Source organism: Agrobacterium sp. 33MFTa1.1 (assembly GCF_004328495.1).
GTDB lineage: Bacteria > Pseudomonadota > Alphaproteobacteria > Rhizobiales > Rhizobiaceae > Agrobacterium > Agrobacterium pusense.
In genome coordinates this window covers 2,030,834-2,135,000 of record NZ_CP036358.1, presented here as the reverse complement: position 1 = coordinate 2,135,000, position 104,167 = coordinate 2,030,834, and the positions used below count along the sequence as shown (strand labels likewise).

Here is a 104,167-nt window from a genome sequence, read left to right as displayed (position 1 = left end):
GATGTCATCAGGAAAGACTTGATTGTAAAAGGTAATCAGGTTGCCGTTCCTTTGGAGCGGCTATGGATGAGCATAGACAATGAGAACGAAGAAGTGAATTAAGGGCATTTGGTGGATGCCTTGGCATGCACAGGCGAAGAAGGACGTGATACGCTGCGAAAAGCCGTGGGGAGCTGCGAATAAGCTTTGATCCATGGATCTCCGAATGGGGCAACCCACCTTAAATGCTTGGAAAATCCAGTCTGTTTTAACGAACGGCCTGGGTTTCCAAGCATTGTGATAAGGTATCTTACTTTCGAATACATAGGGGTAAGAAGCGAACGCAGGGAACTGAAACATCTAAGTACCTGCAGGAAAGGACATCAACCGAGACTCCGCAAGTAGTGGCGAGCGAACGCGGACCAGGCCAGTGGCAATGATGAATAAAGCGGAACGATCTGGAAAGGTCGGCCATAGAGGGTGATAGCCCCTTACGCGTAGAACAGTCATTGTCCTTGAGTAGGGCGGGACACGTGAAATCCTGTCTGAACATGGGGAGACCACTCTCCAAGCCTAAGTACTCGTGCATGACCGATAGCGAACAAGTACCGTGAGGGAAAGGTGAAAAGCACCCCGACGAGGGGAGTGAAATAGAACCTGAAACCGGATGCCTACAAACAGTCGGAGCCCGCAAGGGTGACGGCGTACCTTTTGTATAATGGGTCAACGACTTAGTGTAACTAGCAAGCTTAAGCCGGTAGGTGTAGGCGCAGCGAAAGCGAGTCTGAATAGGGCGATTGAGTTAGTTGCATTAGACCCGAAACCGAGTGATCTAGCCATGAGCAGGCTGAAGGTTGGGTAACACCAACTGGAGGGCCGAACCCATAACTGTTGCAATAGTTCGGGATGACTTGTGGCTAGGGGTGAAAGGCCAATCAAACTCGGAAATAGCTGGTTCTCCGCGAAATCTATTTAGGTAGAGCGTCGACCGAATACCCTCGGGGGTAGAGCACTGGATGGGCTATGGGGACTCACCGTCTTACTGATCCTAACCAAACTCCGAATACCGAGGAGTACTAGTCGGCAGACACACGGCGGGTGCTAACGTCCGTCGTGAAAAGGGCAACAACCCTGACCTCCAGCTAAGGTCCCCAAGTCATGGCTAAGTGGGAAAGGATGTGAGGATCCCAAAACAACCAGGATGTTGGCTTAGAAGCAGCCATCATTTAAAGAAAGCGTAACAGCTCACTGGTCTAAATAAGGGTCTTTGCGCCGAAAATGTAACGGGGCTAAAGCCATGCACCGAAGCTGAGGATTTGCAGCAATGCAAGTGGTAGCGGAGCGTTCCGTAAGTCTGTGAAGGCGGACCCGTGAGGGCTGCTGGAGATATCGGAAGTGCGAATGTTGACATGAGTAACGATAAAGGGAGTGAGAGACTCCCTCGCCGAAAGACCAAGGGTTCCTGCTTAAAGTTAATCTGAGCAGGGTTAGCCGGCCCCTAAGACGAGGCGGACACGCGTAGTCGATGGGAACCACGTTAATATTCGTGGGCCTGGTGGTAGTGACGGATCTCGTGTGTTGTTCAACCTTATTGGATTGGTTGGGCGGCGAAGAGGTTCCAGGAAATAGCTCCACCGTATAGACCGTACCCGAAACCGACACAGGTGGTCAGGTAGAGTATACCAAGGCGCTTGAGAGAACTATGTTGAAGGAACTCGGCAAATTGCACGCGTAACTTCGGAAGAAGCGTGACCCTTTTGTACGCAAGTATGATGGGGTGGCACAGACCAGGGGGTAGCGACTGTTTATCAAAAACACAGGGCTCTGCGAAGTAGCAATACGACGTATAGGGTCTGACGCCTGCCCGGTGCTGGAAGGTTAAAGGGAGGGGTGCAAGCTCTGAACTGAAGCCCCAGTAAACGGCGGCCGTAACTATAACGGTCCTAAGGTAGCGAAATTCCTTGTCGGGTAAGTTCCGACCTGCACGAATGGCGTAACGACTTCCCCGCTGTCTCCAACATAGACTCAGTGAAATTGAATTCCCCGTGAAGATGCGGGGTTCCTGCGGTCAGACGGAAAGACCCCGTGCACCTTTACTATAGCTTTACACTGGCATTCGCCAAGGCATGTGTAGGATAGGTGGTAGGCTTTGAAGCAGGGACGCCAGTTTCTGTGGAGCCATCCTTGAAATACCACCCTTATCTTCGTGGATGTCTAACCGCGGTCCGTTATCCGGATCCGGGACAGTGTATGGTGGGTAGTTTGACTGGGGCGGTCGCCTCCGAAAGAGTAACGGAGGCGCGCGATGGTTAGCTCAGACCGGTCGGAAATCGGTCGTCGAGTGCAATGGCATAAGCTAGCCTGACTGCGAGACTGACAAGTCGAGCAGAGACGAAAGTCGGTCATAGTGATCCGGTGGTCCCGTGTGGAAGGGCCATCGCTCAACGGATAAAAGGTACGCCGGGGATAACAGGCTGATGACCCCCAAGAGTCCATATCGACGGGGTTGTTTGGCACCTCGATGTCGACTCATCGCATCCTGGGGCTGGAGCAGGTCCCAAGGGTATGGCTGTTCGCCATTTAAAGCGGTACGTGAGTTGGGTTCAGAACGTCGTGAGACAGTTCGGTCCCTATCTGCCGTGGGTGTAGGAATATTGACAGGATCTGTCCCTAGTACGAGAGGACCGGGATGGACGTATCTCTGGTGGATCTGTTGTCCTGCCAAGGGCATAGCAGAGTAGCTATATACGGAATGGATAACCGCTGAAGGCATCTAAGCGGGAAACCAACCTGAAAACGAGTGTTCCCTATCAGAGCCGTGGAAGACGACCACGTTGATAGGACGGGTGTGGAAGCACAGCAATGTGTGAAGCTTACCGTTACTAATAGCTCGATCGACTTCTTCGTTCCCATTGTTCATGCTCATCAAGCGAAGCTTGATGATCTGTTCTGTCTTCACGCTGACGTGGCCTTCGGCCACTACGCTGCAGACGGCGCGCCAAACGATTGGCGACGGACTAGCGCCCTGTATGGGCGCCACGCTCGACCTCGAGCAAGGCAACATACGGATAAGTCACAGAAACGACGTGTAAATTAAATAGAGCCTTGAGCTCTCCAGCTTCTCGAAAACAACGTTCATGTGAAAACATGAACAATGTTGCGTTTTGCCGACCTGGTGGTTATCGCGGGGCGGCTGCACCCGTTCCCATTCCGAACACGGCCGTGAAACGCCCCAGCGCCAATGGTACTTCGTCTCAAGACGCGGGAGAGTAGGTCGCTGCCAGGTCTGCAAAACGCATCAAAATCTTCTCATCACATCCCTCGGCCCAGCCGAAAAAAAAGGGCCGCCAAAAGCGGCCTTTTGCAGTTTAAGACAAAACTTAAGGAAAACGCCAAGTGCGTCCCTTACAGGAGATAAATTGCTCCGCAATTTACTCCGGCAAAGATCCGTCGTCGCTAAAGCAACGACGTAACCGCGACATTCGGCCTTGCCGAATGCGCTGGACGCGGGGTGGAGCAGCCCGGTAGCTCGTCAGGCTCATAACCTGAAGGCCGCAGGTTCAAATCCTGCCCCCGCAACCAAAATTACGAAGAAAGCAAACACGAAAGCCCTCTCCCAAAAGAGGGCTTTCTTGCGTTTCGGGCATAGCTCTACGATAGCACAAATCCGCCCCCGAGCACGCGCGCAAGTGGATGCACCCAAACACAGTCGAACACTCCGAAAACAACCCGGCTTAACAAAGTCCCGGATGCGACCCTGGCCCGAAGCCGTGCTTACCTGTGCCGATCACGTCTACGGCTGCTGCCAATGAGGATAGGTCACATAAGCAGTCAACGCTCCTTCTTCGTGAGACCGGATCGTAACCCTGTCGCCTTTCTGCATGGCGATGATCTCTCCCGGACCTGCCATCACCGTCTTGTGGCTATCGGAAACGGTAATACTTCCTTCCAGGATGACCATCGTGTCGTGTACGGCCATTGTTTCTTCGAGAATCTGGTTTGGTCCATAACGCCCGAATCCGATAGTGACCGGCCCGCCATGGCGCTGATCGAGGAGGTTGGCGGTGAAAATGTCACCGTCTTGTCCTGGCGAGCGTTCAAATGCTGCATCAGCAATGGCGAATTTATGAATGACCATACATTGTCTCCTTAAAGGTTTTGCCGTGCGTGGAGCCGCTTTGAACCGCAGCACGTGCTTGTGCACTCCGCCGAGAGGCTTCTTGTCTGGCGATAACGCCGAAAATCTTCATTCAGGATGGCAGCGTTGATCATCAACACGCCGAGGGAATAACCGGAATAGGTCTTCAGTGTTCCGTTTTACGATTATTGCTTGCGGAAGGCTTTGGCCTGCCGTTCCCGGAAGAGTTCAGCGCTGCAGGTCGGCGACGGGCGCCGTGCCAAACATGCTCTTATACTCCCGACTGAATTGCGAAGGGCTTGCGTAGCCCACGTCATACGCCACGCGGGAGACATTGGTGCTTCCAGAGGCGAGAAGCTTTCGGGCTTCCAGCAGGCGTATATGACGCTGGAAGGCCAGGGGGCTAAATCCCGTGACAGCCTTGAAGTGCCGGTGAAAAGAGGTGACGCTCATGCCGGACGAGGCCGCCAGCTCGGGAATGACAATCGGTTCGTTGTGATTGGTGGCAAGCCAGTCGGCCGCCGTCTTGAGTTGCTGGAACCGGTCGTTTCGCCGTCCGACCTGCCGAAGCGTGTCGCCCATCGAGCTTTGCAGCAAACGATAATAGAGCTCGAACTCGTAGTGTGGCGCGAGCGCGCCGACGTCATCGGGCGTGGCCAGAAGTCCGACAAGGCGAACAAATGCATCGCCGACAGGTCCGTTCAGATTGTCTGATGCGACCGCACATGTCCAGCGATCCTCATGCTTGGGCATGTCGAGCACGACACGCGTGAGCATTCCGATATCGAGATGAAGGCTCATGCCGATGTAGGGAAGCTCTGGCGTCGCGTCAGTCAGCTGGTGGATATAGGGCAGGCCGAAGGACGATGTCGCGCAGTCGCCCGCCAGCAGTTCGAAACGATTGGCGCCCATGGTCAAAACCTTCGTGCCCCGTAGAACGGCGTAGAACATCGGCTCGAACACCGCCGGTGTGGGTGGCGTGGTGCGTGTACTTGTCCATAGCGTCAGGCGCGGGACAGGGGTCGGGATGGCGACGGTTCCCCCCTGACGCTCAACAAAGGGAGCAACGTCCTTCAGCAGTTGGGTGATTGGTTTCACAGAGCCGGCCATCATCTCAGGCATGTAGTGATTTGGAAGGATCAGGCAAGTCTCTGGGAAGATCGGGCATGTAGCTTTCGCCGTGCCCGCCTATCTTCAGGCTTAACGAATTGAGCTGCCACGATCCCCGGTAATCAGGTGGAACATACCTCGAGACCGCGCATCGGGGCGACATGAGATTGAAAGGGTCCGGATTATGCAGGAACTGGCTGGAAAGAACGCTCTGGTAACGGGTGGTTCGCGTGGCATAGGCGCAGCAATTGCGCGCGCTCTTTCTGGGAAGGGAGCGAATGTAGCAATAACCTATGAGCGGTCAGCCGAGACCGCCGCGCAACTCGTTCGGGCAATTCAGGCCGAGGGGGGCACGGCCGTCGCGATCCAGGCTGACAGCGCCGATCCGGCCGCAATACAACACGCCGTGGACGAGACGGTTCGGGCTCTGGGCGGCCTCGACATTCTCGTCAACAATGCCGCGATAGGACGATACAATAATATTGCCGATTTCGCAGTCGAGGATCTCGACGCGTTGCTGGCGGTTAACGTCCGCGGGCCTGTTCTGGCGTCGAAGGCAGCCATTCCACACCTCAAGGAAGGTGGCCGGATCATAAATATCGGCTCAGCGGGCGCGGATCGCATCGTCGGCGTCCCCGGTACGGTCTATTACATGACCAAGAGTGCGCTTCAGGCATTCAATCGCGGACTTGCGCGAGAATTGGGTGCTCGGGACATCACGGTCAATCTCGTTCAGCCGGGATCGACGAACACCGATTCGAATCCCGAGACGGGAGAATCAGCGGACTACCAGCGCAGCCTGAGCGCGCTTGGCCGCTTCAATCAGCCGGAAGATGTCGCGGCCGCCGTCGCTTTTCTCGCAACGCCTGCCGCCCGGCAGATCACAGGGACGATCCTTACCGTCGACGGCGGCGCGCTTGCGTGAAAGCGCACTGCAGCCGGTGCTTCGCACGATGAAAATCGGACGGGGCACCGATCGGTAACCGATCCCTGTGGAAAAATCGGCGCAGTCTGCACATCCCTTCCTTCCCGAACCGCGAAGCGAAAAAATAGCGTCGCATCATGCTCCCTGCCAGCCAAGGAAAAATACATGAAAGCCGCAGTTTACGACAACCCCGGTCCTCCTACAGTTTTGAGATATGCTGATGTGCCCGATCCGGTTTGCGGGCCGGATGATGTGCTTATTGCCGTCGAGGCGATTTCCATTGAAGGCGGCGATCTGATCAATCGCCGGTCGACACCACAGCAATCCCCGTGGATTGTCGGCTATGCCGCTGCAGGGACCGTGATTTCCGTTGGTAAAAATGTCCGCGACCGGGCGGTCGGCGAAAGGGTGGCTGCATTCGATATGCAGGGGTCCCATGCAGAACTCTGGTCCGTCCCGGCCTCGCGCACGTGGCTTTTGCCGGAAGGCGTCGGAATGGCACAGGCCGCGGCCCTGCCGATTTCGTTCGGCACGGCTCATCATTGTCTGATCACCAAAGGCGGCTTGCAAAAGGCAGAGACAGTTCTGATACAGGCTGCCGCCGGCGGCGTGGGTCTGGCTGCCGTCCAATTGGCGCGTGACGCGGGCGCGACCGTCATTGCTGCGGCGGGCGGTAGTGAAAGACAGGCACGCCTGCGCGGCCTCGGCGCATCACATGTCATCGATCGGCTGGAAAAGGATGTCGTTGAGGAGGTTCTCCGGCTGACCGGTGGCATGGGGGCTGACCTCGTCATCGATCCTGTCGGTTCGACTTTGCAAGCGTCCTTATCCGCTCTCGCGCCCGAGGGTCGCCTCGTGTTCGTCGGGAATGCAGGTGGCGGCAGCCTCCATGCCGATCTCTGGCCGCCGATGCAGAACAATCAAACGCTGCACGGTGTCTTCATGGGGCCGCTCTTCGAGAGGACGGCGGTATACGGAACTGTCATCCAGCTTCTCAAGGCCGTGGCCGAGGGACGCATGGAGGTCGTGATCGACCGCGTGTTTCCGTTGAGCGACGCCTCGATGGCACATGAGTATGCGGAGAGAGCCAAGCCGCTTGGCCGCGTCGTGATGACACCTTGAGGTTGCTGCCACCCATTCATGCGGTCAGGCGCTTGAGCCCTTCCCACTGCCGAAGCACTCGATCAGCATTTCGGTCAGCACCCGGACTTTTCTTGCGGGATGCTGACCCGGCGGCCGGACGACATATATCCCGGCCGGGGGTGGAGGATGACCTTTCATCACTTCCACCAGTTCGCCCGCAGCCAGATAATTTTTGACGAGGTCGTAAGGCAGCACGGCGACTCCCAATCCGGCCGCCGCGGCGACAGCAAGAGCAACTCCGTTATCGGCCTTGAACTGTCCCTGCGGACGAACGGTTATCATCCTGTCTCCGTCCATCACCTGCCAGGTTTCCGTGCCTTGCATGAGAGCCTGATGAGCCACAAGTTCTTCGGGTGTTTGCGGCGAGCCGTGGACCTTGATGTAATCCGGGCTGGCAACAAAAATTCCATAGAGCGGACCGACGCGTCTGGCGACGAGGCTTGAATCCGGGAGGTTCCCGACCCGGATCGCGCAATCATATCCTTCGGCGATCAGATCCACGAAACGATCAGTGTAGCAGGTCTGGATCTGAAGCTGGGGATAGCGGCGCGCCATTTGCGCAATCACGAGCGCGAAATGCGTTGGGCCGAAAGAGAGCGGCGCTGCAATCCGCAGACGCCCGCGAAGCTCACCAGCCGGAAGAATCGTCTCCCGCGCCATATCGATGTCGGCTGAAATCCTGGCGGCATAGTCCCGGAAGGTGGCGCCCGCCTCCGTCAGGGAAGCGCCGCGTGTGGACCTGGCCAGAAGCTGAACGCCAAGTTCAGCCTCAAGCCGCGCCAGCCGCCTGCTGACCATGGACTTGGATATGCCGAGCCGCACTGCGGCCGAAGAGACACCTCCCGCATCTGCAACTTCGACAAATGTCCTGATGTCTTCGATATCCACTCTGCGTTCCCCATTCTGCAACACAGCTCAACGCTGACAAGGACTACCGCATCATAAACAGGAATGACAAGTTTCCTCCCGCGGCAACGCCCGAAGGGATGCAGGTCCCTTGCGCAAGCGCCTCGATAAACCGCCAACACAGGATGAACCCATGACCTTTCGTAACGGCCTTGATTCACTTCTCCGCCCCGAAGATTCCGTCCTCGTTCTGATTGATCATCAGCCCTATCAGCTCGCAAACCTGAACAGCCACGATCCGCAGGCTGTGGTCAATCTCACGACGGCGCTGGCGAAGCTGGCCAAAGCCTTCGATGTTCCGACTGTCCTCACCAGCGTAATTGCGGCACGCGGCGGACTTCTCTTCAAGCAGATCACCGACGTGTTTCCTGATCAGCAAGTCATCGATCGCACCTGGGTGAACACCTGGCAGGACGAGAATGTAGTGAACGTTGTCAAGGCGACCGGCCGCAAGCAGCTGATCATTGCCGGACTGTGGACCGAAGTCTGCGTTGCAATGCCCGTGATCCAGGCCGCCGGCGAAGGCTGGGACGTGACCGTGATTACCGACGCATCCGGCGGGATTTCGAAGGAATCTCATGAAGTTGCCATCCAGCGTATGATCGCGGCGGGCGCAAATGTGATGACGGTAATGGCGCTTGCGGGTGAATGGCAACGCGATTGGGCCCGCACCGAGCATGTTGAGGAGCTGACCGAAATTCTCATCCAGCACTTCGGCGGCAGCGGCATCGCCTATCTCTGGGAGCAGCAGTTGCTCAACACGCCGGCGCCGTCCACCAAGGGCGGCCACTAACATAGAGCGGGATGTTGGGGTGCGGGACGGAGAGCTGCGTAAGGCCCATCGTCGCAAGCTTCTTCATCCCAGCCCTGCATCCGCATTGCACGAGAAATCGTCCGTGGCGAGTTTCGTCATGAAGCTGTTACCGAAAGGGTCGCTTACCCATGGTGCGGGGCCGCGGGCAGGAGCTTAAAAGTGCCCGTTGCATCACGGGTGGTGCAACGGGCGCTTATCCGACCTACAAGTGTTTTCAGTTCGGACTAGACTGAGGCTCGGTATCGGGCACGACCGACAAGGTGTGCTTGAGGCATTTGAGTGCAAAGCAGGAGCGCGAATGGCGCACGCCCTCGATCTTGTAGAGCTTGCGGCGCAGAAATTGCTCGTAACCTGCGGTTCCCGCCACCGCGACCTTGATGAGATAATCATATTCGCCGGTGGTCAGATAAGCTTCCAGCACCTCTGGAAGAGCCGCCATGGCTTCGCCGAAGCGTTCCAGAACCTCATCATCGTGACGCTCCAGCATGACCTCGATGATTACCGTCTCGGTCAAGCCTAGCTGCGCCTGATCGAGAATTGCCGTATAGCCGCGGATGACACCTTCCTCTTCCAGCCGCTTGACTCGCTGCCAGCAGGGGCTGGGTGAAAGTCCCACCTTCTCGGATAGTTCCGTATTGCTCAGCCTGCCGTTTTCCAGCAGGGCGCGGAGTATTTTGCGGTCGATCCTGTCGAGCGGCTTCGTCATGCCGGTCTCTCCCAAACATGCAGCGAAAAAATCTGCCGCCGATCCGTCGGCGTGCGAAAGAAGTGTCTTGGTTTCGATGCTTTGGCTGCGCCATTCGAAAGCACCTTCGGCTGGTTTTTTAGTACCGTACTGCATGGTACAGGCAGCAGGGAGGAGCGGGCATGGCACCGATATCGCAGCAGCATTTTCCAAGACCCAGGACGTTGATCCATCCCGGTATTTCCGCGCCTGTGCGCATCAACAGCCTGCGCTCGCCCTCGGCGCGCCATGTCCGGCTGTTCATCAAGCCGGGGCGCAGCCTTTACGACGGCATCGTTCAGCCGCTTGCGGGGGAAGGCATTGAAAGCGCCTCCCTGACCATACTCGGAGGGCACTTCGATGGATTGTCCTATTGCGTTGCTCCGCCTGATCCATCCGGCAACGCCGTCATCGCTTATACGAAGCCCATCGACGCCGGTGCGGCGTGGCTCATCTTCGGCAACGCCACGCTTGGGCGCAGCATGAAGGGCGAGCCGATCGTGCATTGCCACGCCGCCATGCGAACCGCGGCGGGTTTGGTCAGAGGCGGTCATTTGCTGACAGAATCCTGCATTGTCGGCGAGGGTGGCATTTCCGCGCTTGTGACCTCGCTCGACAGTTTCCTGTTGCAACAGTCTTTCGATCCAGAAACGAATATTCCCCTTCTTCAACCGAAAAATCGCATGGAGCGCGCCGATGAACATGCATGATATTGTCGAATCCGGTTCCATGGGGCGCGTGGCCTATGCCCGCATAGCCCCCAATGAAGATCTTGTGCTCGGCGTCGAGAAACTGTGCCTGGCCGAGGGCTTCCGCAATGCCTTCGTGCGCGGTGCGCTGGGCAGCCTGGTGGATGCGTGCCTCGGCACCCGCAGCGGCGACTTTCTGCAGATAAGCGGCCCCGCCGTTGAAATCGTTTCGATAGCCGGCGAAGTACGCGCCCAGCCTGATGGCTCGTTGCGCGCTGCGCTGACCGGCGTTGTGGCCGATACGGAGGGTGCGGTTTACGGCGGCCCCTTCATCGCAGGCGCCAACCCTGTCTGCATGACTTTCGAGGTGACGCTGGAGGAATGGCTGCCGACGGAAAAATCGCAAGCGGCGTGAACAAAATGGGACGAGCAGGGGCGCCGTGTCGCCAAACGTCCCTGCGCCGCTCAAGCTGCGGCCTCACGTTTCTCCGTCAGAAGAAGTTCGAAGGTGACGCAAACGGGGTTTTTGCCGCGCACCAACCGCCCGCCGCTGATGTGGCGGGTGAGATCGACCATCGCAATATCCAGCGCCGTGCGTTCACTGTCGGAGCTGATATGGCCTGCGCGGATAAGGATTTCGCTGGCGTAGGCGGTAATGGTCGTTCCGTCATCGTAGTCCGCGCCAATAAGGCTTCCAATGCCATTGACATCGGCTTCCGGCAGGCCGAATTCCGTGCAGGCCGCTTCGAGGGCGAGGCAGATGTCGGTGTTAGGCCGAACAGTGCATAAAAGCGCCCTCAGTCCCGCATCCTGATGCCTACGCGGCCGGGGGATGGGTGTGAAAAGCGGAAAATTCGTTTCCTCATCCTGCCGAGCGTCGAGGATCGCTCCGTCAAGCGCCAGCGCCTCAAATTGTATTTCTTGGGCAAATTCGGCTTCGAAGGGAAGCAGGTGTCCCATGGAGACGACGCCCTGAGCACTTTTCCACGAACCATGGCAGTGCAGAAACGGCTGGCCATCGCGACGTCCCATATGAAGGCCGGCATCGATGATCGTGCCCTCAGGCATGGAAAAGGTTTCGCTGTACCAGGCCGCATGGGAGGCATCAGGAGCGGCCGCGGGCATAACGTATTCCAGCCGCTTCATCGGCACGTTTTTCAGCCTGATGTAGCCACCCTCGAAACCCCGTTCCGCAAAGGCAGCGGCAATCGCTTCGTTGACGCACATGCCCGCACGGACGGTTAACGTGACGGGATGGGCACGGCAGCCGATGGCGCGAAAGCGCTCGGGTGTCTCCGGCCCGGGGTGGACGATGCTGCGCGGAAGCGCTGCCTGTGCCATCGGCGTCATACCGCCAGCCCCGCGGTGATGAAGCCGCCATCCACGGCAAGAACCTGACCATTGACGTAGCTCGCATCATCCGACACCAGAAACGCCACGGCAGAGGCGATTTCATCGGTTCTGCCATAGCGGTGCATGGGAACACGGCTATGCCACTGATCGCGAACATTCTCGGTATGGACCGCCTGGGTCAGCGGTGTATCGACCGGGCCGGGTGCAATTGCATTGACGCGGATGCCCGATTGTCCGAGCTCGTTCGCCATCACCATCGTCAGGAGATTGACGCCGCCTTTCGAGGCACCATAGGCGCTGCGGCCCCGGTTGCCACACATGCCGGAAACCGAGCTGATGTTGACGATGGAGCCGGGAATCTCACGGTCCAGCCAGTAACGCGCCGCCGCGCGAGCCACCGCGAAGCTGCCGACGAGATTGACGTCGACGATGCGGCGAAATTCTTCGACGCTGGTCTCGACGGAAAGCTTGTCGATGCCGATGCCGGCGCTGTTGACGACGGCCACCAGATCAACCGCCTGTTCAACGCCATTCACCGTCAATGCGGCGAATGCCTCCTCTATCGACGCTTCATCCGCCACGTTGCACACGATGCCACGCGAGGCGTCGATACCGAGCTTCTCGCAGGCCGCGTCCAGCGCTTCGCGCTTGAGATCCAGCAGCCAGGGTTGCCATCCGCGCGCCATCAGCAGCTGCGCGGTGGAAAAACCGATGCCGGATGCTCCGCCGGTGATCGCGACAGCTCCTTTTGTCCCTGCCGTCCGTTGTGTCATACCCTCTCCTCCCGGTTGAATGCCGCGCGCGTCAGCCTGTCCGCTTTTCCTCGAAAACCGGCATCTGGCCACGCCTTTCCAGCTCTTCGCGGATCATTTTCTTGGTGATCTTGCCATAGGCGGATTTTGGCATGGCATCCCAGAACACGACTGTTTTGGGCAGCTTGTAACGGGCCATCTTGCCTTCCAGATAGGCCTTGAGGTCGATGCCGGTGATGTCAGCGCCTTCTCTCGCCACGCAGACCGCCACGCCCACTTCGCCCCACACCGCATCTGGCACACCCAGAACCGCCGCCTCGCTGATATCGGGATGCATGAGAATTTTTTCTTCGATCTCGCGCGGATAGATGTTCGAGCCGCCGGAAATATACATGTCGGAGGCGCGCCCGGTGATGTAAACGAAGCCGTTTTCATCGCGGTGGCCGAGATCGCCGGTGCGGAACCAGCCGTTGCGGAAGGCTTTGGCATTGGCGTCGGGGTTGTCGTAATAACCGGCGAAGACGGCGGGACCGATGACGCAGATCTCGCCGGTTTCTCCCGCCTCCACCTCTTCGCCTGCGTCGTTCTGGATCTGCACCTCCATGCCTGTCCGGTCGAACCCGCAGGTGCCGACCCGCGCTTCCGGACCGTCTTCTGCGCTATGGAAGGAAGGGGGAAGCACGGTGATATTACCGGTGACTTCGCCGAGGCCGAAATACTGCACCAGCACCGGACCGAGCTTTGCCAATGCCCGTTTCTGGTCGGCGCGATACATCGGCGCGCCGGCATAGATGACATAGCGCAGCGAGGAATGATCGAAACGATCCACGGACGGGTCTTCGACCAGCATTTTCAGAATGGTCGGCACGGTGAAGGCATTGGTGACACGCCATTTCTCGATCAACGCCCAAACGGCTGGGACATCGAGTTTTTCCGCTGCCGGCAGCACGGTCTTTGCCCCGTGCGCCACCTGCACCAGCTGGTGAATGCCCGCGCCGTGCGAAAGCGGAGCGACAACGATGGATGCGTCGCCTGTTCCCGTGCCGGGCATCAGATCGCAGAGATGGTTGGTGATGACAAAGGCCATCTGCCCGTGGGTCAGCACCGCCGCCTTGGGGCGCCCGGTGGTGCCGGACGTGAAGAAGAACCAGCAGGGATCGTCGCGATCCACCGCCTCGCCCTTGACCTTCTGACCCAGATGACGGGCGACAATCGCATCATAATCCTCACCGAATTCCGCCTGACCGATGGCGATGGTGAAATCGATCGCTGCGGCTTCACGGCTTGCTTTCGCATGTTCGGGAAAAGCGCTGGCGCAGATCATGCCGCGTGCGCCGCTGGCCTTCGCCAGGTAGCCGACTTCATCTGGCGATTGGCGGTAATTGGTCGGCACCCACACCGCGCCCACCCGGAAGCAGGCGAACATCGATTCGAACATCTGGTTGTTGTTGGAAGACTGCACCAGAATACGGTCACCCTTGACGACACCGAATTCATTGACCAGCGCATGCGCCATGGCGTCGACGCGGGCTTCCATTTGCGCCCAGCTCCAGGTCTTTTCACCCCAGACGAAGCCGATATGATGCGGGTTGCGGCGCGCGGCCTGCGTCAGAAAATGCGAAAGGTTCATCACCCGCGTGGTTGATGGTGTGACACCGCCCGGAGGATGCTGCACGGGGCCAGGTGTCCTCATTTCACGCGCTCCATGATCGAAACATAGTTGGCAACCGCGGTGCCGCCCATGTTGAAAACGCCGGCAAGCGAGGCGCCGGGGATCTGCATGTCTCCAGCCTCGCCCATCAACTGCATCGCTGCCATTACATGCATGGAAACGCCGGTCGCTCCGACCGGGTGGCCTTTCGATTTCAGTCCCCCCGAAGGGTTGATTGGCAAACGGCCGGTCTTCAGCGCGGTGCCTTCGTGGACGACCCGGTGCCCTTCGCCTGGTTTTGCGAGCCCCATGGCCTCATATTCGATAAGTTCAGCTATGGTGAAGCAGTCGTGCGTTTCAACGAAAGAAAGGTCGTCGAGCGTAGCGCCCGCAAGTTCCAGCGAGCCGGCCCATGCGCGGCGGGCGCCCTCGAAGGCCAGCGGGTCGCGGCGGCTCAGCGCCAGAATGTCATTGATCTGTTTTCTGCCCCGAAAGCCGATCGCCCGGTGGAGGCTGGCTGCGGTTTCTTCGTCGGCCAAAACGATGGCCGCCGCGCCGTCGGAAATCAGCGAGCAGTCGGTACGGCGTAGCGGGCCTGCGACATACGGGTTCTTATCGGACACGGTGTTGCAGAATTCGAAGCCGAAATCCTTGCGCATATGGGCATAGGGATTGACCGCGCCGTTGGCGTGGTTCTTGGCGGCGATCATCGCAAGCTCCTCCGAGCGATCGCCATAACGCTGGAAATAGGCCTGGGCGATGCGACCGAACTGGCCGGCAAAACCGCCGGGGATATTGGCCTCTTCTGCGCGGTAGCAAGCAGAGAGCAGAATGTCGCCTACCTCGGCGGTGGGAAGCGCCGTCATTTTTTCGGCGCCCACGACGAGCGCAATGCGGCCCCGCCCCGCCTCGATGAAATCCATCGCGCTGTACAGGGCGGCCGATCCCGTCGCGCAGGCATTTTCGAAGCGCACGGCGGGCGTATAGGCCAGTCTTTCATCACCCATTGCCACCAGGGCGCCCTGAAAATCCTGTTTCGAGAAACCATTGTTCATCACACCGACAAAAATGCCGTCGATATCGCCAACGTCGATGCCCGCATGGTCTATGGCCGGCGCGACGACTGACGCCATCAGCTGTTCGGTATTTTCAAGGGTCGATTTGCCGAAAGGCGAATGCGCCCAGCCGACGATCTGCGCTTTGCTCATTTGCTCGTTCTCCTTGCCTGTCGCTTCGGTTCGCCGTCTCCGCGCGTGCGTGCGCGGCTGGCCATCATTTCTGCGATGCGTGTTTCGATACGTGTCACCTCTTCGCGCAGCAGCGCCGCCAGTTCTGGCTGACGCTCCGGCCGCATGCGGCTATCGACGGCGGCGATGCTCAACGCTCCCGCCACCGCTCCATCCGGCGTGCGGATTGCGACACCGATACCCCATGAATTGGAAAGGATGAGGCCTGGATTGAGCGAGTAGCCGTTCGCCCGGGTCAATTCGACATCACGGCGTAGCCCGTCGAGCGTGATGCCGGGATAATTCGCGGCGATGAGGCCGCTATTGGCGGCGATGACGCTATCCACTTCGGCATCGGGCAGGGCGGCCAGCATGGCGAGAGATCCGGCGCCGATACCCAGCGGGTGCTCGAAACCGGCCTGGAGCGCATGGGTGCGCACGGGCCAGGTGCCTTCCTCGCGATAGAGGCAGAGAGAAAACGTATCGCGGCGTACCGAAAGGAAGCTCGAATCCTCGGTACGGCGGGAAATACGCGTCAGTCCGTCCTGGGCCATCTGCAACAATCCGAAACGGCGTGATGACAGGCTGCCCAGCACGTAGGCTTCCTCGCCGAGATAATATCGGCGTGTCTCCTCGTCCTGTTCCACGAGGCCTGCCCGGATCAACGCCAGCAGCAGGCGGCGGGCCGTTGGCTTGTTCAACCCGCTTTCGGCGACGATGCCGGAAAGCGACACACCGCGTTCGGCGTGCCGCCCCACCATGGACAGCAGCGCCAGCGCCCGGTCCACGGCACGTGCCCCTGTCAGATCGTTTTCCGCCGCAACCACCGTGGCCATATCAGGTAAACGCCCCCACTGCGCAACTTTGGCCGCCGTCGACCGGCAGGCAGATGCCCGTGATAAATTTTGCTTCATCGGATGCCAGAAAAACGGCGGCGCGGGCGATATCGAAGGCATCACCCATGCGCCCCACGGGCACCGCGGCATTACGCGCCGCCACCATTTCCTCGACGGAGGCGTACTGGTTGCTGATCTGCTTGTAGATCAGCGGCGTATCGATCATGCCCGGCAGAACGCAATTGGCGCGAATACCTTGCCGTGCGTATTGCATCGCCAGCGCCACGGTGGCCTGGTTGACCGCGGCCTTCATGGCGTAATAGGCGAAATAAGGATAGCCGGTCCAGCGGATCGAGGCGAGTGAGGAAATATTGACGATGGCGCCGCCGCCCTGCCTCAGCATCACCGGCAGAACAGCCTTGGCGGTGCGATAGACAGAGCCGATGTTGAGATCGACGGAGGCGCGAAAGCGCTCCTCATCCAGCTCCACCGGCCCGCCCATATGCGTCACGCCGACATTATTGTGCAGGATGTCGATGCCATCAAAGGCATCGCAGGTTCGTGCAACTGCCGCTGATACGGATTCCAGCTTCGTGACATCGGCGGCAACGGCGATTGCCTCAAAACCTTCTTCGCGGATGATCTGCGCGGTTTCTTCAGCCGCGCCGGCGGAGAGGTCGACACAGGCCACGCGCGCGCCCTCACGGGCAAATTGCACGGCCGCAGCCTTGCCATTGCCAAAGCCCGGCCCCGATGATCCTGCGCCAAATACAAGCGCGCGTTTTCCCGTCAGGCGACCTGTCAAAACAGTCTCCATTAAAACAGCCAGAAGTGATCGGATCGGCCCCGCTTGCGGCGGGACCGATTATTTGCTGACCGGTCAGGTCAGGCTGGCGCCAACGGCCTTTTCGAGAATGGCCCAGGCTTCGTCGCCATATTTGCTTTTCCACTCGGAATAGAATCCGGCTTCCTTGAGGGCTGCACGGAAGAGCGATGCGTCAGTATCGTTGAAGGCCATGCCCTTGCTGATCAAGTCTTCCTTCACCGAGGCGTTGAGCTTCGCCACGTCGGCGCGTTCATCCTTGCCGGCCTGATTGAGGTTCTTGGCAACGATGGTGCGCAGGTCGTCCGGCAGCCGCTCCCACGCGCGCTTGTTGGCGAGGAACCAGAAACCATCCCACATGTGATTGGTAACCGAGCAGAACTTCTGCACTTCGAAGAGCTTCGCGGTGGAAATGATGGCCAGAGGGTTTTCCTGGCCGTCGACGACGCCGGTCTGCAACGCGGTGTAGACTTCCGCGAAGTTGATGGAAGCGGGAGCCGACTTGAAGGCCTTGAACATCGAGGTCCAGAGAGGGCTCACCGGCACGCGGATCTTGAAACTTTCGAGATCGGCAGGCGTGGTGATGGGTTTCGATGCGCTGGTGATCTGGCGGAAACCGTTGTCCCAGATCGTATCCATGGCGACGAGATTTTGTTTGGCAATTTCACCGCGTACATATTTGCCGAGATCGCCGTCCATGGCCGCCCATACGGAATCATAATCCGGGAAGGCAAAGCCGATGCCGCTGATGGACGCGTTTGGTACCAGCGTGGACAGGATCAGCGGCGAGAGCGTGAAGAATTCAACGCCGCCGGAACGCACCTGGCTCAGCATGTCGGTATCGGCCCCCAACTGGCTGCTGGGGAATATCTTGATATTGACCCGCCCGTCGGTTTCTTTCTCGATACGATCGGCCGCTTCCTTCGCGCGCACGTTCATGGGGTGCGCAGCCGGCAGATTATTGGCATATTTGTAGCTGAATTCCGCGGCGCGTGCGCGCGATACGAATGCGGTGGCAAGAACGGCAGAACCGGCGCCCGCGAGCATGGTACGTCTGTTGATGATCATTGCTTTCTCCTCCCAAATAAAAGCACGTGTCGTTCGTCGGCATGGCGGGCGGACCCGCCACGGTGTCAGAGCAGAATTGTGGACAGACCCGGAATTCCGGCAATCAGCAGCAGGCCGATGACCATGGCTGCGAGATAGGGCCAGATGGCACCCATGGCTTCATCGGGCGAGACATTGCCGATCTTGCAGGCAATGTAGAAGCCGATGCCGATGGGCGGCGCCATCAGGCCGATATTCATGGCGACCACCACGACCATCGAATAATGGATGTCGTTGATGCCGAGCGTGCGGGCAATGGGGAACATGATCGGCGCGAGCAGAACAATTGCAGGCAGTCCTTCCAGCACGCAGCCGAGGATCATGAAGATCAGGATCGACACGATCATGTAGGTCATCCAGCCGCCCGGCAGGTCGGTTATCATCGCGGTCAATTCGAAGGCGAAACCGCTTTGCGTCAAACCCCAGGCCATGGCGGAGGCGCAGCCGAGGATCAGCAGGATCGCGCCCGAGAGCGCCGCTGTCTCCACCAGCATGGAGTAGAGTTTTTTCAGGCTGATCCCGCCATAAAGCACCGCGCCGATAATCATGGCATAGAGCACTGCAATGGTGGATACTTCGGTCGCCGTTGCCACACCGCCGCCCACAAGGCTGCGGATGAGGAAAGGCAGAACCAGAGCGGGTGCGGCAACCAGTGCCGCCTTGCCGACCAGCGGCCACGGAGTGCGTCTGGCGCCATCCATGTTTTCGTTGCGCGCTTTCCACCGTGCCAATACCGCCAGCACCAGAAGCAGCACCATGGCGATCATGAAGCCGGAGGTAAACAGGCCGGCAATCGACACGCCCGCTGCCGAACCGAGGACGATGAGAACGATGGACGGCGGAACGGTATCCGCCATGGCGGCGCCGGTGGCCAGCAGTGCGATCATTTCCTTGGGTTTGTGGCCGCGTCGCTTCATTTCCGGAAACAGCGCAGGTGCGACCGTTGCCATATCTGAAACCTTGGAGCCGGAAATGCCCGAGACCAGAAACAGCGAACCGAGCAGAACATAGGACATGCCCGCGCGGATGTGGCCGAACATCGAGGACAGCAGTTCGACGATCGCCTTGCCCATGCCGGTTGCGTCAAGGACGCAGCCCAGCAGCACGAATACCGGCACCGACAGCAGAATGATGCCCGACATTCCTTCATCCATGCGCCCGACCATAACGATCATCGGAACCCAGGTGGTGAAAGTCAGATAGGACAATGTTCCAAGGCCGAAACAGAAGGCAATGGGCACGCCGAGCGCCAGAAACACCGCCACGAACAGGCCGAGGAAGATCGCCAGGTTAAAATTGCCAAAGGATTCCAGTGTGGGCGACGCCAGAAACAGCAGGCCGGCAGCCACCGCAACCGTGACGATAGCAGCGACGATGTCCCGCAGCCTTTCCCTCCGGAAGAGGTTGTTCATGACCAGGAGCAACATCAGGGAGGCGCCGAATGGCAGGGCTGCGGCGCGGAAAGTCATGGGAATGTTCAGCGCCGCCGATGTGACGACCCATTCCTCGATGGCGTATTCGATTGCGGGCTTGATGATAGCCGCAAGAAATGTCGCCACCAGCACCAGCGCCAAAGAATTGATGTAACCCAGAAAACGCTGCGGAAACATGTTGAGGAACAGCGTCAGGCGCAGGTGCTCGCTACGGTCGATGGCAATGGCCGCACCCAGCATGGCAAACCACAGGAAGCACAACGACGCCGTTTCATCGATCCAGACAATCGGCAGATGCAAGGCATAACGTGATGTCACGCCGAGCAGAAGCAGGCCGATCATCAGCGCCAAAAGAATGGCTGCCATGGCCTCGACCGGCCGCATGAACCACGAGCCAGTTACCGGCTCCGTGTGCAGTAGCTCGCCGTCGAGCACAAAGACGTCGTCATTCGCGTTTGCGGTCATGGTCATTGGGGCCTCCTCTCCCGCAGAACAACCTTCGCAATGGATGGTGGTCAGCAAGGCAGAATGTCCGGGCCCCAGCCACGATCATGGCCGGCATCAGGATATATCTGTCATCGCAAGACCGGCCAGACCCCTCCAAAAGTCTGAGCGTATCGGTATATCGCCTCCACGATATGGACCGTTACAAAACCATACGTTCGGGATACACAGGAAGAATGATAAAATCAATAGTAAAAGGCCGCAATTACGCAGTTTTAGACTCGCGTATAGAGGTCCATATAGTGGATCCTACTTTGGCCCATTCGAGCTTGTGCCTGTGCGATGATCCGGGCGACAGCCGCCATCCTGCCTGAAGTGAACATCGTCGTCATCGAATGATCCCTCGATGCTCCCTGGGGCCGGGCCGCAACGCGACCCGCGCCTCAAATGTCCTTTGCGAGCCGCAGGGCGTCGTAGATCGCCGCATGGGTGTTGCGCGCCGCGACGGCATCGCCGATGCGGAACAACCGATATGTGCCTGTCGGATTGCGCGCGACGGTCTGAGCCTCTCCGGCGAGCAGCGCGTCATAGGAAACCTCCCCGAGATTTGTCGAGCCGGGCTTAAGTTCGAAATACAGTTCGTCCAGCGGGACTGTTCCGTGATTGACGACGATCTGGTCGACGGTGCGCTGTCTGGAAATGCCGCCATAGTCGCTGCCGACGTGGGCGACGATCTGGTTGCCGCTTCTTTCGGCTGCTTCCAGCCGGTAAGTGACGGTGAATGTGGCGTCGAGCTTTTGCAGCGAGCGCATATAGGGAACGAGATTCATGGCCATGACTTCAGGGGCGAAGGAGCGATCCGGTGTCATGATTTCCACCTTGCCGCCAGCCTTGGCGATGAGCTCGGCCGCCTGAAGGCCGGCATGGTCTCCCGCGTCGTCATAGACGAGAACATTGGCACCCGGCCTGACGTCTCCGGAAATAATATCCCACGCGGAGACGACCAGTTCGTTGCCCTTAGACAGCACCTCGGTATGCGGCAGTCCGCCTGTGGCGATGATCACCACATCGGGTTTTTGCGAGAGAACCGTGTCCGCTTCCGCCCAGCTGTTGAAGTGGAAGACGACGCCGAGCTTTTCGCACTGGCTCATGCGCCAGTCGATGATGCCGGTCATTTCCCGGCGGCGTTCGCTCTGCGCGGTGAGGCGAATCTGCCCGCCCGGATGGCTGGCTGCCTCGAAGACCACGACCGTATGGCCGCGTTCGGCACAGACCCTTGCGGCTTCGAGGCCTCCCGGCCCGGCGCCGACGATAACCACCTTCAGGCTTTTCGCGGCCCTGGTGATGGCGTGCGGCATGGTTTCCTCGCGGCCGGTTGCCGGATTGTGAATGCAGAAGGCAAGGCCGCCCTGATAGATGCGGTCGAGACAGTAATTAGCGCCGACGCAGGGACGGATATCGTCCTCCCGCTTTTCCATGATCTTGCGCACAATATGCGGATCGGTCATGTGCGCGCGGGTCATGCCGACCATGTCCACCTTGCCGGTGGCGATGGCATGCCGGGCTGTGGCAACGTCCTGAATTTTGGCGGCATGGAAGGTCGGGAAACGTGTCGCTGCACGGATTTCCCCGGCAAAATCGAGGTGCGGCGCACTTGCCATGCCCTGAATCGGAATAACGTCGGTCAGGCCGGGATCGGTATCGATATGCCCCCTGATGACGTTGAGATAATCGATCAGACCGCTTTCTTTCAGCAGTCTGGAGATTTCGAGGCCTTCTGCCTTTCCGGTGCCACCCTCCAGACATTCATCGGCGGTGTAACGAACACCGAGGATGAAGTCCTCACCCACGCGCCTGCGTATCGCCCGGAAAACGTCGAGGCAGAAACGCATGCGGTTTTCAAGCGAGCCACCATAGGGGCCATCCAGCTCGTTGGTCAGCGGGGAGGCGAACTGATCGATGAGATGACCATAGGCCTCCAGCTCCACCCCGTCCATGCCGCCAGCCTTCATACGCTCGGCGGCGTCGGCGAAATCCTTGATGACACGCTCAATATCCCAATCCTCGATTTTTTTCGGAAAGGCGCGATGAGCGGCTTCCCGCTGGTGTGAAGGTGCGAGCACCGGCAGCCAGTCACCCTTGTCCCACCGGGTGCGCCGGCCAAGATGAGTGAGCTGGATCATGATTGCCGACCCCGCCTCGTGGACGGCGTCGGTCATTTCCCTGATCCACGGAACGATTTCATCCTTGTACGCGAGCAAATTGTTGAAGACGGGAGGGCTGTCTTTCGAAACGGCGGCTGAGCCTGCGGTCATCGTCAACGCCACGCCGCCTTTCGCACGCTCGACGGTATAGGCGCGATAACGCCCTTTCGGCATGCCGTCTTCCGGATAAGCGGGCTCATGCGACGTCACGATGATACGGTTGCGCAGCGTCAGGTGCTTCAGCTGATAGGGTTGAAGAAGGGGATCGTTCGACATGGGCCTGCTCCAAGGGGGGGTATGGTGCGAGGCTAAGAGAAAATGTACATATGTGTCAATTAACAAAACACCAGTGTCTATAAGTTAGACAAGAGTGTACGCCTCGCCTTGTCGCGCAGGGACTGATTTGGTACTCAACTGTCATGGACGCGACATTAAACGAAACCGGTTGGCGTGGATCGCAGGAGGGTTGGCTTGAGGCCGCCTACGAGTCCCTGCTGGAATCGGGGGTGGATTCCGTCAAGATTTTGCCGTTGGCGAAGAAGCTCAATCTCTCGCGCACCAGCTTTTACTGGTTCTTCAAGGATCGGGAGGAGTTGCTGGCGGCGCTTTTGTCCCGCTGGCGCGACAAGAACACGGGAAGCATCCTCAGGCAATCGGAGGCCTACGCGGAAACCTTGGCCGAGGCGATGCTGAACGTCTTCGATTGCTGGCTGGATCCCTCGCTTTTTGACAGCAAATTCGAATTCGCGGTGCGCAGCTGGGCGCTGCAGTCCGATGATACCCTTGCCGAGGTTCGCAAGGCGGATGCTGTGAGAATGGAGGCGCTTTCGCGCATGTTCGTCCGTTTCGGCCATCCCGAAAATACTGCGGATGTGCGCGCCCGCACCACTTATCTTGTGCAGATCGGCTACATTTCCATGCAGGCCGAGGAAGATGTGGCAGTGCGGATGAAGAGAATTGCGGATTACATCGCCATCTATACCGGCGAGGTGCCGCAACAACGGGAGCTTGATCGTTTTTATGCGAGGCACGGATACAGGCCAGGCCCCGGGGCCTGACCCCTGCGTGCGGATGTCGACAAGCGCGGACAACCCTCGGGACAGCGATAAGTGGCGCGGCCAACGCCTTCGATGCCAGTCGGATTACGCCGTTTGGGATGGTACAAGAAGAAGGGGCGGCCGGGCTGCAATCTATCTGCAACATTCACCAATCAGTGGTGGGGATGGCAAGAGCTCATCTTTGGGGGAAAGTCATTGCGAATCCTGCTTCTCGAGGACGAACCCGAAATGGCGCGTGCGCTGCTCGAAGCCTTGCGCCGGCGCGATGTGCTTGCCGATCATGTCAGTACCATCAGCGATGCCGATGTCCTTGCGCGTGACGGCTCCTACGATGTGCTTGTCCTAGATCGCCGCCTGCCCGATGGTGAGGGGCTGAACCTTGTATCGGCGCTTCGCCGCAGCAAACATTCCGTACCGATCCTTGTCCTGACGGCGCTTGGAAGTGTCGATCACCGCGTTGACGGGCTGGATGCCGGCGCGGATGACTATCTCGCCAAGCCTTTTGCGATAGAGGAACTGCTCGCCCGCCTCAGGGCCCTTCACAGGCGCGGCCCTTCCATTTCCGACAGATATGCGATTTTCGGAAATCTGAGCATTGATCAAAGAAGCAATGAAGTCAGCGTTGCCGGCTCCATCCTCGAGTTGCGACGTCGGGAATATCTGGCGCTCGAAGCCCTGATGCGGCGCCCGAACCGTATCGTGACGCGGTCCAACCTGATCGAGGCGGTTTATACGCTCGACGACGAGATCGAGTCCAATGCGCTCGATGCCCACATCTCCCGTATCAGGAAGAAGCTGGCGCAGGCGGGAGCCGCGGTGGAGATTAGAGCCGTGCGCAATATCGGTTATCTCATTCGGGCAAAGTCATGAGTTCGCAGCACAACCAATCCCTGCGTTGGGGGCTGATGAAGCGCCTTCTCGTCCTGCAGGCTTTCTTGCTCGTTCTCTTCGTCGTTCTTCTCGTTGGCTGGATCTGGACCATCGATCCAAGGCTGGAAGGCGCCAATGAAGAGGCTGTGCGCACCATTGCGGAAAGCGTGACAAAGGATGGGCAGGGGCGGACACAGGTGTCGGCTACACCCGATCTGGAGGCGCTGAAACAGCGCTATCGCAACCTCTGGTTCATGGTGCGGGACGCGGAAGGAATCGTCCTTCGATATGGAGATATCCCCACTTCCGTCGTGACGGGCGCATTTCCTTTGGGCATCGAAAGGGCGCGTCTGGAGGCTGGGGAAACAGTCCGGGCCACGATGGAGAACCGCGATACGCCCGCCGGACGGCTGCAGTTTATTGCCGGGACGGAAAAAGGTCTCGCGAATGATGGCGTGAATATCTGGATCAACATACAGCTGGATCTGGAAAAGGATGCGGATGGTGCCATTCGCTGGTTGACCGTGCTGCCGGGAATTGGGTTCATCATTCTTGTGGCTGTGGTGCCCATGTTGCTGCTGACGGGTATTGCGACGTTGCTGGTGACCCCACGTGCGGTCGGCCGTTCACTGAGTGGCCTCATGGAAACGGTCACCCAAGCGCAGTCGATCAATTTTGAGAACCGGTCCGCCCGTATCGCTCGCTCGAAGGTGCCGAGTGAAATCATTCCGCTGGTGGATGCCTTCAATGTTGCCCTCTCGAAACTGGACGAGGGCTATAATCGCCGCAACCGCTTCCTGGCCGACGCCGCCCATGAACTGAGGACGCCGATTGCGATCGTGCGCGTCCGCGCCGATCTTCTTCCCGATGACGCGCTGAGCCGGCAGCTGCGGGCGGATATCGACCGGCTTACCCGCGTCGCACACCAGCTTCTCGAAATGCAGGCGGTGGGCGCGGTAGACCTGCCTGCGGAAGAGCAGGATTTGAATGTTCTCGTCGAACGCATCGCGACCGATCTTGCCCCGATTGCGATGGATGCCGGTTACGAGTTCGATTTCGAGCCGAGCGAAAAAGAAGCCCTGCTGACGGTCCAGACGTCGATCATTGAGATGGCGGTCGTCAACCTCATCCGCAATGCCATCGATCACGGCGGCGGCAGGGGCGCCATTGTCGTCCGGGTGGGTGCAGCAGGAACCATAGATGTCTGCGATGAAGGTCCAGGCATACCCGTTGACGAACGCGAGCAGGTGTTCGAACCGTTCCATCGCATCAACACCAGCTCCTCCGGTGCCGGCCTTGGCCTCAATCTCGTGCAGAAAGCGGCTGAGCTGCATGGGGGCAGGGTGCTGTTCCTCGACCTTGATCCCGGCTTCTGCGTTCGGCTGGAGATCCGCTCCGTCACGCCAGGGAGCGGTGCGGGGCCATGAATCGCCTCCGGGAAGTCCGGACTCTTGAAGTTCTTAAAATAAGATTAAAGAAATAGGTATAAGCACATGAAAAATAACAATTATATTTAAATAAAAAAGGCGCGTGTAATCCAGGCGCAATTCTCGCGCGGAAAATGCCCGTATCTGCTGCGCTCATTCGCACAGGAGACCATGGGAGCCGGTTTCCGGTTCTTCAACGCGAACGGAAACCCTGGCGCCTCAGATTGAGACGCCCCTGGTTTCGTCTGGAGTCATTCATGTCGTTCATTGCAAAATCGCTTGTTGCCATCAGTATTATGGCGGCACCGAGCGCCTATTCCGCTGATCTTGCCAACTACAATGCGCAGCAATTCGATTATAGCAGTCCGCCAGCCTTTTCCTGGGATGGGGCTTATATCGGCGCACATGGCGGCGTCGCCTCACCAAAAGTCAATCCTCTGGCCAGTGGCCGTGGTCTGACGGGTGGCGTACAGGCCGGTTACAATTTCCAGTTCGGCTCCGGTGTCGTCGGGGCGGAGCTGGAGGGCTCGTATCTCGGCAACGAGGCGCGGGTGCCGAATGGCCGCCTGAGAGAGCGTTTTCGTGGCGCCGCCAAGCTAAAGGCCGGTGTGGCGCTTGATCGTACCCTTCTTTACGGCACCGCAGGTCTGACCACGACGAAATTCAAGGATGGAAACGGCGTTACCGGACCGGATGACTGGAAGCGGGGCTATCTCGTGGGAGCGGGTGTCGAACAGAGTTTCGGCGGCGGCCTGTCGGCCAAGTTTGAATATAACTACGTGAACACGGGAAATGTATCGACGACGACCTCCAGCGGCAGATCGAAGACGGATGTCAGCGATCACGTCGTCAAGGCGGGCCTGAACTATCGTTTCTGATCCGCTGACATGTGCCCCAGAAGCATAAGACCGCCGCTTTCGGGTCGAAGCGGCGGTAAGGGGAAATGGCTCGAACGGCGAGGGGGCCGTAAGAGGTTCATTCGCATTCGAGTGAGGGTTGCCGGAAGCTCGTTACATACCAGTCGTTACCGGAACCGCGGGTGTAGAAAGTGTAGTAGCAATCGATGCGCTCGACATAACCAGGCGTTTCGGACACTTCGTAACGCTCGCCATGCCGCGTCGAGCGGACCTCGCCGCTTGATGATCCGGCCACAACCTGCGTCTTGTTCTTGCGCCACTGATAGGCCTGCTGGCCGGGGCCGAGGCTATAGACATTGTCAGGCGGCCCATAGTCCAGCATCACGCTGGTGATGGGTGCGCCGACATAAGTTTTCATCACGGTTGATGCGCAGGCTGTGAGCAAGAGCGATGTGGCGGCGATGAGGGTGATTGCTGGCGGGACTGCAAGTGATGACCTGTCGGACATGGGAATTCCTTTCAGCTGCGGTAAATTTCAGCAGGGATAGGAACAGGTCATTGCAGGTACATTACACTAGCAGACGGCGCGATGGACGGTCGTCTCGACGGGCCCGTGCTTCAGCGGGGCGCACCTGAACGGAATTTCGGCTTTGGTGCGCTGACAGGCTGTTGTTGACTGTGATGATACTGCTCTACAGCACCAGGGCTACGGGCAGGTTTGACCGCCCTGACACTGGCCGCCGGAGCCAGTATCAGCTTCCATCCGAGAGCCAGCCAGCCTTTTCAGGCAGACGAGTTAGCGGCTGCGGGCGTTCCGAAGCTGGGCGAGGGTTGCCAGCGTATTGCCGCTGATGGACGTTTTGCCATTGCCGAACAAGTCGAGACGGGGATCGGAAGGTGAATTGTTCATTTCATACCTCAGCAAAAAGCGGTCAATCAGCTTGTCGATCTTGCCGGCGTCCTGCAGGTCCCTCATCTTCAGTTTCTTTTCGATCATCTTTGCCTGCATCTCGACCTTGGAATTCGCGGTTTCCGCGGGAATTCCAAGGGCGGTGCGGGTGAATTCCGAAAGCGCATTGTCAGCCAGTATGTCGTAGGCATTGGAAATGCCGCCGGCCATCCGCTTGAAATAGAGAGCAAGACGAAAACCGGCGTTTTCTTCTCCCGCCCTTTCCTCCAGCGTCTGCCGAACGTATTTGTCACGCGTTTCCATCAGGCCGCGGTTGTTCTGGACATGCTGGCTGGCTGTCGCGCGAATATTCCCCTTGGTGTCGAAGTTGAAGGAACCGGCAAGCGCGCGAAAGCGGGGATCCTTTTCGGTGTTGGCGAAGCTTTTCGGGTCCTTGAGGTCGGATTTGAATATCTTTTTCAGATAATCGGTGCTGACCGATTTGGGGTCGATGCGTTCGGCAACAAGCATGCAATCCACCAGACGGCGATCGGCAAGCAACTGATCAACGGTTTCCAACGTCTCCATCTGCTGGCGGTAATAGGCGGCCTCCGTCTTTGCCTTTTCCTTTATCTTGTCTTTGCTGTTTTTCTGGCGATAGGCGGCGAGTTCCTCATCCTGCTTGCCTGTTGCCTCCCTGCTCTTCGAGGCCGTGTTCCATCGGGTCATTTCGAGAACGTAGTTCCGGGAGATACGGGTAATCTCGTTTTCGGCCTGGGCCAGCCGTGGCGAGCCAATCCTGCCTTCGGCATCAAAATTATAGGCTTTCGCCAGTCGAACGAATCTTTCGTCTTTGAGGCTGCGGACATAACTTTTCGGGTCCGACAGGTCACTGGTGAAGACCTTCTTCAACTTGAACGTGGAAACCTCTTCGGGGCTGATGTTGAATGCCTTCAGCGCGAAATTGCGAATGGTAACGGCTGCCGGTGCAGCGGAGAGGAAGTCCTCCAGGTTTTTCGTCAGGCCGATATAGCGTTTGTAGTCCTTGATCGTCTTTTGGTCCGCCGCCTCCTGTGCGTCGTCGTAGCGGCTAAAATAAAGTGTCATCATCGTACTGAGCTGGGCGGCGGTCTGGATCGTCTTTCCGGCAGCGATCTTGCCTTCCCCGTCGAAATTGAACGCTCTCGCAAGATCGATGAAGCCTTTGTCCTTCTCGGTGTGAAGCGCGCTTTGCGGATCGTCGGGATTTTCGCGAAGCGCCCACTGGATTTTCTTGTCGGTATCGGTGTCGTCCCTGAGGTTGAAGGCGACGATCAACATCGTTCTAAGACGGGAATTGGATATGAGTTGTCCGGCATCGATAATCTCGTCCATCTTTTGCGCGAAGAAGTCGCGATTGAGAACTGCGCCGGTCTGCGTCAGGCGAGGATACGATAAAACATAGGTTTCGTTGATCAGCCGCTTCTGGGTTGCCGTCTGCGCTTTCGTGCCGTCATCCACGAAACCGTCATCGCGGAAATTAAACGCTGCCGCCATTTCGAAGAGCTTGTGTGCATTGGCGATGCGCTTGTTGTACTGGCCGAGCAGATAATCGATTTTGGCCAGCGACGCCTTATCGGCGGAGGGGACTTTTGCGCGTTCGATGCGCAGATCGGCGGTCTTTGCCTGCCATTCCTCGACCAGAGGTTTGTAGGTTCTGTTGACGTAACTGTCGGCGCTGCTGATATCGCTGGTCAGAACATCCCGCAGATGTTTGTAGTTGAAGGCTTCGGCGTCGATGCCGAAGGATTTGAAAACATAGTCCCGCAACCGCGTGTTTTTGAAGATGTCATCCACATGGCCGACCGTGTCGATGACGATGTTGTAATACCGCGTTTCCTCCTTCAGTTCGTCGTCTCGTTGTTTGTGTGCATCGTGATAGGCGGCAACCAGTCGGTCCTGCTGGGTTTGCGTTTGAACCGTTTTTTCCGATTTGATAGTGCCGAAATCAAACGCCGCCGCAAAGTCGCGGTAGCGGGTGTCCTTCAGCTTGTTGGCGAAACTGTTCGGGTCGTTGAGATTGCTTTCCAGCACCTTCTTCATGAAGGCGGCGGCGTAGGTCATCTCGCCGAGGCCATAGGCCTTAATGGCGTAGGAATATAGCCTGTGGTCCTTCAGAAACTCATAGAGATTTTTGATCTTGCCAATATTGTCGGCGTAATATTTGGCGTCGCGCGATACGATCGGATCGTTTGCGACGCGTTTCAGTGACGATGCCAGGTCGCGATTATAGAGGGTGTAAGTTGTATATGCGGGCAGCACCCCAAGCCTCCGGACAATATTCAATTGTGAAAACTGTCAATATTGTCTCGGATATAACTTGCGTGTGGCTGTATTTATTTAATTTATACTTCATATAATTCTTTAGTGTTTAATTTATAAAATATTGATTCATTTAGTTCTTTTGTTCGTAGCGGTGTCGGTACAATACATCGTCGCTGGAAGTGGTAGAAAAATCGGCGGTTTATCCAAAGCAGGGGAACAGGAGCGCGCGCCCGGATCGGGGCGCAACGACATGTCGAAATCTCCGCGGGGACAGTCCTGCGCGTTGGGTTATCCATCGCGTGCTTGGCCGCAAGGCAGGAGCGGCTGCGTTATGGATTGCTGCGGGAAACCGGCGCAATGGCGGCCATTTGCTGCAATGCCCGCTCGTTCGTGCGCTTTGCCCGTGCAAGCGCATCGTCTCGATCCTCCGGCAGCGTGTAGGTCATATAGGAGAGGGAGGTTTCGAGATCGTTGTTGTTATGCCCGAGAATGGCGGCGAAATAGCTGTTCTTGGTCACGTGGGGAGGTGCGAAATTATGATAGGCCACCTCCGCATAGAGATGCCGAAGACCATAGGGCTTGGGAAGCTCCTCCTTCGGCCAGAGATCTTCGAACAGGTTAAAAACCGTGTCCCTGAGCAGCAGGCGCGTCTCCGATGAAAAATCATCGATCGACATGCCGTGCCACAATTTTCCCTGCCCGCTTTCGCGCAGGCGCTTGTAGGCGGCAAGAATGGTTTCCGAGCGGGCAAGCACCGGGATCTCATAGGTCACACCGTACTTCGTTCCCTCGCCCTGTTTTGTCTTGGCCTGGCCGTTGAACAGGACGCTCCATTTGGAAATGCCCTTGCCATAGGGAGCAGGCGAAAATTCCGCCTGGGTAAAGACTTCGTAGGGTCGGCGTCCGGTCATGCCGATCAGGCCGATGCCGATCATCAGGGGATCGGCTGACAGGAGTTTGTCGGCACAGATCTTCAGAACCTGGCGGTAATTCTCGAAGGTGATCAGCGCGCCGTGCTTTCTGGCGATCTTCTCCATCTTCACCCGTCGCGCATCGTCATACATCGCAGCGTCGCCGGTGGCGATTTTCAGCATCGGGTGATCGTCGCCAAACGCCTCGCGGATGGCGTTGCGATATTTGGTGATGTAGGAGATGATCGTTGTCTGGGCTCTGCCCTTCATGGTGCTGATTTCAGCATTCCACAGGGTCTGCATCTCTTCTTTCGTGCCCATGCCGTTCATCGCAGAAATGAAATCCGCGATGCGCAGAAGAACGGTGGGTTTGCGGCCGGCTGTATTAAATTCCGCGCGTTCGATTTTCTCGACGATCGAGGTTGCTACGCCCGTTTTCGGATAGTCGGCACGTTCGATGTAGGTTTTCAGCCGCTCGCGCAGTTTTTTCATGTTGCAAATGGCAAGCGGCGTGCTCTTGGGACCGAATTCGGCCTTCAAGGCGTTACGGTACTTCATGATGTAAAGTTCGAGAGTCTTTTCGGTGCGCCCATTGTCGAAATGGTAGCGGACCTCGGCGTCCCACAGATCGCGGATCTTTCTGTTGCGCGAGGCGTCGTCGTTTTTCATCGCCTCTTTGACCTGTGCGACAAAGTGGTCGATGCGTTCCACCAGGACCGGCGTTTTTGTTTTTCGTTTTGAGGAAAGCATGCGGCGGCTCCCTGAACCGGTCCGGATATATAAATCGATGGTTTGCGATCAACAGCAGCAGGGTTGCAGAAATAGATCAACATCCACTGCAGTCCGGTTCTTTTGAATAATAGTTTAGGCGATTCCGCAAGCGCGATGCGGAAAAGCGTCGGCGGTCCATTCGCCGCCAAGGATTGTCGAGGGCTCCTGTCGTAGCCCGGGTCAAGGTGGTGAGTGAGACGCCGTTATTTCGACAGCCGGGTCTTCAGCGACGTCACGATACGCTTGGCCAACCCTTCATAATCCTCGTCAAAGTGGTGGCCGCCCTCGATGCCGACCGCCTCCACGCCCTTGGCTTTCAGGCCGGGGCAGGGGTCTTCGTCTTCTTCTTCCGTGCCATATATGCATTGCACCAGCTTCGGATCGATCTTCGCGATGTCATCGACCGTTTTGCCGCCCTTGCCTTCGCCGGCCACGCCAAGCCAGCCTTCGACGGAAATTTCGAAATCCACTTCGGTGGAAAGACCCATCAGGGTCAGCTGCACGACATGCGATTTGTCGCGGTCGGGCAGCAGATTATAGGTGGCGGGGATAATATCGGCACCGAAGGAATAGCCGATCAACACCACATTGCGGACTTTCCATTCCTTGCGATAGGTATCGATGATGCGGCCGAGATCGCTTGCGACCTCCTGTGGTTTCTTTTCCTTCCAGAAATAGCGGAGTGAATCGACGCCGATGACGGGTATGCCTTCCTTCTGGAAGGCGCCGCCCACTTCTTCGTCAAGATCGCGCCAGCCGCCGTCGCCGGAATAGATCACCGCCATGGTGTCCATGACAGGGCTGGTTTCCAGAACCTTGATCGGCAGGCCGAGCGGACTGTCGGTGTCGCCTGCGGCGTCGACCTGGTCGGAGAGGGTCTGGGTCAGAACCTCGTCCGCCTTGTCATCCACATCCGTCACGTCGATATCGGGATGCAGCTTCACGAGCGCGTTGACGTGGTCGCGGCCCTTCTGATCCGCAGCAGAGGTGAACAGCACGCTGACGGGGGCAGGAAGGGGACCGTCGGTCAGACCATAAACGGTTTCGCCATCCACTTTATCTTTGGTGGCGGGGGTACAGAGGATCTTCTCGAGAGGCAGGCCGGCCTTGGGGTCCACGGCGATGGCCTCCCGCACGGTGGAGACAGGGCTCTGCGCAATCATCGCCAGCGCCAGCGTTCCGCCCTTGCCGATGCCGGAAAGGATGGGCTGGCGATAGCTGCTGGTGCCGGCGGTGCGCTGGATCTGCTGCGAGAGTGACTCGATGTCCGAGATCATATAGATGCACTCGTCATCGTCGGCCTCGAGCGCCTTCAGATATTCCTTGAAGTCGATGCCGACCACGGCGGCGCCCTTTTCCACCAGCGCCTTGGCGCGGGTCTCATCGGCCGCCGACCATCCGTCCGCATCGGAAATCAGGAAGACGCTGGCGAGGATGTCGCCATCAGGCACCATGATGTGCCCGGTGGGGATCATGCCGGTTTCGTATGCGGGCTTGTCCTCAGCAAAAACGGCGCCAGAAACGAACAAGGGGGATGCAAACAGGGCGGAGGCGGCCAGAACTGCTTTGAGCATGCTGAATCTTCTCATTTTCCGATCACTCCTCTGACACCGCCGCTGATCAGAACCGTCGCATCCATCAGCGCCAGAGCGGCATCTGCACCGTTCTGTACGGCGAGGTAACGCGGTTCCCATTTCGGGTGGAACTTGGCCTTGAAGGCGCGAAGCCCCTTGAAGTTGTAGAATCGTTCACCGTGTTCGAACAGTGTGCTGCCGATCCGGTCCCAGACGGGCGCCGCGTCGCGTTTAGACATGCCGGACATGGGCGCCATGCCGAGATTGAAGCTCTCGTAACCGGCCTCGCGCAGATATTGCATGATGCTGACGAAGAGAAAGTCCATCGAGCCGCGCGGCGCATCCGGGGAAAAGCGCATGAGATCGACGGTGGCTTCCTTTTTCGTATCCGTCACCATCAGATTGGCGAAGGCGGTGATCTTTCCATCCTTGCGCAGCACGGCAACGGGTTGCGACAGAATGTAGTCCGGCTCGAAAGCACCGAGCGAAAAGCGTTTTTCGCGGGTGTTATGGTGGGCGAGCCAGCCGTCGGAAACCTGTTTCAGCTCTTCCAGAACATCCTGCACCTGGGTCTTTTCGATGACCTCGAAGGTCAGCCCGTCGCGCGCGCCGCGGCTCAGCGACTGGCGAAGATTGGCAAGCTTGCCACCTTTGAGTTCGAATGCGGTGAGATCGACCAGGGCCAGTTCGCCCAGCTTGAAGGCGCGCAGACCCGCATCGGCGCAATGGGACAGCAGGAAGGGCGAAATCTGATAGAAGGCGGCACGTGCGCCAGCGGCACGGGCTCCTTCGACGAATTGCCACACGAGGTCAGGGAAATCATCTTCATCGCCGACCGGATCGGCAAACGCGATCCATGAGCGGCCCTGAATGCCGTACATGATGAAGGCATTGCCGCTTTCGGAAAACATCACGTGCTTGTCGCCCATGCGCACCAGATTGGCATCGGCCGCATCCTGCTTCATGACAATGTCTGTAGCACTTGCGATATCTTCGGCCTTGATGGCATCCGGGCGGAAGGCTACCGGCCTCATGAGGCTGAAGATGGCGATGGTGGAGGAGGCAAGCACGAGGCCTAAAAGGGCGCGCAGTCCGCGTGGCGCTTCCTCGGAGAATTCGAACTGCCACCAGAGCGTATGGCTGTAATCGGTATCGCGATAGACGAAGAGAAGGATGGTGGCCGCGCCGGCGACGATGACGGCCATGGCCGCGAGCCAGCTTGGCCCGAGCGCCTGTTTGACCAGAGAAGCGTGACGGTTGAAGCTGCGCATGTTGGCGGCGAGCGCGACGATGAACAAGCCGAGAAAGATCGCTTCGAAAACCGCGATCGCCTTGAGAAGCGAGAGAATGAGCGCCAGAGATGCCGCAACGAGGGCGATCCACCATGCGCCATCCAGTCTCTGCCCCAAGCCGCGGGAGGCGACGACGAGGCCAAGGCCGAGAATGCTGGTCAGAAAGTGAGCGGCCTCGATGATAGGCAACGGGACGAAGTTCGAGAGGAAATCCAGGTTGCTGCCCGGCGTCGGTGTCACGCTCGAGAAAATCAGCATGGTGCCGAGAATGATCGCGAATGTGGAGAGCAGCGGTGGCGCCAGCCGCACGGCAAGCTGGCTGATATCGGATACAACGGGCTTTGCCGCAAACTGCTTCATTTCCGAAACGATCATCACCAGAATGGCGACCACCAGCGGCAGCACGTGGTAAATGACGCGATAGAGAACGAGGCTTCCGAGCAGCTGATCAACGCTGATCGCATTGCCGAGACCGGCAACCATCACGGTTTCGAAGACCCCGAGGCCGGCGGGCACGTGGCTGAGAACGCCAAGCCCCACGGCCGTGGCATAGATCGCGAAGAAGGTCGGCCAGCCGAGATGCGTTTCCGGCAAGAGCACGTAAAGAACGGAAGCCGAAGCGGCGATGTCGAATGCAGACACCAGGAACTGCCGCGAAGACGTACGGCTGTCTGGAAGGCGCAGCCGCCATTTGCCGAGGCGTATCGCCCTGCCATTGCGCCCGATATAGGCCGTGGCCACGAGAATGGCGATGACGGCGAGCGCCGCGCCTCTCAGCACGAGCGGGTCGAAACCGATGATTGCGGCGATGCGGGGCGCGACGATGAAGGTTGAAAGCGCGCTCACCGACAAAAGCCCAAGGCCGAACGACAGCGTGACGAAGGCGATGACCCGTGCGATGTCTCCCGGGGAAAGCCCCAGCCGGGAATAGGCGCGGAAGCGGATGGCGCCGCCGCTCAGCGGCCCGAAGCCAGCGGTGTTGCCGATGGCATAGGCCGCGAAGGCCGTGACCGCCATTGACGGAAACCGCACTTTCTTGCCGACATATTCGATGGCATTGGCATCATAAAAAATCAGTGACAGGAAGCTCAGCGCGGTAAAGACGATAGCAAGAAGAACCGAGGAAAAAGACGTGTCGAGAAGGGCCGCAATCACATCGTCGTATCTTACTTCCGAGGTGAGACGATAAATTGCAAACGTCATCATCACGAAGATGAGCGTTATGGCCGCGGCCGTCAGGTAGGCACGGTTCCTGGCAAAAAAGCTTTCAACCGCGGAGTCGGCAATATCGGTCTCTGTAATTTCGCTCTTGTCTGCCATTTATCTTTTCCAGCGCCGTCCCGTCGGTTGGCGAACCACAGGATTGTGTCGCTAATTCGTTTCAGTTGCGGAAATTTGCTTAGCAGAAATGCGTGACGTGTCGATGTGAAGTTTGGACAGGTTTCCGGATGATTTTGCCAATTATATTCCGATGAATGCAACCACGAAATGTGCGATTTCCGAGTTTGATGAAAACGCGACGAAATTGATCGCGCCGGTTGCTTGGTGGCGGCATTTGATGCAACTACACGCTCCTTTGGATTGAAGGAGATACCAATGAACACGCCCACAAGAATAGTCGTTTCACTCGTCGTCGCGCTCGTGGCGGGCGCCGGATACATGGCGGTGGACAAGATGCGCGGTGCCGAATGGGTCGTTTCGCCGCAGCAGATTGCCGAGGCTAAGGCAAAGGGCCAGATGGGTTATGAATCGCAGCCGGGAACCGTAACCGTGCTGCCGATCCGCAGCGAGACGGCGGACGTGCTGCCGATGAAATGGGCCATGATCGGGCTGGTGGCCGGGCTTCTGACCTTCCGTGCGACCGGCAGGAAAAAAGCGGCAAAGGCCTGAAGGCCCGCCGCTTTCTGTCTCCGGCGCTTTGCGCCGGGGATGAAACTTTATTTTTGGCTCACGCGCCCCAGGTCTTTTCCAGCACCCGAATCCAGTTGCCGTGGCAGATTTTGGCAAGCGCCACGTCGTCATAACCGCTCTTGCGCATCGCTTCGACCAGCAATTGCAGATCGGCCGCATCCTTCATGGCGGCGGGTATGGTGGTGCCGTCGAAATCCGAACCGAGCGCCACGTGATCGATGCCGATGCGGTTCACGATGTAGTCCACATGGCGAACGAGTTCGTTGAGATCGGTATCCGGGTTCTTCACGCCGTCCTGACGCAGGAACAAGACACCAAAGTTGATGCCAGCGAGGCCACCCGTATCGCGGATGGCGTCCAGCTGACGATCCGTCAAGTTGCGGCTGTGGTTACAGATTGCGTAAGCGTTGGAGTGTGATGCCACCAGCGGTGCATCCGATATCCTGGCGATGTCCCAGAAACCCTGTTCGTTCATATGCGACAGGTCGACCAAGATCTTCAGTTCGTTGCAGGTCTTTATCAGCCGCTTGCCGGCATCCGTCAGGCCCGGGCCGATATCCGGTGTTGAGGGGAAACGGAAGGGAACGCCGTAGGCGAAGATGTTCGGGCGGCTCCAGACCGGTCCGAGTGTGCGCAGGCCCGCCTCGTGAAGAACGTGGAGGGCATCGAGATCAGCACCGATCGCTTCTGCGCCTTCGATATGGAAGACGGAGGCGAAGGCGCCCTCGGCCATGGCCTTGCGGATATCGGCGGCCGTGCGGCAGACCTTCAGCGCGCCCTTTGACTGCTTCTCGGCCCGGAACAAAAGGCCCGCCATGGCAAGCGTCGCCTTCAGCGCATCCGCCTCGGTGGGCGTCGGGTAGTCGCCGTTGGCGTCCTTATCCATGCTGGGCGAAGGTACATAGACGGCGCAGAGGCCACCGGCGAGGCCGCCTTTTTTTGCACGAGGCAGATCGATATGGCCGACGGTATCGCCTTCGATCAGAAGTGTTTCGGGAGAAGCGTTGCCCGATCGCCATAACCGCAAAAGCACATCATTGTGGCCGTCGAAGACGGGTACGGTTTTTTGATCAGTCATGGTCTCACCTTCGGAAATGGGATTGCGCGGACGCGCCTGCGGACAAGTTTTCGGAATTGGTAGAGGAAAGGTCAAGGCGGGAGCAAATGCAATCCGTGCATAGGCTCTGCCAAATTTGGAATTGGTCGGGCCTCGTTTGCTCGTGGTAATCGCGGGAAAACATAAAAAAAACGACTGGATTGGGGCAAACCCACCATTTTCCGAAAAATAAGGTCCGAAAGGGGATTTTCGATGATTTCAAGACGCAACCTGTTGATTGCCGGCGCCGCCGTTCCGTTCCTGTCCTATGCGCGCATCCCGGCCTTCGCCGCCACGCCGAAGGATATTCTGGTCGTTGCGCAGCAGCTGGACAACATGACGAGCCTTGACCCACATGAAGGTTTCGAGGCTGTCGGCGGTGAAATCATCTCCAACATGTATCAGAAGCTGGTGCGCGCCAACCGCGAGGATTCCACCAAGGTCGATCCCGTCATCGCCAAGTCGTGGGAAGCCGATGCGGACAGCAAGGTCTTCACCTTCACCATCGGCGACGACGCGACCTTCTCGAGCGGCGCCAAGGTCACGGCGGAAGACGTTGCCTTCTCGCTGCAGCGCGCCATCAAGATGAACAAGAGCCCGGCCTTCATCATAAGCCAGTTCGGCTTTGCGCCTGACAATGTCGAGACGACCATTGTTGCCGCCGACGAGAAGACGGTGAAGCTGACGACGGCGAGGCCGACCGCCATCTCCTTCCTGCTTTATTGCCTCTCGGCCAATATTGGCGCGATCGTCGAAAAGAAGGTGGTTCTTGCCAATGCTTCCGGTGAAGACCTCGGCAATGGCTGGCTGCAGAAGAACAGCGCCGGTTCCGGCGATTTCGTGCTGCAGGCCTGGAAACCCAGCGAAAGCGTCGCGCTCAACGTCAACCCGAACGGTCCCTACAAGGGCAACATCAAGCGTATCATCCTGCGCCACGTCACCGATCCGTCTTCCCAGCTGCTGATGCTGCAGAAGGGCGATATCGACATTGCCCGTGACCTGACCTCGGAGCAGCTGCGTACCGTCAAGGACGACGCCAATATCGAGCTGGAGCGCAAGTCCATCGCTTCGCTGGTGCTGATCTCGCTCAACCAGGGCAATGAGAACCTTGCGAAGCCGCAGGTCTGGCAAGCGATCAAGTGGGCGCTGGACTACAAGGGCATGCAGGAAAACATCGTGCCGCTGACGCACGAAATCCACCAGAGCTTCGAGCCGAAGGGCTTCCCCGGCGCCGTCAACGACATTCCGTTCCAGCGCGATGTCGAAAAGGCCAAGGCACTGATGGCCGAAGCCGGCCTTGCCGATGGTTTCGAAATCAGCATGGACCATTATTCCGCCCAGCCTTATCCGGATCTGGCGCAGGCCATCCAGGCAAACCTTGCCGATATCGGCATCAAGGTACGCCTGCAATCGGCCGAGAACCGCCAGGTTCTGACCAAGATGCGCGCCCGCGAACACCAGATGGCGCTGTCGGCCTGGGGCACGGATTATTTCGATCCGCATTCCAACGCCGATGTCTTCAACATCAACAAGGACAATGGCGACGACGCCAAGTCGAAGCCCTTCCTGTGGCGTTCGCGCTTCAAGAACGACGACTTTGCCGCCAAGGCGGAAGCCGCGCGTGACGAGAAGGATCCTGCAAAGCGCGTGGAGCTTTATGAAGCCCTGCAGCGCGAACACATGGAAAACAGCCCCTTCGTGTTCATGTTCCAGACCACCAAGACGGCAGCCTTCCGCAAGGGCGTTTCCGGTTTCGAACTCGGCGTTCTCTCTGAGGGCAATTCCTACCACGATGCGAAGAAAGCGTGACATTGAACAAGCGCGTTAAAAGCATATCGTCGATACTGAGCAGCGTCCTCCTGACGCTGTTCGGTTTGATGATCATCACCTTCATGATCGGGCGCGTCATGCCCGTCGATCCCGTCATCGCGGCGGTCGGCGACAATGCGCCCGAAGACGTCATCGTGCGGGTCCGGGCCGAAATGGGTCTCGACCAGCCGCTGGTCGTGCAGTTTTTCCATTATGTCACGCAGGTTCTGCATGGCGATTTCGGCAATTCGATCCTGACCCGCAATCCGGTCTGGATCGATATCAAGCGCGTTTTCCCCGCCACCTTCGAACTTGCCACCGCAGCGCTCATTCTTGCCGCGCTGATCGGCATTCCGCTTGGTGTCTGGGCCGCCGTCAAGCAGGGCAAGCTGACGGATCAGGTCATCCGCGTCGTCTGCCTTGCCGGCCACTCGGTGCCTGTTTTCATGCTGGCGCTGATTTCGCTGCTCGTCTTTTACGCCACGCTTGGCGTCGCACCGGGGCCGGGGCGTCAGGACATCATCTATGACGGCATGATCACGCAGGTTACCGGCCTGATGACCGTCGACACGCTGCTTGCGGGCGACTGGGACGCCTTTTACGACGCCATCGCCCATATGGTGCAGCCCGTCTGCATTCTCGCCTATTTCAGCATGGCCTATATCACCCGCATGACGCGCGCCTTCATGATCGACGCGCTGAAGGGCGAATATGTCATCACCGCCCGCGCCAAGGGGCTTTCTGCCATGACCGTGATCTGGGGACACGCCTTCCCGACGGTCGCCGTGCAGCTCGTCACGGTTCTCGCGCTCACCTATGCCGGCCTTCTCGAAGGCGCCGTGGTGACGGAAACCGTCTTCAGCTGGCCGGGCCTTGGTCAATATCTCACCGTCTCGCTCATGAACGCGGACATGAACCCCGTCGTCGGAGCCACCCTGTTGATCGGCTTCATCTATGTCGCCCTCAACCTGCTCGCAGACGTGCTTTACAGAGTTATGGATCCTCGCGTTCGATGATGTTAGCTAATTTCAGAAACTGGGCGCTGGATGAAACGCCGCATTCGCGAACACAGGCTGCCTGGGGCAACCGGTATCGCATCTGGCTCAACCTCAAGTCCAATCCGCTGGCGGTGGTCGGTCTAACGATCATCGTCCTCTTCATCGCGCTGTCGCTGCTGGCGCCGCTGCTCGCTCCCTACGATCCGGCGACGCAGAACCTCGGCAACCGCCTGGCGTTCCCGAGCGCCGAGCACTGGTTCGGCACGGATGAGCTTGGTCGCGACATTCTCTCGCGTATTCTCTACGGTGGTCGCGTCACGCTTGGCATGGTCATTGCCGTCGTCGTTCTCGTCGCCCCCATCGGTCTCGCCATCGGCTGCATCGCCGGTTATTTCGGCGGCATCGTCGATACGGTGCTGATGCGCGTGACGGACGTGTTTCTAGCGTTTCCGCGGCTCATCCTTGCGCTGGCCTTTGTCGCGGCGCTGAAACCGGGCGTCGAAAGCGCCATTCTCGCCATCGCGCTCACCGCCTGGCCGCCTTATGCGCGTCTGGCGCGCGCTGAAACCATGACGGTTCGCGGCAGCGACTTCGTCGCGGCCTATCGCCTGACGGGTGCTTCCGCCTGGCGCATCATCGCCCGGCATATCGCGCCGCTCTGCGTGCCGAGCCTTATCGTTCGCATCACGCTCGACATGAGCTCCATCATCATCACCGCCGCCAGCCTCGGCTTCCTCGGCATGGGCGCGCAGCCGCCTTCGCCGGAATGGGGCGCGATGATTGCGACAGCCAAGCGCTTCATCTTCGAACAATGGTGGGTCGCCACCATTCCCGGTATCGCCATCTTCCTCGTTTCGCTCGCCTTCAACTTCCTCGGCGATGGCCTGCGCGACGTTCTCGACCCGAAGGGACATTGAGCCATGCTGGTCGAAATCGAAAATCTGAAGATCGCCTTCCAGACCCGCACCAGCCGTTTCGAGGCGGTGCGTGGTGTCTCCATGAAACTCGGAACCGAAAAACTCGGCATCGTCGGCGAATCCGGTTCCGGCAAGAGCCTGACGGCGCGGGCGCTGATGAAGCTCCTGCCCTCCAATGCCGATATCCGCGCCGACAAGCTCGCCTTCGATGGCATCGACGTGCTGTCCGCCAGCGAAAGGCAGATGCGCCAGATCCGCGGCAAGCGGGCCGGCTTCATCCTGCAGGACCCGAAATATTCGCTGAACCCGGTGAAGACTATTGGTGCGCAGGTAGCCGAAGCATGGCGCACCCACAAGGGCGGCAGCAAGCGAGCCGCCATGGAAGCGGCAATCGCGCTGCTCGATCAGGTGAAAATCCGCAATCCGCGTCAGGTCGCCTCGTCCTATGCGCATGAGGTTTCAGGCGGTATGGGCCAGCGCGTGATGATCGCCATGATGCTTGCCCCCGATCCGGAGCTGCTGATTGCCGACGAACCGACCAGCGCGCTCGACGCCACGGTGCAGGCGGAAATCCTGCGGCTGATTGAGGAGCTGGTGTCGGAGCGGGGCATGGGTCTTATCCTCATCAGCCATGACCTGCCGCTCGTTTCTCATTTCTGCGATCGTGTTGCGGTGATGTATTCCGGCCGGGTGATGGAGGAGCTGAAGGCTTCCGAGCTTCTGAAAGCCCAGCATCCTTATACGCAGGGACTTTTGAACTGCATTCCCTCGCTGACGCATCCGCGCGAGCGTCTTCCCGTTCTCAACCGTGATGCAGCGTGGTCCAGCCAATGATCGACGTCGATAATCTCCGTATCAAGTTCGGCGACCGCGAAGTGGTGAAGGGCGTCTCCTTTTCGGTGGAAAAGGGCGGCAGCTTCGGCATCGTCGGTGAAAGCGGCTCGGGCAAGTCCACCATCCTGCGCGCCATGGCCGGCCTCAATGAAAGCTGGGAAGGGCGTATCGCCTTTGCCGGCAAGGATGCCCCCCTGCGTCGCACACCGGAATTCTTCCGGCAGGTGCAGATGGTGTTTCAGGACCCCTACGGGTCGCTGCATCCGCGCCAGACCATCGACCGTATCCTCAGCGAACTGCCGCTGGTGCACGGCATGGACAATATCGAAAAGCGCATCCAGCAGGCTTTGTCGGACGTCGCCCTGCCGCAGGCGGTGCGTTTCCGGTTCCCGCACCAGCTTTCCGGCGGCCAGCGCCAGCGCGTGGCGATTGCCCGCGCCTTGATCGCCGATCCGCAGGTGCTGCTGCTTGATGAGCCGACTTCAGCGCTCGATGTGTCGGTGCAGGCGGAAATCCTGAACCTGTTGCAGGACCTGCGCGCAGCGCGCAACCTTACCTATATTCTCGTCAGCCACAATCTGGCAGTCATTGCGCATCTTTGCCCGCAGGTGGGCGTGATGTTGAATGGGGAGATGGTGGAGCAGCTGAGCGCGGGTGATCTGCGCGAGGGACGTACGAAACATCCGCATACGGAAGAGCTGCGTAGCCTGAGCATCCGGCTGGAAGAGCCGGCCTGAGTCCACGCGACCATGGATCGAGCGGGTGCCGCTCGCTTCTTCTCCCCGCCGGGGAGAAGTCCGCGGCAGCGGGATGAGGGGGCCAGCTCTCCGAATATCGCTGGCGTCGCCTCCCCTCATCCAGCCCTTCGGGCCACCTTCTCCCCGGCGGGGAGAAGAAACAAGCGGCGGTGCCGAGGCTTTTCTGTAAAGACGACGAGATAAGAGACCAAACCATGCCACAGCAACTCGACTGGAACGCCGCGTCAGCCCTTTCAGAGACCTTCGTCTCGCAGTGGACAGGCAACGAGCCGGGCGGGGCGGTCATCGGTTTTGATCTCGATGGTATCCGTTTTACCCATGCCGGCGGTGTCGAGAGCCTCTCGACCTCTGCGCCCTTCACGCCGCAGAGCGTGGTGCGGTATGCCTCCGTCACGAAACACGTTTTCTGCGCCATGGTGCTGGCCAATGCAGATCTGATCGGGCTCGACGATCCGCTCGGCAAACATCTGCCGGAGCTGCAATCGCCGCTGCGCGATGTCACGGTCGGGCAGGCGCTGGACATGAGCGGCGGCCTGCCGGATACGCGCGAGTGTCTCTCCTTGCTTGGGCTTTCCGTCTATACCGAAACGAAGGCCGGACCGCTTCTCGAATACCTGTCCCGGCTGACCCGGCTGAATTTCGATGCCGGCAGCGAGGTGTCCTATTCCAATACCGGTTACCGTCTGGTGGAAGCGGCGCTGGAGCGCCGGGGTTTCCGTTTCGACGATTTCGTGCAGACGCAGATTGCCGCGCCGTTCGACGTGTTTCTGAAAGCGCCTGACGTCTGGAACGATCCGGTCAACGGCCTGGTGCCGGGTTACTGGAAGTCTGAAGAGAACTGGCAGCTTTCTGCTGCCGGACTGCATATCTCCGCATCCGGCAGCCTTGCAGGCAGTGCCGACGCGCTGGCTCGCTGGCTGCAGGGGCTGATGCGGGGCGAGGGCAGCTTTGCGGGTGTTCTCGACAGGCTTTCGGCTGAGCGGCCGCTCGCCGACGGGCGGATGAGCGAATATGGCCTCGGTCTGCGCTGGTCGCATTTGGGCGGCCGCCGGTTTGTCGGCCACGGCGGTTCTCATCCCGGCTACAAAACTTACTTCCTGCTCGATCCCGAAAACGGCACGGGATTCGTCGTGGTGTCCAATCGCGAAGATACCAACGGTTTCAAGATCGCGCTTGAAAGCATGGCGGCTTTGACCGGCCTGCCTTTGCCCAAGCCGGCCGCCAACCTGCCGGAAGGCCTCTATGTCACCGAAAGCGGTCCGTGGTGGCTGGAGATCAAGGGCAGCACATCCACCTTCATCGATGGCGATGACACGCTCTATGAAGATGTCGATGGCTGGGTTTCTTCCCGCTCCGCATCGTCGCCCATGCGTCTGAGGCTTGAGGGCGATGCAATCGTCGGCGAGGCCGGCCACGCGACGCGCCGTTTCCTACCGGTCGGGGAGCATACGGTGCCGGATGATCTGTCGGGGTCGTGGCGTTCGGATGAGGGCGCTGAATTTTCGATCAACGGCTCCTCACTGACGATGGGCATCGGCCCCGTCCGCCGCAGCATGCCCTTGAAGGCGCTCGGCAATGGTCGTTTCCTCTTCACGCTGATTGATGGGCCATGGACGAAGCGTGTCTGCCTCAATCGTCTGGGGGACGACCGGATCGAGCTGGTTTGCAGCCGGGCGCGGATGATTGAATATTCACGGAGCCGCTAACGACTGAGACCCACCCCGTCGCGCGCCACATGCTCGGACCTGTCCAGAGGATGTGTAAGCCGAGGGATGACGAGAATGGGGCTCGGGCTATTTCCTCAACAGCCTGAAACCTCCTAACGGGTTTCAATCAGCTCCTATTCCTCCTAATAAAGAGCCGTGTTCCCGGCAGGCCGGGATGGCATCTTTGTGGGAGAACAGACCCTTGGAAGTCAAATGGCTCGAGGATTTCCTGGCATTGGCCGGAACGCTGAATTTTTCGAAGGCGGCGGATGAGCGGCATGTGACGCAATCGGCTTTCAGCCGGCGCATCAAGCAGCTGGAAGCCTGGGTGGGCGCGACGCTGGTCGATCGGGCATCCTATCCTTCCCGGCTGACAGAGGCGGGGGCGAAATTCGTGCCTGTCGCCCAGGAAACGCTGAAACAGCTTTACCACGCACGGCGCACGCTTCTTCAGGAGGAGGGGGCGGATGCCAGGACGGTGCGGCTGACGGCGCTGCATACTTTATCCTTCACCTTCTTTCCGGATTGGCTGAAACGGGTGAACGAGAAGGCCGGGCCGCTGTTTTCGGTTCTGCGGCCCGATTCCGGCAGCATGGAGGAAAACCTCAACTCACTGGTGGACGGGCAAAGCGATTTCCTTCTGACCTATGCCCATCCCGAAGTGCCGATGTTGCTCGATGCGCAGCTTTTCGAATTCCGCGTGCTGGGCGCCGAGAACATCATCCCGGTATCCGCGCCTGCGAATGATGGCTCGCCGCTGCATGCGCTGGTTGAAAATGCGCGAAAACCCTTTGCTTATCTGGATTATGAAAAGGCCTCTTTCTTCGGGCCTTTGCTTCGCGATCTCCTGAGCGCGCGGCTGCCGCAATTCGAGCGGGTGCATGAGGGCAGCATGTCGGTGGGGCTGAAGGCCATGGCGATGGCCGGCTGGGGTGTGGCCTGGGTACCGGAAAGCCTGATGCGGCACGAGCTTGATAGCGGCGCTCTGGTGCGGGCCGCAGACCCGACCTACGATATCGCGGTCGATATCAGGCTCTATCGCTCCAAGGAGAACCGCCGGCCCGTTGTCGAGCGCATCTGGGCGGTTCTCGAAGACTAGAGCATTCCGGCCGCGGTTCTCCGACTGGAATGTGATAAACAAAACGCGTTCGATCAGATCGCCGTGCGGCGTGCGTTTTCGAGGTAGAGCGCGCGCAGGCGGCTTACCATCGGTCCAGGCTTTCCGTTGCCTACCGGCTTGCCGTCGATCTTCGTGACCGAAACCACGAAGTTGGAGGCGCTGGTCAGGCAGGCTTCATCGGCATTCAGCGCCTCTTCCAGCGTGAAGGGGCGTTCCTCCAGCGTGAAGCCTGCTTCCTTTGCCAGTTGCAGGGCGGCGAGGCGGGTGCAGCCGGGCAGGGTCTTGTTGCTGTTGCCGCGGGTGATGATCTTCTTATCGGCGGTGACGATATAGGCGGTGGAGGACGCGCCTTCAGTGACGAAACCGTTCTCGATCATCCACGCCTCGTCACAGCCTTCGGCCTTCGCGATGCGCTTTGCCATGACCTGCGGAAGCAGGCAGACGGTCTTGATGTCGCGGCGTTCCCAGCGCTGGTCGGGAACCGACTTGACGGCGATCCCGACCTCTTCGACCGGAGTGCCGATCAGCTTCTTCGCCTGGGTGAACATGACCAGCGTCGGCTTCAGATCGGCAGAGAACAGGAAGTTGCGATCTTCCGCACCACGCGTCAGCTGCAGATAGATCATGCCTTCGACGAGATTGTTGTCGGCGATCAGGCGACGTTCGGCCTCGACGATCTCGCCGGTCGTGACCGGCAGGGCGACATCGATCTCGCGGGCGCTGCGTTCCAGCCGGGCCATATGCAGGTCGCTGTCGATCAATTTGCCTTCCAGAACGGAGGTGACCTCGTAGATGCCGTCGCCAAACAGGAATCCTCGGTCGAAGATGGAAAGGCGGGCGTCCGCTTCGGGCAGGAACTCGCCGTTGACGTAAACGATGCGACCGGATGGGCTAGTCATGAAAACTCCGTCTGGAAAAGTCAGGCTGAAAGAAGGGTTTTGAGGGTGTCGATGGAAATGGCTTCGACCGTGGAGGCCTTGCCGGTGCCGGCATTGAAGCCGGTTGTCGTTTCTGCTGCGCAGAGCGAATTGAGGATCGCTTCCTCCGTCGCCTCTATCGTGGCTTCGAAGAGCGGCGAGATCGCGTCGTTGGAAAGCTCGGGGTAGTCCGTAACGGCCTTGCGGCGCGCAGGCGTGCGGCGCAGGCGCTGATCGGTGGAAAATGCCAGCGCATAATCACCGGAGCCATTACTGAGTGCCGCACCCGTGCGGGCAAGTCCGCCGAAGCTTCTGGCCGCCAAGCGCTTCAGATTGCGGGAAGAGAGCGGCGCGTCGGTGGCGACAATGATGACGATGGAGCCATCCTTGTCCTGGTGATCAGGGCTGACATAGGGTTTGCCGCAGACCAGCAGATGGCCGCCATAGTTGGATTGTACGAGAACGCCGATGGTGTAAGCATCACCGGCAATGGTGACGATGCGGGAGGCGGTGCCGATGCCGCCCTTCATGCCGAAGGCGACCGTGCCGGTTCCTGCGCCCACCCCGCCCTCTGCGATGGGGCCGGTGGTCGCATTTTTCAACGCGGACGAGATTTCCTCGACGGTCGGGCGGCCGGCGCGGATGTCGTTCAGGCGGGAATCGTTGGTCTCGCCGACGACGGCATTGATCGAGACGACTTTTTCATTCCCCGGCTGCGCCAGCGTATGGCGGTTGATCGCCTCGATGGCACGACCGGTTGCCAGCGTATTGGTGAGGATAACTGGCGTTTCGAGTTCGCCCAATTCCTCAATCTGGGTTGAGCCTGCAAATTTGCCGAAGCCGTTATAAACGGCGAAGGCGGCGGGCACCTTGTCCTGAAACAGGTTGCCGTCATGCGGCAGGATCGCGGTTGCGCCGGTGCGTATTTTGTCTCCTTCGATGACGGTCGAATGGCCAACGGCCACCCCTTCGACATCGGTGATGGCGTTGAGCCGGCCGGTTTCGAAATGGCCGGGCCGGAAACCGATATCGCGCAGTCTCGGGCGGGTCGTCTGATGCATCGGGCGATCACTTTTGCGGAATGCGGGCTGAGGTCGAGGCGAGCGCATCTTGCGAAAAGCTTTGCTCTGACTTGACGTTAGCCTAGTTCGCCGGGAAACGGCATCGCAAAAATGGAATAGTTTTATGCGGGCAATGGATGCCCTCAGGAGGCGCGCAGCGCGGGTTCGCCATCACGCTCCAGCCAGTGCCGCATTGCGTCTTCCGTCTCTTCGCGCGTAGGTGCGCCGGCCCGGCCGCCGAAGACTGTGCATTTGAGCGCGGCAGCAACGGAGGAGAGGCGGATGGCGGCGCGGCTTTCCATGCGCTCAGCCATCGCGAGCGCAAACGTGCCGTGGAAAATATCGCCCGCCGCCAGCGTGTCGACTGCTTCGATGGACATCGTCTCCTGAAAATGCACCGTGGGATCATTGGGCTCGGTCCACCAGCAACCGGCTGGTCCGGCGGTAACAGCGATGAAGGTCTCAGGGTAGCGAGCATGCAGCACCGGCAGCATGTCTTTCACCGTTTCAAGCCCCGTCAGCCGGGCAGCTGCGGGTTCGGAAAAGACGATATGGCTCGCGGCTGGCGCAAGCTTCTCAAGGATTTCGACGGGTGCAACGTCTCCATCGAGAATGGCGGGTTTGCCAAGCGTGCGCGCCACCGTGAGCACATCAAGCGCCAGTTCCGGCCAGCGCACATCCACCAGAACGGCGTCGAAAGGCGCGATGTCTTGCGGCGTGCAGGACCGCTTCTTCTCGTGCAGCCGGTGATCGTAGAAAGGCACGATCAGCCGCTCTCCCCTGTTATCGATGATGATCGTTGACAGGGCCGAGCGTGCGCCGGTCGCGACCGTCATACCGCTCGTGTTGATGCCGCTTTCGCTGAGATCGCGCAGGATACGGCTTCCGGTCTCATCGTCGCCCACCGCTCCCCACAGGCTGGCGCGGCCGCCCATGCGATGCACGGCATAGGCAGCGCTGGACGCCATGCCTTCGGCGATCTGCAGCATTTCATAGGGCAGGACCTTGCCTTCACCCTTTGGCATGTCGTGAACGCGAAACAGGGTGTCGAGCACGGCTGCCCCCACGCAGAGGACATGCTTGCCGGCCTGTTCTTTCGCCATTCTCTTTGCTCCCGTTGCGCTCAGATGCGTTTACCGCTGTCTTTGTCGAACAGATGCACGGTTGCCGGATCGATGGCAATGTGGATCGTATCGCCGAAGCGGACATTGAGGCGCTCGCGGAACAGGCAGGCGATGTCGTCACCCTTGCAATCGAGTTTGGCATAGATTTCCGAGCCGGTGCCTTCGACCAGTTCGACGCGGCCTTCGATGCCGGTCTCGGCCGCGCGGATATGTTCGGGCCGCACGCCGTAGACCAGGTCTCGGCCGCCGAGCTTGCCGATATCGGCATGGGCGGGCAACGGCAGACTAAGGCCCTTGGCAGTGCGGAAGACGCCTTCTTCGACCCGGCCGCGAATGAAGTTCATGGCGGGTGAGCCGATGAAGCCGGCAACGAAGAGGTTGGCGGGATTGTCGTAAAGTTCGAGCGGCGCGCCGATCTGTTCGATCACGCCGTCATGCAGCACCACGATCTTGTCGGCCATGGTCATGGCTTCCACCTGGTCGTGTGTGACGTAGATGGTCGTCGTGCCGATGCGCTGGTGCATGGCCTTGATCTCGCCGCGCATCTGCACGCGCAGCTTGGCATCGAGATTGGAAAGCGGTTCATCGAACAGGAAGACCTGCGGATCGCGCACCAGCGCGCGGCCCATGGCGACACGCTGGCGCTGGCCGCCCGAGAGCTGGCGCGGATAACGGTCGAGCAGTTTTTCCAGGCCCAGAATGGCGGCGGCCCGGTCCACCTTGGCCTTGGTTTCCTCGGCGCTCACCTTCTTCAGTTTCAGCGCAAAGCCCATATTGTCCTTGACCGTCATGTGTGGATAAAGCGCGTAGTTCTGGAAGACCATGGCGATATCGCGGTCGCGGGCGGGCAGGTGGCTCACCTCGCGCGGGCCGATATGGATTTCGCCATCGCTCAGCTCTTCCAGCCCTGCAATCATGCGCAGCAGGGTGGATTTGCCGCAGCCGGAAGGGCCAACCAGGACCACGAATTCGCCATCCTTGATGTCGATATCGATGCCGTGGATGACGTTGACGGAGCCGAAGCGCTTCTGGACGTTTTGGATATTGACCGGTGCCATGTGCAGGTTCCCGTATTTATTTGTTTGATGGTTCAGCCGCCCTTGACGGCGCCGGCGGTCAGGCCCGCCACGATCTGTTTCTGTGCGAACATGGTGAGCAGCAGCACCGGCAGCGTCACAATCAACGCGGCTGCAGCCAGCGGACCCCAGCTCACCTGTTCGAAGGACAGCATGTTGTAGACCGCGACCGGCAGGGTGCGGGTTTCACGGCTGGCCAGCACGATGCCGAAGACGAAGTTGTTCCACGAGAAGATGACCGCCAGAATGAAGGAGACGACGATGCCGGGCTTGGCGATCGGCAGCGCCACGAGGCGAAACACCTGCCAGGAGGATGCGCCATCAATGCTTGCGGCCTCTTCCAGCTCCTTCGGTGTCGTCTCGAAATAACCGATCATGATCCAGACGACGATCGGCACCGTCACGACAAGATGGATGATGATCTGCGGCCAGAGCGTGCCCAAGAGGTTCAGCCATTGGAACAGCAGGAACAGCGGAATGAGGAAAGAAAGGCCGGGTGTCATGCGGGCGATCATGATGACGACCGCCGACTTTTCCGCCTTCAGCCGCGCGATGCCGTAGCCGGCGGGAACGCCGATGACGAGCGCCAGAATGGTGGCCGCCCCTGTCACGAGGACCGAATTCCAGAAATAGAGGAAGAAATTGTTCTCTTCGAACACCTTCACATAGTTCGACCAGGCGAAACGTTCGGGTATCAGGATTGGCGGATAGGCGCCGTTGTCGATTTCATATTTCAGAGACAGCGAGATCATCCAGATGAAGAACAGGATAACAGGCGAAATCATTACCAGCGCCACGAAGAACAGGCCGAGCCGGTCGAGATTTCTGCGTTTCAGGATTTTTGCGGACATCAGTGTTCCTCCATCTCGTTCCATTGCGAGCGCTGGCGCACCATCAGAAGCACGAAGGAAAGCGCCACGATGATGATGAAGAAGACGACGGCCATGGCCGAGCCGTAACCGATGTCGTAATAGGCAAACGCCGTATTGTAGAGGTAGATGTTTATGGTTTCGGAGGCCGTGCCGGGTCCGCCCTGGGTCATCGCATAGATGATGTCGAAGCTCTTGACGGCATCGATGGAGCGGATGATGACGGCGATCATCAGGAACGGCGCGATCATCGGCATGGTGAGATAACGGAACTTCTGCCAGGCATTGGCGCCGTCGATTTCCGCACTTTCATAGGGTTCGCGTGGAACGGCCGCCAACCCACCGAGCACGATCAGCATGACGAGCGGCGTCCATTGCCAGGTTTCCACAAGGACCAGCGACGGAATGACCGTTGACTGATTGTAGATCCATTCCAGCGGGCCGATGTGGATGAAGGACAGGAGATAGTTCAGGACGCCGAGCTGCGGATGGAACATCATCGTCCAGACGAGCGCGATGGCGACCGGGGTCGCCATCATCGGCATGACGAAAACGCCGCGCAGAAAACCGCGCAGCGGAAACTGCGCATCGAAAACCAGCGCCGCCAATGTTCCGAGGAAGAGCGGAGCGACAACTGACAGCACGGTATAAACGAGCGTGTGCCAGAGCGATTCCCAGAACCTGGCGTCGCTTGCGAGCCTTACGTAGTTCTCGAACCCGATGAAGCTCTGCTCCTGCCCGAGCGTCCAGCGATGCGCGCTCATCCAGAGGGTGAAGACCCATGGAAAAACGATGACAGCCGAAATGACGACCAGTGCCGGTATGACGAAAGGCCAGTAGTTGGGAGCAAGCCTTGCCGGCCTGCTCCCTTCTTTGCGACTGGCGCCTGTCTTGGTGTTTTCGATGCTCACGGAGGCCATTATCCCTCGCTACGCGCCAGAACGGGTGTGAACTGTTCCGTTGCCTTCTTGAGTTCCGCCGCCGGGTCGGCGCCGCCGATCATGTTGGTGAGGCCGACGCCGTAGATGTCGCGGAACTCCGTCACCGGAATGATAACGGGAAGGGCAAGCTGCGAGACCTTGCCGGAACCGACGACCGCATCCAGCCAGGCAGCCGGCATCTTGACGCCCTCGCGCACCTTCTGGTCTTCGAGGATGGACTGGCGGAACGGGACACCTGCACCTGCCTGCAAAAGGCGAGCGCCCATTTCATGCGAAATCGCCCACTGGCAGAAGAGGTAAGCGGCTTCCTTCTTGCTGCTGGCTTCGACGACACCGAGGCCATCACCGAATGTGCCAGCGGCCTGCGCTGCCGGGCCCTTCGGCATGACGCCATAACCAACCTTGCCGACGACACGGGATTTTTCCGGGTTCTCGATCGGCGGGGCAAAACCGACGCCATCGAACCACATGCCGATCTTGCCCTGCAGGAAGGCCGACTGCGCTTCCGCCCAGTTGAAGCCGGAGACGCCTGGAGGCGCGGCTTTGGTCATCAGGCGCTGATAGAGCTTGGCCGCTTCAACCGCCTCCTTGGACTCGGTGTTGACCTTGCCGTCGACGATCGGCTTTGCGCCGTAGCCGAGCATCAGCGAGGTCCAGACCGGTGTATTGGCGTTCTTGAGGCCACGCGCCACGAAACCATAGGTGTTGGTTGCGGGATCGGTGATCTTTTCCGCGGCCGTTACAAGCTCCTCGAAAGTTTCAGGGTATTTCAGGCCCTTGGCTTCGAAGAGCTCCTTGTTCCAGTAGACGATCCAGTAATCCACCGAGAAGGGCAGCGAGCGCAGCACGCCGTCGCTATCCTTGGCAAACAGCATGCCGGCCTCGGCAAAGTCCTTTTCGGTAAGCGACGGATCGGTGAGTGACGGGTCTTTCAGGAAGCCGCTGATATCAGCCAGCCACTTGCCCTTTTCGAACTGGCGCTTCTGCACATGGTAGCTCAGATGCACCACGTCGAAGCTCGGCTTGCCGGAGGAGAGTTCGATAACCACCTTCTGGCGCTGCTGCTGTTCCGGTGTCGCTTCGGCATTGACCTTGATGCCGGTCAGCTCTTCGAACTCGCCGAGATATTTGATCAGCGTTTCGCTGCGCGGGCTTTTGACGAGATTGACTTCAAGGGTAGTGCCCGCGTGTTTCTTCCAGTTCACCGCCGCCGATGCCGGGCGAATGCCGAGCACCGCGCTGCCGCCAAGCGCCGCCGTGCCTGCCAGAAAGGCGCGGCGCGTGGGGTTGAGCAATGAATGCGTCATGTCTGTTCTCCTCCAGTTAGCCGGAAATTCTCCTCACCCCGGCTTGTTGCTTATTCCCTGCAAGGCCGGCGCAGACCCTCTTTGTCCCGCCGGATTTGCCCTAAACCGCCAGCGCCCTGTCCCTTGCGTTGCGGATATGGGCGGTCAGCCGTTCCACGGCGTCTTCCACGGATCGCCTCTCGATGGCTTCGAGAATGGCGAGATGTTCCTTCATGACCGACTTCACATGGCCGGCGATGCGAAAGCGCTCCTGATTGATGAGGCGCATCTTGATGGAATTGACCCGGTAGGCATTCGAGATGATCGAATTGCCGAGCGCATCGATGAAGGCATCGTGCATGCCCCAGTCCACCTGCTGCGCGTGCTGCTCAAGTTCCGGCGATTCCCCGCCATTTTCGGCCGCTTCGGCGATATCGCGGTGCTGTTTCAACAGTTTCGCAATAGCTGCGTCTGAGGCAGAACGGGTAAACAGCGCCACGGCCTCCTTTTCGAGGAAGATTCGGAACTGGAATGCTTCGCGGATGAGGTTGATGTCGATATGGGCAACCTGTAATCCCCGCTGCGGCACGGTCTTGATCAGACCTTCCGCCTCCAGCCGCGGAATTGCCTCCCGGATTGCGCCGAGCGGCAGACCCGTCAGTTCCACAAGGCGGCGCTGCGAGATGAATTGCCCCGGGCGAACATCACGCGAGAGAAGGTGATGCGTAAAGCTCTCATACGCCCGTTCCCGCAATGTCTGTTCGCCGGTATCGTCCATGCTCAACCTTTCAGCTCCGTTCAGGCGGCCTGTTTGCGAAACAGCGCGTCGAAAGCGCCTTCGATCTGCCGCCGATCCTCAGGTGAAATCGCCACCAGCGGTGCACGCACATCCGACCAGATATTTTCCCCTGTCGTGTGTGATACCAGCACCTTGACGGCTGGTGTAACCGGGAATTTCAGAAGTTCCACAACAAGATCCTCGACGCGCTTGTCATCCTTGCCGTCGACGGCCATGGCGCGCACTTCCTGGGTCAGGAAATTGGCGACGCCGGAGATGGCGCCTTGACCGCCGAGGCGAACACCCTTGGCCAAGTCGCGCTCATCGCCGATCAGGATGGCGAGATCGCCGTGCTCTTTCAGCAGGCGCTCGGTGTGGCTCCAGTTGCCCGAGGAATCCTTCACGCCCGTGACGACGCCGGGAAATGCCTTTTTCAACCTTCCGACCAGTTCCACGGACAAGGTGACCATGGTTACGGAAGGAATATTGTAGACGAGAATGTCGCGTGCATCCTTACCGATTTTTTCGAACACCGCCGAGAACCAGGCAAACAGGCCGTCATCGCTGACATTTTTGAAATAGGAGGGGGGCGCGAGCAGAATATTGCGGGCACCGGCTTTCAGCGCTTCCGCCGACTGGTCGGCCGCGTCCTCGATGGAATCCATCAGAACGCCGGTGACCAGACGGGCAGGCGCAACACCCGCCTCGATGAAGCGGGAGAGAATGACCTGCCGCTCGCGGCTGCCGACCGAGCATCCTTCGCCTGTCGTACCGAAAAGCGTCACGCTGTCGCAGCCATTGGACAGGCAGCGGCGGGCATGGGCGATCATGGCATCGATATCGACCGTTCCGTCCGTTTTGAAAGGGGTTGTCAGGGCTGCCGAAAGGCCGAATTTCTGGGTCAATTAAGATGCTCCTCCAAGGTGACTACGAATTGATGGCATGCTGACATGTTAGTTGTAAAGAGCTAATTGCAATATGATTGTCCGGAAGTGCGATTTGAGGTTTCTCTTCGTTTCAGGCCGCGCCGTCAGGTGTTGAGACGAAGGGTCAAGGAAGCTTAGAGTAGGCTGTCCTGCCAGGGAGATGGCGGCCCCATGCTCTTTCCAAGGCGTGTCGATAGTGCGAAAATAAATTTGACTGTTGGAGTAAAGATTTTTATCAGGCAGTCTGAATATAGGGATAAAGGGACCATCATCATGACCATCGCCGAGCCGGCAGCGCCTGTAGCAGAGATCGAGCAGAGCCGCGTCAAGCGCCTGAAAGCTGCAACGCGCGGTGCGCATGGCGATCTGGATGCCTTCATCATGGCGGCGAAGCCGTTCGAGAGCCGGGAGAACTTCGGCAAATTCGTGGAAACGCAATATCTCTTCCACCGCGATCTCGATGCCTTTTTTTCCAATCACACGCTTGATGGTCTGCTCCCCGACCTCAAGGGCCGTCGTCGTCTTCCCATGATCGAGCAGGACCTTGCCGATCTCGGTCTTGCTATTCCGGAAACGTCCGAACCGCGCTTTACCGCCGAAACGCCCTTCGATCTGCCGGAGGCCATGGGCTGGCTTTACGTGGTCGAGGGCTCCAATCTTGGCGCTGCCTTCCTGCTGAAGGATGCAGCCAAGCTCGGTCTGGATGAAGAATTCGGCGCGCGCCATCTGGCCGGCGCACCGGAAGGGCGCGGCCTGCACTGGCGCACGTTTACTGCGGCCCTCGATGAAATTTCGCTGACGGTGGAAGAAGAAGAGCGTGTTGTTGCCGGCGCTGAAGAGGCGTTTCGGGCGGTCCATGCTTATGCGCAGCAGCGGATGGGCTGAGGGTTTCGCATAACTGCGCGGTTGTTGTCCTCATCGCGCAGAATGCCCCCTCGCGCGTGCGCATTTGATTGAGTCTTAACTCCCTACCGCCGTCACCCCGGACTTGATCCGGGGTCTGGTGCGATCAAGTCCTTGATCGCGAAAGATTCCATTCACGGCGCAGACGCGCCGTGAATGGATGCCGGATCGGGTCCGGCATGACGGAGGAGGGCCTTCGGATTTCTTAAATCGGTCTGCGACTGGGTAAGGGCCACTCGCCTTTGATGTGCCGCTCTCAATATTTGCCGAATAAACAGGCAAATATTTTTACCAAATGATAAAAATTTTGTCTTTTGATCAACGCTCTACGCAGCCCAAAATTTTATCCATTTGATAAAATTATTGTATTTGGTCTGGCACAGAACCTGCTACTCTTTTCTCAAGTCAGGAGACACCTGACGCAAAAAAGGGAACAGCAAAATGGAAGTTGGTGTTTTTATCCCGATCGGGAACAATGGGTGGCTTCTTTCCGAAAACGCGCCGCAATACAAACCGAGCTTTGATCTGAACAAGGCGATCACGCTGAAAGCGGAGCAGTATGGTTTTGACTTTGCGCTGTCGATGATCAAGTTGCGCGGCTTTGGCGGCAAGACCGAATTCTGGGATTACAATCTGGAATCCTTTACGCTGATGGCGGGGCTGGCCGCCGTCACCTCCAAGATCAAGCTGTTCGGCACCGCCGCGACGCTGGTCATGCCGCCGGCCATCGTCGCGCGTATGGCGACCACGATCGATTCCATTTCCGGTGGCCGTTTCGGCATCAACCTCATTACCGGCTGGCAGCGGCCGGAATATAGCCAGATGGGTCTTTGGCCGGGCGATGATTATTTCGGTGATCGCTACGAATATCTCGGTGAATATACGACTGTGCTGAAAGAGCTGCTGACGGAAGGTCAGTCGGACTACAAGGGCAAGTTCTTCCAGATGGACGATTGCCGCATGAAGCCGGTGCCGCAGGGTGATGTGAAGCTCATCTGCGCCGGTTCGTCCAATTCCGGCATGGCGTTTTCGGCCAAGTTCGCCGATTACAGCTTCTGCTTTGGCGTTGGTGTCAACACACCCAAGGCCTTTGCGCCCACCAATGAGCGGCTTCTGGCGGCAACGGAAAAGAGCGGCCGCGAGGTTAAGTCCGTGGTGCTGACCATGGTGCTAGCCGAGGAAAAATCCGAGGATGCCTGGGCGAAGTGGGAGCATTACAAGGCTGGTGCGGATCAGGACGCGATCAAGTGGCTCGGCCTGCAGAGCGCCGTTGACACCAAATCCGGCTCCGACACCAATGTCCGGCATATGTCCAACCCCGTCTCTGCGGTCAATATCAACATGGGAACCCTGATCGGCTCCTATGAGGAAGTGGCGGCCATGCTGGATGAAATGAGCGAGGTGCCGGGAACGGGCGGCGTGATGCTGACCTTCGATGATTTCCTCGAAGGGGTCGAAAAATTCGGCAAATACGTGCAGCCGCTGATGAAGAGCCGCGCGCATGTTCAAGCGGCACTGGAGGCAGCGGAATGAGCGAAGCCGTCGTGGCAGGTTACAAGGGCCCGGAGAGCCGTTCGGAAAGCGTGACGCTTCCCGCAAGGCCGGAGCCGATTACCCTGAAACCCAGCGAGACCGCCGTTGTCGTGGTCGACATGCAGAACGCCTATTCCACCGAGGGCGGTTACGTCGATCTGGCCGGTTTCGACATCTCAGGCGCAAAGGGCACCATCGCCAACATTAAGAAGACGCTGGATGCGGCGCGGGCCGCCGGTGTCCAGGTCATCTATTTCCAGAATGGCTGGGACAAGGACTATGTCGAGGCGGGCGGGCCGGGTTCGCCCAACTGGCACAAGTCCAATGCGCTGAAGACCATGCGCAAAAGGCCGGAACTGCAGGGCCAGCTGCTGGCCAAGGGCACATGGGACTACGCCATTGTCGACGAGCTGCAACCGCAGCCCGGCGATATTCTAGTACCGAAAACGCGTTACAGCGGTTTCTTCAACACCAATATGGATAGCGTGCTGCGCGCCCGCGGCATCCGCAATCTGGTCTTTGTCGGCATCGCCACCAATGTCTGCGTGGAAAGCTCGCTGCGCGATGCTTTCCACCTCGAATATTTCGGGGTGATGCTGGAGGATGCCACGCATCATCTCGGGCCGTACTTTATCCAGCAGGCGACGGTCTACAATGTCGAGAAGTTTTTCGGCTGGGTCGCCACCGTCAATGATTTCTGCGGCGTCATCTCGCAGGCAGCACCTGTCACCGATTGATTGAGAAACACAAAGAGGAGAACGAAATGCCGAAAAAGATCATCGTACCTGTTGGCACCAGCAAACCCATCGCTCCCTTTTCGCCGGGAACCCTCGCCGATGGCGTGGTTTACGTGTCCGGCACGCTGCCCTTCGACAAGGACAACAATGTCGTGCATGTGGGCGATGCCAGCGCGCAGACCCGCCATGTTCTCGAAACCATCAAGTCGGTCATCGAGACCGCCGGCGGCACGATGGAAGACGTGACGATGAACCACATCTTCATCACCGACTGGGCGAATTATCAGGCCGTCAACACAGTCTATGCGGAATATTTCCCCGGCGACAAGCCGGCGCGTTATTGCATCCAGTGCGGCCTCGTCAAGCCCGATGCGCTGGTGGAAATCGCCACCGTCGCCCATATCGGCAAATAGGGCGAAAAGGCAGATGATGCATTTCGAGGTTCATGGTCGCACCGAGCCTGAGGCCCCCACTATTCTGTTGTCCTCGGGACTGGGCGGATCGGGTGCTTACTGGACGCCGCAGATCGAGGCTCTTTCCGGCCATTTCCGGGTCGTCACCTATGACCATCGCGGAACAGGCAGGACCGGTGGCGAGGTGCCGCTCGATGGCGGCATTTCCGCCATGGCGGATGATGTGCTGGAGATCGTTTCGGCCCTGAACCTCCAAAAATTCCACTTCATGGGACATGCCCTCGGTGGCCTGATCGGCCTTGATATCGCGCTGCGGCGGCCCGGCCTTATCGACCGGCTGGTGCTTATCAACGCGTGGAGCAAGGCCGATCCGCATTCCGGGCGCTGCTTTGATGTGCGGATCGAGCTTCTGGAAAAGTCGGGTGTCGAGGCTTTTGTCAAAGCGCAGCCGCTGTTCCTTTATCCGGCGGCGTGGATGTCTGAAAATCAGGAGCGGCTGGCACGGGACGATGCCCATGGCGTGGCGCATTTTCAGGGCAAGGAGAATGTGCTTCGCCGCATTACGGCGCTGCGGGCCTTCGATGTGGACGCACGGCTTGGCGAGATAGGCAATCCGGTGCTGGTGGTGGCGACGAAGGACGATATTCTGGTGCCCTATACCCGCTCGTTGCGTCTTGCCGACGGTTTGCCGCAAAGCGAGCTTTGCCTTCTCGATTTCGGGGCTCACGCGGTCAATATCACCGAACCCGACCTTTTCAACGCCCGGCTTTTGCGGTTTCTGCTGCCGGTTGACCAAACATTCTGACAGGATTTTAGAGCACGATGACGAAAGCACTGGATGATGCAGCACTCGCAACGCTTTTCACCGAAGCACGCACCCACAATGGCTGGACGGACAAGCCGATCAGTGACGAGACGCTGCACGCGCTTTACGACCTGACGAAGATGGGACCGACTTCGGCCAATTGCTCGCCGGCACGTTTCGTCTTTGTGCGCAGCCCGGAAGCCAGGGAAAAGCTTCGGCCGGCACTCTCCTCGGGCAATCTCGAAAAGACCATGGCCGCGCCGGTCACGGTCATCGCTGCCATCGACAGCGAATTTTACGAGAAACTGCCGGAACTGTTTCCGCACGCCGATGCGCGTTCGTGGTTTACCTCCAGCCCTGCCGTGGCCGAAGAAACTGCCTTTCGCAACGCCACGCTTCAGGCCGGATATCTGATCCTTGCCGCCCGCGCGCTGGGGCTGGATACCGGCGCCATGTCCGGTTTCAACAAGGGCAAGGTGGATGCGGCGTTTTTTGCCGGCACGACGTGGAAATCCAATTTCCTGATCAATCTCGGTCATGGCGATCCGTCAAAGCTCTTTGGCCGCCTGCCGCGCCTTGGCTTTGACGACGCCTGTGTGCTGGCTTGATGGCCTGTTAAGGAAGGATGAGTTAGATGCAGATGATGTCTCTTGAAAAGGAAGCGGCAATGGAGACGAAGACTGCAGAGCAACGCAGCCTCGATTATAGAAACGCCATGGCGCGGCTCGGTGCGGCGGTCAATATCGTCACGACGGATGGCGCCGCAGGCCGGGCAGGCTTCGCCGCGACGGCGGTTTGCAGCGTTTCCGACAATCCGCCCACGCTTCTCATCTGCCTCAACCGCAATTCTTCCGCTTACAGGGTGGTGAAGGCCAATGGTGTGGTCTGCGTCAACACGCTCGCCGCCCATCATGAGGTGCTGAGCACGCTCTTCGGCGGCAAGACGCCTGCCGAGGAACGTTTCGCTGCGGGCAACTGGGGCGTGCTCGAAACCGGTGCGCCGGTTCTCGAAGATGCGCTCGTCTCTTTCGATTGCCGCATCCGCGAGGCCCATGACGGCGGCACGCACGATATTCTCATCTGCGAGGTTGTGGATATGAAGATCAATGCGGGTGATGAGGCGCTGATGTATTTCAACCGGCGTTACCGGGTGCTTTGAAGGCGGTCTATCGACAACATCCCGCGGGACAATTCTGTTTGGCGAGGCCATAGCATCCGCACACCGTCACCCCGGACGAAACGTATCGTCGTTTCTCAGAAATTCGAAGGGCGCTCCCGGTCTCCCGGAAACGCCCTTTTTCATTTACTTGATCAACGGCAGAAGATCGTTGATCGACTTTTTCGCATCGCCATAGAACATCCGCGTATTGTCCTTGTAGAACAGCGGGTTCTCGATGCCGGAATAGCCCGTGCCCTGGCCGCGCTTGGAGACGATGACGAGTTTCGACTTCCACACTTCCAGAACCGGCATGCCCGCGATGGGCGAGTTGGGGTCGTCCTGCGCTGCCGGGTTGACGATGTCGTTGGAGCCGATGACGATGACGACGTCGGTGCTTGGGAAATCGTCGTTGATCTCGTCCATTTCGAGCACGATGTCGTAAGGCACCTTCGCTTCGGCGAGCAGCACGTTCATGTGGCCCGGAAGACGGCCAGCCACCGGATGGATGGCGAAGCGCACGGTCTTGCCGTCGGCGCGCAGCTTGCGGGTCAGTTCCGATACGGCCGATTGCGCCTGCGCCACCGCCATGCCGTAACCGGGGACGATGATGACGCTGTCGGCATCGTTCAGCGCTGCGGCCACGCCTTCGGCGTCGATCGCGACCTGTTCGCCCTCGATTTCCATCGCCGGGCCCGTCGTGCTGCCGAAGCCGCCGAGGATGACCGAGATGAAGGAGCGGTTCATCGCCTTGCACATGATGTAGGAGAGAATCGCACCCGAGGAGCCGACCAGCGCGCCCGTGACGATCAGCAGATCGTTGCCGAGCGTGAAGCCGATGGCTGCTGCCGCCCAGCCGGAATAGCTGTTCAACATCGAGACGACGACAGGCATGTCGGCGCCGCCAATGCCCATGATCAGGTGGTAACCGATGAAGAAGGCGGCAAGTGTCATCAGGACGAGCGTCCATGCGCCTGCGCCGTTGCAATACATGATGAGCAACACCAGCGACAGGATCGCAGCACCGGCGTTCAGCAGATGCCCGCCCGGCAGCTTCTTCGCCTTGCCATCCACCTTGCCGGCAAGCTTGCCGAAGGCAACGACAGAGCCGGTGAAGGTCACCGCGCCGATGAAGACGCCGAGGAAGACCTCGACCTTCATGATCGCCAGTTCCACCGGCGTCTTGTGGGCGAGGATGGCGGAAAAGCCCGTCAGCAAGGAACGCGCGGTTTCATCGAGCGAGGCGACATGCGCTTCCTCGATATGGGCGTTGAAGCCGATAAAGACAGCGGCAAGGCCAACGAAGGAGTGAAGCGCCGCCACAAGCTGCGGCATCTCGGTCATCTGTACACGGCTTGCGACGAAGTAACCGAGGACGGAGCCGCCCGCCAGCATCAGGAGCACGACGAGCCATTGCCCGACGCCCTTGCTGATTTCAGGGCCGAAGACGGTGGCGATGATGGCGAGGCCCATGCCTGTTATGCCGTACCAGACGGCACGTTTGGCGCTTTCCTGTCCGGAAAGACCGCCTAGCGAAAGGATGAAAAGAACGGCTGCGGCAACATAGGCCGCGGAAACAATACCAATGGTCATTTATTTAAATCCCCGCACGCTCAGGACTTCTGGAACATGGCGAGCATGCGCCGTGTCACGAGGAAACCGCCGACAATGTTGATCGTCGCGATCAGGACGGAAAGCGAGGCAAGGATCACCACCAGCCAGTTGCCGGAGCCGATCTGCAGCAGCGCGCCGATGATGACGATGCCGGAAATCGCGTTGGTCACGGCCATCAGCGGCGTGTGCAGCGAGTGACTGACATTCCAGATCACCTGGAAGCCGACGAAGCAGGCAAGCACGAAGACGATGAAGTGGCTCATGAAGCTTGCCGGCGCGTAGAGGCCAACGAGCAGCAAGACGGCCGTGCCGGCGACCAGAAGCCCGACCTGGTTCTTGGTCTGTGCCTTGAACTCGGCCTTTTCCCTGGCGTGTTTCTCCTCCGGCGTCAGCTCTTTTGCTTTTTCCTTCGGTTTCTGCGCGGCAATGGCCTGAATTTTGGGTGGCGGCGGAGGATATGTGATTTCGCCCCCATAGGTTACCGTCGCGCCGCGAATGACGTCATCTTCCATGTTATGAACGACCTTGCCATCCTTGGCAGGCGTCAGATCGGTCATCATGTGACGGATGTTGGTAGCGTAGAGGGTCGAGGCCTGCGTCGCCATGCGGCTTGGGAAATCGGTGTAGCCGATGACGATGACGCCGTTGTCGGACACGACGCGCTGGTCGGGAACCGTCAGATCGCAATTACCGCCGCGCTCGGCGGCGAGGTCGATGATGACCGAACCCGGCTTCATCATCGCCACCATGTCGGCAAGCCACAGCTTCGGCGCGTCGCGGCCCGGGATCAGCGCCGTGGTGATGACGATGTCGATCTGCGGTGCAAGTTCGCGGAATTTCTCCAGCTGCTTCTCGCGGAACTCCGGCGAGGAGGGGGCGGCATAACCGCCGGTCGCTGCGCCATCCTGCTGCCGGTCGGCAAAATCGAGATAGACGAATTCCGCGCCCATGGATTCGATCTGCTCGGCCACTTCAGGGCGAACGTCGAAGGCATAGGTGATCGCGCCGAGCGATGTGGCCGTGCCGATGGCGGCAAGACCGGCAACGCCGGCACCGATGACCAGCACCTTGGCGGGCGGCACCTTGCCGGCGGCTGTGACCTGCCCGGTGAAGAACCGGCCGAAATTATTGCCCGCCTCGATCACCGCGCGATAGCCGGCGATATTGGCCATGGAGGAGAGCGCATCCATTTTCTGGGCGCGCGAAATGCGCGGCACCATGTCCATGGCGATGACGTTAGCGCCCTTTTCCTTCGCCTGCTCCAGAAGGTCCTTGTTCTGGGCGGGATAGAAAAACGAGATCAGCGTCTTGTCAGAAGACAGGCGATCAATCTCCGAGGTTTCAGGCGGACGAACCTTGGCGATGATGTCGGAGCCGGTGTAAAGCGCCTCAGCGCTGTCGACCACGGTCACGCCTGCGGCGCGATAGGCGTCGTCAGAAAAACCGGCCGCCTTGCCGGCGCCGGCTTCGATGACGCAATCATATCCCAGTTTCTGCAAAGCCTGCGCGCTATCCGGCGTCATGCCAACGCGGGCTTCGCCCTCATATAATTCCTTAGGTGTCCCGATTCTCAAAACTGCTCTCCCATTCCCGTCCTGATAAGCCGTCATAGCCCATTTCGAGTGTTTTTGTCTTGTTCTTGCTGTTTTTCTACCTGCGGCGGATTGACAGGCTGGAAAAGCCCATTTTCGGCGATGGCGGTACGGCGGCAACAAAAAACCCGGCGCCGAAGCGCCGGGTGATTGCTGCGTTTCATCGACTGCCACTCAATCCATGGCGTGGATATCACGATCCTTGGTTTCCGGCAGGAACAGCATGCCGATGACCAGCGTGATGCCTGCAAAGATGATCGGATACCAGAGGCCATAATAGATGTCCCCCTTGGCCGCGCTCATGGCGAAGGCGGTGGCGGGCAGAAGGCCGCCGAACCAGCCGTTGCCGATGTGGTATGGCAGCGACATGCCGGAGTAGCGGATGCGGGTCGGGAACAGTTCGACCAGCAAAGCTGCGATCGGGCCATAGACCATCGTCACGTAGATCACGAGGACGGTGAGAACCGCGATGATGACAACCCAGTTCACGGCAGCCGGATCGGCCACCATGGAGAAGGCGCCGCCGCCGGCCACGGTGTAAACGGCCATTTCGGCTGCACCACCGGTTTCGGCCGGGGTCAGCAGCTTGTCAGCCACCAGCTTGTCGGTCGCAACCATCTTCTTGTCGGCAGCGCGAACGGCGTCTGCATTGAGGTTCAGTTCCGGGTTTGCGGCAATGAAGGCGTCCAGTTTCGCGTCCGGCACCTGTGCCGCGCCGCGCACCAGCGGGTAACCGCCATCGTGGAGCGCCGTGTTGACCTGCTTCTGGAACGCCTTGTCCTTGGCTGCCGCATCCGCGCCGGCGGCGACGGCGTCGTAGCTGGTAATGGTGGCGTCGCCGATCTTCACGGTGGCCGGCTGGCCGGCTGCGCCCGCAACCACGTCATAAGGCACCGAGTTGCGTGTCAGGAACGAGGTGGCGATATCGCAGGACGTGGTGAACTTCGCCGTGCCCGTCGGGTTGAACTGGAACTTGCAGTCGCCCGGGGCTGCGGTCACGGTGGCGCGAACGCTCGCCTGTGCCTGTGCAAGTGCCGGGTTGCCTGCCCAGGTCAGTGCCTTGAACAGCGGGAAGTAGGTCAGCATGGCAAGGATGAGGCCGGCCATGATGATCGGCTTGCGGCCGATCTTGTCTGAAAGCCAGCCGAAGATAACGAAGAAGCTGGTGCCAAGAATGAGCGCTGCCGCCACCATGATGTTTGCCGACTGTCCGTCGACCTTCAGAATGCTCTGCAGGAAGAAAAGGGCGTAGAACTGGCCCGTGTACCAGACAACGGCCTGGCCGATGACGGCACCGACAAGCGCGATGAGCGCGATCTTGGCGTTCTTCCACTGGCCGAAGGCTTCGCTGAGCGGCGCCTTCGACGTCTTGCCCTCTTCCTTCATCTTCTTGAAGGCGGGGGATTCGTTCATCTTCAGACGGATCCAGACGGATACGCCAAGCAGCAGAACGGAAACGAGGAAGGGAATGCGCCAGCCCCAGGCAGCGAAAGCTTCCTTGCCGAGCGCGAACTGCACACCGAGGATAACCACCAGCGACAGGAACAGGCCGAGCGTTGCCGTCGTCTGGATCCAGGAGGTGTAATAGCCCCTGCGGCCGTTCGGTGCGTGTTCGGCCACGTAAGTTGCAGCTCCGCCATATTCACCGCCGAGTGCAAGACCCTGCAGCATGCGCAGGACGATCAGGATGATCGGAGCGGCGATGCCGATCTGCGATGCGCTGGGCAGCACGCCGACGAGGAAGGTGGACACACCCATGATGAGGATGGTGATGAGGAAGGTATATTTGCGGCCGACGATATCACCGAGGCGGCCAAAGACCAGCGCGCCGAAGGGGCGGACGAGGAAGCCAGCGGCAAAGGCCAGCAAAGCGAAGATGTTACGCGTCGTTTCCGGATACTGGCTGAAGAAGTTCGCGCCGATGTAAATCGCCAGCGAGCCATAGAGATAGAAATCGTACCATTCGAAGACTGTTCCGAGAGAAGAGGCGAAAATCACCTTCTTCTCTTCACCCGTCATCGGACGGGCGGCGCCGCTTACGGCTGCAACATTTGCCATTGTCTGTCCTCCACAGATGTCCCAATCGACGCATTGCGGAGTCCAACTCTCTCCTCTGGACTCACCTTGCGGCTGCAATGCGCGGATCATGAGAGTGACAGAAAATTAACCCCAATAAGAGCGATGCTTTCGGATTATGACTTTAGTCTAATGTTAAACGTCCCGAATATGTCGCTGCGGCGATTTGTGCTTTGGTCCGAGTGGCTGCATGACGCGCCTTTTTCCTTGACAGAACCGAGAAACCTTCTAATAGCTTCTCGCGAAGAAGGAGCATCACCTTGCGCATGCATGTTGCAGACATGTTCGTCATGGAAGGACCGGCACAATCCGCCGGCGATGATCCGCGCCTTTCTTATTCTATCCGAATTACGGCCAAAACGACGATTAAAACCGTCTGACGTCTCTGGCCACCGCTCTCTCCCCGGTTTGGCTGGGGATCGAGGAAGCCGCGATCTGATGATGCGGGTTCCCACCTCACCAAAAAGAGGAGAGACAGAAAGAGAGCTTGATCATGGGTTTCAAAGTTGCAATTGCAGGCGCCACCGGTAACGTCGGTCGCGAAATGCTCAATATCCTGGCCGAACGCGGTTTTCCCGCCGATGAAGTCGTGCCGCTCGCTTCCGCCCGTTCGCAGGGCACGGAAGTCTCCTATGGCGACCGCACGCTGAAGGTCTCGAACCTCGAGAACTACGATTTTTCCGACACGGATATCTGCCTGATGTCTGCAGGCGGCGATGTTTCCAAGAAGTGGTCGCCGAAGATCGGCCAGCAGGGCTGCGTCGTCATCGATAACTCATCCGCATGGCGCTACGATCAGGACGTTCCGCTGATCGTTCCGGAAGTCAATGCCGATGCTGTTGCAGGCTTCACCAAGAAGAACATCATCGCCAACCCCAATTGCTCCACGGCGCAGCTTGTTGTCGCGCTGAAGCCGCTGCATGACTTCGCCAAGATCAAGCGCGTCGTCGTCTCCACCTATCAGTCGGTGTCCGGTGCCGGCAAGGAAGGCATGGACGAGCTTTTCCAGCAGACCCGCGCCGTTTTCGTGGCCGACCCGGTCGAAGCCAAGAAGTTCACCAAGCGCATTGCCTTCAATGTTATCCCGCACATCGACGTCTTCATGGAAGACGGCTACACTAAGGAAGAATGGAAGGTTCTGGCCGAAACCAAGAAGATGCTTGATCCGAAGATCAAGGTGACCTGCACGGCCGTGCGCGTCCCTGTCTTCATCGGCCATTCGGAATCGGTCAATATCGAGTTCGAAAACGAGATCACTGCCGATCAGGCCCGTGACATCCTGCGCGAAGCACCGGGTTGCCTCGTGATCGACAAGCGCGAAAACGGCGGTTACATCACGCCGGTTGAATCCGCTGGCGAAGACGCGACCTACATCTCGCGTATCCGCGAAGATGCGACGGTCGAAAACGGTCTCAACCTGTGGGTTGTTTCTGACAACCTGCGCAAGGGTGCTGCCCTTAACGCCGTCCAGATCGCCGAACTGCTGATCAATCGTGGCTTCATCAAGCCGCGCAAGGCGGCCGCCTGATCCGAGATACGAATTTTTAAGGTTCGTTAAGTATAACCCGTCTGTTCTGTGTGGGGCAGGCGGGTTTTATAATTGGCGAGATCACGGCCAGTTTATTTGCAGGCCTTGCTGCCGAAAGGCAATTTAGGCCGCCAAAAGACAGTTTTGGCACCTGAATCATACAGTATTGACGGTTTGGTTCTCGGGAAAAACTCCCCAAAGGATATCGAAGGCAGATTTTGATGCGGGCAATGAAGGTAATTCTGGCTGGTGTGGCCATGGTCTCGGTTCTGGCAGCGACGCCGGTTATGGCCGCGCAATGCGGCAACACTTCGGCGGGCTTCGATGCCTGGGTCAGCGCCTTCAAGCAGGAAGCGGCGGGTCGCGGCGTCAGCGCCTCGGTGCTCGACCGGGCTTTCTCCGGCGTCTCCTACAACCAGGCGACGATCCGCGCCGATCGCGGTCAGCACAGCTTCAAGCTGTCCTTCGAGCAGTTCATGCAGAAGCGCGGCGGTCAGACGATCATTTCGCGCGGCAAGACCATGAAGAAGAACAACGCCGCACTGTTCGCCTCCATCGAGCGTGCCTATGGCGTGCCGGCTGGTCCGCTGCTCGCCATCTGGGGCATGGAAACAGGCTTTGGCGGTTTCATGGGCAACCAGCACACGCTTTCCGCCGTTTCAACGCTTGCTTTTGACTGCCGCCGTTCGGACTATTTCACCGAGCAGCTTTATGCGGCTCTGAAACTCGTCGGCAGCGGCTCGCTGAATGTCAACGCCAAGGGTGCCGCCCATGGTGAAATCGGCCAGACGCAGTTCCTGCCGCTGAACGTCGTGCGCTACGGCGTGGATTTCGACCGCGACGGTCGGATTGATCTCGTCGGTTCGCGCGCCGACGCGCTGGCGTCCACCGCAAACTTCCTCGTCGGCCATGGCTGGCAGCGCGGTGCAGGCTACCAGCAGGGGCAGGCGAATTACGCGGCAATTCAGGGCTGGAACGCCGCAAGTGTCTACCAGCAGGCGATCGCCTTCATCGGCAAGGCGATTGACGGCCAATAAGGCCGCTTTCCACGCGCGAATTCCCACTTCCGTTATGCCGGACTTGATCCGGCATCCAGTCACGGCGCGTCCGCGCCGTGAAAGAGTATTTGGCGCTCAAGGACTTGATCGCGCTGGACCCCGGATCTAGTCCGGGGTGACGAGCGTTGAGTTTGGCCGGTAGCTATTACCTGCCAATCACAGATCCGGGCGGCGGAAGTCGCCGGTCTTACCGTCCATCACCCACAATTCGCCGGTCGAAATATCGAACCACGCGCCGTGCAGCTTCACCTTGCCGGCGGTTTCCTGTGCCTTGACGAAGGGGAAGCCGCGCAGATTGGCGATGGAGTTGCGGATGGAAACGCGTTCCAGCGCCGTCTGCCGCTCAGAGGCGGTCATGACGTCGTTGCTCTGGATTTGCGAGGCGGCCGACTTGACCATGTTCATCCATTTGCCAATGAAATCACCGGGCGACAGCGGCTCCAGATTGGGATCGAGCGCCGCCTGAATGCCGCCGCAGCGACCGTGGCCCATGACGACGATATCCTTCACCTTCAGCACCTGAACCGCATATTCGATGGCCGCCGAGGTGGCGTGATATTGCCCGTCCGGCTCGAAGGGCGGCACCATGTTGGCAACATTGCGGACGACAAAAAGCTCTCCCGGGCCGCAGTCGAAAATGGTTTCCGGCGCGGAGCGGGAGTCACAACAGGCAATGAACAGGGTCTGCGGTTTCTGTCCGGTATCGGCCAGAACGCGGTATCTTTCGCGCTCGTCGGCATAACGACCGCTCATGAAGTTCTTATAGCCGTTGAGAAGGTTTTCCGGAAAATCTTTCATCTATCGCAGTACCGTTGTGGTTGGACCGAGATCGAGGGAAGAACTCGGTGCGTTGAAGACCAATCCTTTGGAGCATTTTCGGTTTTCTTCGAGCCGTGAAACCGCTCCAACTCCTTGCTTGTCGCATTTCCGGACGAAGACCGAGGGCCACGTTTCACGGAAATGCTCTAGCCGCTATTTGCGCTTGCTGCGCGAAGGATGCAAGAGATGACGCATCTGCACCATGGCCATGGGTGTGGAGAGGCTTGAAGAATCCGTCTCCAGCGTCAGTTCGTTCATGTCGCGTTTTTTTGTGCGGGCCAGAATTTCGAACACGCTGGCGGTTGCGAGCTGCAGCGCCTTTTCGTCATCCAGACCTTCCAGCAGGCGGGCAAGAAACAGCGCCGACATCAGGTCGCCGAGGCCGTTAGGCGCATTTTCAATGGCGCGATGTTCGGCGAGCAGCGCGTGGCGGCCGCTGAGGTAAAGGTTGCCGGTGCCGCCCGTCATCATCGGCACCGCCGAGGTGACCAGCATTTTTGGCGGGCCGAGGGAAAGCGCTGCATCCATGATGGCGCTGTTGGTCTCAAGCGCGGCGCCGCTCATCCAGGCGAGTTCATATCGGTTGGGCGTGGCGACCGTGGCAAGCGGAATGAGGTGATCGCGGATGGCTTCGGCGGTCTCAAGGGGAATATAAAGTCCGCCCAGATCACCCATGACAGGATCGCAGGCGTAAATCAGCGCCGGGTTCTTTTCCTTGAGATTTCGGATCAGCCTTGCGACGGCACGCACCTGCGCGGCGCTGCCGAAATAACCGGTCAGAACCGCCTTGACCTCGCCGATCCATTTGGCGTTTTCGAGGTCGGTCATCGCCTTGTCGAAGTCTTCGTCCTGAAAGCGCATGCGGGTGGATGGTCCGTGGCCGGGATGCCAGGGCATGACGATGGTGGGCACTGCCCAAACCGGAAAACCGAGTGTCTCCAGCGCGAAGACTGCCGCGCGGTTGCCCACGGAGCCCCGCATGACATGGCTGGAAATGACGATGACGGCGCCTTGGGTATTGTCCTGCATCACGGCCTTCTTGCGTTCAAACGCGGCAGAAAGCCCACCAATGCTGCCCCCGCCCAAAGATCAAGATGCGCTCTCATGACATATCGCAAGACCAGTTTCCACCGTTAATCCCGCAAGGGTCTGTCCCGCAAAAGCATGGCGGTCGTTTTGCCGCCGTCAGGGAACGCCTCTCGTTGCGGGATCGCTGCACCGATTTCTCGTTAAGGCGGCGGCTTTCGGAAAACCGCGTTACACTTTTCCGCCTGATGCCCTATAGTTGTATTCATGCTCGCTCTCATCATCGCCTATTGGCCGCATATTCTTGCCGTTCTCTCCGTTTTGATGGGAACCGTGGCGGCCGTGCACGCCACCATGACGAAGGAAGAAGTTCGCTCGGCACTGGGCTGGGTCGGCGTCATCGTGCTGTCGCCCATCGTCGGTGCGGTCATCTATGCCATTGCCGGCATCAACCGCATCCGCCGGTCCAACATTACCCAGCAGCGGTCCTTCATGCAGGACGAGATCATGGACCGCGTGGCCCGTTTCGACGCTGGCGGTGAGCTGGTGGCCGAGCGGTTCGGCCGCCGTTTCGCGGCGATGAAGGTACTGGGTGACCGGGTGACCCGCCATGCACTGACGACTGGCAACAGCATCGAGCCCATCGCCACGGGTGACGCCGCCTATGCGGCGATGCTGGAAGCGATCGAGCAGGCGAAACGGTCGATCATCCTCGAAACATATATTTTCGATAATGACCGGATCGGCGCCCGCTTCGTTTCCGCCCTCCAGCGGGCAAAACAGCGCGGCGTGGAGGTGAGGGTGCTCATCGATGCCGTGGGCGCGCGTTATTCGGTTCCGAGCATCCTGCCGACGCTGCGGGAGAGGGGCATCGTCGCCAACGTCTTCAACGGCAACGTCATCATGGGGCTGCGGCTGCCCTACGCCAATCTGCGCACCCACCGCAAGATTCTCGTGGTGGACGGGCGTGTCGCCTTTAGTGGCGGCATGAACATACGCGAGGGCTTTACCGAGGAATTCGGCCAGGGAAGACAATCGCACGACACACATTTCAAGATCAGCGGACCGGTGGTAGCGGATTTTTTCTCCATTGCGGCGGAAGACTGGCGTTTCACGACAAAGGAACTTCTGGACACGCCGGTCTGGGATATCGCCATTCCCGAAGGCGTGCCGGGCTCGCAGATCGTTGCCCGCGTTTGCTCCTCCGGGCCGGACAAAAGCATCGAGACCAATCACAAGATGCTGACCGGCGCTTTTTCCATCGCAAGGTCGTCGATTCTCATCATGTCGCCCTATTTTCTCCCGGATCGGGAGCTTATTTCGGCGCTGATTACGGCGGCGCGACGCGGCGTCGTCGTTGATATCGTCGTGCCGAAAAGCAATAATCTGGTGCTTGTCGACAGGGCGATGACGGCGCAGTTCGATCAGATGTTGCGCAACTATTGCCGGATATGGAGGGCGACGGGAGCGTTCAATCATTCGAAGATGCTGGTGATCGACGGACGGTGGAGCTACATCGGTTCGTCCAATCTCGATCCCCGCTCTTTGCGTCTGAATTTCGAGATCGATCTGGAGGTTATGGACGAAGCGTTCGGACAGGCCATCACGCAGACGATCTCGACGGCGCGCGACGCCGCAATACCTGTGAGACTGAGCGAACTGAAAGCGCGTCCCTTCGTTGTTCGTTTTGTGGAACGGGTACTGTGGCTGGCCTCGCCCTATCTTTGAGCGGAGATGACGTGTGAAAAAAGACGGCGTGCTGGAAAACGAAAAAGCGGTACTGGCGCGGAATACCAGCCTGCCGGCCTTTGTGATGGACTCGCTGCGCAATCACCGTCAGCGGCAGAATGCCAAGCCTGCGGAAAAGGCGCATGATTTTCCCGTTATCGCCTCCTACAACGTGCATAAATGCGTGGGCCGGGACCGCAAGTTCGATCCTGATCGCACCAGTCGCGTGATTCAGGAAATCGGGGCGGATATCATTGCGCTGCAAGAGGCCGACAGCCGCTTCGGCGAACGCACCGGGCTGCTCGATCTCGCCCGGCTGGAAAGGGAAAGCGGCCTTGTCCCCGTGCCTGTCCAGGTCGGGGTGAAGGCGCATGGGTGGCATGGCAATGTCGTCCTGTTCAAGGAGGGCGCGGTCAAGGAGGTTCATACCCTGAAGCTGCCTGGGCTTGAGCCGCGTGGCGCGCTCGTTGTTGAACTGGATCTGAAGCGCGGCGGCACCCTGCGGGTCATTGCCGCTCACTTCGGGCTGCTGCGGCATTCCCGCGCCCAGCAGGCGAAGGCTCTGATCGGCCTTCTTGAAGCGAGGGATGAATGCCCGACCATTCTCATGGGAGACCTGAATGAATGGCGCCTCGGCAATGGTTCATCACTCAATACGTTTCGCGATGCTTTCGGCGCTCTGCCGCCAGCCGTACCCAGTTTTCCGTCCAACCTGCCGGTGCTGGCTCTGGACCGGATCATCGCCAATCGTGAAGGGCTGATCGAGCAGGTCGAAGCGCATGACAGCGCACTGGCGCGTATCGCTTCGGATCATCTGCCGCTGAAAGCCGCGGTGCGGACCGACCTGCTTCCGGCCTGATCTTGCAGCGGCGTGCCCAGGAAAGCTGCCGCAACAATCTCAGGAGGCTGGCTTAAACCCGTTGCGCCGCTGTCACGTGGCTGCGTGAGCGCGCTTCCAGCAAGGATGTGCGAATGGCTTCCATCAACCGCTCACGATTGTTTCTGGTCTTGCCTCTATCGAGATTTTGCGCGGAAAGCGCGAGATCAAGACCCTCATGCATCACTATCGAATAGGCAACGGTCGTCGCCCAGTTCTCGTAATCCTGCTCCATCATGTCGCCCCTGAACTAAATCATTTAGTCCGAATCACCCTGTTCTTGGAAAGTAACACAAAATACAAAGCATAAAATATCATTGTTTCTTCCTCTGCGCGCAGTCACCAACATCTATATTGACTTTTGCCAATTGTGGTGCGGCGCAGAACGCAGCCTGTATTACCGTTAAGCACTTGAAACTGATTCAATTTCAGAAGAGGCGCATACACATCTTTCCATATAAAACGCCGCGCATCTCGGGATGCGCGGCGGGCTTGCGTCGAAGGTTGCGGTGGATAGGTGTCGGTATCAGCCGGCCTTTTCGAGCTTGTAGTCCGAATTGGCCGGTTCTTCCTGCTTGTGCTGGATGAGCGGACGGTTGCCCGCCAGCTTGCGCACCAGCACATAGAAGACCGGAGTCATGAAGATGCCGAAGAACGTCACGCCGATCATGCCGGAGAAGACCGCGACACCCATGGCGGCGCGCATTTCCGCACCGGCACCTGTCGAGACGACCAGCGGCACCACGCCCATGATGAAGGCGAGCGAGGTCATCAGGATCGGGCGCAGGCGAAGCCGGCTTGCCTCGATGGCCGCCTGAAGCGGCGTTCGTCCCTCGAATTCCAGTTCCCGGGCGAATTCCACGATCAGGATCGCGTTTTTCGCCGAGAGACCGACAAGGACGACAAGGCCGATCTGCGTAAAGATGTTGTTATCCCCTCCCGTCAGCCAGACGCCCGTGAGGGCTGCGAGCACGCCGAGCGGGACGATCAGGATGATCGCGATCGGCAGGGTCAGGCTTTCATATTGCGCAGCGAGCACGAGATAGACGAGCAGCAGCGCCAGCGGGAAAACCACGATGCTGGAATTGCCGGCGAGAATCTGCTGATAGGTCAGATCCGTCCATTCGTAATCGACGCCCGCGGGCAGGGTTTCGGCGAGGATCTTTTCGATCGCGGCCTGTGCCTGACCCGAGGAGAAGCCCGGTGCCGGTCCGCCGTTGATATCGGCCGCAAGGAAGCCGTTATAACGGTTGGTGCGCTCCGGTCCGGTCGTCGCATTCACCTTCAGGAGCGTCGACAGCGGGATCATCTGACCCGTTGCCGAGCGAACCTTCAGGCGGCCAATATCTTCGGCGTGGGCGCGGAACTGTGAATCCGCCTGCACACGGACGCTGTATGTGCGACCGAAGGCGTTGAAGTCATTGACATAGAGCGAGCCGAGATAGATCTGCAGCGTCTGGAAGACGTCGCTGACGGAGACGCCCAGCTGTTCCGCCTTGGCGCGGTCGAGATCGGCGAAGAGCTGCGGCACGTTGATCTGGTAGCTGGAGAAAATGCCTGCCAGCTCCGGCGTCTGATATGCCTTGGCGATAACGGCTTTCGCCGCTTCGTCCAGCGTCTGGTAGCCGTAACCGGCGCGGTCTTCGATCTGCAGCTTGAAGCCGCCTGTCTGGCCGAGACCGTTGACCGGCGGCGGCGGGAACATGGCGATGAAGGCGTCCTGAATGCCGGCATATTTCTGGTTCAGCTGCATGGCGATGGCGCCACCTGACAGTTCCGGTGTCTTGCGTTTTTCGAAGTCGTCGAGAACCGCAAAAACGATCCCGGAATTGGAACCGATGGTGAAGCCGTTGATCGACAGGCCGGGGAAGGCGATGGCGTGGCTGACACCGGGCGTTTCCATGGCGATCTCGCTCATCCGCTTGATCACGCTTTCGGTACGGTCGAGCGTTGCGCCATCAGGAAGCTGCGCGAAACCGATGAGGTACTGCTTGTCCTGCGCCGGCACGAAGCCGCTCGGAACTGTCGTAAACATGCCATAGGTGGCGGCCACCAGCGCCATATAGACGATCATGACGAGGCTCTTGCGCGTCACCAGCCCGCCGACGGTCTTGCCGTAGCCGTTCGAGGCCGCGCCGAAGGCACGGTTGAAGCCGCGGAAGAACCAGCCGAGGATATTGTCCATGAAGCGGGTGAGCCAGTCCTTCGGTGCGCCATGTTCCTTCAGCAGCAGGGCCGCAAGTGCGGGTGACAGCGTCAGCGAGTTGATGGCCGAAATGACGGTGGAGATGGCAATCGTCAGCGCGAACTGCCGGTAGAACTGGCCGGACAGGCCGGAGATGAAGGCGAGCGGCACGAAGACGGCGACCAGTACCAGCGCAATGGCGATGATCGGACCGGAGACTTCGCGCATCGCCTTATAGGTGGCGTCACGCGGTGAGAGCCCGTTTTCGATATTTCGCTCGACGTTTTCGACGACCACGATCGCGTCATCCACCACGATGCCGATGGCGAGCACAAGGCCGAACAGCGTCAACGCGTTGATGGAGAAGCCGAAGGCATACATGACGGCGAAGGTGCCGATGATCGAGACCGGAACGGCGATCAGCGGAATGATCGAGGCGCGCCACGTCTGCAGGAAGAGGATGACGACAAGCACCACGAGGCCAACGGCCTCGAGGAGTGTATCGACAACCTTCTCGATGGAGGAGCGCACGAATTTCGTCGTATCGTAGACGATCTCGTATTTCACGCCATCGGGCATCGCCAATTGCAGATTATCCATGGTGGCGCGGACATTGTCGGCGATTTCGATGGCGTTGGAGCCGGGCGCCTGGAGGACGGCGACGGCCACGGCCGGCTCACCATCGAGCAGAGAACGCAGCGTGTAATCGGCTGCTCCGAGTTCGATGCGCGCGACATCGCGCAGGCGGGTGATTTCGCCGTTCGCGCCGCTCTTGACGATGATGTTGCCGAATTCTTCCGGCGTCGTCAGACGGCCCTGGGCATTGACGTTGAGCTGCAGGTCGACACCGTTCGGGCTTGGTGAAGCGCCGATGACCCCGGCCGCGGCCTGCACGTTCTGCTGGCGGATGGCGTCGGAGACGTCGCTGGCGGCGAGATCATGCTCGGCCACCTTCTGCGGATCGAGCCAGACGCGCATGGAATAGTCACCCGCGCCGAAGACCTGCACCTGACCCACGCCTTCGATGCGGGCGAGACGGTCCTTGACGTTCAGCGTCGCATAGTTGCGCAGATAGGTGATGTCATAGGCGTCGGTCTTGGAGACAAGGTTGACGACCATGATGAAGTCGGGCGAGCTCTTGACCGTGGTGATGCCGAGCGCGCGCACTTCCGCCGGCAGGCGCGGTTCGGCCTGCGAGACGCGGTTCTGCACAAGCTGCTGGGCCTTATCAGGATCGGTGCCGAGCTTGAAGGTGACGGTGAGCGTCAGCACGCCGTCCGACGTCGCCTGGCTGCCCATGTAGAGCATGTCTTCGACACCGTTGATCTGTTCTTCGAGCGGTGTCGCGACGGTTTCAGCGATAACGGTCGGGTTCGCACCGGGATAGGTGGCGCGCACGACGACGGATGGCGGAACGACTTCGGGATATTCCGAAATCGGCAGGGCGCGCATGCCAAGAAGGCCTGCCACCACAATCAGGATCGACAAGACGCCGGCAAATACCGGCCGGTCGACAAAAAATCTGGAAATATTCATATCCAGTCCCTCTCCGGGTATATTTTGGAATGCGAAGGCCGCTCCGGCGGCAATTCTGCCGCCGGTGAAGGCCGGTTCTGTCTGAATGCGCGTCTCGCGAAAGCGCGGGACGCTTATTGATCAAAGAGGTGGATTACTGCGAGGCAGCAACCTTATCTTCCGCTTGCGGTGCAATGGTTGCGCCGGGACGGATGCGCTGCAGGCCGTTGACGACGATCGTATCACCGGCAGCAAGGCCGCTTTCGATGATGCGCTGGCCATCGGCCGGCGCGCCCGGCTTGATCTGGCGGTAGCTCACCTTGTTTTCGGCATCGACCACGAAGACGAAGCGCTTGTCCTGATCCGTACCGATGGCGCGATCGCTGATGACGATGCGGTTTTCCGGCTTCGGTTCGCCCATGCGCACCCGCACGAACTGGCCGGGGATCAACCTGCCATCGGGATTGTCGAAGACGGCGCGCACACCGATGGTGCCGCTTGCCGAATCCACCTGATTGTCGATCAGGTGCAGCGTACCCTTGATCGGCGTGCCTTCATCCGAAAGCGTGCCGATTTCCACTGGGATCTGTTCGAGAGCCGGCAGGGCGCCATCGGTCTTCGGCAGCTCGGCAAGAGCCTTGGCCACCACGCCTTCGCTGGCGTTGAAGCTCGCATAGATCGGGTTGACCGACACGAGGGTCGTCAGTGCCGGCGAGGTGGAACCGGCGGCGACGAGGTTACCGGCGGTGATTTCGATGCGGCCGACGCGGCCTGAAACAGGTGCGCGGATTTCGGTGTAACCGAGATCGAGTTGCGCCGTGGTGAGTGCTGCGCGGGCGGCGCGAAGCTGGGCTTCGGCATCCGCAAACGAGCTCTGGCGCTGGTCGAGATCGCTCTGCGAGATGGTGCGGTTGTCGGAAAGCCGGCGGCCACGGTCGAGTTCCGTTTTCGCAAGGCTGACCTTGGCTTCGGCGGAGGCAACCTGTCCTTCAGCGCCGGCGACAGCGGCCTGATAGGGGGCCGGGTCGATGGTGAAGAGGGGATCGCCTTCCTTCACCAGCGCACCTTCGCGGAAGTGAACGGCCTTGATCTGGCCGGCGACGCGGGAGCGAATCTGCACCCGGTCAACGGCTTCCAGACGGCCGGAAAATTCCTCCCAGCGCATCACGTCGCGGCTTTCAACCTTGGCAACGGTGACAGGGATCGCTGGTGTTTCAGCAGGCGTGGAAGCGGCCGTTGCATCGCGACTGGTGGGGAGGTCGAAAAACAGTGCTGCTGCTGCAACGGACATGGCAAGCCCGATACCGGCGCCCGTCAGGGCCCGGCGCTTTGTGTTCAGCGTCATGGGTATCTCCTTCGCCCCCGATCGGGAGCAGGTCGTTCATCTATTTTTACTTCGTCGCATGATCCGGACGTAAAACCGCTACGCACTTTTACTGGACATGCTCAAAATGCGAAATTTCAGTGGTTTAACTGGTCAACGAAAGTCTTGAACTCCGAACAGACGGATGAGACCCATCCGCCGCCCTCTCCTTGATAAAGCCCCGTCCAGCCGACGCCGGCGGGGAAAACATGCTGCCTAACGCTAACGCCTGAGGCGATGAGGCGGTCTCCGTAATTGACCGTTTCGTCGCGCAGAGGGTCGTCCTCGGCGGTAAAGATCAGCGCCGGCGCCACCCGGTTCAGCCGCGTGCACTGGCAGGGTGCGGCATAGGGGTGAAAAAACCCGCACGCCTTGGCAAGGTAATGGCTCCAGCCATCCGCCCAGCGCTGGCGCATGCCGATCCTGTCCGCGTCGCGGAAGGATTCCGTCGTCATCATCGGATCGATCATGGGCGACAGAAGTATCTGACCGGCAAGTTTGCCCGGCATGCGGTCACGGGCCTTCAAGGCAAGCCCCGCCGCCACATTGCCGCCTGCCTCTTCGCCGGCCACGAACAGCAGCGATTTCGCGCCGCCATAATGCTTGCGATCCCGGCTCAGGCGATCGAGCGCTTCGTAAGCGCAGTCGATAACCATCGGAAACTCGTTGCCGGACGGCCTGCTGTAATCGGCCTCCACGACCACCGCGCCGCTTTCTGCAAGCGCGCGCGCGACCGGAAGTTCCGGGCAATTGCCGCCCGGCTCCAGGCCGGGTTCCAGAAACGAACCGCCGCGCAGATAAAGTACGACGGGCGGTTGGCTGCACAGGCTCGAACCTTCATATCGGCGCACGGAAAGCTGGGACGCGAAGCCCCCACAGCTTTTGATATTCTCCCAGTGCGCGTTCATCTGATCCGGTCCCGTTGCACCACCTTGAGCAGTGCATCACATTTGCAAAATCTGAAATTCATATTATTGTTCGGGGAAAAACGATCAAGTATGCCAAAATGAAAACACTATTCCAAAAAGACGGATAATCTCATCATGGATCAGCTCTCCGCCATGCGGGTTTTTACGCGTGTCGTGGAAACCGGCAATTTCAGCCGCGCCGCGACAGCGCTGAACATGCCGAAAACCACGGTCACCAATATGGTCCAGGCGCTCGAGGCGCATTTGCAGACCACGCTTCTCAACCGCACGACGCGGCGAGTGATGCTGACAACGGACGGCGCTCTCTATTATGAGCGTGCATCGCAGATTTTATCGGAAATAGAAGAACTTGACGGCAGCATGTCCAGCGCGCAGGTGCAGCCATCCGGCCGGTTGCGCGTGGAAATGGCCGGTGTCTTTGCGGACCTTGTGGTTATCCCACATCTTTGCGAATTTTACCAGCGCTATCCGCAAATCCGTCTCGATCTCGGTGTCGGCGACCGTCTGGTCGATTATATCGCGGAAAATGTCGACTGCGCGCTACGCGTAGGCGTGTTGCGCGATCAGTCGCTGATTGCCCGAAAAGTAGGCGAACTCCGGTTCGAAACATTTGCGTCGCCTTCCTATATCGAAAATTTTGGCATGCCCCGAGAACCGGAGGACCTGGAGAAGGATCATCTGTCGGTGGGTTACCTCAATGCCACCACCGGTCAGATCATGCCGGCCTCCTTCGACAATGGCATACGCAGCGTCGAGTTGACGCCCAACTACGTCGTTTCCGTCAATGACAGCCGCACCTACTTGAATGCGGCGCTCGCCGGCATGGGCATCGTGCAGCTGCCGATCTTCATGGTGCGCGACGCCCTTTCGCGCGGAGAGCTGGTGCCGGTGCTTTCCGAATGGCGACGGGAGGCGATGCCGATCTATGTCGTCTATCCCCAGACCCGGCACGTGACCAACAAGGTCCGCGTATTTGTCGACTGGCTTGCGAAGCTGGTACATGGGCTGGTGTGATAATCAGCGCCCGACCCTTGCGGCAAGGAAATCTATGAAGGCGCGCACGCGGGCTGCGAGATGCTCATGGCCGGCATAAACCGCGTGGATCACCTCCATGTCCTCGGCGCTATAGTCTTCCAGTACGGGAACGAGCAGGCCAGCCCTAATATCGGGTTCGACGTGGAATTCACCGACCCGACCGAGCCCAAGCCCCGATAGGCAAAGCCTGCGCATGGCCATGCCGCTATTGACGGAGGCATTGCCCGTGACTGGCAGGCGATAGACATCGGCAGAACCGGGGTCGCGAAACGGCCATTCATTGAGACTGCGACTGAAATTGAAGCTCAGGCAATTGTGCCGCGCCAGATCCTGCGGCGTTTCCGGCATGCCGTATTGTTCGATATAGGTGGGGGAGGCGACGATAACGCGGCGTACTTCCTTTAGCTTTCTTGCCTTCAGCGATGAATCGCCCATGGCGCCGGAGCGTATGGCAATGTCCGTGCGTTCCTCGATCAGGCTGATGACACCGTCAGTCAGCGAAATATCCAGCTCGATTTCCGGATAAAGCGACAGGAATTCCGGTGCAAGCGGCAGGAGATAACGTTCGCCGAAGCCCAGCGTCGCGTTGACCCGTAGCAGCCCGCGCGGCACCACCTTGCCGCCGCTCGCCACGATCTGCTCGGTCTCGGCTATGTCGGCGAGAATGCGTCGGGCCCGCGCCAGATAGACCTCGCCCTCCGGCGTAAGCGTTACGAGCCGGGTGGAGCGGGCCAGCAACCTGGTGCCGAGACGGTCTTCGATACGTGTGACAAGTTTGCTGACGGCCGAGGGCGAAAGCTTCAGCCTGCGCCCGGCGGCTGAAAAGCTGCCGAGTTCCGCCGCCGCCACGAAGACTTCCATCTCTCCGGCCCTGTTATCCATCGCGCATCACCTATGAAATCAATTCAAAGGTATTTATCCGGCTTTGCCGATTATCATGCAAGTCCCCTTTGCCCATATTGCGCTCATACAATTTGATCCAACCGGGCAGCCCCACGCTGTCCAGAAGGCCCGCGATCCAGCTGCGGGCGAAGAGGTATTCGTCATGCCATTGGCCATATTTGCCCTGACGATCGCGGCCTATGCGATCGGAACAACGGAGTTCGTCATTGTCGGTCTGCTGCCGACTGTCGCAAACGATCTCCATATCACCCTGCCGCTCGCCGGTCTCATCGTCAGTGTCTATGCACTGGGTGTGACCTTTGGTGCGCCGATCCTGACCGCATTGACCGGCAAGATAGAGAGGAAGCCGCTGCTGCTCGGCCTGATGGCCCTGTTCATCGTCGGTAACAGTCTCGCAGCACTTTCACCCAATTATGAGATGCTGCTGGTCGCCCGCGTCATTGCCGCCTTCGCCCATGGCGTCTTTTTCTCGGTCGGCTCCACCATCGCGGCCGATCTCGTGCCGGAAAACCGTCGCGCCTCGGCCATTGCCATGATGTTCATGGGCCTTACGGTCGCCATCGTCACCGGTGTTCCGCTCGGCACCTATATCGGCCAAGTCTTCGGCTGGCGCGCAACTTTCTGGGCCGTTGCTGCCCTTGGTGTCATTGCCTTCCTCGGCATTGCAGCGCTTCTCCCGAACACACTCAAGAAGGCGCCGCCGGCAAGCTTGCTCGATCAGGTCCGTGTTCTCGGCTCCGGCCGCCTGCTCATCGTTTTCGCCATGACCGCGCTTGGTTACGGCGGCACCTTCGTCGCCTTCACCTTCCTTGCGCCAATCCTGCAGGATGTGACCGGATTTTCGGAAAAGAGCGTCAGCCTGATCCTCGTGCTTTACGGTATCGCCATCGCGGCCGGCAACATCGGTGGCGGCCGGATCGCCAACCATAATCCGGCCAGGGCCCTCATTGGCCTCTTCCTGGCGCAGGCCATCGTGCTGCTCGTCTTTTCCTTCACCGCGGTTTCGCCGGTGCTGACGCTCATCACGCTTGCCGCGCTTGGTTTCCTCTCCTTCGCCAATGTTCCCGGCCTGCAGCTTTATGTGGTGCAGCTTGCCAAGGAGCATCGTCCCGGCGCCGTCGATGTCGCTTCGGCGCTCAACATCGCCGCGTTCAACCTCGGCATCGCCATCGGCGCGTGGCTCGGCGGTCTGGTGGTGGAATCACCGTTGGGCCTGGGTGCCACACCCTGGGTCGGCGCCATCCTCGTCGCGGTTGCCCTGCTCCTGACCATCTGGAGCAGCGCGCTCGACCGCCGCGCCGCGCTGACACTGAAAACTGCCTGAGCTTTTCATGAAATACCCGGCCGCTCCCAAGCCGGCCGGGCCACCTCAAAGGAGAAAATATATGTTTGATGTCACTGCAAACGGCGCGTCAATCCCGGCGCTTGGTTTCGGCACGTTTCGCATTCCCGGCCCCGATGTGCTGCGTATCGTTCCCCATGCGCTGAAGGCCGGGTTCCGCCATATCGATACCGCCCAGATCTATGGCAATGAAGCCGAGGTCGGTGAAGCCATTGCTGCTTCGGGCGTTGCGCGCGGCGAAGTGTTTCTCACCACCAAGGTCTGGGTCGAGAACTACAGGCACGATGCCTTCCTCGCCTCTGTCGATGATAGCCTGAAAAGGCTGAAGACCGACCATGTGGACCTGCTGCTGCTGCACTGGCCGAACGAGGCGGTTTCGCTTGCCGAGCAGATCGGCGCGCTGAACGCGGTGAGGCAGGCCGGCAAGGTGCGCCATATCGGCGTTTCCAACTTCAGCACGGCGCTGATGGCCGAAGCGGTGAAGCTGTCCGATGCCCCGATCGTGACCAACCAGATCGAATACCACCCCTACATCGATCAGGATGTGGTTATCGCTGCCGCCAAAGCTGCGGGCATGTTGGTGACGGGTTATTACGGCATGGCCGATGGTAAAGTGTTTGACGATCCGGTGCTGAAGGAGATTGCCGCGGGCCGTGGCAAGTCGGTAGCACAGGTGGTTCTGCGCTGGCTCGTGCAGCAGCAGGGCGTCGTCGCCCTGTCGAAAACGGTGAGTGAGGCCCGGGTCGAGGAAAATCTCGCCATCTTCGACTTCGAGCTTTCGGCAGATGAAATGGCGGCAATCCGTGCGCTTGCCAGACCGGATGGCCGCATCGTTTCGCCGGAAGGGCTTGCGCCCGTCTGGGACGAGGCCGCCTGACGATGAGGGCCGGGGAGAGAACTCTCTTCCCGGTTTCTTTTCGCGAGAAATTTTCGCGTATGGCGATGCGCCTCGCATCGGGCACGCCAGAGATTTATCGGCCTGTTCTGGAAATCTGGAGCGGGCGAAGGGATTTGAACCCTCGACCCCAACCTTGGCAAGGTTGTGCTCTACCCCTGAGCTACACCCGCTCAAATCCACCGGTCCGGGGTAGTATGCTGAACCGTGGGCCGCCGAAGCGGCGACGGGTGCTATATCGCTCAATCGTTTTTGGAATGCAACAGTTTCTTTTGCGGTTTCGGTGGAAATCCGCCTGCCTGCGAATTTATCTGCCCTTCCGGGAAGCGGCGGGCTCGGACGCCATGGATATTTGAGCGAAGATATTGTTTCATCTGGTTTTTATTGCCGTCTCACAATGGAGCGCCCAGATGCGGTGCCAGGAAATAATCTATTTACATTTGGTTAAAATCTGATTCGACAAGTGATTCGTTCGGGTGTACAAATTTCCTGTCCACGAAAAAAAGAAACGATACTTGGCATATCATCAGGAGGATGAGCCTTGTCGTATGCAGCTTTTGAACGGGTTGGCGCACAATTGTCGCCGGAGCAGATCACCGATCTGCAGAATATTTTCGATGGCGTATGTTTCGAGTGCCTTCAAGATCGCAGCAGCCACGTTGCCAACGAGTGCGCGGCGGTTCTTATCCGCAGCGCCCAGCGCGGCATTCTCGACCATGAGATGTTGCGGGACATCGGGCTTGCCGTTTTGCGGCGGCACTGATGCCTGAGAAGAAAAAAAGCGCCCGGATATCCGGGCGCTTTGTTTTTGAAGTGGGCGGATTTCCGCTCAGCTCTTTTCCTGCACATGCGCTTCGAGGAACCAGAGCGCCTTGTCGAGATCGCGCGAGGCGGCGGTGAAGATGTCGGCCGTCGTGGGGTCGCCCGCTTCATCGGAATCGTCTATGGCCTTGCGGATCATGTTGGCCACATCGCCATAACGTTCGATCAGGGCGTCCAAATGGTCATGGATCTTGTAGATGTCGGTCGGATAGGCCTTGAGCTTGGTTGTCGAGGAGACCGATTGCAGGCTGCCGAGCGCCGTGCCGCCAAGCTGGACCACACGTTCGGCAATCGTGTCACCATGATTGTCGAGCTGGGTGCGGAACGTATCGAGAAGTTCATGCACGGCGATGAATTGCGGGCCTTTCAGGTTCCAGTGCGCCTGTTTGGTGATGAGCGCAAGGTCGATCACCGAAGCCAGCGATTCGTTTAGAATGCCGATAACGGTCGACTTGGCGTTTGAAGGCAGGTCGTTCTTCGTCTTGTGCGTCTTCATCGATGTCTCCTGAAGTTGCGGACGGAATGCCGCTTTGGAAAAGTCCGTCGATTAACGTGCGGGCCTGTGGCCCTGTTCCATGTTAGGCGACGGGACAGCAAAAATCCTGCACAATCATCATGTCATTCGTAAAACAGGCAGATGCGCCGGTCGTCTATCTCACTGACGCTGATCGGCATGTCATAGATTTCCTTGAGAATATCGGGACGGATGATCTCTTCCGCAGGACCCTGATGACAGATGCGGCCCTCGCGCATGGCGATGATGGTGTCGGAATACCAGGAGGCGAAGTTGATGTCGTGCAGAACCAGAACCACGGTCTTCTTCAGCTCGTCGGCCGCCTTGCGCATGATTTTCATCATGCTGGAGGCGTGTTTCATGTCGAGGTTGTTGAGCGGCTCGTCAAGCAGCACATAATCCGTATCCTGGCAAAGCACCATGGCCACGAAGGCGCGCTGGCGTTGACCGCCGGACAGTTCGTCCAGAAACCGGTCGGCCAGATTTTCAAGGTGAAGATATTCAAGCGCCCGGTCGATATGGGCCTTGTCCTCGATGGTGGGGCGGCCCTTGGAGTAGGGGTAGCGGCCGAAGCCGACAAGGTCGCGCACGGTCAGGCGCGAGGAGATGTGGTTGTCCTGCCGCAGGATGGAGAGCCGCTTCGCCAGCGTATCGGAGGGGGTTTTCGTGACATCCAGCCCGTCGACCGTGACGGTTCCCGTATCCATGGACATCAGCCTTGCGACGATGGACAGGAGCGTGGATTTACCCGCGCCGTTTGGCCCGATGATGGAGGTGACGCCGCCTGCCGGGATGGAAACCGAGACGCCGTCGATGACGACGCTATCACCATAGGATTTGCTGATCTGACTGGCGATGATCATCGCGCACCTCGTTTCAGAATGAGACCGATAAAGACGATGCCGCCCAGAAATTCGATGATGATGGAGAGCGCCGTATCGAAGGCGAAAACCCGCTCCAGCACAACCTGACCGCCGACGAGACAGATCACGGCGATGAGGATCGCCGCAGGCAGCACATAGGCATGCTTGCCGTTGCCGGTGAGATAATGGGCGAGGGCCGCGACCAGCAGGCCGAAGAACATGACCGGGCCGACGAGCGCAGTGGAGACGGCGACAAGTACGGAGACCAGCACGAGGATGATGGTCACGGTGTACTTGTATTCGACCCCGAGGCTGATGGCCGTCGCGCGGCCGAGCGAGAGCACGTCGAGCGTGTGCATCAGGCGCAGCCCGATAATGGTCACCACGCCGATGATGATGGCGGAAACAGTGAGCAGCGTCGGATCGATGGAATTGAAACTGGCGAAAAGCACATCCTGCAGCACCGTGTATTCGTTCGGATCGAGGACCCGCTGCATGAAGCCCGAGAGGCTGCGGAAAAACACGCCGAAGACGATACCGACCAGGACGAGAAGATGCAGGCTGCGTTCCGCTCCGACAAAAAGCCAGCGATAGAGCAGGGCGGAAAAGGCGACGAGCAGCCCGGTTTCCACCAGAAATTTCAGTTGAGGATCGATCATCACGACTGTTGCCGAACCGAAGACGAAAATCAGCCCGGTCTGCATCAGCACGTAGAGTGAATCGAAACCCATGACCGAAGGGGTGAGGATACGGTTGTTGGTGACCGTCTGGAACAGCACGGTGGAAACGGCGATGGCGTAGGCCACCAGCAAAAGCGACAGGAGCTTGATGCCGCGAAACGGCAGCACGAAACTCCAGCTTCCCCTGGCGCCGAGCGTCATGAAGGCGGTCATGGAAATGAGCGCCAGTGCGGCGAGCACAAGCAGAACGATTTTTGCGCGCCTGTCAGGGTTTCTCTCACGCATGGTTGCGTTTCCGCAGCAGGAGATAGAGGAACAGCGCGCTGCCGATGACGCCGACCACGGTTCCGATGGGTATTTCGTAAGGCGCGCGCACGGTCCGGCCGATGATGTCGCAGGAGAGCACAAAGACCGCGCCAAGCGTCGCCACCCATGGCACCGAGCGGCGCATATTGTCGCCGATCATCAGGCTCACGACATTCGGCACGATGAGGCCCAGGAAGGGGATCATGCCCACCGTCACCACCACGACAGCGCTGACCAGCGAAACGATGGTGAGGCCGAGCGCCATTACCCGGCGATAGTTGAGACCGAGATTGGTGGTGAAGTCCCGGCCCATGCCCGCCACGGTGAAGCGGTCGGCGGCGAGATAGGCGGCGATGGCGAAGAGAAAACCGATCCACAGCAACTCATAACGGCCGCGCAGTACGCCGGAAAAATCCCCCGTCATCCATGCCCCGAGCGATTGCAGCAGATCGAAGCGATAGGCGAAGAAGGTGGTGACGGCGGAAATGACGCCGCCAAGCATGATGCCGATCAGCGGCACCAGCAGCACGTCGCGCAGCGGCACCTGCCGCAGGATGCGCAGGAACAGCGCAGTGCCGGCGAGAGCAAAAGCTGCTGCCACCAGCATCTTGCCGAAGATCGGTGTATCCGGTGCCAAAAGGGTGACGGCGAGCAGGCCGAGGCCGGCGGATTCCGTCGTGCCTGCCGTGGAAGGTTCCACGAAGCGGTTTCGCACCAGCATCTGCATGATGAGGCCGGCAATCGCCATCGAGCTTCCCGCAAGGATCAGCGCGAGCGTGCGCGGAATACGGCTGACGAGCAGCACCCGCAGCGCGTCTGCACTCGTGTCGGGTGCGAAAAGCGTTGCGAGCGAAACGTTGCTCACGCCGACGAACAGGCTGGTGATGGCGAGCACCAGGGCTAGCAACAGGACAAGGATGAGAGACAGGGATTTCACGTTGGCAGTTTTTCGTAAATGGTAAAAGCCCCCCGTAACCTGGCAGGCTGCCGAAACAGGTGTCCGACCTCTCCTTGGTTATCTTCGGGCTTGACCCGAGGATCCACAACCTGACGCGCGATGGATCCTCGGGTCAAGCCCGAGGATGACGTCGAGTATGGAGCAGCCTTCAGAAGCGCATGCCTAGAGGCTTTTACGATTTCTTGTCGGAGACAGCCTTGTAGACCTGATCTAGCAGGGTGGTGAGCGCCGTATAACCGCTGCTGACGATATAGGCCGCCTGGGGGTCGAGGTAAACGATCTGCTTTTTTTTCCAGGCGTTGGTCTGGTGGACCAGCTCGTTGTCCAGCACCTGGGCTGCCGCCTTGCCGGGATCGGTGGCGCGGCCGATGCCGGCATCGCGGTCGATCACGAACAGCCATTCGGGGTTGACCTCGGCCAGATATTCGAAGGAGACGACGTCGCCGCGGTCGAAGCGGTCGTCGATGTCGGCTGCGACCGGCTTGAAGCCGATTTCGGTGTGCAGCCAGCCGGTGCGCGAGCCTGGGCCATAAACGCCGACCTTGCCGGCATTGGTGACGAGGATCATCGCCGTTCCGGAATTGGGGGCGATCTCTTTCAGCTTCGCCACCTTTTCATCGATGGCGGCATCGAGCTTCTTGGCTTCTTCCTGCTTGCCGAAGATATCGCCAAGCTTGGCGATGTTGGCTTTCACGCTGCCGATGAATTCCTTGGAATCCACCGACATGTCGATGGCCGGTGTGATCTTGGCAACATCCGGATATTTTGCCCGCGAACGGCCGCCAACGATGACGAGATCGGCCTCTGCCGCATTGATCGCCTCGTAATCGGGCTCAAACAGCGTGCCGACCTTCAGATATTTCCCGTCGGCATATTTCTGCAGATAGGTCGGCAGGTTGGAGCCGACGACGCCCGTCGGCTCGACGCCGAGTGCATCGAGATTGTCGAGCGAGGGAACATCAAGAACCAGAACCTTTTTCGGCGCGGCTTTCAGCACGGTCTCGCCCTGGGCGTGCTTGATCGTCATTTCCTCAGCGCTTGCGGTCATCGCGCCAAGGCTGAAGGCCGCTGCCGCCAGCAGCCGAACGGGGAAGGTGAAGTTGATGGCCACGAATATGTCCCTTGCGAATGGTTCCGGACCGGCGGAAAGCTTTCCGTCCGGTTAACTTGATGTCCGTTATCAGCTTTATTGGCAAGGCGGGCGGAAATCAAAATTATGTTTTAGAATGGTTCTGAATTGCCGTGAGCGGGAAATGCGGGGGCAGATGAAACATCTGCTCGAACCTCTTCCCCGTCATGCTCGGGCTTGACCCGAGTATCCTACTGCGTTGGTGGTGATGGATTCTCGGATCAAGTCCGAGGTGACGTTGAGGGGAAGGAAAGGCCGGCGTCACTTTGGTCGGTGCCTTTTACCCGTCTGTTTTACCCATCACGACCAACGTGACAGCCGCTGTCAATCCGGTGGCCAGTCGCCGACGATTTCGCGCCTCTCCAGTTTCAACGATCGGTCCGGCTGCACCCGGTAAGTCTCGATCGCCAGCCTTCCGTCGCCCATCACGAATTCGTTGCTGAGCGTACTGCCGACGGGGGACTTTGTCAGTTTGGTACGGGGCTGCCCGCCATAGGTGATACTGCCGGGAATGGGTTCCACATCGGGGGCGGCGGTAGTGCAACCGGTTAAAGCAAGGATGGTCAGGATTGCAAGGCTGCGCATGACAGGGTTCCTCAGAGGGTTTCATAAAATCTATGCCGCCCCCAACCTCGCCGCAATCCATAACGTTCCACAAAAAAAGCCCCGTATCCGGAGATACGGGGCCAGTTGCCTTGGGAGGTTCTTTGGTTCTCAATCCTCGTTGGCGGCAAGCTGCGTCAGCACCTCGCCACGGCCGCGGATACGCATGATGAGCGGAATGATGAAGGCGGCTGCCGCGACGATGAACAGGCCAACGGCAATCGGCGAGGTGAACAGCACGGTCGGGTCGCCCTGGCCGATGGCCAGTGCGCGGCGAAGCTGCTGTTCGGCGAGCGGGCCAAGGATGAGGCCGACAACCGCAGGCGCGATCGGATACCCGAAGATGCGCATGATGTAGCCGAGGATGCCGAAGGCGAGCAGCATGCCGAGTTCGAACACCGACGGGTTGGCGCCGATGGTGCCGAGCGTTGCGAACAGCAGGATGCCGGCGTAAAGCCAGGGCTTCGGAATGGTCAGCAGCTTCACCCAGAGACCGACGAGCGGCAGGTTGAGCACCAAGAGCATCAGGTTGGCGATGAAGAGGCTGGCGATCAGGCCCCAGACCAGCTGCGGATTGGTGGCAAACAGCAGGGGGCCGGGCTGCAGGCCGAACTGCTGGAAACCGGCGAGCATGATGGCCGCTGTTGCCGTCGTCGGCAGGCCGAGCGTCAGGAGCGGCACCAGCGTACCGGCAGCCGAGGCGTTGTTCGCCGCTTCCGGACCCGCAACGCCTTCAATCGCGCCGTTGCCGAATTCTTCCGGATATTTGGTCAGCTTCTTTTCGGTGGCATAGGACAGGAACGTGCCGATTTCAGCGCCGCCGGCAGGCATCGCGCCAATCGGGAAGCCGATCAGGGTGCCGCGCAGCCAAGCCTTCCACGAACGCGCCCAGTCCTGCGCGCTCATCCAGACCGAACCCTTGACGGCTTCGACCTTGTCGTCGCCGCTCTGGCCCTGCGCCACGATGAACAGGGTCTCGCCGATGGCGAACATGGCGACCGCAAGCGTTGTGACTTCCACGCCGTCGAGCAGGTCGGGGATGCCGAAGCTCATGCGGGTTTGGCCCGTCAGCTGGTCGATGCCGACGATGGCCAGCGCAAAGCCGATGAACAGCGAGGTGAGACCACGCAGCGCCGAATCGCCGAAGGCGGAGGAAACGGTGACGAAAGCCAGCACCATCAGCGCGAAATATTCGCGTGGGCCGAAGACCAGCGCCAGCTTGACGATGTAGGGGGCGACGAAGGCAAGCGCGATGGTGGCGATGAGACCGGCCACGAAGGAGCCGATGGCGGCGGTGGCAAGAGCCGGTCCGCCTCTGCCCTTGCGGGCCATCTTGTTGCCTTCTAGCGCGGTCACGATCGAGGCGCTTTCGCCCGGCGTGTTGAGCAGGATGGAGGTGGTCGAACCGCCATACATGCCGCCATAATAGATGCCGGCGAACATGATGAGCGAACCGGCAGCATCGAGCCGGTAAGTGACGGGCAGTAGCAGCGCGACGGTCAAGGCGGGGCCGATGCCGGGCAGAACGCCGACGGCGGTGCCGAGCGTCACGCCGATCAGCGCGTAGAGCAGGTTCATGGGTTGGGCAGCAACCTCAAGACCGTGCAGCAGGAATTCAAAGGTACTCATGGACAGATGTCCCCCTGTCGAGCGGAAGGGCGGGCGGAACGGCTGGCTTTGGCGTCAGTGCGCGCCGGCGGTTCCTGTGATCTCGAATATGGTTGGAATGGCTGTCAGAAGAACAGCCGTTCCAGAGGTCCGGCGGGCAGCGAAAGCTGCAGCAGCTGGGCAAAAACGATCCAGATGGCAAAACTCAGCACAATGCCGACCGGTATCGAGAACCAGAGCTTGCGTTTGCCGAAAGCGCGTGCCGTGAAGGCGAACAGCAGACCGGTGGCAATGGAAAAGCCGGCAACTGTCAGCAGCAGCATCTGGGCGGCAAGGCCGGCAATGACCCACACGACCGGAGCGATTTCCTGCCTGTCGCGCTCGGGAAAATCACCGCGCCAGGCCTCGACGGCCGTCCAGATCGCCAGTCCGACAAGACAGAAGGCGATGGCGTAGGGTACTGTTGACGGGCCGACAGGGGAATAACCGGTGACGCTGGCAAGGCGGGCGCTATCCCAGAAGATGACGCTGGCAACGGCGACGAGGGCGACGGCGATGACCAGCGCCGCCCGGTCGGGGCGACGCTTTTGATCATGCGAAGGGTTGGAACCCTGGCTCATTTTACCAGTCCGATGTCTTTGAGGATGGTTTCGGTGGCGGCGGTGTCCTTGGCAAGCTGTTCCTTGAAGGCGTCACCGGCGAGATAGGTATCCATCCAGCCCTTTGTCTTCAGGGTTTCCTGCCACTTGGCGGATTTCACCAGCTTCTCGACGTCGGCATTGATGGCCTTTTCCTGATCGGCGGAAATGCCGGGAGCGGCCGCAACCATGCGCCAGTTCTGAACCACGACATCGAGGCCGCTTTCCTTCAGCGTCGGTGCGTCGACGCCCTCAAGACGGTTTTCGCTGGTGACCGCGAGAAGGCGCAGCGTGCCGGCCTTCACCTGGCCTTCGAATTCGCCATAGCCGGAAACGCCAGCGGTGACCTGCGAACCGAGGATCGAGGCAAGTGCTTCGCCGCCGCCGGAATAGGCGATGTAGTTGATCTTGGTCGGATCGACGCCGGCCGCCTTGGCAATCAGGCCAACGGCGATATGGTCGGTGCCGCCGGCAGAGCCGCCGCCCCAGGAAACGCTGCCCGGGTCTTTCTTCAGCTGGTCGATGAGATCGCCGATGGTCTTCAGCGGCGAGGATGCCGGAACGACGATCGCTTCATATTCGCCGGTCAGGCGGGCGATCGGGGTCACTTCCTTCAGCGTCACGGGCGCATTGTTGGTGAGGATCGCGCCGACCATGACATAACCGCCGACGATGAGGGCGTGCGGGTTACCCTTCTGCTGGCTGGCGAATTGCGCAAGACCGATGGTGCCGCCGGCGCCCGGTACGTTCTGCACCTGAACGCTCTTGGAAATGCCTTCTTCCTGCAGCACGCTCTGCAGCGAGCGCGCGGTCTGGTCCCAGCCGCCACCGGGATTGGCCGGTGCGATGACGGTGTAATCTGCCGCAGCCGCCGGAAGCGCGATCATGCCCGCCAGAAATGTGCCGATAAGAAAATGTTTCACGTAGAAAACCCTCCTCAGGATGCCCTTTTGGGCGTCGTTTTTCGTTTATGCGGAAGGGGCTTCAGGGCGCATCTGTGCCGACGCTGAGTACTCAACGCTGGGCCTTGGCAATCCTCAAGATTTCCTCCCGCATCTTCTTCCGCCTCCACGGAATGAAGAAGGATTGCAGAGCATCACAAAAAGCTGTCATCTAACTGACGCAACGCAAGTCCTTGCGCATTTACTCTCTATTAATTTGTGCCGGACGTCCACTGTGGCGTGTGGACGGCTTTGTTTTGCGCCTTTGAAGCCTGCTTCACCCTCATTTCTGTGACAGGCACAGGACTGAGGGATGGTGGGGGCGCTCAAACCTACTGCGACCGCAGCGCCTCGTTCCAACGCTCGATGAGGCGGGTGCGCTTGACCTGATCCAGATAGACCATCAGGCCGGGGCTGACCGGGACCGGCCGCAATTGCGCACCGTGGATGGCCTGCATGGTGTTCGCCGTGTTTTCGCCCGCCACTTCCGGGCTGACGGCGGGGATTTGCAATTGCCGGGCCATGATCGTCTGACCTTCCTTGGACATGAAGAATTCGAGGTAGCGGCGGCCGAGTTCAGGATTGGCTGCGGCTTCCGGAACCAGCCCGATGCGCGACATCACGACGGTATAATCCTTCGGCAGAACGATGCCGACATCCGGGTGGCGTGAGGCCCAGTCTGCCGCGTAGGAGCCGAGAATATTGTAACCCATCACGAAGCGGCCGTCGGAGACGCGCTCCAGAATGGCCGAGGAGGTGGAATAAACCTTCACACCCGCGGCACCCATGGCCTTGATGACGCTCCATATATCGCCGAACTGTTCCTGATCGCGTGACATGAACAGGAAGCCGACGCCGGAGCGTTCGATGTCATAGGTCGCGATACGGCCATGCACCTCTTTGGCGTGGCGTTCGAGATAATCGACAAATTCGGCGCGGGTGGCGGGCGGCTTTTCGGTGGTGAAGCTTGGCTTGTGATAGACAAAAACCGCCGGCTCGAAGGTCAGCGCATAGGCGGTGTTGCGCCAGTTCGCCCAGGCGGGCCAGCGGGCGCTCATGGCGAGATCCGACCGCTGGGCATAACCGTCATTGCTCAGCTTCACCTGCAGGTCCATGGCCGAGGAAAAGGCGAAATCGGCGGTCTTCTTGCCAGCATCGGTTTCCTTGACGATACGGTCGTAGATTTCGCCGGTCAGCATATCCTCATAATGGACGGCAATATCGGGATTGGCCTTCTGGAAACCCTCGATCATCGGGGTCGCCAGCGGTTCGTCGAGCGAGGAATAGACCACCAGTGTCTGCGCATCCGCCTTGCCGGAGGGAGCCGGAAAAACGACGGCCTGGGCAAGCGCAGGCGAGGCCATGCAGAGACAGAGACAGAGAAGAAGGCAGATACGCATGGAAAAGATCATGCCGCAGGCGCTGGCCATTCACAAGCGGTAAGGGTCTGGTTAAACTCGGCAATGTTGCAGGAGGAAGATTTGCGTATTTTGCTGGTCGAGGACAATCAGGTGCTGTCGGAAGGGCTTTCGGCGCTTCTGCGGGGCAGCGGTTATGCGGTGGATGTGGTTTCTGATGGCGCCTCCGCCGATGCGGCAATTACGGCGGAAAGTTTCGATCTGGTCATTCTCGATCTCAACCTGCCGGAAATGGATGGCATCGAGGTGCTGCGCTCCATGCGATCGCGTCAGGACAAGGCGGCGGTGCTGATCCTGACGGCGCGCGGCACGCCGGAAGAAAAGGTCAAGGGGCTCGATCTCGGTGCCGACGATTACATGATCAAGCCCTTCGATATCACCGAGTTCGAGGCGAGGGTGCGGGTGCTTCTGCGCCGTAATGCCGGGCTGCGCTCTTCGGCGCTGAGTTTCGGCAAGGTGCTGTTCGATCTTAATTCCCGCACCTTTTCGGCGGACGGTCGCCCGCTCGATATTCCGGCGCGCGAAGTGGCGCTGCTGGAGGTGCTGTTCATGCGGGCGGGCAAGGTTGTCGCCAAAGAGGCGATCGTGCAGTCACTGACAGGTTTCGACGACGATATTTCCGCAAATGCCATCGAGCAATATGTCAGCCGCCTGCGCAAGCGGCTCGCGCCGCACGGGCTGACGGTGAAGACGGCGCGCGGCATCGGTTATTATCTCGAAAAGCTGCCGGAGATGGCTGAATGATACAGGCCGCCTATTCGCTCAGGCGGCGACTTCTAGGCTGGCTCCTCATCTCCACCGCCATCATCGGCTGCGTTGCGCTGACCGATACCTGGCGCGAGGCGGTCAACACCGCCAATGTGGTTTCAGACCGGGTGCTTTCCGGTTCCGCGCTCGCCATTGCCGAGCGGGTGGTGGTGGCCGAGGACGGTTCGCTGGAAGTGGACATTCCCTATGTGGCGCTGGAAATGCTGACATCGGCTGCCCAGGACCGGGTGTTTTACCGTGTCGACGGGCCGAACGGGCAATTCCTCACCGGCTATCAGAACCTGCCGACGGTCGCGAACCCGAAGGGTGATACGCCCGCCTATCGTGATGCCGTGTTTCGCGATGAACCGATCCGCATCGCTGCCATCAGGCGTTTCGCTTCCACTGGCATTAATTCCGTGCCCTTTTCCGTCACGGTTGCCGAAACCACCATTGCCCGCAGCCAGCTGGCGCAGGCCATCATCCTGCGCTCGGCGCTGCGCCTGCTTTTGATGATCGTCGGGGCGGCGATCATCGTCTGGATCGCGGTGACGATTTCGCTGCGCCCGCTTTACCGGCTCAGTGAAGCCATTGCCGAGCGCAGCCCGAACGATCTGCACCCCATCCGCCAATCCGTGCCTGTCGAGGTGGAAAATCTGGTGGAGACGGTCAACTCCTTCATGGTGCGGCTGCAATCGGCGCTGGATGCGCTCAGGCATTTCACCGGCAATGCCAGCCACCAGCTGCGCACACCGCTTGCCATCATCAGCACCCAGCTGGCTCTTTCCGCCCGCGCCGCCAGCCTTGAGGAAGCGCAGGCGGCGGCGCTGAAGGGTGGGGCATCGGTCGCCCATGCCGAGCATATCCTTGCCCAACTTCTGCGCATGGCCAATATCGATGCTGCCGGCTCCAGCGAGAAACATGATTTTTCCGCGATAGACCTCGTGGCTGTGGCGCAGAACGTGACGGCCGATTTCGTGCCGCGGGCCGCTGAGGCGGGTATCGATCTCGGTTTCGAAGGCGAGGTCGAGGCGACCATTCTCGCCGAACCGCTCTTGATCGGCGAGTTGATCGGCAACCTCGTTTCCAACGCCATCAATTATGCCGGTCGCGGCGCGGAAGTCACCGTGCGCGTGGGCAGGGAGACGGGCGTCGTCTGGCTGGAAGTGGAAGATAACGGCCCAGGCATCCCGCCTGAAAAACGCGCCATGGTGCGCCAGCGCTTCGCCCGCGGCGAAGAAAACGCGGCCCCCGGCGCCGGCCTCGGCCTTGCGATCATCGAGGAGATCGCCGGGCTGTTCGGCGGGCGGCTGATGCTGGAGGATGGTGCGGGTGGGTGTGGGCTGAGAGCGCGGGTGGTGTTTGATGGAGCGGAGAACGCATCGTAGACTGCGGGTTGTCAGGCGGCTGTATCCGCAGGTGATTTCGCCACCAGGGAAAGTTTGTAGCCCAATGCATCGGCGACCTTGGCGATCGTTGCCAGTTCGGGGTTTCCCTCGCCGCTGAGCGCCTTGTACAACGTCTGACGGGGAAGGCCGGTCTGTCTCGAAAGATCGGTTATGCCTTTGGCTCGCGCCACGACGCCGAGAGCGTGGGCAAGCTCCTGTGCGTCGCCGTTCTCAGTGGCGTCTGCTATGTAGGCGGCAAGTGCTTCGTCACTATCAAGATAGCGGGCAGCATCGTAATCGCGTGTCACAAGTGGCATGGTCTCATTCCTTGAGTGCTCGGGCCAATTTCTTGGCTTTGGCAATATCGCGGGACTGTGATGCCTTGTCGCCACCGCACAGCAATATGATCACGACATCGCCGTTCCGGAAGAAATAGACCCGATATCCGGGTCCAAAATCGATCCTGAGCTCACTGACGCCTTCGCCGACCGGCTTTACGTCTCCTGGATTGCCGTCTGCCAGCCTGTAAATGCGCCGTGCGATGCGGGCACGCGCCTGCAGATCGCGCAGACCGGCAAGCCAATCGGCAAACTCGCTTGTTTCCCGGATCGTGAGCATGGCCGAATGTAAACCCTGGTTGTCATTCCGTCAATGACGGTTAACTCACCCCATCCGCTCGGAAGCATAGCTTCCCGGGCTTGGCGGGAAGACCACGGTGCGGTTGCCGTTGATGAATGTGCGGTGGTGGATGTGGGCGTGGATGGCGCGGGCAAGCACCTGGCTTTCCACGTCGCGACCAAGCGAAACGTAGTCATCGGCTGATTGCGCGTGGGTGATCCGCACCGTGTCCTGCTCGATGATCGGGCCTTCGTCGAGATCGGCTGTTACATAATGCGCTGTCGCGCCGATCAGCTTCACGCCGCGCTCATAGGCCTGCTTGTAGGGGTTCGCGCCCTTGAAGCTCGGCAGGAAGGAGTGGTGGATGTTGATGATCTTGCCTGACATCTTGCGGCAGAGGTCATCGGAGAGCACCTGCATGTAGCGGGCGAGCACGACGAGCTCCGTGCCTGTTGTCTCGACCAGCTCCATGAGCTGGGCTTCGGCCTTCGGCTTGTTCTCCTTCGTCACCTTGATGTGGTGGAAGGGGATGTCGTGGTTGACGACAACTTTCTGATAATCGAAATGGTTGGACACGACACCGACGATGTCGATCGGCAGCGCGCCGATCTTCCAGCGATAGAGCAGGTCGTTGAGGCAATGGCCGAAACGCGACACCATCAGCAGCGTCTTCATGCGCTGGCCGTCCGGGTAGATATCCGCTTCCATGCCGAATTTTTCCGCCACCGGCCGGAACCCGTCGGTAATGGCTTCAAGGGAGGCGCCCTCTTCCGAGATGAAGGAGACGCGCATGAAGAACTTGCCGGTCTCGAGGTCGTCGAACTGCGAACTGTCGACGATATTGCAGCCTTTCTCCGCCAGATAACCGGAAATCGCGGCGACGATGCCGCGGGTCGATTTGCAGGCTACGGTCAGAACATAGGATGTCATTCGTTTTCCCTCAGAGACGTCGCGCCGGTATCAGCCGACGCAGTTCGGCGCGTTCCATAGCGCAGCTCCGCGGTGGAGCAAAGCGTCAAGACGAACGCAGTCAAAGTCATAGGGCGGGAAAGGGAAGCGCGCCGTGCCGGAAGCGACATGGAATGTTCCATGGCCAGCACGGCGACGCGGGGTGTTTTGCCGGGGCGGTCGCCAACCTCAGGCGCGGCGCAGGCGCATTGCCGTGCGGCCGCGGCCGTCGAGCAGTTCCAGCGCGCCGCGGCGCGGCTCCAGCCTGAAGGAGCGGGCGCCTTCCAGCGCTTCGATGAACTGCCGCTCCTGGCGCATGATGTCTGGCGCGCAGGCCATCTGGGTGGAAATCATCCGGCCGAAATCGACACGGTTACGGTTGATCTTCACTTCACCGCCAATGCCGTTACAGCCGGCATTTCCGGAAACGCGGCCTTCGCGGGAGATTTCCAGCGTCGCCTGCCGGCGGCCGCGAACCCTCTCGCCGCGGATTTCCTCGACCAGCCAGCTCCCTTCGATACCGGCTTCCGGCTCCGGGCGGCCCGGACCGGCGCCGACGCGCTCCAGCACGAGATCGGTTTCGTCGCGGCCACCGGTCAGGACGGAATAGCGCCGGGTGGTGGTAAAGAGCAGCCGGTCGCGGTCGCGGATTTCGGCGCTCAGCGCATAGGAGCGGCGGCCACGGATGTCGCGGTCGTCATAACGCAGCACGAAGGGCACCGGCACCTGGCCGCGCGGGCGAATGGTGGTTTCGGCAATCGTCTGTGACGGCGCGTCCGCCAGCGACACATCGATCAGGCGCACGGTAACGGTTGCGCCCGGCGGCAGGGCGATGCGTTCGCGATAGGAGACGCTGCCGCGCAGGCTCGCCGGTGCCGCCGCCGCCCCGCCTGCCGCAAAGAGCGGGGCAAGCGCGAGAAGACCGGCGAAACTGCGGCGCGAAAGAAGGGGCTGGTGGTCGGTCATGGTGCTTGCTCCGTGCTGGTTCCGGTGGAATTGAACCGGATGATAAAAAACGGCACTGAACGTGCGATGAACCGGATTTTCAAATCCGGTCAGGTGGACATTTGGTGTGGATGGCAAGGGACCAACGGGAGGATCTATGCCATTTGAATCCCCTCCGCCCTCATTCCTGTGCTTGTCACAGGACACCAGTCGACACGCGTCTGCGTGGCGGGAAGATTCTTTTCAGCCGAAGGACCTGGGCTGGTTGGATTCCTGTGACGAGCACAGGAATGAGGGTGGTGGGAGGCCGCATCGTCCAAGGGAGCAACTCCTTGCCGGCGGCCTCCGCTCAGCTCTCAGCCGCGGAAACCGTTCCGCAGCGCTTCGAACTTCGCCAGTTGTTCGGCCAGCAACTCCTTGTTCTCATCGCGGCGGACGAACACCTTGAACATGGCGCCGCCGGCGGCATTCATGAACCAGACGGAACAGGAGCGGCGTCCGTGAAAGCCGCGGTCGACGAAGGTGATGCCGGCGCAATTGTCCTTCTTGATGTGACCGCCGATGGGACTGTCGCCGTGGATATTGAACCAGCCGTGACTCTCCGTGCCTTCAGGCAGATGGCCCGGCACTTCCAGCACGATATCGCCTGTCTGCACGATCATCAGGACTTCGCCCCAGCCGCGCATCTCGCTCCAGATGGTGTCGAAGCGGTCGGCGGCAGCGGAAACGGCGGCACCTTCGGGCAGGATCGCCAGAATTTCAGCCGGTGTCACCTCGGCCTTGGCGGCGATGGCCTCCACGATGCCATCAGGTTTTTCAGCGAGCGCGGCGGCGGCGCGTGCCCGCCTGTCGTCGTCCGTCTTTTGGACTGCAATGCTCATCGGGTAGCCTCAGGCGGCAATCGAACGGCGCTCGCCATTCTTGTCTTCGTGGATGATGACGTCGAAGCCTTCGAAATGCGGCCCGGAGAGATATTCCACCTTGCCGCGGTTCTCGCCGGCCTTGGCATGGGCGGCGCGGAACTGTTCGGATTTCGTCCAGGCAAGGAAATCGTCCTTGGTGGCCCAGACGGTGTGCGAGGCATAAAGCGTGTGATCGTCCGCCTTCGGGCCCTTCAGCATGTGAAATTCGATATAGCCCGGCAATTCGCTCAGATGCGATTTGCGCTCGCGCCAGATGGATTCGAACGTGTCTTCGTAACCCGGCACGACGCGAAAGCGGTTCATTGCGATAAACATGAAAGTCTCCCTTTAAGTTTCCTGTTTCAGTCAGGATATCGTCCGCGGACGGGGTTGGGAAGGGGTTCACGCCAAAGCGAACAAAAATACTCCACTTATCGATTGCGCGGCGTATAAACATGTGTAAATAACTCAAGATTAGCGGCGCGGGTGAACCTGCGCCGGGTCGTTTTTCAGGATCACGCCATGTTGAATTCCCGTCTTCGTTCCTTTGTTTTCGCCGCCCTCGTGCCCGCCGCAATTGCCTTTGCCGCGCCGGCCGCCATGGCTTCGGACAAGGGTAATCCGGAGGCTAAACGCATCGTTGCCCTGGGCGGTACGGTTACGGAAATCCTTTATGCGCTGGGTGCAGGAGACCGTATCGTGGCGCGCGACAGCACCAGCAGCTATCCGGCCGATGCGCTTGCAAAGCCTGACGTCGGTTATATGCGGGCACTGTCTTCAGAAGGTATCCTGTCGCAGAAACCCGATCTCATTCTCTCCGAAGACGGCTCAGGCCCTGCGGACGTCATCGCCATCCTGAAAGCCAGCGCGGTGCCTTTCGTCACCGTCGATACGCCGCCGAGCGGCGATGCAATCCCTAAAAAGATCGAGGATGTCGGTGCGGCCGTGGGGCTCTCTGACAAGGCGAAGGCGCTGGCTGCCGAGACCAGGGCGGGGCTTGATGCGCTCACCAAGGACGTCTCCGCCGTGCCGGAACAGGGCCGGAAACGCGTTCTGTTCGTGCTTTCCACTGCCGGTGGCCGCGTCATGGCGGCGGGCAAGGATACTGAGGCGGCGGCGATCATCGAAATGGCTGGGGGTATCAACGCGGCGGAGGACATTACCGGTTACAAACCGCTGACGGACGAGGCGGTCATTGCCGCGGCGCCCGACGTGGTGCTCACAATGGCGCGCGGCGACCACGCCGCCAAGGCGGATGAGACTTTCGCGCTTCCCGCGTTCCAGTCTACACCCGCCGCCGCCAGCAAGGCGCTCATCAGCATGGATGGGCTTTATCTTATCGGTTTCGGCCCCCGTACACCCGCTGCAGGCCGGGAGCTGGCAAACAAGCTCTATCCTGATGTGGTGAAGCCGTGAGCCTAGCCGTCTTGAGTTCGACCGAGGGCAGCGTTGCGGGCGACAGATCCCGTCAGGGCGTTGTTGCCCTTGTCGTGCTCGTCGGCATCCTGCTGTTTGCCTGTGGCGTATCGCTGATCAGCGGACCCACGGGCGTCGGCATGTCTGAACTCCTTGCCTATCTCACCGGCGGCGCGAATCAGCTCGATGCGCGCGACAGGATCATTCTCGAGGCGGTGCGCCTGCCGCGCACGGCGCTCGGCATGTTGATCGGCGCGGGACTCGCTGTTTCAGGGGCAATGATGCAGGGCCTGTTCCGCAATCCATTGGCCGATCCCGGTATTGTCGGCGTCACCTCGGGCGCTGCGCTCTTTGCTGTTGCCGCCATTTCGCTCGGGGAAGGCGCGCTTGCCACGGTCGCGCTGTTTTTCGGCCCTCACTTTCTGCCGATCATGGCCTTCTTCGGCGGGCTCCTGAACACCTGGGTGCTTTATCTGATCGCCACGAAGGACGGCGCGACCTCAACCACCACACTCATTCTGGCCGGCATTGCGGTGGCGGCCATCAGCGGTGCGATGACCGGGTTGATGATATTCGTCGCCGATGACCGGGCGCTGCGCGACATCACCTTCTGGTCGCTCGGTTCACTCGGCGGGGCAACGCCCGCCAAGGTACTGGCCACCCTGCCTTTCATCATCGTCGTTCTCGCCATCATTCCCTTCGTCGCGCGCGGGCTGGATGCGCTGATCCTCGGGGATGCGGCCGCCTTCCATATGGGAATACCGGTGCAGCGGCTGAAACGGGTCGTCATTCTGGCCGTTGCCGCCGCCTGCGGGGCGAGCGTGGCGGCGGCGGGTTCCATCGGCTTTGTCGGTATCGTCGTGCCGCATCTGCTTCGCCTCGCCATCGGCCCGTCGCATCGTTTCCTGCTGCCGGCCTCCGCCCTTGGCGGGGCGGCGCTTTTGCTGCTGGCCGACAGTTTCGCCCGCACGGTGGCCGCACCGGCGGAACTGCCGATCGGCGTCGTCACGGCGCTCATCGGTGCGCCGGTCTTTCTGTTCCTGCTGCTGGGACGCGGCGGTTTTTCCATGCGGAACATGTCATGATCCGGGCCGAAAACCTTACCCTCATCCGCTCCGGCCGTCGGTTGCTTGATGAAGTCAGCGTCGATCTGAAACCCGGCAAGGTCAATGTCATCATCGGTCCCAACGGTGCCGGCAAATCCACGCTGATGAAGGTTCTCTCGGGCGAGATGCGCGCTGAGGCCGGTTTGGTGACCTATAATGATGTCGACCTGCCGGTGTTCACGCCGGTCCAGCTTGCGCGGCTCCGCGCCGTGCTGCCCCAGAGCACCCAGCTCGCCTTCCCTTTCACTGCGCTCGAAATCGTCCGCATGGGGGCGGTCGCGCAGGGGTCGCGTGCGCCGGAAGAGCAGGCCCGCCGGGCTCTTGCCAAGGCCGGGCTGCGCGGTTTCGAACAGCGGTCCTACAATATGCTCTCAGGCGGCGAGCAGCAGCGGGTGCAGTTTGCGCGGGCGCTGGCGCAGGTACCGAACCCGGTTGAAAATGGCGAGGCAAGGGCGCTCTTCCTCGACGAGCCCACCGCAAGTCTCGATATCGGCCACCAGATCGCCGTGCTAGAAACGGCGCGGGATTTTGCAAGCGGCGGCGGGCTGGTTCTCGCCATCCTGCACGATCTCAATCTGGCCGCGGAATTTGCCGATCAACTTATCGTCATGCATGGCGGCCGGGTGACGGCCAGTGGCCCATCGCTGGAAACGATCAGCGATGAGACCATTGCAAGGGTCTATGGCATTGGTGGTGTCGTCGGCCGGCTGCCGGCGCGGCATATTCCCTACGTACTTCCGCAGTCTCGCCACCGATAGGGGCTGTCCTCCGCCTCAATTTTCCGGGCGGGTGGCGATGAAGAGCGCGGAGCCCAGCATGACGGCGGCGACGACGGCTGCGCGCAACGGCGGCGGCTCGCTCAGGAACCAGAAAGCGGCGTAGCTGACGGACATGGCCGAAAGCGCCGCGATCTTGGCTTTGCGGGCTATTGCGCCGCGTTCGCGCCATCGCCGCAGGGAAGGGCCGTATCTGGGATGGGCGAGAAGCCACGCCTCGAGTTTTGGCGAGGAGCGGGAAAAACACCAGAGCGCCAGAAGCAGAAAAGGCGTGGTGGGCAAAACGGGAAGAAACGCGCCGACAATGCCGGTCGCGACCATAAGCCAGCCAAGACAGAGGTATAAAAGGCGCATGCCTAGCCGGTATCATGGCTTTACCACTCAGGATAGAGCGGTGGGCCGAAAAGGATGGGTCCCGTTGCCGCAGGCTCCACCGCACCGGAAACCGGCAGCTTTTGCCATCACATTTGCCGTGATCTGCGTTCTCCCCGGCCCTGTGTCGTGCCTTTAGGGTTGAAAGCGCCGCACACTGTCTTTATCCCCTTGGCCGCGATGCCCGGAGCATAACCGGGCCGTCAACAGGAAGAAGAAGGAAAACACCATGGCCAAGCTGATCCACTCGATGGTCCGGGTGCTGGACGAAAAGCGTTCGGTGGAATTTTACAAACAGGCTTTCGGGCTTGAAGTGGCGGAACGCGCCGAGTTCGAGAATTTCACGCTGATCTATCTCAGCAATGCCGAGGGCGATTTCGAGCTGGAGCTGACCGTCAACCGTGGCCGCGAAGTGCCCTATGCGCTGGGCGACGGTTATGGCCATCTCGCCGTCAGCGTTGCCGATGTTGACGCCGAGCATCAGCGCTTCAACGAGATCGGGCTTTCCCCCGGCAAGATCATCGAGGCCGATTACAAGGGCCAGCCTTTCGCAAAATATTTTTTCATTTGCGATCCCGATGGTTACAAGATCGAAGTGCTGCAGCGCGGCAACCGGTTCAAATAAGCTCTGATGGAGGCAGGCATGGCAGAGGCAGGCGTTAAACTCGAAGACAGCTGGAAGCGCGTGCTTTCCGCAGAATTCGCCAGCCCCTACATGCAAAAGCTGAAAGAGTTCCTGCTTGCGGAAAAGACAGCCGGCAAGCGTATCTTCCCGAAGGGCGCGGACTATTTCCGCGCTCTCGATCTGACACCGCTCGATGAGGTGAAGGTCGTCATATTGGGGCAGGACCCCTATCACGGCGCCGGCCAGGCGCATGGACTGTGCTTTTCCGTGCAGCCCGGCGTGCGCATCCCGCCCTCGCTCGTCAATATCTACAAGGAATTGCAGGCCGATCTCGGCATTCGCCCGGTCGGCCACGGTTTTCTGGAAAGCTGGGCGAAACAGGGCGTGCTTCTGCTCAACAGCGTGCTGACGGTGGAAGAGGCCCGCGCCGCCTCGCATCAGGGGCAGGGCTGGGAAAAATTCACCGACGCCGTCATCCGCGCCGTCAACGACGAGTGCGACCATGTCGTCTTCCTGCTCTGGGGTTCGTATGCCCAGAAGAAGGCGGCCTTTGTGAACCAGCGCAAACATCTGGTGTTGCGCTCGCCGCACCCGTCACCGCTTTCCGCCCATAACGGCTTTTTCGGTAATGGCCATTTTTCCAAGGCGAATGCCTTTCTCATCTCCCATGGCCGCGACCCGATCGACTGGCAATTGCCGGAATCGGTGTAAGCCCTCCCTGCATATACTTCCGTCATTCCGGCCGTGAGCCGGAATCCAGCCGACGCGCGTCTGCGCGGCGAGAAGAGTCCTTTCAGCCCAAAGACTTGGGCTGGCTGGATGCCGGATCATGTCCGGCATGACGGGATTCAAAACCAAAATGTCTTTACGCGCGGCAACCTCCGGTCTAAAGAATACTAGACTATGAAGTGAAGGATTATGCCCGTGTCTCTCCTGTCTGCCGAAACCTCCGTCTCGCTGCCCGATCCGCTGTCGATCGTCGATGCTTTCGAGGATCATTTTTCCGAGCATATGGAGATGGAGCGCGAAGGCGCGACAGTGCGGTTCAAGACCGAATACGGCCATGGCCGTTTCAGCGCAGAAGGCGGTCGTTTCGCCGCAAGCGTCAGCTGCATTTCCGAACATATATTGATGTCGGTCAAGGCCATGGTGGCCGAGCATATTGTCGAGTTTTCCGGGGAGACGGGGCTGGATTTCCGCTGGAGCGGCCATGGCGCGCAGCAGCGCGAACTGCCCAATCTTTTCGTCGGCAAGATTGCCCGCGCCTATAATCTGACACCTCATATGCGCCGGCTGGTGGTTTCCGTCGAAAGCGGCATTGAAAGGCTGATGACGGGCGGCATGCATGTGCGGCTGCTTCTGGTCCCGGATCAGGCCCGAGCGCCGGTCTGGCCTTATCTTGCGCCCACCGGGGCCATCGTCTGGCCCTCGGGCGAGGATCTTCTCACGCGCCGCGTCTACACCATCCGTTCCGG

95 protein-coding genes, 2 tRNA genes and 2 rRNA genes (1 of these 99 only partly in view) are annotated in these 104,167 nt (G+C 59.6%); 43 read left to right on the top strand and 56 right to left on the bottom strand.

Translation table 11 applies throughout. The annotated features are described in order from the left end of the window. Positions 1–87 precede the first annotated feature (87 nt). The 3 genes from EYD00_RS10805 (at position 88) to EYD00_RS10795 (ending at position 3,561) form a co-directional block, all read left to right on the top strand. Positions 88–2,886: ribosomal RNA gene (locus EYD00_RS10805) — 23S ribosomal RNA — on the top strand. 264 nt (positions 2,887–3,150) lie between these two features. Beyond that, a 5S ribosomal RNA gene (rrf, locus tag EYD00_RS10800) occupies positions 3,151–3,265 on the top strand. Positions 3,266–3,484: 219 nt separating this feature from the next. Next, positions 3,485–3,561 (top strand) — tRNA-Met (locus tag EYD00_RS10795). 211 nt (positions 3,562–3,772) lie between these two features. Here EYD00_RS10795 and EYD00_RS10790 read toward each other — a convergent pair. Together EYD00_RS10790 and EYD00_RS10785 are read right to left on the bottom strand one after the other, a co-directional pair. Beyond that, positions 3,773–4,117 carry a EutQ-related cupin domain-containing protein gene (locus EYD00_RS10790; RefSeq protein WP_004443592.1) on the bottom strand — a complete coding sequence of 115 codons (345 nt, stop codon included), beginning with the start codon at positions 4,115–4,117 and terminating at the stop codon, positions 3,773–3,775. Between the two features lie 228 nt (positions 4,118–4,345). Beyond that, positions 4,346–5,215 (bottom strand): AraC family transcriptional regulator, encoded by an 870-nt coding sequence (locus tag EYD00_RS10785; protein WP_234794421.1) that lies wholly within the window; start codon positions 5,213–5,215, stop codon positions 4,346–4,348. Between the two features lie 196 nt (positions 5,216–5,411). Here EYD00_RS10785 and EYD00_RS10780 point away from each other — a divergent pair, with 196 nt between their 5' ends. Both EYD00_RS10780 and EYD00_RS10775 read left to right on the top strand, forming a co-directional pair. Next, entirely contained in the window at positions 5,412–6,152 is a 741-nt protein-coding gene (locus tag EYD00_RS10780; RefSeq protein ID WP_034498653.1) for an SDR family NAD(P)-dependent oxidoreductase, read from the top strand. 165 nt (positions 6,153–6,317) lie between these two features. After that, positions 6,318–7,274 (top strand): quinone oxidoreductase family protein, encoded by a 957-nt coding sequence (locus tag EYD00_RS10775; protein WP_004443587.1) that lies wholly within the window; start codon positions 6,318–6,320, stop codon positions 7,272–7,274. 24 nt (positions 7,275–7,298) lie between these two features. On the opposite strand, the gene EYD00_RS10770 is transcribed toward EYD00_RS10775, so the two are convergent. Then, positions 7,299–8,183, bottom strand: coding sequence for a LysR family transcriptional regulator (locus EYD00_RS10770; RefSeq protein ID WP_034498655.1), 885 nt, complete (start codon positions 8,181–8,183; stop codon positions 7,299–7,301). A gap of 151 nt (positions 8,184–8,334) precedes the next feature. On the opposite strand from EYD00_RS10770, the gene EYD00_RS10765 reads away from it, so the two are divergent. Beyond that, positions 8,335–8,994: a hydrolase gene (locus EYD00_RS10765; RefSeq protein ID WP_004443583.1), complete on the top strand. Its 660-nt coding sequence runs from the start codon at positions 8,335–8,337 to the stop codon at positions 8,992–8,994. 235 nt (positions 8,995–9,229) lie between these two features. Here EYD00_RS10765 and EYD00_RS10760 read toward each other — a convergent pair whose 3' ends face one another. Continuing rightward, positions 9,230–9,721: an Lrp/AsnC family transcriptional regulator gene (locus EYD00_RS10760; protein ID WP_004443579.1), complete on the bottom strand. Its 492-nt coding sequence runs from the start codon at positions 9,719–9,721 to the stop codon at positions 9,230–9,232. A 161-nt stretch (positions 9,722–9,882) separates the two neighbouring features. On the opposite strand from EYD00_RS10760, the gene EYD00_RS10755 reads away from it, so the two are divergent. Together EYD00_RS10755 and EYD00_RS10750 are read left to right on the top strand one after the other, a co-directional pair. Continuing rightward, positions 9,883–10,449, top strand: coding sequence for a PPC domain-containing DNA-binding protein (locus EYD00_RS10755; RefSeq protein WP_004443577.1), 567 nt, complete (start codon positions 9,883–9,885; stop codon positions 10,447–10,449). Continuing rightward, positions 10,436–10,843 carry a PPC domain-containing DNA-binding protein gene (locus tag EYD00_RS10750; RefSeq protein WP_004443574.1) on the top strand — a complete coding sequence of 136 codons (408 nt, stop codon included), beginning with the start codon at positions 10,436–10,438 and terminating at the stop codon, positions 10,841–10,843. The genes EYD00_RS10755 and EYD00_RS10750 overlap by 14 nt, the downstream gene beginning before the upstream one ends. A 50-nt stretch (positions 10,844–10,893) precedes the next feature. On the opposite strand, the gene EYD00_RS10745 is transcribed toward EYD00_RS10750, so the two are convergent. From EYD00_RS10745 to EYD00_RS10705, 9 genes are all read right to left on the bottom strand, one after another. Continuing rightward, positions 10,894–11,778: a PPC domain-containing DNA-binding protein gene (locus EYD00_RS10745; RefSeq protein WP_004443571.1), complete on the bottom strand. Its 885-nt coding sequence runs from the start codon at positions 11,776–11,778 to the stop codon at positions 10,894–10,896. Beyond that, on the bottom strand, positions 11,775–12,554 hold the full coding sequence (locus EYD00_RS10740) for an SDR family NAD(P)-dependent oxidoreductase (protein ID WP_004443568.1): 780 nt from the start codon (positions 12,552–12,554) through the stop codon (positions 11,775–11,777). Before EYD00_RS10740 ends, EYD00_RS10745 begins: the two co-directional genes overlap by 4 nt. A gap of 31 nt (positions 12,555–12,585) precedes the next feature. Next, positions 12,586–14,226, bottom strand: coding sequence for an acyl-CoA synthetase (locus tag EYD00_RS10735; protein WP_004443566.1), 1,641 nt, complete (start codon positions 14,224–14,226; stop codon positions 12,586–12,588). Beyond that, the gene (locus tag EYD00_RS10730) at positions 14,223–15,392 is read right to left on the bottom strand and encodes an acetyl-CoA acetyltransferase (protein ID WP_004443563.1); all 1,170 of its coding nucleotides are present in this window, start codon (positions 15,390–15,392) and stop codon (positions 14,223–14,225) included. The genes EYD00_RS10735 and EYD00_RS10730 overlap by 4 nt, the downstream gene beginning before the upstream one ends. Then, entirely contained in the window at positions 15,389–16,246 is an 858-nt protein-coding gene (locus tag EYD00_RS10725) for an IclR family transcriptional regulator (protein ID WP_004443561.1), read from the bottom strand. Before EYD00_RS10725 ends, EYD00_RS10730 begins: the two co-directional genes overlap by 4 nt. Position 16,247: 1 nt before the next feature. Further along, positions 16,248–17,051, bottom strand: coding sequence for an SDR family NAD(P)-dependent oxidoreductase (locus EYD00_RS10720; protein ID WP_004443560.1), 804 nt, complete (start codon positions 17,049–17,051; stop codon positions 16,248–16,250). 75 nt (positions 17,052–17,126) lie between these two features. After that, positions 17,127–18,137, bottom strand: a complete 1,011-nt coding sequence (locus tag EYD00_RS10715) for a TRAP transporter substrate-binding protein (protein ID WP_004443559.1) — start codon at positions 18,135–18,137, stop codon at positions 17,127–17,129. Between the two features lie 65 nt (positions 18,138–18,202). Next, entirely contained in the window at positions 18,203–20,080 is a 1,878-nt protein-coding gene (locus EYD00_RS10710) for a TRAP transporter large permease (protein ID WP_004443556.1), read from the bottom strand. A 416-nt stretch (positions 20,081–20,496) separates the two neighbouring features. Next, on the bottom strand, positions 20,497–22,533 hold the full coding sequence (locus EYD00_RS10705; RefSeq protein WP_004443552.1) for an NADH:flavin oxidoreductase: 2,037 nt from the start codon (positions 22,531–22,533) through the stop codon (positions 20,497–20,499). A 143-nt stretch (positions 22,534–22,676) separates the two neighbouring features. On the opposite strand from EYD00_RS10705, the gene EYD00_RS10700 reads away from it, so the two are divergent. From EYD00_RS10700 to EYD00_RS10685, 4 genes are all read left to right on the top strand, one after another. Further along, positions 22,677–23,315 carry a TetR/AcrR family transcriptional regulator gene (locus EYD00_RS10700; RefSeq protein ID WP_004443549.1) on the top strand — a complete coding sequence of 213 codons (639 nt, stop codon included), beginning with the start codon at positions 22,677–22,679 and terminating at the stop codon, positions 23,313–23,315. 195 nt (positions 23,316–23,510) lie between these two features. Next, positions 23,511–24,185 (top strand): response regulator transcription factor, encoded by a 675-nt coding sequence (locus tag EYD00_RS10695; RefSeq protein WP_034498660.1) that lies wholly within the window; start codon positions 23,511–23,513, stop codon positions 24,183–24,185. Positions 24,186–24,220: 35 nt separating this feature from the next. Beyond that, positions 24,221–25,612 (top strand): sensor histidine kinase, encoded by a 1,392-nt coding sequence (locus EYD00_RS10690; RefSeq protein ID WP_182590434.1) that lies wholly within the window; start codon positions 24,221–24,223, stop codon positions 25,610–25,612. Between the two features lie 257 nt (positions 25,613–25,869). After that, on the top strand, positions 25,870–26,490 hold the full coding sequence (locus EYD00_RS10685; protein ID WP_004443540.1) for an outer membrane protein: 621 nt from the start codon (positions 25,870–25,872) through the stop codon (positions 26,488–26,490). A gap of 97 nt (positions 26,491–26,587) precedes the next feature. On the opposite strand, the gene EYD00_RS10680 is transcribed toward EYD00_RS10685, so the two are convergent. From EYD00_RS10680 to mprF, 5 genes are all read right to left on the bottom strand, one after another. After that, positions 26,588–26,977 (bottom strand): hypothetical protein, encoded by a 390-nt coding sequence (locus EYD00_RS10680; protein ID WP_004443537.1) that lies wholly within the window; start codon positions 26,975–26,977, stop codon positions 26,588–26,590. A 288-nt stretch (positions 26,978–27,265) separates the two neighbouring features. Beyond that, positions 27,266–29,659 carry a DUF1217 domain-containing protein gene (locus tag EYD00_RS10675; protein WP_034498663.1) on the bottom strand — a complete coding sequence of 798 codons (2,394 nt, stop codon included), beginning with the start codon at positions 29,657–29,659 and terminating at the stop codon, positions 27,266–27,268. A 332-nt stretch (positions 29,660–29,991) separates the two neighbouring features. Next, positions 29,992–31,323: a telomere resolvase TelA gene (gene telA, locus EYD00_RS10670; RefSeq protein WP_004443532.1), complete on the bottom strand. Its 1,332-nt coding sequence runs from the start codon at positions 31,321–31,323 to the stop codon at positions 29,992–29,994. Positions 31,324–31,547: 224 nt separating this feature from the next. Beyond that, positions 31,548–32,918: a virulence factor gene (locus tag EYD00_RS10665; protein ID WP_034498668.1), complete on the bottom strand. Its 1,371-nt coding sequence runs from the start codon at positions 32,916–32,918 to the stop codon at positions 31,548–31,550. A gap of 11 nt (positions 32,919–32,929) precedes the next feature. After that, entirely contained in the window at positions 32,930–35,530 is a 2,601-nt protein-coding gene (gene mprF / locus EYD00_RS10660) for a bifunctional lysylphosphatidylglycerol flippase/synthetase MprF (RefSeq protein ID WP_004443529.1), read from the bottom strand. A 276-nt stretch (positions 35,531–35,806) separates the two neighbouring features. On the opposite strand from mprF, the gene EYD00_RS10655 reads away from it, so the two are divergent. Beyond that, entirely contained in the window at positions 35,807–36,100 is a 294-nt protein-coding gene (locus tag EYD00_RS10655; protein ID WP_004443527.1) for a hypothetical protein, read from the top strand. Between the two features lie 58 nt (positions 36,101–36,158). Here EYD00_RS10655 and EYD00_RS10650 read toward each other — a convergent pair whose 3' ends face one another. After that, positions 36,159–37,199: a dipeptidase gene (locus tag EYD00_RS10650; RefSeq protein WP_004443525.1), complete on the bottom strand. Its 1,041-nt coding sequence runs from the start codon at positions 37,197–37,199 to the stop codon at positions 36,159–36,161. Between the two features lie 231 nt (positions 37,200–37,430). Here EYD00_RS10650 and EYD00_RS10645 point away from each other — a divergent pair, with 231 nt between their 5' ends. From EYD00_RS10645 to EYD00_RS10615, 7 genes are all read left to right on the top strand, one after another. Next, positions 37,431–39,026, top strand: coding sequence for an ABC transporter substrate-binding protein (locus EYD00_RS10645; RefSeq protein WP_004443523.1), 1,596 nt, complete (start codon positions 37,431–37,433; stop codon positions 39,024–39,026). A 2-nt stretch (positions 39,027–39,028) separates the two neighbouring features. After that, positions 39,029–40,042 carry an ABC transporter permease gene (locus EYD00_RS10640; protein WP_034498671.1) on the top strand — a complete coding sequence of 338 codons (1,014 nt, stop codon included), beginning with the start codon at positions 39,029–39,031 and terminating at the stop codon, positions 40,040–40,042. Further along, entirely contained in the window at positions 40,039–40,941 is a 903-nt protein-coding gene (gene nikC, locus EYD00_RS10635; RefSeq protein ID WP_004443520.1) for a nickel transporter permease, read from the top strand. The genes EYD00_RS10640 and nikC overlap by 4 nt, the downstream gene beginning before the upstream one ends. 3 nt (positions 40,942–40,944) lie before the next feature. Then, the gene (locus tag EYD00_RS10630; RefSeq protein WP_004443518.1) at positions 40,945–41,775 is read left to right on the top strand and encodes an ABC transporter ATP-binding protein; all 831 of its coding nucleotides are present in this window, start codon (positions 40,945–40,947) and stop codon (positions 41,773–41,775) included. Further along, positions 41,772–42,512: an ABC transporter ATP-binding protein gene (locus tag EYD00_RS10625; protein ID WP_004443516.1), complete on the top strand. Its 741-nt coding sequence runs from the start codon at positions 41,772–41,774 to the stop codon at positions 42,510–42,512. The genes EYD00_RS10630 and EYD00_RS10625 overlap by 4 nt, the downstream gene beginning before the upstream one ends. A 215-nt stretch (positions 42,513–42,727) precedes the next feature. Further along, on the top strand, positions 42,728–44,239 hold the full coding sequence (locus tag EYD00_RS10620; protein WP_004443514.1) for a serine hydrolase domain-containing protein: 1,512 nt from the start codon (positions 42,728–42,730) through the stop codon (positions 44,237–44,239). A gap of 202 nt (positions 44,240–44,441) precedes the next feature. Further along, positions 44,442–45,338: a LysR substrate-binding domain-containing protein gene (locus tag EYD00_RS10615; RefSeq protein WP_004443513.1), complete on the top strand. Its 897-nt coding sequence runs from the start codon at positions 44,442–44,444 to the stop codon at positions 45,336–45,338. 53 nt (positions 45,339–45,391) lie between these two features. Here the strand turns inward: EYD00_RS10615 and EYD00_RS10610 are convergent, their stop codons facing one another. The 9 genes from EYD00_RS10610 to EYD00_RS10570 all read right to left on the bottom strand — a co-directional run bounded on the left by EYD00_RS10610 (position 45,392) and on the right by EYD00_RS10570 (position 54,316). Continuing rightward, positions 45,392–46,258 (bottom strand): D-amino-acid transaminase, encoded by an 867-nt coding sequence (locus EYD00_RS10610; RefSeq protein WP_004443511.1) that lies wholly within the window; start codon positions 46,256–46,258, stop codon positions 45,392–45,394. Between the two features lie 20 nt (positions 46,259–46,278). Next, positions 46,279–47,337 carry a DmpA family aminopeptidase gene (locus tag EYD00_RS10605; RefSeq protein WP_004443509.1) on the bottom strand — a complete coding sequence of 353 codons (1,059 nt, stop codon included), beginning with the start codon at positions 47,335–47,337 and terminating at the stop codon, positions 46,279–46,281. A gap of 143 nt (positions 47,338–47,480) precedes the next feature. Continuing rightward, positions 47,481–48,440: a sugar kinase gene (locus EYD00_RS10600; RefSeq protein ID WP_004443507.1), complete on the bottom strand. Its 960-nt coding sequence runs from the start codon at positions 48,438–48,440 to the stop codon at positions 47,481–47,483. A 20-nt stretch (positions 48,441–48,460) separates the two neighbouring features. Then, a complete protein-coding gene (locus tag EYD00_RS10595; protein WP_004443506.1) occupies positions 48,461–49,519 on the bottom strand; it encodes an ABC transporter ATP-binding protein in 1,059 nt (352 codons plus the stop codon). Between the two features lie 32 nt (positions 49,520–49,551). Further along, complete coding sequence (locus EYD00_RS10590) at positions 49,552–50,373, bottom strand: carbohydrate ABC transporter permease (protein ID WP_169538611.1); 822 nt, start codon at positions 50,371–50,373, stop codon at positions 49,552–49,554. 14 nt (positions 50,374–50,387) lie between these two features. After that, on the bottom strand, positions 50,388–51,326 hold the full coding sequence (locus EYD00_RS10585) for a carbohydrate ABC transporter permease (RefSeq protein ID WP_004443501.1): 939 nt from the start codon (positions 51,324–51,326) through the stop codon (positions 50,388–50,390). Next, positions 51,326–52,654 (bottom strand): ABC transporter substrate-binding protein, encoded by a 1,329-nt coding sequence (locus EYD00_RS10580; protein WP_004443500.1) that lies wholly within the window; start codon positions 52,652–52,654, stop codon positions 51,326–51,328. Before EYD00_RS10580 ends, EYD00_RS10585 begins: the two co-directional genes overlap by 1 nt. 100 nt (positions 52,655–52,754) lie before the next feature. Then, positions 52,755–53,411: a GntR family transcriptional regulator gene (locus EYD00_RS10575; RefSeq protein WP_004443498.1), complete on the bottom strand. Its 657-nt coding sequence runs from the start codon at positions 53,409–53,411 to the stop codon at positions 52,755–52,757. A gap of 20 nt (positions 53,412–53,431) precedes the next feature. Then, complete coding sequence (locus tag EYD00_RS10570; RefSeq protein WP_004443496.1) at positions 53,432–54,316, bottom strand: dihydrodipicolinate synthase family protein; 885 nt, start codon at positions 54,314–54,316, stop codon at positions 53,432–53,434. A gap of 294 nt (positions 54,317–54,610) precedes the next feature. On the opposite strand from EYD00_RS10570, the gene EYD00_RS10565 reads away from it, so the two are divergent. The 7 genes from EYD00_RS10565 to rutF all read left to right on the top strand — a co-directional run bounded on the left by EYD00_RS10565 (position 54,611) and on the right by rutF (position 59,887). Beyond that, positions 54,611–55,222: a biliverdin-producing heme oxygenase gene (locus tag EYD00_RS10565; RefSeq protein WP_004443495.1), complete on the top strand. Its 612-nt coding sequence runs from the start codon at positions 54,611–54,613 to the stop codon at positions 55,220–55,222. Positions 55,223–55,681: 459 nt separating this feature from the next. Next, a complete protein-coding gene (rutA, locus tag EYD00_RS10560) occupies positions 55,682–56,773 on the top strand; it encodes a pyrimidine utilization protein A (RefSeq protein ID WP_004443493.1) in 1,092 nt (363 codons plus the stop codon). Beyond that, positions 56,770–57,510, top strand: coding sequence for a pyrimidine utilization protein B (rutB, locus tag EYD00_RS10555; RefSeq protein ID WP_034498676.1), 741 nt, complete (start codon positions 56,770–56,772; stop codon positions 57,508–57,510). The genes rutA and rutB overlap by 4 nt, the downstream gene beginning before the upstream one ends. A 26-nt stretch (positions 57,511–57,536) precedes the next feature. Beyond that, on the top strand, positions 57,537–57,923 hold the full coding sequence (gene rutC, locus EYD00_RS10550) for a pyrimidine utilization protein C (RefSeq protein WP_004443491.1): 387 nt from the start codon (positions 57,537–57,539) through the stop codon (positions 57,921–57,923). A gap of 13 nt (positions 57,924–57,936) precedes the next feature. Then, a complete protein-coding gene (gene rutD / locus EYD00_RS10545) occupies positions 57,937–58,728 on the top strand; it encodes a pyrimidine utilization protein D (protein WP_034498679.1) in 792 nt (263 codons plus the stop codon). Between the two features lie 17 nt (positions 58,729–58,745). Then, positions 58,746–59,336, top strand: a complete 591-nt coding sequence (locus EYD00_RS10540; protein ID WP_004443484.1) for a malonic semialdehyde reductase — start codon at positions 58,746–58,748, stop codon at positions 59,334–59,336. Between the two features lie 26 nt (positions 59,337–59,362). After that, on the top strand, positions 59,363–59,887 hold the full coding sequence (gene rutF / locus EYD00_RS10535) for an NADH-dependent FMN reductase RutF (RefSeq protein WP_004443483.1): 525 nt from the start codon (positions 59,363–59,365) through the stop codon (positions 59,885–59,887). A 144-nt stretch (positions 59,888–60,031) separates the two neighbouring features. Here the strand turns inward: rutF and EYD00_RS10530 are convergent, their stop codons facing one another. The 3 genes from EYD00_RS10530 to EYD00_RS10520 all read right to left on the bottom strand — a co-directional run bounded on the left by EYD00_RS10530 (position 60,032) and on the right by EYD00_RS10520 (position 65,148). Further along, positions 60,032–61,477: an NAD(P)(+) transhydrogenase (Re/Si-specific) subunit beta gene (locus tag EYD00_RS10530; protein ID WP_004443482.1), complete on the bottom strand. Its 1,446-nt coding sequence runs from the start codon at positions 61,475–61,477 to the stop codon at positions 60,032–60,034. Between the two features lie 20 nt (positions 61,478–61,497). Then, on the bottom strand, positions 61,498–63,072 hold the full coding sequence (locus EYD00_RS10525) for a Re/Si-specific NAD(P)(+) transhydrogenase subunit alpha (protein WP_034498683.1): 1,575 nt from the start codon (positions 63,070–63,072) through the stop codon (positions 61,498–61,500). Between the two features lie 192 nt (positions 63,073–63,264). Then, positions 63,265–65,148, bottom strand: coding sequence for an MFS transporter (locus EYD00_RS10520; protein ID WP_004443480.1), 1,884 nt, complete (start codon positions 65,146–65,148; stop codon positions 63,265–63,267). 511 nt (positions 65,149–65,659) lie between these two features. Between EYD00_RS10520 and EYD00_RS10510 the strand changes: the two genes are divergently transcribed. Together EYD00_RS10510 and EYD00_RS10505 are read left to right on the top strand one after the other, a co-directional pair. Continuing rightward, on the top strand, positions 65,660–66,694 hold the full coding sequence (locus EYD00_RS10510) for an aspartate-semialdehyde dehydrogenase (protein ID WP_003522626.1): 1,035 nt from the start codon (positions 65,660–65,662) through the stop codon (positions 66,692–66,694). A 221-nt stretch (positions 66,695–66,915) separates the two neighbouring features. Then, positions 66,916–67,731: a lytic murein transglycosylase gene (locus tag EYD00_RS10505; protein WP_004443477.1), complete on the top strand. Its 816-nt coding sequence runs from the start codon at positions 66,916–66,918 to the stop codon at positions 67,729–67,731. Between the two features lie 177 nt (positions 67,732–67,908). Here EYD00_RS10505 and EYD00_RS10500 read toward each other — a convergent pair whose 3' ends face one another. After that, on the bottom strand, positions 67,909–68,550 hold the full coding sequence (locus EYD00_RS10500) for a carbonic anhydrase (RefSeq protein WP_004443476.1): 642 nt from the start codon (positions 68,548–68,550) through the stop codon (positions 67,909–67,911). A 174-nt stretch (positions 68,551–68,724) separates the two neighbouring features. Then, on the bottom strand, positions 68,725–69,600 hold the full coding sequence (gene pdxY, locus EYD00_RS10495) for a pyridoxal kinase PdxY (protein WP_004443475.1): 876 nt from the start codon (positions 69,598–69,600) through the stop codon (positions 68,725–68,727). Between the two features lie 264 nt (positions 69,601–69,864). On the opposite strand from pdxY, the gene EYD00_RS10490 reads away from it, so the two are divergent. Both EYD00_RS10490 and EYD00_RS10485 read left to right on the top strand, forming a co-directional pair. Further along, positions 69,865–71,325: a phospholipase D-like domain-containing protein gene (locus EYD00_RS10490; protein WP_004443474.1), complete on the top strand. Its 1,461-nt coding sequence runs from the start codon at positions 69,865–69,867 to the stop codon at positions 71,323–71,325. 13 nt (positions 71,326–71,338) lie between these two features. After that, positions 71,339–72,184: an endonuclease/exonuclease/phosphatase family protein gene (locus tag EYD00_RS10485; RefSeq protein WP_004443473.1), complete on the top strand. Its 846-nt coding sequence runs from the start codon at positions 71,339–71,341 to the stop codon at positions 72,182–72,184. Between the two features lie 52 nt (positions 72,185–72,236). Here the strand turns inward: EYD00_RS10485 and EYD00_RS10480 are convergent, their stop codons facing one another. From EYD00_RS10480 to EYD00_RS10465, 4 genes are all read right to left on the bottom strand, one after another. Continuing rightward, on the bottom strand, positions 72,237–72,440 hold the full coding sequence (locus EYD00_RS10480) for a hypothetical protein (RefSeq protein WP_004443472.1): 204 nt from the start codon (positions 72,438–72,440) through the stop codon (positions 72,237–72,239). A gap of 288 nt (positions 72,441–72,728) precedes the next feature. After that, positions 72,729–75,923 (bottom strand): efflux RND transporter permease subunit, encoded by a 3,195-nt coding sequence (locus EYD00_RS10475; protein ID WP_004443471.1) that lies wholly within the window; start codon positions 75,921–75,923, stop codon positions 72,729–72,731. 133 nt (positions 75,924–76,056) lie between these two features. Next, a complete protein-coding gene (locus EYD00_RS10470; RefSeq protein WP_004443470.1) occupies positions 76,057–77,247 on the bottom strand; it encodes an efflux RND transporter periplasmic adaptor subunit in 1,191 nt (396 codons plus the stop codon). Positions 77,248–77,363: 116 nt separating this feature from the next. Next, positions 77,364–78,173 carry an alpha/beta hydrolase fold domain-containing protein gene (locus EYD00_RS10465; protein ID WP_004443469.1) on the bottom strand — a complete coding sequence of 270 codons (810 nt, stop codon included), beginning with the start codon at positions 78,171–78,173 and terminating at the stop codon, positions 77,364–77,366. A gap of 135 nt (positions 78,174–78,308) precedes the next feature. Between EYD00_RS10465 and EYD00_RS10460 the strand changes: the two genes are divergently transcribed. Continuing rightward, positions 78,309–79,208, top strand: a complete 900-nt coding sequence (locus tag EYD00_RS10460; protein ID WP_004443468.1) for a LysR family transcriptional regulator — start codon at positions 78,309–78,311, stop codon at positions 79,206–79,208. Between the two features lie 3 nt (positions 79,209–79,211). On the opposite strand, the gene EYD00_RS10455 is transcribed toward EYD00_RS10460, so the two are convergent. Beyond that, positions 79,212–80,111, bottom strand: coding sequence for a LysR family transcriptional regulator (locus EYD00_RS10455; protein WP_004443467.1), 900 nt, complete (start codon positions 80,109–80,111; stop codon positions 79,212–79,214). Positions 80,112–80,274: 163 nt separating this feature from the next. Here EYD00_RS10455 and EYD00_RS10450 point away from each other — a divergent pair, with 163 nt between their 5' ends. Together EYD00_RS10450 and EYD00_RS10445 are read left to right on the top strand one after the other, a co-directional pair. Continuing rightward, positions 80,275–81,456 carry an MFS transporter gene (locus EYD00_RS10450; protein ID WP_004443466.1) on the top strand — a complete coding sequence of 394 codons (1,182 nt, stop codon included), beginning with the start codon at positions 80,275–80,277 and terminating at the stop codon, positions 81,454–81,456. A 61-nt stretch (positions 81,457–81,517) separates the two neighbouring features. Beyond that, on the top strand, positions 81,518–82,351 hold the full coding sequence (locus EYD00_RS10445; RefSeq protein WP_004443465.1) for an aldo/keto reductase: 834 nt from the start codon (positions 81,518–81,520) through the stop codon (positions 82,349–82,351). A 116-nt stretch (positions 82,352–82,467) separates the two neighbouring features. Here EYD00_RS10445 and EYD00_RS10440 read toward each other — a convergent pair. Then, a tRNA-Gly gene (locus tag EYD00_RS10440) sits at positions 82,468–82,542 on the bottom strand. Positions 82,543–82,910: 368 nt separating this feature from the next. Here EYD00_RS10440 and EYD00_RS10435 point away from each other — a divergent pair. Beyond that, the gene (locus tag EYD00_RS10435) at positions 82,911–83,132 is read left to right on the top strand and encodes a hypothetical protein (RefSeq protein ID WP_004443464.1); all 222 of its coding nucleotides are present in this window, start codon (positions 82,911–82,913) and stop codon (positions 83,130–83,132) included. 66 nt (positions 83,133–83,198) lie between these two features. On the opposite strand, the gene dps is transcribed toward EYD00_RS10435, so the two are convergent. The 10 genes from dps to EYD00_RS10385 all read right to left on the bottom strand — a co-directional run bounded on the left by dps (position 83,199) and on the right by EYD00_RS10385 (position 92,843). Then, a complete protein-coding gene (dps, locus tag EYD00_RS10430) occupies positions 83,199–83,687 on the bottom strand; it encodes a DNA starvation/stationary phase protection protein Dps (RefSeq protein WP_004443462.1) in 489 nt (162 codons plus the stop codon). A gap of 122 nt (positions 83,688–83,809) precedes the next feature. Next, positions 83,810–84,568, bottom strand: coding sequence for an iron ABC transporter ATP-binding protein (locus tag EYD00_RS10425; RefSeq protein WP_004443460.1), 759 nt, complete (start codon positions 84,566–84,568; stop codon positions 83,810–83,812). Further along, complete coding sequence (locus EYD00_RS10420) at positions 84,565–85,533, bottom strand: iron chelate uptake ABC transporter family permease subunit (protein WP_004443457.1); 969 nt, start codon at positions 85,531–85,533, stop codon at positions 84,565–84,567. The genes EYD00_RS10425 and EYD00_RS10420 overlap by 4 nt, the downstream gene beginning before the upstream one ends. Next, positions 85,526–86,491 carry an ABC transporter permease gene (locus EYD00_RS10415; RefSeq protein ID WP_004443456.1) on the bottom strand — a complete coding sequence of 322 codons (966 nt, stop codon included), beginning with the start codon at positions 86,489–86,491 and terminating at the stop codon, positions 85,526–85,528. The genes EYD00_RS10420 and EYD00_RS10415 overlap by 8 nt, the downstream gene beginning before the upstream one ends. Positions 86,492–86,684: 193 nt before the next feature. Continuing rightward, positions 86,685–87,623, bottom strand: a complete 939-nt coding sequence (locus EYD00_RS10410; RefSeq protein WP_004443455.1) for a siderophore ABC transporter substrate-binding protein — start codon at positions 87,621–87,623, stop codon at positions 86,685–86,687. Positions 87,624–87,965: 342 nt separating this feature from the next. After that, on the bottom strand, positions 87,966–88,226 hold the full coding sequence (locus EYD00_RS10405) for a hypothetical protein (protein ID WP_004443453.1): 261 nt from the start codon (positions 88,224–88,226) through the stop codon (positions 87,966–87,968). A gap of 129 nt (positions 88,227–88,355) precedes the next feature. Next, complete coding sequence (locus EYD00_RS10400) at positions 88,356–89,873, bottom strand: tripartite tricarboxylate transporter permease (RefSeq protein ID WP_004443452.1); 1,518 nt, start codon at positions 89,871–89,873, stop codon at positions 88,356–88,358. A 104-nt stretch (positions 89,874–89,977) separates the two neighbouring features. Then, complete coding sequence (locus tag EYD00_RS10395; RefSeq protein WP_004443450.1) at positions 89,978–90,472, bottom strand: tripartite tricarboxylate transporter TctB family protein; 495 nt, start codon at positions 90,470–90,472, stop codon at positions 89,978–89,980. Further along, complete coding sequence (locus EYD00_RS10390; protein ID WP_153776944.1) at positions 90,469–91,377, bottom strand: Bug family tripartite tricarboxylate transporter substrate binding protein; 909 nt, start codon at positions 91,375–91,377, stop codon at positions 90,469–90,471. The genes EYD00_RS10395 and EYD00_RS10390 overlap by 4 nt, the downstream gene beginning before the upstream one ends. Before the next feature lie 386 nt (positions 91,378–91,763). Beyond that, positions 91,764–92,843: an ABC transporter substrate-binding protein gene (locus EYD00_RS10385; RefSeq protein ID WP_077987473.1), complete on the bottom strand. Its 1,080-nt coding sequence runs from the start codon at positions 92,841–92,843 to the stop codon at positions 91,764–91,766. Positions 92,844–92,912: 69 nt separating this feature from the next. On the opposite strand from EYD00_RS10385, the gene EYD00_RS10380 reads away from it, so the two are divergent. Together EYD00_RS10380 and EYD00_RS10375 are read left to right on the top strand one after the other, a co-directional pair. After that, on the top strand, positions 92,913–93,593 hold the full coding sequence (locus tag EYD00_RS10380) for a response regulator (protein ID WP_004443444.1): 681 nt from the start codon (positions 92,913–92,915) through the stop codon (positions 93,591–93,593). Next, positions 93,590–94,984: a sensor histidine kinase gene (locus EYD00_RS10375; protein ID WP_004443442.1), complete on the top strand. Its 1,395-nt coding sequence runs from the start codon at positions 93,590–93,592 to the stop codon at positions 94,982–94,984. Before EYD00_RS10380 ends, EYD00_RS10375 begins: the two co-directional genes overlap by 4 nt. 11 nt (positions 94,985–94,995) lie before the next feature. Here EYD00_RS10375 and EYD00_RS10370 read toward each other — a convergent pair whose 3' ends face one another. The 6 genes from EYD00_RS10370 to hmuQ form a co-directional block, all read right to left on the bottom strand. Beyond that, on the bottom strand, positions 94,996–95,301 hold the full coding sequence (locus EYD00_RS10370; RefSeq protein WP_004443440.1) for an addiction module antidote protein: 306 nt from the start codon (positions 95,299–95,301) through the stop codon (positions 94,996–94,998). Between the two features lie 4 nt (positions 95,302–95,305). Beyond that, positions 95,306–95,602, bottom strand: coding sequence for a type II toxin-antitoxin system RelE/ParE family toxin (locus EYD00_RS10365; RefSeq protein WP_004443439.1), 297 nt, complete (start codon positions 95,600–95,602; stop codon positions 95,306–95,308). Positions 95,603–95,647: 45 nt separating this feature from the next. Further along, a complete protein-coding gene (gene purU, locus EYD00_RS10360) occupies positions 95,648–96,532 on the bottom strand; it encodes a formyltetrahydrofolate deformylase (protein ID WP_006700424.1) in 885 nt (294 codons plus the stop codon). A gap of 207 nt (positions 96,533–96,739) precedes the next feature. Continuing rightward, entirely contained in the window at positions 96,740–97,516 is a 777-nt protein-coding gene (locus EYD00_RS10350) for a YbaY family lipoprotein (RefSeq protein ID WP_004443433.1), read from the bottom strand. Positions 97,517–97,851: 335 nt separating this feature from the next. Continuing rightward, complete coding sequence (hutX, locus tag EYD00_RS10340; protein WP_004443430.1) at positions 97,852–98,376, bottom strand: heme utilization cystosolic carrier protein HutX; 525 nt, start codon at positions 98,374–98,376, stop codon at positions 97,852–97,854. Positions 98,377–98,385: 9 nt separating this feature from the next. After that, on the bottom strand, positions 98,386–98,733 hold the full coding sequence (gene hmuQ, locus EYD00_RS10335; protein WP_004429958.1) for a heme-degrading protein HmuQ: 348 nt from the start codon (positions 98,731–98,733) through the stop codon (positions 98,386–98,388). Positions 98,734–98,919: 186 nt separating this feature from the next. Here hmuQ and EYD00_RS10330 point away from each other — a divergent pair, with 186 nt between their 5' ends. The 3 genes from EYD00_RS10330 to EYD00_RS10320 are packed head-to-tail and all read left to right on the top strand — an operon-like array spanning position 98,920 to position 101,677. After that, positions 98,920–99,813 carry a heme/hemin ABC transporter substrate-binding protein gene (locus tag EYD00_RS10330; RefSeq protein WP_004443429.1) on the top strand — a complete coding sequence of 298 codons (894 nt, stop codon included), beginning with the start codon at positions 98,920–98,922 and terminating at the stop codon, positions 99,811–99,813. After that, positions 99,810–100,898, top strand: coding sequence for a FecCD family ABC transporter permease (locus tag EYD00_RS10325; RefSeq protein WP_004443425.1), 1,089 nt, complete (start codon positions 99,810–99,812; stop codon positions 100,896–100,898). The genes EYD00_RS10330 and EYD00_RS10325 overlap by 4 nt, the downstream gene beginning before the upstream one ends. Then, complete coding sequence (locus EYD00_RS10320) at positions 100,895–101,677, top strand: heme ABC transporter ATP-binding protein (protein WP_004443422.1); 783 nt, start codon at positions 100,895–100,897, stop codon at positions 101,675–101,677. The genes EYD00_RS10325 and EYD00_RS10320 overlap by 4 nt, the downstream gene beginning before the upstream one ends. A 15-nt stretch (positions 101,678–101,692) precedes the next feature. Here the strand turns inward: EYD00_RS10320 and EYD00_RS10315 are convergent, their stop codons facing one another. Then, positions 101,693–102,049, bottom strand: a complete 357-nt coding sequence (locus tag EYD00_RS10315) for a YbaN family protein (RefSeq protein WP_004443420.1) — start codon at positions 102,047–102,049, stop codon at positions 101,693–101,695. 247 nt (positions 102,050–102,296) lie between these two features. On the opposite strand from EYD00_RS10315, the gene EYD00_RS10310 reads away from it, so the two are divergent. The 3 genes from EYD00_RS10310 to EYD00_RS10300 all read left to right on the top strand — a co-directional run. Then, entirely contained in the window at positions 102,297–102,692 is a 396-nt protein-coding gene (locus EYD00_RS10310) for a VOC family protein (RefSeq protein WP_004443419.1), read from the top strand. Positions 102,693–102,710: 18 nt separating this feature from the next. Continuing rightward, positions 102,711–103,403 (top strand): uracil-DNA glycosylase, encoded by a 693-nt coding sequence (gene ung, locus EYD00_RS10305; RefSeq protein ID WP_004443416.1) that lies wholly within the window; start codon positions 102,711–102,713, stop codon positions 103,401–103,403. A gap of 207 nt (positions 103,404–103,610) precedes the next feature. Next, positions 103,611–104,167: the 5' portion of a siderophore-interacting protein gene (locus EYD00_RS10300; RefSeq protein ID WP_034498697.1), read on the top strand. Its footprint extends 520 nt past the window's final position; only the first 557 of its 1,077 coding nucleotides appear in the window; the start codon lies at positions 103,611–103,613; its stop codon lies off the right edge, out of view.

Excerpts from the sequence above, each read along its gene's own strand:
- hutX (WP_004443430.1), bottom strand. The coding sequence starts at position 98,376 with ATGAGCATTGCAGTCCAAAAGACGGACGACGACAGGCGGGCACGCGCC.
- EYD00_RS10625 (WP_004443516.1), top strand. The coding sequence starts at position 41,772 with ATGATCGACGTCGATAATCTCCGTATCAAGTTCGGCGACCGCGAAGTG.
- EYD00_RS10605 (WP_004443509.1), bottom strand. The coding sequence starts at position 47,337 with ATGCATCAGACGACCCGCCCGAGACTGCGCGATATCGGTTTCCGGCCC.
- EYD00_RS10365 (WP_004443439.1), bottom strand. The coding sequence starts at position 95,602 with ATGCTCACGATCCGGGAAACAAGCGAGTTTGCCGATTGGCTTGCCGGT.
- EYD00_RS10580 (WP_004443500.1), bottom strand. The coding sequence starts at position 52,654 with ATGACGCATTCATTGCTCAACCCCACGCGCCGCGCCTTTCTGGCAGGC.
- EYD00_RS10735 (WP_004443566.1), bottom strand. The coding sequence starts at position 14,226 with ATGAGGACACCTGGCCCCGTGCAGCATCCTCCGGGCGGTGTCACACCA.
- EYD00_RS10740 (WP_004443568.1), bottom strand. The coding sequence starts at position 12,554 with ATGACACAACGGACGGCAGGGACAAAAGGAGCTGTCGCGATCACCGGC.
- EYD00_RS10780 (WP_034498653.1), top strand. The coding sequence starts at position 5,412 with ATGCAGGAACTGGCTGGAAAGAACGCTCTGGTAACGGGTGGTTCGCGT.
- purU (WP_006700424.1), bottom strand. The coding sequence starts at position 96,532 with ATGACATCCTATGTTCTGACCGTAGCCTGCAAATCGACCCGCGGCATC.
- EYD00_RS10750 (WP_004443574.1), top strand. The coding sequence starts at position 10,436 with ATGAACATGCATGATATTGTCGAATCCGGTTCCATGGGGCGCGTGGCC.
- EYD00_RS10320 (WP_004443422.1), top strand. The coding sequence starts at position 100,895 with ATGATCCGGGCCGAAAACCTTACCCTCATCCGCTCCGGCCGTCGGTTG.
- EYD00_RS10645 (WP_004443523.1), top strand. The coding sequence starts at position 37,431 with ATGATTTCAAGACGCAACCTGTTGATTGCCGGCGCCGCCGTTCCGTTC.
- EYD00_RS10775 (WP_004443587.1), top strand. The coding sequence starts at position 6,318 with ATGAAAGCCGCAGTTTACGACAACCCCGGTCCTCCTACAGTTTTGAGA.
- EYD00_RS10500 (WP_004443476.1), bottom strand. The coding sequence starts at position 68,550 with ATGAAAGATTTTCCGGAAAACCTTCTCAACGGCTATAAGAACTTCATG.
- EYD00_RS10425 (WP_004443460.1), bottom strand. The coding sequence starts at position 84,568 with ATGATCATCGCCAGTCAGATCAGCAAATCCTATGGTGATAGCGTCGTC.
- EYD00_RS10655 (WP_004443527.1), top strand. The coding sequence starts at position 35,807 with ATGAACACGCCCACAAGAATAGTCGTTTCACTCGTCGTCGCGCTCGTG.
- EYD00_RS10490 (WP_004443474.1), top strand. The coding sequence starts at position 69,865 with ATGCTCGCTCTCATCATCGCCTATTGGCCGCATATTCTTGCCGTTCTC.
- EYD00_RS10585 (WP_004443501.1), bottom strand. The coding sequence starts at position 51,326 with ATGGCCTCCGTGAGCATCGAAAACACCAAGACAGGCGCCAGTCGCAAA.
- EYD00_RS10620 (WP_004443514.1), top strand. The coding sequence starts at position 42,728 with ATGCCACAGCAACTCGACTGGAACGCCGCGTCAGCCCTTTCAGAGACC.
- EYD00_RS10385 (WP_077987473.1), bottom strand. The coding sequence starts at position 92,843 with ATGATCTTTTCCATGCGTATCTGCCTTCTTCTCTGTCTCTGTCTCTGC.
- EYD00_RS10765 (WP_004443583.1), top strand. The coding sequence starts at position 8,335 with ATGACCTTTCGTAACGGCCTTGATTCACTTCTCCGCCCCGAAGATTCC.
- dps (WP_004443462.1), bottom strand. The coding sequence starts at position 83,687 with ATGAAGACGCACAAGACGAAGAACGACCTGCCTTCAAACGCCAAGTCG.
- EYD00_RS10395 (WP_004443450.1), bottom strand. The coding sequence starts at position 90,472 with ATGAGCCAGGGTTCCAACCCTTCGCATGATCAAAAGCGTCGCCCCGAC.
- mprF (WP_004443529.1), bottom strand. The coding sequence starts at position 35,530 with ATGGCAGACAAGAGCGAAATTACAGAGACCGATATTGCCGACTCCGCG.
- rutF (WP_004443483.1), top strand. The coding sequence starts at position 59,363 with ATGCAGATGATGTCTCTTGAAAAGGAAGCGGCAATGGAGACGAAGACT.
- EYD00_RS10370 (WP_004443440.1), bottom strand. The coding sequence starts at position 95,301 with ATGCCACTTGTGACACGCGATTACGATGCTGCCCGCTATCTTGATAGT.
- EYD00_RS10390 (WP_153776944.1), bottom strand. The coding sequence starts at position 91,377 with ATGATCGCGCTTCCGGCGGCTGCGGCAGATTACACCGTCATCGCACCG.
- EYD00_RS10575 (WP_004443498.1), bottom strand. The coding sequence starts at position 53,411 with ATGGACGATACCGGCGAACAGACATTGCGGGAACGGGCGTATGAGAGC.
- EYD00_RS10520 (WP_004443480.1), bottom strand. The coding sequence starts at position 65,148 with ATGGCAAATGTTGCAGCCGTAAGCGGCGCCGCCCGTCCGATGACGGGT.
- EYD00_RS10790 (WP_004443592.1), bottom strand. The coding sequence starts at position 4,117 with ATGGTCATTCATAAATTCGCCATTGCTGATGCAGCATTTGAACGCTCG.
- EYD00_RS10630 (WP_004443518.1), top strand. The coding sequence starts at position 40,945 with ATGCTGGTCGAAATCGAAAATCTGAAGATCGCCTTCCAGACCCGCACC.
- EYD00_RS10400 (WP_004443452.1), bottom strand. The coding sequence starts at position 89,873 with ATGAGTACCTTTGAATTCCTGCTGCACGGTCTTGAGGTTGCTGCCCAA.
- rutC (WP_004443491.1), top strand. The coding sequence starts at position 57,537 with ATGCCGAAAAAGATCATCGTACCTGTTGGCACCAGCAAACCCATCGCT.
- EYD00_RS10350 (WP_004443433.1), bottom strand. The coding sequence starts at position 97,516 with ATGACCGACCACCAGCCCCTTCTTTCGCGCCGCAGTTTCGCCGGTCTT.
- EYD00_RS10480 (WP_004443472.1), bottom strand. The coding sequence starts at position 72,440 with ATGATGGAGCAGGATTACGAGAACTGGGCGACGACCGTTGCCTATTCG.
- EYD00_RS10405 (WP_004443453.1), bottom strand. The coding sequence starts at position 88,226 with ATGCGCAGCCTTGCAATCCTGACCATCCTTGCTTTAACCGGTTGCACT.
- telA (WP_004443532.1), bottom strand. The coding sequence starts at position 31,323 with ATGCTTTCCTCAAAACGAAAAACAAAAACGCCGGTCCTGGTGGAACGC.
- EYD00_RS10650 (WP_004443525.1), bottom strand. The coding sequence starts at position 37,199 with ATGACTGATCAAAAAACCGTACCCGTCTTCGACGGCCACAATGATGTG.
- EYD00_RS10310 (WP_004443419.1), top strand. The coding sequence starts at position 102,297 with ATGGCCAAGCTGATCCACTCGATGGTCCGGGTGCTGGACGAAAAGCGT.
- EYD00_RS10680 (WP_004443537.1), bottom strand. The coding sequence starts at position 26,977 with ATGTCCGACAGGTCATCACTTGCAGTCCCGCCAGCAATCACCCTCATC.
- EYD00_RS10665 (WP_034498668.1), bottom strand. The coding sequence starts at position 32,918 with ATGCTCAAAGCAGTTCTGGCCGCCTCCGCCCTGTTTGCATCCCCCTTG.
- EYD00_RS10705 (WP_004443552.1), bottom strand. The coding sequence starts at position 22,533 with ATGTCGAACGATCCCCTTCTTCAACCCTATCAGCTGAAGCACCTGACG.
- EYD00_RS10700 (WP_004443549.1), top strand. The coding sequence starts at position 22,677 with ATGGACGCGACATTAAACGAAACCGGTTGGCGTGGATCGCAGGAGGGT.
- EYD00_RS10755 (WP_004443577.1), top strand. The coding sequence starts at position 9,883 with ATGGCACCGATATCGCAGCAGCATTTTCCAAGACCCAGGACGTTGATC.
- EYD00_RS10595 (WP_004443506.1), bottom strand. The coding sequence starts at position 49,519 with ATGGCACCGGTCAATATCCAAAACGTCCAGAAGCGCTTCGGCTCCGTC.
- EYD00_RS10710 (WP_004443556.1), bottom strand. The coding sequence starts at position 20,080 with ATGACCATGACCGCAAACGCGAATGACGACGTCTTTGTGCTCGACGGC.
- pdxY (WP_004443475.1), bottom strand. The coding sequence starts at position 69,600 with ATGCAGGACAATACCCAAGGCGCCGTCATCGTCATTTCCAGCCATGTC.
- ung (WP_004443416.1), top strand. The coding sequence starts at position 102,711 with ATGGCAGAGGCAGGCGTTAAACTCGAAGACAGCTGGAAGCGCGTGCTT.
- EYD00_RS10470 (WP_004443470.1), bottom strand. The coding sequence starts at position 77,247 with ATGACGCTGAACACAAAGCGCCGGGCCCTGACGGGCGCCGGTATCGGG.
- EYD00_RS10530 (WP_004443482.1), bottom strand. The coding sequence starts at position 61,477 with ATGACCATTGGTATTGTTTCCGCGGCCTATGTTGCCGCAGCCGTTCTT.
- EYD00_RS10610 (WP_004443511.1), bottom strand. The coding sequence starts at position 46,258 with ATGACTAGCCCATCCGGTCGCATCGTTTACGTCAACGGCGAGTTCCTG.
- EYD00_RS10540 (WP_004443484.1), top strand. The coding sequence starts at position 58,746 with ATGACGAAAGCACTGGATGATGCAGCACTCGCAACGCTTTTCACCGAA.
- EYD00_RS10760 (WP_004443579.1), bottom strand. The coding sequence starts at position 9,721 with ATGACGAAGCCGCTCGACAGGATCGACCGCAAAATACTCCGCGCCCTG.
- EYD00_RS10505 (WP_004443477.1), top strand. The coding sequence starts at position 66,916 with ATGCGGGCAATGAAGGTAATTCTGGCTGGTGTGGCCATGGTCTCGGTT.
- EYD00_RS10375 (WP_004443442.1), top strand. The coding sequence starts at position 93,590 with ATGATACAGGCCGCCTATTCGCTCAGGCGGCGACTTCTAGGCTGGCTC.
- EYD00_RS10565 (WP_004443495.1), top strand. The coding sequence starts at position 54,611 with ATGACCATCGCCGAGCCGGCAGCGCCTGTAGCAGAGATCGAGCAGAGC.
- rutA (WP_004443493.1), top strand. The coding sequence starts at position 55,682 with ATGGAAGTTGGTGTTTTTATCCCGATCGGGAACAATGGGTGGCTTCTT.
- EYD00_RS10465 (WP_004443469.1), bottom strand. The coding sequence starts at position 78,173 with ATGAACGCGCACTGGGAGAATATCAAAAGCTGTGGGGGCTTCGCGTCC.
- EYD00_RS10455 (WP_004443467.1), bottom strand. The coding sequence starts at position 80,111 with ATGGATAACAGGGCCGGAGAGATGGAAGTCTTCGTGGCGGCGGCGGAA.
- EYD00_RS10745 (WP_004443571.1), bottom strand. The coding sequence starts at position 11,778 with ATGACGCCGATGGCACAGGCAGCGCTTCCGCGCAGCATCGTCCACCCC.
- EYD00_RS10725 (WP_004443561.1), bottom strand. The coding sequence starts at position 16,246 with ATGGCCACGGTGGTTGCGGCGGAAAACGATCTGACAGGGGCACGTGCC.
- EYD00_RS10600 (WP_004443507.1), bottom strand. The coding sequence starts at position 48,440 with ATGGCGAAAGAACAGGCCGGCAAGCATGTCCTCTGCGTGGGGGCAGCC.
- EYD00_RS10475 (WP_004443471.1), bottom strand. The coding sequence starts at position 75,923 with ATGAATATTTCCAGATTTTTTGTCGACCGGCCGGTATTTGCCGGCGTC.
- rutB (WP_034498676.1), top strand. The coding sequence starts at position 56,770 with ATGAGCGAAGCCGTCGTGGCAGGTTACAAGGGCCCGGAGAGCCGTTCG.
- EYD00_RS10460 (WP_004443468.1), top strand. The coding sequence starts at position 78,309 with ATGGATCAGCTCTCCGCCATGCGGGTTTTTACGCGTGTCGTGGAAACC.
- EYD00_RS10730 (WP_004443563.1), bottom strand. The coding sequence starts at position 15,392 with ATGAGCAAAGCGCAGATCGTCGGCTGGGCGCATTCGCCTTTCGGCAAA.
- EYD00_RS10510 (WP_003522626.1), top strand. The coding sequence starts at position 65,660 with ATGGGTTTCAAAGTTGCAATTGCAGGCGCCACCGGTAACGTCGGTCGC.
- EYD00_RS10420 (WP_004443457.1), bottom strand. The coding sequence starts at position 85,533 with ATGCGTGAGAGAAACCCTGACAGGCGCGCAAAAATCGTTCTGCTTGTG.
- EYD00_RS10715 (WP_004443559.1), bottom strand. The coding sequence starts at position 18,137 with ATGATCATCAACAGACGTACCATGCTCGCGGGCGCCGGTTCTGCCGTT.
- EYD00_RS10445 (WP_004443465.1), top strand. The coding sequence starts at position 81,518 with ATGTTTGATGTCACTGCAAACGGCGCGTCAATCCCGGCGCTTGGTTTC.
- EYD00_RS10330 (WP_004443429.1), top strand. The coding sequence starts at position 98,920 with ATGTTGAATTCCCGTCTTCGTTCCTTTGTTTTCGCCGCCCTCGTGCCC.
- EYD00_RS10685 (WP_004443540.1), top strand. The coding sequence starts at position 25,870 with ATGTCGTTCATTGCAAAATCGCTTGTTGCCATCAGTATTATGGCGGCA.
- rutD (WP_034498679.1), top strand. The coding sequence starts at position 57,937 with ATGATGCATTTCGAGGTTCATGGTCGCACCGAGCCTGAGGCCCCCACT.
- EYD00_RS10315 (WP_004443420.1), bottom strand. The coding sequence starts at position 102,049 with ATGCGCCTTTTATACCTCTGTCTTGGCTGGCTTATGGTCGCGACCGGC.
- nikC (WP_004443520.1), top strand. The coding sequence starts at position 40,039 with ATGATGTTAGCTAATTTCAGAAACTGGGCGCTGGATGAAACGCCGCAT.
- hmuQ (WP_004429958.1), bottom strand. The coding sequence starts at position 98,733 with ATGTTTATCGCAATGAACCGCTTTCGCGTCGTGCCGGGTTACGAAGAC.
- EYD00_RS10450 (WP_004443466.1), top strand. The coding sequence starts at position 80,275 with ATGCCATTGGCCATATTTGCCCTGACGATCGCGGCCTATGCGATCGGA.
- EYD00_RS10690 (WP_182590434.1), top strand. The coding sequence starts at position 24,221 with ATGAAGCGCCTTCTCGTCCTGCAGGCTTTCTTGCTCGTTCTCTTCGTC.